104 protein-coding genes and 3 tRNA genes (2 of these 107 cut by a window edge) are annotated in these 115343 nt (G+C 74.2%); 48 read left to right on the top strand and 59 right to left on the bottom strand.

Annotated features, from left to right (window positions below):
- Together flgK and BMW62_RS09910 are read right to left on the bottom strand one after the other, a co-directional pair.
- Window positions 1-7: the 5' portion of a flagellar hook-associated protein FlgK gene (gene flgK, locus BMW62_RS09905; protein ID WP_091930700.1), read on the bottom strand. Its footprint begins 1394 nt before the window's first position; 7 of the gene's 1401 nt are visible here — the first part of the coding sequence; its start codon is at window positions 5-7; the stop codon falls past the left edge of the window.
- A 1-nt stretch (window position 8) separates the two neighbouring features.
- Window positions 9-494 carry a flagellar protein FlgN gene (locus tag BMW62_RS09910; RefSeq protein WP_091930701.1) on the bottom strand — a complete coding sequence of 162 codons (486 nt, stop codon included), beginning with the start codon at window positions 492-494 and terminating at the stop codon, window positions 9-11.
- A 260-nt stretch (window positions 495-754) separates the two neighbouring features.
- On the opposite strand from BMW62_RS09910, the gene BMW62_RS09915 reads away from it, so the two are divergent.
- The 32 genes from BMW62_RS09915 (at window position 755) to BMW62_RS10070 (ending at window position 31116) form a co-directional block, all read left to right on the top strand.
- Entirely contained in the window at window positions 755-1651 is an 897-nt protein-coding gene (locus BMW62_RS09915) for a sigma-70 family RNA polymerase sigma factor (RefSeq protein WP_244523942.1), read from the top strand.
- Window positions 1652-1783: 132 nt separating this feature from the next.
- Window positions 1784-2617, top strand: coding sequence for a flagellin N-terminal helical domain-containing protein (locus tag BMW62_RS09920; protein WP_091930702.1), 834 nt, complete (start codon window positions 1784-1786; stop codon window positions 2615-2617).
- Window positions 2618-2742: 125 nt separating this feature from the next.
- Complete coding sequence (fliD, locus tag BMW62_RS09925) at window positions 2743-4095, top strand: flagellar filament capping protein FliD (protein ID WP_091930703.1); 1353 nt, start codon at window positions 2743-2745, stop codon at window positions 4093-4095.
- Window positions 4096-4144: 49 nt separating this feature from the next.
- On the top strand, window positions 4145-4531 hold the full coding sequence (gene fliS / locus BMW62_RS09930; RefSeq protein ID WP_091930704.1) for a flagellar export chaperone FliS: 387 nt from the start codon (window positions 4145-4147) through the stop codon (window positions 4529-4531).
- A complete protein-coding gene (locus BMW62_RS09935) occupies window positions 4528-4956 on the top strand; it encodes a hypothetical protein (protein ID WP_091930705.1) in 429 nt (142 codons plus the stop codon). Before fliS ends, BMW62_RS09935 begins: the two co-directional genes overlap by 4 nt.
- 153 nt (window positions 4957-5109) lie before the next feature.
- Window positions 5110-6201, top strand: coding sequence for a glycosyltransferase family protein (locus tag BMW62_RS09940; protein WP_091930706.1), 1092 nt, complete (start codon window positions 5110-5112; stop codon window positions 6199-6201).
- A 359-nt stretch (window positions 6202-6560) separates the two neighbouring features.
- Window positions 6561-6908 (top strand): flagellar basal body rod protein FlgB, encoded by a 348-nt coding sequence (flgB, locus tag BMW62_RS09945; protein ID WP_091930707.1) that lies wholly within the window; start codon window positions 6561-6563, stop codon window positions 6906-6908.
- Between the two features lie 2 nt (window positions 6909-6910).
- The gene (locus BMW62_RS09950; protein WP_091930708.1) at window positions 6911-7315 is read left to right on the top strand and encodes a flagellar basal body rod protein FlgC; all 405 of its coding nucleotides are present in this window, start codon (window positions 6911-6913) and stop codon (window positions 7313-7315) included.
- Window positions 7315-7629: a flagellar hook-basal body complex protein FliE gene (locus BMW62_RS09955; protein ID WP_091930709.1), complete on the top strand. Its 315-nt coding sequence runs from the start codon at window positions 7315-7317 to the stop codon at window positions 7627-7629. Before BMW62_RS09950 ends, BMW62_RS09955 begins: the two co-directional genes overlap by 1 nt.
- Window positions 7629-9227 carry a flagellar basal-body MS-ring/collar protein FliF gene (gene fliF / locus BMW62_RS09960; RefSeq protein ID WP_091930710.1) on the top strand — a complete coding sequence of 533 codons (1599 nt, stop codon included), beginning with the start codon at window positions 7629-7631 and terminating at the stop codon, window positions 9225-9227. The genes BMW62_RS09955 and fliF overlap by 1 nt, the downstream gene beginning before the upstream one ends.
- Before the next feature lie 97 nt (window positions 9228-9324).
- The gene (gene fliG, locus BMW62_RS09965) at window positions 9325-10374 is read left to right on the top strand and encodes a flagellar motor switch protein FliG (RefSeq protein WP_091930711.1); all 1050 of its coding nucleotides are present in this window, start codon (window positions 9325-9327) and stop codon (window positions 10372-10374) included.
- A complete protein-coding gene (locus BMW62_RS09970; protein WP_244523943.1) occupies window positions 10358-11221 on the top strand; it encodes a FliH/SctL family protein in 864 nt (287 codons plus the stop codon). The genes fliG and BMW62_RS09970 overlap by 17 nt, the downstream gene beginning before the upstream one ends.
- Complete coding sequence (locus BMW62_RS09975; RefSeq protein WP_091930712.1) at window positions 11218-12528, top strand: FliI/YscN family ATPase; 1311 nt, start codon at window positions 11218-11220, stop codon at window positions 12526-12528. Before BMW62_RS09970 ends, BMW62_RS09975 begins: the two co-directional genes overlap by 4 nt.
- A complete protein-coding gene (locus BMW62_RS09980; RefSeq protein WP_091930713.1) occupies window positions 12525-12989 on the top strand; it encodes a flagellar FliJ family protein in 465 nt (154 codons plus the stop codon). The genes BMW62_RS09975 and BMW62_RS09980 overlap by 4 nt, the downstream gene beginning before the upstream one ends.
- Window positions 12977-13930: a transglycosylase SLT domain-containing protein gene (locus BMW62_RS09985; protein WP_091930714.1), complete on the top strand. Its 954-nt coding sequence runs from the start codon at window positions 12977-12979 to the stop codon at window positions 13928-13930. Before BMW62_RS09980 ends, BMW62_RS09985 begins: the two co-directional genes overlap by 13 nt.
- Before the next feature lie 73 nt (window positions 13931-14003).
- Window positions 14004-15425, top strand: coding sequence for a flagellar hook-length control protein FliK (locus BMW62_RS23455; RefSeq protein WP_091930715.1), 1422 nt, complete (start codon window positions 14004-14006; stop codon window positions 15423-15425).
- A gap of 15 nt (window positions 15426-15440) precedes the next feature.
- Window positions 15441-15863, top strand: coding sequence for a flagellar hook assembly protein FlgD (locus tag BMW62_RS09995; RefSeq protein ID WP_091930716.1), 423 nt, complete (start codon window positions 15441-15443; stop codon window positions 15861-15863).
- Window positions 15864-15923: 60 nt separating this feature from the next.
- Window positions 15924-17165, top strand: a complete 1242-nt coding sequence (locus BMW62_RS10000) for a flagellar hook protein FlgE (protein WP_091930717.1) — start codon at window positions 15924-15926, stop codon at window positions 17163-17165.
- A 358-nt stretch (window positions 17166-17523) separates the two neighbouring features.
- A complete protein-coding gene (locus BMW62_RS10005) occupies window positions 17524-17805 on the top strand; it encodes a flagellar FlbD family protein (protein ID WP_091930718.1) in 282 nt (93 codons plus the stop codon).
- 3 nt (window positions 17806-17808) lie between these two features.
- Entirely contained in the window at window positions 17809-18579 is a 771-nt protein-coding gene (locus tag BMW62_RS10010) for a motility protein A (RefSeq protein ID WP_091930719.1), read from the top strand.
- Window positions 18576-19481, top strand: a complete 906-nt coding sequence (locus tag BMW62_RS10015; RefSeq protein ID WP_091930720.1) for a flagellar motor protein MotB — start codon at window positions 18576-18578, stop codon at window positions 19479-19481. The genes BMW62_RS10010 and BMW62_RS10015 overlap by 4 nt, the downstream gene beginning before the upstream one ends.
- On the top strand, window positions 19478-19951 hold the full coding sequence (locus tag BMW62_RS10020) for a flagellar basal body-associated FliL family protein (RefSeq protein WP_091930721.1): 474 nt from the start codon (window positions 19478-19480) through the stop codon (window positions 19949-19951). The genes BMW62_RS10015 and BMW62_RS10020 overlap by 4 nt, the downstream gene beginning before the upstream one ends.
- 169 nt (window positions 19952-20120) lie before the next feature.
- Window positions 20121-21143 (top strand): flagellar motor switch protein FliM, encoded by a 1023-nt coding sequence (locus tag BMW62_RS10025; protein ID WP_091930722.1) that lies wholly within the window; start codon window positions 20121-20123, stop codon window positions 21141-21143.
- A complete protein-coding gene (gene fliN, locus BMW62_RS10030; protein WP_091930723.1) occupies window positions 21140-21880 on the top strand; it encodes a flagellar motor switch protein FliN in 741 nt (246 codons plus the stop codon). Before BMW62_RS10025 ends, fliN begins: the two co-directional genes overlap by 4 nt.
- Window positions 21877-22317 (top strand): FliO/MopB family protein, encoded by a 441-nt coding sequence (locus BMW62_RS10035; RefSeq protein WP_170852314.1) that lies wholly within the window; start codon window positions 21877-21879, stop codon window positions 22315-22317. Before fliN ends, BMW62_RS10035 begins: the two co-directional genes overlap by 4 nt.
- The gene (gene fliP, locus BMW62_RS10040; RefSeq protein ID WP_091930724.1) at window positions 22314-23147 is read left to right on the top strand and encodes a flagellar type III secretion system pore protein FliP; all 834 of its coding nucleotides are present in this window, start codon (window positions 22314-22316) and stop codon (window positions 23145-23147) included. Before BMW62_RS10035 ends, fliP begins: the two co-directional genes overlap by 4 nt.
- Before the next feature lie 82 nt (window positions 23148-23229).
- Window positions 23230-23505: a flagellar biosynthesis protein FliQ gene (gene fliQ / locus BMW62_RS10045; protein ID WP_091930725.1), complete on the top strand. Its 276-nt coding sequence runs from the start codon at window positions 23230-23232 to the stop codon at window positions 23503-23505.
- A gap of 5 nt (window positions 23506-23510) precedes the next feature.
- A complete protein-coding gene (gene fliR / locus BMW62_RS10050) occupies window positions 23511-24275 on the top strand; it encodes a flagellar biosynthetic protein FliR (RefSeq protein ID WP_091930726.1) in 765 nt (254 codons plus the stop codon).
- An 11-nt stretch (window positions 24276-24286) separates the two neighbouring features.
- Window positions 24287-25435 carry an EscU/YscU/HrcU family type III secretion system export apparatus switch protein gene (locus BMW62_RS10055; protein ID WP_091930727.1) on the top strand — a complete coding sequence of 383 codons (1149 nt, stop codon included), beginning with the start codon at window positions 24287-24289 and terminating at the stop codon, window positions 25433-25435.
- A 176-nt stretch (window positions 25436-25611) separates the two neighbouring features.
- Window positions 25612-27657, top strand: a complete 2046-nt coding sequence (gene flhA, locus BMW62_RS10060; RefSeq protein WP_091930728.1) for a flagellar biosynthesis protein FlhA — start codon at window positions 25612-25614, stop codon at window positions 27655-27657.
- Window positions 27638-30874, top strand: coding sequence for a hypothetical protein (locus tag BMW62_RS10065; protein WP_091930729.1), 3237 nt, complete (start codon window positions 27638-27640; stop codon window positions 30872-30874). Before flhA ends, BMW62_RS10065 begins: the two co-directional genes overlap by 20 nt.
- Window positions 30871-31116: a hypothetical protein gene (locus BMW62_RS10070; protein WP_091930730.1), complete on the top strand. Its 246-nt coding sequence runs from the start codon at window positions 30871-30873 to the stop codon at window positions 31114-31116. Before BMW62_RS10065 ends, BMW62_RS10070 begins: the two co-directional genes overlap by 4 nt.
- Before the next feature lie 86 nt (window positions 31117-31202).
- Here BMW62_RS10070 and BMW62_RS10075 read toward each other — a convergent pair whose 3' ends face one another.
- The 6 genes from BMW62_RS10075 to BMW62_RS10100 all read right to left on the bottom strand — a co-directional run bounded on the left by BMW62_RS10075 (window position 31203) and on the right by BMW62_RS10100 (window position 37073).
- Window positions 31203-32498, bottom strand: coding sequence for a PhoH family protein (locus BMW62_RS10075; RefSeq protein WP_091930731.1), 1296 nt, complete (start codon window positions 32496-32498; stop codon window positions 31203-31205).
- A 321-nt stretch (window positions 32499-32819) separates the two neighbouring features.
- Window positions 32820-33578 carry an ABC transporter permease gene (locus BMW62_RS10080; protein ID WP_091930732.1) on the bottom strand — a complete coding sequence of 253 codons (759 nt, stop codon included), beginning with the start codon at window positions 33576-33578 and terminating at the stop codon, window positions 32820-32822.
- A complete protein-coding gene (locus BMW62_RS10085) occupies window positions 33575-34564 on the bottom strand; it encodes an ATP-binding cassette domain-containing protein (protein ID WP_091930801.1) in 990 nt (329 codons plus the stop codon). The genes BMW62_RS10080 and BMW62_RS10085 overlap by 4 nt, the downstream gene beginning before the upstream one ends.
- A 68-nt stretch (window positions 34565-34632) precedes the next feature.
- Entirely contained in the window at window positions 34633-35049 is a 417-nt protein-coding gene (locus tag BMW62_RS10090) for a hypothetical protein (RefSeq protein WP_091930733.1), read from the bottom strand.
- Window positions 35050-35052: 3 nt separating this feature from the next.
- Window positions 35053-36270, bottom strand: a complete 1218-nt coding sequence (locus BMW62_RS10095) for a DUF885 family protein (RefSeq protein ID WP_091930734.1) — start codon at window positions 36268-36270, stop codon at window positions 35053-35055.
- A 23-nt stretch (window positions 36271-36293) separates the two neighbouring features.
- Window positions 36294-37073 carry an isoprenyl transferase gene (locus tag BMW62_RS10100; protein WP_091930802.1) on the bottom strand — a complete coding sequence of 260 codons (780 nt, stop codon included), beginning with the start codon at window positions 37071-37073 and terminating at the stop codon, window positions 36294-36296.
- A gap of 128 nt (window positions 37074-37201) precedes the next feature.
- On the opposite strand from BMW62_RS10100, the gene BMW62_RS10105 reads away from it, so the two are divergent.
- Window positions 37202-38014 (top strand): PAQR family membrane homeostasis protein TrhA, encoded by an 813-nt coding sequence (locus tag BMW62_RS10105; protein ID WP_091930735.1) that lies wholly within the window; start codon window positions 37202-37204, stop codon window positions 38012-38014.
- A gap of 195 nt (window positions 38015-38209) precedes the next feature.
- Here the strand turns inward: BMW62_RS10105 and BMW62_RS10110 are convergent, their stop codons facing one another.
- Window positions 38210-39460, bottom strand: coding sequence for a geranylgeranyl reductase family protein (locus BMW62_RS10110; RefSeq protein WP_091930736.1), 1251 nt, complete (start codon window positions 39458-39460; stop codon window positions 38210-38212).
- A gap of 98 nt (window positions 39461-39558) precedes the next feature.
- Complete coding sequence (locus tag BMW62_RS10115; RefSeq protein WP_280138636.1) at window positions 39559-40053, bottom strand: hypothetical protein; 495 nt, start codon at window positions 40051-40053, stop codon at window positions 39559-39561.
- A 272-nt stretch (window positions 40054-40325) separates the two neighbouring features.
- Here BMW62_RS10115 and BMW62_RS10120 point away from each other — a divergent pair, with 272 nt between their 5' ends.
- Together BMW62_RS10120 and katG are read left to right on the top strand one after the other, a co-directional pair.
- Entirely contained in the window at window positions 40326-40748 is a 423-nt protein-coding gene (locus tag BMW62_RS10120) for a Fur family transcriptional regulator (protein ID WP_091930738.1), read from the top strand.
- A 39-nt stretch (window positions 40749-40787) separates the two neighbouring features.
- Entirely contained in the window at window positions 40788-43007 is a 2220-nt protein-coding gene (gene katG, locus BMW62_RS10125) for a catalase/peroxidase HPI (protein ID WP_091930739.1), read from the top strand.
- 64 nt (window positions 43008-43071) lie between these two features.
- On the opposite strand, the gene BMW62_RS10130 is transcribed toward katG, so the two are convergent.
- The 3 genes from BMW62_RS10130 to mca form a co-directional block, all read right to left on the bottom strand.
- Entirely contained in the window at window positions 43072-43854 is a 783-nt protein-coding gene (locus BMW62_RS10130) for a discoidin domain-containing protein (protein WP_139206238.1), read from the bottom strand.
- A gap of 84 nt (window positions 43855-43938) precedes the next feature.
- Entirely contained in the window at window positions 43939-44253 is a 315-nt protein-coding gene (locus BMW62_RS10135; protein ID WP_091930741.1) for a hypothetical protein, read from the bottom strand.
- Window positions 44250-45137 carry a mycothiol conjugate amidase Mca gene (mca, locus tag BMW62_RS10140; protein WP_091930803.1) on the bottom strand — a complete coding sequence of 296 codons (888 nt, stop codon included), beginning with the start codon at window positions 45135-45137 and terminating at the stop codon, window positions 44250-44252. The genes BMW62_RS10135 and mca overlap by 4 nt, the downstream gene beginning before the upstream one ends.
- Window positions 45138-45383: 246 nt before the next feature.
- Between mca and greA the strand changes: the two genes are divergently transcribed.
- Both greA and BMW62_RS10150 read left to right on the top strand, forming a co-directional pair.
- The gene (gene greA, locus BMW62_RS10145; protein ID WP_091930742.1) at window positions 45384-45887 is read left to right on the top strand and encodes a transcription elongation factor GreA; all 504 of its coding nucleotides are present in this window, start codon (window positions 45384-45386) and stop codon (window positions 45885-45887) included.
- 8 nt (window positions 45888-45895) lie between these two features.
- Window positions 45896-46228, top strand: a complete 333-nt coding sequence (locus BMW62_RS10150) for an RNHCP domain-containing protein (RefSeq protein WP_170852315.1) — start codon at window positions 45896-45898, stop codon at window positions 46226-46228.
- Between the two features lie 123 nt (window positions 46229-46351).
- Here BMW62_RS10150 and BMW62_RS10155 read toward each other — a convergent pair whose 3' ends face one another.
- From BMW62_RS10155 to ilvA, 4 genes are all read right to left on the bottom strand, one after another.
- Window positions 46352-48406 (bottom strand): M3 family metallopeptidase, encoded by a 2055-nt coding sequence (locus tag BMW62_RS10155; protein ID WP_091930743.1) that lies wholly within the window; start codon window positions 48404-48406, stop codon window positions 46352-46354.
- A 212-nt stretch (window positions 48407-48618) separates the two neighbouring features.
- Window positions 48619-49425, bottom strand: a complete 807-nt coding sequence (locus BMW62_RS10160) for an ABC transporter permease (protein ID WP_091930744.1) — start codon at window positions 49423-49425, stop codon at window positions 48619-48621.
- On the bottom strand, window positions 49422-50420 hold the full coding sequence (locus tag BMW62_RS10165) for an ATP-binding cassette domain-containing protein (protein WP_091930745.1): 999 nt from the start codon (window positions 50418-50420) through the stop codon (window positions 49422-49424). Before BMW62_RS10165 ends, BMW62_RS10160 begins: the two co-directional genes overlap by 4 nt.
- 147 nt (window positions 50421-50567) lie before the next feature.
- The gene (gene ilvA / locus BMW62_RS10170) at window positions 50568-51782 is read right to left on the bottom strand and encodes a threonine ammonia-lyase (protein WP_091930746.1); all 1215 of its coding nucleotides are present in this window, start codon (window positions 51780-51782) and stop codon (window positions 50568-50570) included.
- 163 nt (window positions 51783-51945) lie between these two features.
- Between ilvA and BMW62_RS10175 the strand changes: the two genes are divergently transcribed.
- Both BMW62_RS10175 and BMW62_RS10180 read left to right on the top strand, forming a co-directional pair.
- Window positions 51946-53412, top strand: coding sequence for a sigma 54-interacting transcriptional regulator (locus BMW62_RS10175; RefSeq protein ID WP_244523944.1), 1467 nt, complete (start codon window positions 51946-51948; stop codon window positions 53410-53412).
- Window position 53413: 1 nt separating this feature from the next.
- Window positions 53414-55399 carry a VWA domain-containing protein gene (locus BMW62_RS10180; RefSeq protein ID WP_091930748.1) on the top strand — a complete coding sequence of 662 codons (1986 nt, stop codon included), beginning with the start codon at window positions 53414-53416 and terminating at the stop codon, window positions 55397-55399.
- Window positions 55400-55507: 108 nt separating this feature from the next.
- Here BMW62_RS10180 and BMW62_RS10185 read toward each other — a convergent pair whose 3' ends face one another.
- Window positions 55508-56833, bottom strand: coding sequence for a DUF2252 domain-containing protein (locus tag BMW62_RS10185; protein ID WP_244523945.1), 1326 nt, complete (start codon window positions 56831-56833; stop codon window positions 55508-55510).
- Window positions 56834-56928: 95 nt separating this feature from the next.
- On the opposite strand from BMW62_RS10185, the gene BMW62_RS10190 reads away from it, so the two are divergent.
- Entirely contained in the window at window positions 56929-57969 is a 1041-nt protein-coding gene (locus BMW62_RS10190) for an SGNH/GDSL hydrolase family protein (protein WP_091930749.1), read from the top strand.
- A 122-nt stretch (window positions 57970-58091) separates the two neighbouring features.
- Complete coding sequence (locus BMW62_RS10195) at window positions 58092-59312, top strand: acetyl-CoA C-acetyltransferase (RefSeq protein WP_091930750.1); 1221 nt, start codon at window positions 58092-58094, stop codon at window positions 59310-59312.
- Between the two features lie 142 nt (window positions 59313-59454).
- Here the strand turns inward: BMW62_RS10195 and BMW62_RS10200 are convergent, their stop codons facing one another.
- Window positions 59455-60291: a Bax inhibitor-1/YccA family protein gene (locus tag BMW62_RS10200; protein ID WP_091930751.1), complete on the bottom strand. Its 837-nt coding sequence runs from the start codon at window positions 60289-60291 to the stop codon at window positions 59455-59457.
- 289 nt (window positions 60292-60580) lie between these two features.
- Here BMW62_RS10200 and BMW62_RS10205 point away from each other — a divergent pair, with 289 nt between their 5' ends.
- Entirely contained in the window at window positions 60581-61816 is a 1236-nt protein-coding gene (locus BMW62_RS10205; RefSeq protein ID WP_091930806.1) for a MalY/PatB family protein, read from the top strand.
- Between the two features lie 10 nt (window positions 61817-61826).
- Here the strand turns inward: BMW62_RS10205 and BMW62_RS10210 are convergent.
- From BMW62_RS10210 to BMW62_RS10270, 13 genes are all read right to left on the bottom strand, one after another.
- A tRNA-Leu gene (locus tag BMW62_RS10210) sits at window positions 61827-61900 on the bottom strand.
- Between the two features lie 43 nt (window positions 61901-61943).
- Window positions 61944-62657, bottom strand: a complete 714-nt coding sequence (locus BMW62_RS10215; RefSeq protein WP_244523946.1) for a uracil-DNA glycosylase — start codon at window positions 62655-62657, stop codon at window positions 61944-61946.
- A gap of 104 nt (window positions 62658-62761) precedes the next feature.
- Window positions 62762-63712, bottom strand: coding sequence for a Ppx/GppA phosphatase family protein (locus tag BMW62_RS10220; RefSeq protein ID WP_170852316.1), 951 nt, complete (start codon window positions 63710-63712; stop codon window positions 62762-62764).
- A complete protein-coding gene (locus BMW62_RS10225; RefSeq protein WP_091930753.1) occupies window positions 63709-64269 on the bottom strand; it encodes a DUF501 domain-containing protein in 561 nt (186 codons plus the stop codon). Before BMW62_RS10225 ends, BMW62_RS10220 begins: the two co-directional genes overlap by 4 nt.
- Before the next feature lies 1 nt (window position 64270).
- Window positions 64271-64873: a septum formation initiator family protein gene (locus tag BMW62_RS10230; protein ID WP_091930754.1), complete on the bottom strand. Its 603-nt coding sequence runs from the start codon at window positions 64871-64873 to the stop codon at window positions 64271-64273.
- A gap of 10 nt (window positions 64874-64883) precedes the next feature.
- Window positions 64884-66161: a phosphopyruvate hydratase gene (gene eno / locus BMW62_RS10235; protein ID WP_091930755.1), complete on the bottom strand. Its 1278-nt coding sequence runs from the start codon at window positions 66159-66161 to the stop codon at window positions 64884-64886.
- Between the two features lie 62 nt (window positions 66162-66223).
- Window positions 66224-67384, bottom strand: a complete 1161-nt coding sequence (locus BMW62_RS10240) for a mechanosensitive ion channel family protein (RefSeq protein ID WP_244523947.1) — start codon at window positions 67382-67384, stop codon at window positions 66224-66226.
- Window positions 67385-67646: 262 nt separating this feature from the next.
- Window positions 67647-68582, bottom strand: a complete 936-nt coding sequence (locus tag BMW62_RS10245) for a nucleoside triphosphate pyrophosphohydrolase (RefSeq protein ID WP_091930757.1) — start codon at window positions 68580-68582, stop codon at window positions 67647-67649.
- A 31-nt stretch (window positions 68583-68613) separates the two neighbouring features.
- Window positions 68614-69588 (bottom strand): SurA N-terminal domain-containing protein, encoded by a 975-nt coding sequence (locus BMW62_RS10250; RefSeq protein WP_244523954.1) that lies wholly within the window; start codon window positions 69586-69588, stop codon window positions 68614-68616.
- A gap of 113 nt (window positions 69589-69701) precedes the next feature.
- Window positions 69702-73235, bottom strand: coding sequence for a transcription-repair coupling factor (gene mfd / locus BMW62_RS10255; RefSeq protein WP_091930759.1), 3534 nt, complete (start codon window positions 73233-73235; stop codon window positions 69702-69704).
- A 157-nt stretch (window positions 73236-73392) separates the two neighbouring features.
- On the bottom strand, window positions 73393-73851 hold the full coding sequence (locus tag BMW62_RS10260; protein ID WP_091930760.1) for an FAD synthase family protein: 459 nt from the start codon (window positions 73849-73851) through the stop codon (window positions 73393-73395).
- A 135-nt stretch (window positions 73852-73986) separates the two neighbouring features.
- Window positions 73987-74583, bottom strand: a complete 597-nt coding sequence (locus tag BMW62_RS10265) for an arsenate reductase/protein-tyrosine-phosphatase family protein (RefSeq protein WP_091930761.1) — start codon at window positions 74581-74583, stop codon at window positions 73987-73989.
- Window positions 74580-76025, bottom strand: a complete 1446-nt coding sequence (locus BMW62_RS10270) for a tyrosine-protein kinase domain-containing protein (RefSeq protein ID WP_091930762.1) — start codon at window positions 76023-76025, stop codon at window positions 74580-74582. The genes BMW62_RS10265 and BMW62_RS10270 overlap by 4 nt, the downstream gene beginning before the upstream one ends.
- A gap of 148 nt (window positions 76026-76173) precedes the next feature.
- On the opposite strand from BMW62_RS10270, the gene BMW62_RS10275 reads away from it, so the two are divergent.
- A complete protein-coding gene (locus BMW62_RS10275; RefSeq protein WP_091930763.1) occupies window positions 76174-77409 on the top strand; it encodes a hypothetical protein in 1236 nt (411 codons plus the stop codon).
- Between the two features lie 21 nt (window positions 77410-77430).
- On the opposite strand, the gene BMW62_RS10280 is transcribed toward BMW62_RS10275, so the two are convergent.
- Window positions 77431-78489, bottom strand: coding sequence for a glycosyltransferase family 4 protein (locus BMW62_RS10280; protein WP_211435070.1), 1059 nt, complete (start codon window positions 78487-78489; stop codon window positions 77431-77433).
- 135 nt (window positions 78490-78624) lie between these two features.
- Between BMW62_RS10280 and BMW62_RS10285 the strand changes: the two genes are divergently transcribed.
- Window positions 78625-79659, top strand: a complete 1035-nt coding sequence (locus BMW62_RS10285; RefSeq protein ID WP_091930765.1) for a glycosyltransferase family protein — start codon at window positions 78625-78627, stop codon at window positions 79657-79659.
- Here BMW62_RS10285 and BMW62_RS10290 read toward each other — a convergent pair.
- The 14 genes from BMW62_RS10290 to BMW62_RS10355 all read right to left on the bottom strand — a co-directional run bounded on the left by BMW62_RS10290 (window position 79608) and on the right by BMW62_RS10355 (window position 99307).
- Window positions 79608-80585 carry a glycosyltransferase family 2 protein gene (locus BMW62_RS10290; protein WP_091930766.1) on the bottom strand — a complete coding sequence of 326 codons (978 nt, stop codon included), beginning with the start codon at window positions 80583-80585 and terminating at the stop codon, window positions 79608-79610. The two genes, BMW62_RS10285 and BMW62_RS10290, sit on opposite strands and share 52 nt — an antisense overlap.
- Complete coding sequence (locus BMW62_RS10295) at window positions 80585-82693, bottom strand: glycosyltransferase (RefSeq protein ID WP_170852317.1); 2109 nt, start codon at window positions 82691-82693, stop codon at window positions 80585-80587. The genes BMW62_RS10290 and BMW62_RS10295 overlap by 1 nt, the downstream gene beginning before the upstream one ends.
- Window positions 82690-84036 (bottom strand): lipopolysaccharide biosynthesis protein, encoded by a 1347-nt coding sequence (locus BMW62_RS10300; RefSeq protein ID WP_091930768.1) that lies wholly within the window; start codon window positions 84034-84036, stop codon window positions 82690-82692. Before BMW62_RS10300 ends, BMW62_RS10295 begins: the two co-directional genes overlap by 4 nt.
- Before the next feature lie 140 nt (window positions 84037-84176).
- A complete protein-coding gene (locus BMW62_RS23460) occupies window positions 84177-89330 on the bottom strand; it encodes a PKD domain-containing protein (protein ID WP_139206239.1) in 5154 nt (1717 codons plus the stop codon).
- Between the two features lie 235 nt (window positions 89331-89565).
- Window positions 89566-90249, bottom strand: coding sequence for a hypothetical protein (locus BMW62_RS10310; RefSeq protein ID WP_091930770.1), 684 nt, complete (start codon window positions 90247-90249; stop codon window positions 89566-89568).
- Window positions 90246-91010, bottom strand: a complete 765-nt coding sequence (locus BMW62_RS10315; protein WP_091930771.1) for a CDP-alcohol phosphatidyltransferase family protein — start codon at window positions 91008-91010, stop codon at window positions 90246-90248. Before BMW62_RS10315 ends, BMW62_RS10310 begins: the two co-directional genes overlap by 4 nt.
- On the bottom strand, window positions 91007-92257 hold the full coding sequence (locus tag BMW62_RS10320; RefSeq protein ID WP_139206240.1) for a DUF1972 domain-containing protein: 1251 nt from the start codon (window positions 92255-92257) through the stop codon (window positions 91007-91009). The genes BMW62_RS10315 and BMW62_RS10320 overlap by 4 nt, the downstream gene beginning before the upstream one ends.
- Before the next feature lie 152 nt (window positions 92258-92409).
- Entirely contained in the window at window positions 92410-93915 is a 1506-nt protein-coding gene (locus tag BMW62_RS10325; RefSeq protein WP_091930772.1) for a sugar transferase, read from the bottom strand.
- A 194-nt stretch (window positions 93916-94109) separates the two neighbouring features.
- Entirely contained in the window at window positions 94110-94679 is a 570-nt protein-coding gene (gene pth, locus BMW62_RS10330; protein WP_244523955.1) for an aminoacyl-tRNA hydrolase, read from the bottom strand.
- Window positions 94680-94765: 86 nt separating this feature from the next.
- Window positions 94766-95479, bottom strand: a complete 714-nt coding sequence (locus BMW62_RS10335) for a 50S ribosomal protein L25/general stress protein Ctc (protein WP_091930808.1) — start codon at window positions 95477-95479, stop codon at window positions 94766-94768.
- A gap of 145 nt (window positions 95480-95624) precedes the next feature.
- Window positions 95625-96653, bottom strand: a complete 1029-nt coding sequence (gene cysC, locus BMW62_RS10340; protein ID WP_211435071.1) for an adenylyl-sulfate kinase — start codon at window positions 96651-96653, stop codon at window positions 95625-95627.
- 47 nt (window positions 96654-96700) lie between these two features.
- Window positions 96701-97681, bottom strand: coding sequence for a ribose-phosphate diphosphokinase (locus tag BMW62_RS10345; protein ID WP_091930775.1), 981 nt, complete (start codon window positions 97679-97681; stop codon window positions 96701-96703).
- Window positions 97682-97694: 13 nt separating this feature from the next.
- On the bottom strand, window positions 97695-99203 hold the full coding sequence (gene glmU / locus BMW62_RS10350; protein ID WP_244523948.1) for a bifunctional UDP-N-acetylglucosamine diphosphorylase/glucosamine-1-phosphate N-acetyltransferase GlmU: 1509 nt from the start codon (window positions 99201-99203) through the stop codon (window positions 97695-97697).
- Between the two features lie 31 nt (window positions 99204-99234).
- Window positions 99235-99307: transfer RNA gene (locus BMW62_RS10355), tRNA-Gln, on the bottom strand.
- 207 nt (window positions 99308-99514) lie between these two features.
- Here BMW62_RS10355 and BMW62_RS10360 point away from each other — a divergent pair.
- Window positions 99515-100507, top strand: coding sequence for an acyl-CoA desaturase (locus tag BMW62_RS10360; RefSeq protein ID WP_244523949.1), 993 nt, complete (start codon window positions 99515-99517; stop codon window positions 100505-100507).
- Window positions 100508-100693: 186 nt separating this feature from the next.
- Here the strand turns inward: BMW62_RS10360 and BMW62_RS10365 are convergent, their stop codons facing one another.
- From BMW62_RS10365 to BMW62_RS10395, 7 genes are all read right to left on the bottom strand, one after another.
- Window positions 100694-101611 carry a 4-(cytidine 5'-diphospho)-2-C-methyl-D-erythritol kinase gene (locus BMW62_RS10365; protein ID WP_091930777.1) on the bottom strand — a complete coding sequence of 306 codons (918 nt, stop codon included), beginning with the start codon at window positions 101609-101611 and terminating at the stop codon, window positions 100694-100696.
- Window positions 101608-102522 (bottom strand): 16S rRNA (adenine(1518)-N(6)/adenine(1519)-N(6))-dimethyltransferase RsmA, encoded by a 915-nt coding sequence (rsmA, locus tag BMW62_RS10370; protein WP_091930778.1) that lies wholly within the window; start codon window positions 102520-102522, stop codon window positions 101608-101610. The genes BMW62_RS10365 and rsmA overlap by 4 nt, the downstream gene beginning before the upstream one ends.
- Window positions 102479-103570, bottom strand: a complete 1092-nt coding sequence (locus BMW62_RS10375) for a resuscitation-promoting factor (RefSeq protein ID WP_091930779.1) — start codon at window positions 103568-103570, stop codon at window positions 102479-102481. Before BMW62_RS10375 ends, rsmA begins: the two co-directional genes overlap by 44 nt.
- A gap of 346 nt (window positions 103571-103916) precedes the next feature.
- Window positions 103917-104756 carry a hypothetical protein gene (locus BMW62_RS10380; protein ID WP_244523950.1) on the bottom strand — a complete coding sequence of 280 codons (840 nt, stop codon included), beginning with the start codon at window positions 104754-104756 and terminating at the stop codon, window positions 103917-103919.
- Window positions 104757-105084: 328 nt separating this feature from the next.
- Window positions 105085-105969: a TatD family hydrolase gene (locus BMW62_RS10385; protein ID WP_091930780.1), complete on the bottom strand. Its 885-nt coding sequence runs from the start codon at window positions 105967-105969 to the stop codon at window positions 105085-105087.
- Window positions 105966-107762, bottom strand: a complete 1797-nt coding sequence (gene metG, locus BMW62_RS10390) for a methionine--tRNA ligase (protein WP_091930781.1) — start codon at window positions 107760-107762, stop codon at window positions 105966-105968. Before metG ends, BMW62_RS10385 begins: the two co-directional genes overlap by 4 nt.
- Before the next feature lie 47 nt (window positions 107763-107809).
- Window positions 107810-108478, bottom strand: a complete 669-nt coding sequence (locus BMW62_RS10395; protein ID WP_091930782.1) for a hypothetical protein — start codon at window positions 108476-108478, stop codon at window positions 107810-107812.
- Between the two features lie 175 nt (window positions 108479-108653).
- Between BMW62_RS10395 and corA the strand changes: the two genes are divergently transcribed.
- The gene (gene corA, locus BMW62_RS10400; RefSeq protein ID WP_091930783.1) at window positions 108654-109757 is read left to right on the top strand and encodes a magnesium/cobalt transporter CorA; all 1104 of its coding nucleotides are present in this window, start codon (window positions 108654-108656) and stop codon (window positions 109755-109757) included.
- 176 nt (window positions 109758-109933) lie between these two features.
- The gene (locus tag BMW62_RS10405; RefSeq protein WP_091930784.1) at window positions 109934-110857 is read left to right on the top strand and encodes a DUF559 domain-containing protein; all 924 of its coding nucleotides are present in this window, start codon (window positions 109934-109936) and stop codon (window positions 110855-110857) included.
- A gap of 74 nt (window positions 110858-110931) precedes the next feature.
- Here the strand turns inward: BMW62_RS10405 and rsmI are convergent, their stop codons facing one another.
- A complete protein-coding gene (rsmI, locus tag BMW62_RS10410; protein WP_091930785.1) occupies window positions 110932-111771 on the bottom strand; it encodes a 16S rRNA (cytidine(1402)-2'-O)-methyltransferase in 840 nt (279 codons plus the stop codon).
- A gap of 94 nt (window positions 111772-111865) precedes the next feature.
- Between rsmI and BMW62_RS10415 the strand changes: the two genes are divergently transcribed.
- The gene (locus tag BMW62_RS10415; protein WP_091930786.1) at window positions 111866-113401 is read left to right on the top strand and encodes a dolichyl-phosphate-mannose--protein mannosyltransferase; all 1536 of its coding nucleotides are present in this window, start codon (window positions 111866-111868) and stop codon (window positions 113399-113401) included.
- A 22-nt stretch (window positions 113402-113423) separates the two neighbouring features.
- Here the strand turns inward: BMW62_RS10415 and BMW62_RS10420 are convergent, their stop codons facing one another.
- The 4 genes from BMW62_RS10420 to BMW62_RS10435 form a co-directional block, all read right to left on the bottom strand.
- Entirely contained in the window at window positions 113424-114068 is a 645-nt protein-coding gene (locus tag BMW62_RS10420; RefSeq protein ID WP_091930787.1) for a ScbR family autoregulator-binding transcription factor, read from the bottom strand.
- A 149-nt stretch (window positions 114069-114217) separates the two neighbouring features.
- A tRNA-Ala gene (locus tag BMW62_RS10425) sits at window positions 114218-114294 on the bottom strand.
- Between the two features lie 66 nt (window positions 114295-114360).
- A complete protein-coding gene (locus BMW62_RS10430) occupies window positions 114361-115065 on the bottom strand; it encodes a hypothetical protein (RefSeq protein ID WP_244523951.1) in 705 nt (234 codons plus the stop codon).
- A 190-nt stretch (window positions 115066-115255) separates the two neighbouring features.
- Window positions 115256-115343, bottom strand: the 3' end of a protein-coding gene (locus tag BMW62_RS10435) for a GNAT family N-acetyltransferase (RefSeq protein ID WP_170852318.1). The gene runs 545 nt beyond the window's last position; the window shows 88 of its 633 coding nt (coding positions 546-633); its start codon lies off the right edge, out of view; its stop codon occupies window positions 115256-115258.

Genomic DNA, 115343 nt, shown 5'->3' on the forward strand with positions numbered 1-115343 from the left:
TGCTCACGTCAGAGTGCTCCGTCCAGGGTGACCGCTCGGTGGGCGCCGTCGGAGTGCCGGCCGCTCGCGCCGTACGTGCCCGTCGAGGACGTCCGCGTCTGCAGGAGCGCGTCCCCGATGGCGGAGAGGCCGCCCTCGATGAGCTCCCGGTTGGCGTCGGACAGGCTGCGCAGGTCGGTGATCAGGGTCAACAGCGCCTCGTGGTGCTGCGCGAGGAGGTCGTTCCACGGCGCGGGCGCCGCATCGGCGACCTGTCGCAGGGACGGGTTGGCGGACAGCCCGAGCCTCCCCGCGATCGCCTCGGTGGCTGCCGACCGCTCCACCTCGAGAGTGCGGAGCTGGTCGAGGATGACCTCGATCTCGTGCGCGATGCGCGCCAGCCAGCGGGTCTTGCCGGTGAGGATCAGGTACTGCTTCTCCTCGGCCTTGAACAGCAGCAGGTCCAGGAGCTCCTGCTCCCGCCACAGCATCGTCGACAGGTGCTGGTAGTCCACGTGTCCACCGCCTTCCGTCGTCTCGCTCGTGCTCGCGGTCGCCCCGGCCGCAGGGCCGGCCACCGCCGTCGGTGCTGCCATCGGCACCCGTTCGGAGGGGGTTGAGCCGAAGCACGCAACTGGCGCTCACGTTCGTGCGGATTTGTGCCGACGGGTGGTGCCGACTCCACCCGGGACAGCCGAGAGATACGGATGTGACCCCAGTCCGTGCCCTCGCGACCGAGCGATCCCTGCGTGAGCGGTCCGCGCATGACCGGCCGTTGCGCGAACGCCCCCCGAACGGCCGGGTGCCCCACCCGGTCAAGGGACGGTCCCCGCAGGAGGTCGACGCCCTGGTGACCGAGCACCTGCCGCTCGCCGCCTTCGCCGTCAACGCCGTCGCCTCACGCATCTCCCTCCCGAGCCACGTGAGCCGTGAGGACCTCCTCTCCTGCGCGCACGTGGCGCTCGTCGAGGTGGCCCGCCGGTTCGACCCCTCGGCCGGCGCCTCGTTCGCGACGTACGCGCTGGCCCGGCTGCAGGGCGCGGTCCTCGACGGGCTGCGCTCCGGGGACTGGGCGAGCCGGTCGGTGCGGGCTGCGGCCCGCCGGACCGACGCCGCCGCCGACGCGCTGACCATCAGCCTGGGCCGGCCGCCTACGCGCGAGGAGCTGGCCACGAGCCTGGGGATCGCTCGCAGCGAGCTCGACCACCTGCAGGTCGACGTCCACCGCGCGGTCATGGTGAGCATCGACGCCGAGGCCGGTCCCGACGGCAGCACGCTGGACCTGCCCGACACCGGGGAGTCACCCGAGCGCGCCGTCCTGCGCGGGGAACGGGCACGGCACCTGCACGAGGCGATCCGCGCCCTGCCCGACCGGCTGGACGAGGTCATCGAGCGCAATTTCTTCGGTGATGAATCACTGACCGATATCGCCGAGGGCCTAGAGGTGACGCTCTCCCGCGTCTCCCAGATGCGCGCCCGAGCCCTGACCCTCTTGCATGCCGCGATGAGCGAGATCTGGGACGGAAGGTCGGTCCCCGCCGACGGCGGCGTGCGCGCACGCAACCAGCAGCGCGCCTACCTCGACCGGGTCACCGGTCGCTGCGGCGCGCCGCTCCCCTCACCCCGAGCCGCCTGGCCGGTCACCCGGGATCACACCGCCCGGACGGCCTGATCCTCTGCGACGGAAAGAATTTGCCCACTCGGCTCAAGAGCCCCCGGGCACCGGCCGAAGACCTTCCATGTACGGCCCGCAGCACGGATGCAGCGGGAAGACCAAGTACGACCCCTTCCAAGGAGGAACATCATGGGTCTGCGCATCAACCAGAACATCGCTGCTCTCAACGCTCACCGCAACCTGTCGATCACCGACAGCCAGATGAGCAAGTCGCTCGAGAAGCTGTCCTCCGGCTTCCGGATCAACCGCGCCGCCGACGACGCGGCCGGTCTGGCGATCTCCGAGGGCCTGCGCTCGCAGGTCGGTGGCCTCAAGGTCGCCGTCCGCAACTCGCAGGACGGCGTCTCCGTGGTGCAGACGGCGGAAGGTGCCCTCACCGAGGTCCACGCCATCCTGCAGCGCGTCCGCGACCTGACGGTCCAGGCGGGCAACAGCGGCGTCGTCGACGAGAAGGCCCGCGGCTACATCGCGAAGGAGGTCACCGAGCTCGCCGGCGCGCTGACCGACATCGCCGGGCGGACCGACTTCAACGGCACCAAGCTCCTGAACGGCAGCGCCTCCAGCCTGTCGTTCCAGACCGGTGCCAACGGCGGCGAGACCATGACCGTGGAGCTCAGCAACGTCACCACGGTCGCCACGGCGGTCAGCGGCGTGGCCACGAACATGTCGGCCTCGGGCACCTACAGCGCCACGGCCGACCTGGCCACGCTGGACACCCAGATCAAGACGGTGTCGGAGTCCCGCGCCAGCCTGGGTGCGAAGCAGAACCGCTTCGAGAGCACCATCAACTCGCTCAACGTCTCGATCGAGAACCTGAGCGCGTCGGAGAGCCGGGTCCGCGACGCCGACATGGCACAGGAGATGGTCGGGTTCACCCGCGCCCAGATCCTGTCCCAGGCCGGCACCGCGATGCTCGCGCAGGCCAACCAGGCCTCGCAGGGCGTCCTCTCGCTGCTCCGCTGATCCTCGATCAGCTGAACAGCTGAGGCCGCAGACCCTCAGCAGCACCCCGGGTGAGGGGGGAGGCCCTCGTGCCTCCCCCCTCATTCGCGTGGGCCCCCGATCGCACCGACCCAGGAGCCAGTGACATGACGATGAGCATCAACACCGGCCTGGTGTCCGGGATCGACACCGGCACGATGATCACCCAGCTCCTGCAGCTCGAGGCCCGGCAGCAGAACTCGCTGAAGACGCGGTTGTCCGCGACGCAGGTCGCCGCCAGCGCCTACCGCACCGTCAACAGCTCGCTCGCGGCCCTGACGACCAGCGCCGAGTCGCTGCTCAAGCCGGAGTCGTTCGCCACCACGAAGGCCAGCAGCACTGCCGCCTCGGTCGCGGTCGCGACCACCTCCTACGCCTCCCCCGGGTCCCTCACCTTCACCGTCGCCAAGGTGGCGACCACCGCCTCCAGCGTGAGCACCGGCCGGTGGTCGAGCACCACCACCGCCGCCGGGATGAGCACCCTGGACATCCGGACCGCCGACGGGACGACCAGCAAGGGCTCGGTCGTCCTGGACGGCACCGAGTCGCTCGAGCAGATCGCGGCGAAGATCAACGGGGACGCAGCCCTGGGCCTGAAGGCCTCCGCGGTGCAGGTCTCCCCCGGGCAGTTCGCCCTGCAGATCAGCGCGAGCACGTCGGGCGAGGCCGCCGGCTTCTCCGTCGCAGGCACGGAGTTCACGACCACCAGCCTCGGGCAGGACGCCGAGCTGAAGGTCGGCGAGGACACCGCCACCACGACGAGCTACACGATCCGTTCGGCCACCAACACGTTCGAGGGCGTCCTGCCGGGCGCGACCCTCACGGTGAGCAAGGTGGAGCCCACCCCGGTCACCGTCACGGTCGCCACGGACCCCGCTGCCGTCGCCGACAAGGTCTCCGCGCTCGTCGACGCTGTGAACAAGGCGCTGTCGACGATCGAGACCTACACGGACAACACGCCGGGGAGCAAAGCGGCGTTGCGCGGTGAGTACGCGGTGACCTCCATCGCCGGCCAGCTCCTGCAGGCCGTCTCCGAGGCGGTCGGCACCGACGGCTCGCCGGCCCAGGTCGGCTTCCAGACCACCCGCGACGGTCAGATCACCTTCGACAAGGCGAAGTTCGCCGCCGCCCTCGCGGCGACGCCGGACCTGGCCCAGCGCATCGTGGTCGGTTCCGGGGTGACCGGCGAGCCCGACGCCGTCGTCGGCCTGGCCGCGCGGGTCCGCGACGTCAGCAAGGCCGCGTCGGACGCGACGACCGGCACGCTCAGTTCCCTGGCCACGGGCCAGGACAGCCTCGCGCGCGACATCCAGGACCGGATCGCCGACTGGGACCTGCGCCTGGCCGCACGCAAGGTGGCCCTCACCCGCCAGTTCACCGCCATGGAGACCGCGCTGAGCTCCCTGACCAACCAATCCAACTGGCTGGCCGGTCAGCTCGGTTCACTGCCGTCTTCCTGACGCCGCCCCGCCCGACCCGCTCGCCTCTTCACCTCAGGAGCCCTTCCCGATGAGTGCTGCTTCGCTCCGCGCCCGCTACCTCGGCGACGCCGTAGCCACCGCCTCGCCGCAGCAGGTGCTGGTCATGCTCTACGACCGGCTGGCCCTCGACCTCGAGCGGGCGCAGCTCGCGGTCGCCGAGGGAGACCGCCCCCGGGTGAACGAGGAGCTCCAGCACGCACAGTCGATCGTGCTGGAACTGCTGTCCAGCCTGCAGGTCGACATGTGGGAGGGCGGGCCCCGCCTGGCCGCCCTCTACAACTGGTTGATGAGCGAGCTCGTGCAGGCCAACCTCAAGTGCGACGCGAACCGCATCGCCGCCTGCCGGGCGGTCGTCGAGCCGCTGCGCGACGCGTGGCGGCAGGCCGCCGCCTCCTTGGCGGGCGTCCCGTCATGACCGTCGGTCCGGTCAGCGGCTCCGCCGCAGCCGGTTTCGGCTCCAGCCCGTACACGCCTGCCGGCCGGCCGAACGCCTCCGGCAGCTCCACCTCCGGCGACCGGCACCCGCCCGCCGACTGGCACGAGGCCCTCGACCAGCTCGAGGGCGACGTCATCGACGCCCAGGAGAGCCTCGCCCGGGGCCGGGCCGAGGAGATCGCCGCGTGGGGCCGGCGCAGCACCGACTGGGTACCCCCGTCCGGGCTCGGCCCCCTGCCCGCCGACCTGCGGGAGCGGGCCGCGCGGCTGCTGCAGCACCAGCTGGCGGTCGCCGAGGCCCTGGTGGAGCGGATCACGCAGTCCCAGAAGCAGCGCGACCTCGCCGCCCGCATGTCCTACGGCGCCGAGCGACCCGTGCCCTCCTTCATCGATCGCGGGCTCTGACGCGGGTCCGCCTCCGCGGCGGAAGAGCGCGCTGACGGAACCGTCGGGGGTCCCGACTGCCGATGACAGAGGAGCGAGCGCCGGCTCCCGGCGCCGGGCACCGCCCCAGCGCACCACTCCCGGCAGCCGTCACAGACAGAAGGGTCCTTCCACATGCGCGTCCTGCTCACCCACGCGATCGCCCAGGGTTCGACGTACTACCGCGTCGAGGAGCCCGCCCGCGCCGTCCAGGCCGCAGGGCTCGGCATCGAGGTCGCCGTCTCCCGCGGGATCCGGACCACCATGCGCTCGGTCACCGAGGGCGCCCCGATGGAGGTCGTCGACGTCGACAGCCAGGGCGCGGACGTCGTCGTCCTGCAGCTGCCGAAGACCGCCGAGATGCTGCAGACGCAGCGCATCCTGCAGGCGCAGGGGGTCGCCGTCGTCGTGGAGATGGACGACCTGCTCTCCGGCGTCCCGTACGGCCACATGGGGCACGACGCCCTGGTGCGTGCCGGCAGCAGCGGGTTCGCGGCCCAGGCCGCCCGGGAGGCGGACCTGGTGACCACCTCGACGCCCGCGCTGCTCACGGAGTACGCCCGCCACGGCCGCGGCACGGTGATCGAGAACGCCGTTCCCCGCCGAACTGCGGAGCTGCCGCCGGCCTACGAGCGCACCCCGGAGACCGTGACCATCGGCTGGGCCGGCAGCGTGCCCAGCCACCCGTACGACCTGCAGGAGATGGGTTCCGGTCTGCAGCAGGCGCTGGACCGGACCCGCGGGCGCAGCCGGCTGGTCATCCTCGGCCAGAAGTGGGACATCAAGGTGCGCCTGGGGCTGCCGGACGAGCCGGAGGAGGTGCCCTGGGTGATGGACGTGGACGGGTACGCGGCGCGGATGGGCGAGCTGTTCGACATCGGGATCGCCCCGTTGCGGATCGACCGCTTCAACACGAGCAAGAGCTGGCTGAAGCCGCTGGAGTACTCCGCGCGGGGCGTGTACTGCGTGCGCGCCCGCACCGAGGAGTACGAGCGGCTCGGGCTGGGGATGCCCGCCCGCGCACCCAAGGACTGGGCCAAGTGGCTCACGCTCGGCGTGAAGGACGCCGACCGCCGGCGGGAGGTCGCCGCGGCGGCCCGGGAGCACGTGCTGGCCCACCACCTGACCGAGCACACCGCCGAGCGCTGGGCAGCCGCCTGGCGGACCGCGCGGGAGAACCGCACCCGCGCCCTCGGGGGTGGGCGGCTCGCCACCGCCGCACGCTGACCTCCTCCCTCCGAACGCCCCGCCGCCGACTTTCGGCAGCGGGGCGTTCGTGCGTTCCTGCGGCGGGGTCACGATCCCGCCCACCCACGGGCGCGACATGTGCCAACTCCCCCGCCCCGGTCGACCCGGGACCAGGCGAGGTCCCCTCTGGTCACATCCGCCCCCGTCACCTCATCCGGTGGCTGGCGTCCCTCGGGTGGCGGAGCGGTGGTCAGCCGGTACCGGCCGGCTGCCGATGAAGCCTGTGCACGGAGAGCACCACCATCGCCACGGATCGGCGGCCCCTCACTCGCTCGCGAGTGCGTTCCGCGTACCCGGAGGTCGATCGTGTCCTGCTCCACCCGCCGGCGAGGCGGCCGATGATCCCCGACGCCACCTCGTCGGTCCTGAAGGCGGCCCTCGCCGGGCTCGCGCAGCGGCAGCGCGTCACCGCCGACAACATCGCGAACGTCAACACCCCCGGCTTCCTCGCCGGGCGGACCGACTTCGAGACGTCGCTGCGCGGGGCCGTCCGCAGCGGCGCCACACCGGTCATCTCCGGCGGCACGACCGGCCGCTCGCTGGAGCCGACCAACACCAACGGCAACAACGTCAACCTCGATGCGGAGACCGTCATCGCCACCGAGACCGGGCTGCGCTACCAGCTGGCGCTCAACGCCCTGGACGGCAGGTACAACTCGCTCCGCACCGCCCTGAGGACCTCGTAGACATGAGCATGTTCCAGGCCCTGAGCATCTCCCAGTCCGGGCTCATGACCCACCGGAAGTGGCTCGACGCCACCGCCGACAACATCGCCAACATCAACACGGTGCGGCGCACCGACGAGGACGCCTTCCAGGCGCGGCTCGTCGTCGCCCAAGCGGTGGACTACGGCAGCGGCGAGGGCGGCGTGCGCGTGGCCCGCGCCGAGTTCGGCGACCCGGAGGGCCGGCTGGTCTACCAGCCCGACCACCCGCTGGCCGACGAGGGCGGTTACGTGAAGTACCCGGACATCGACCTGGGTGACCAGATGACCCACATGATGATGGCCCAGCGCGGCTACCAGGCCAACCTGGCCGTCATCGAGCGGGCCACCAACGCCTACCAGGCGGCGCTGCAGCTCGGGAAGCGTTGATGACGATCCCGCTCGGCGGCATCACCCCGGTCGGGGTCGGCGCGGTCACCGGCGTCGCCGGCAGCACCCGCGGCACGCCCGCGACCGAGGGAGCCGACGGCTTCGCCGCCGTCCTCGCCTCCACCTTCGACGCGCTCCAGGCCAAGCAGTCGGTGACCTCCGAGCTGGCCGTGCAGGCCGCCACCGGCGACCTGAAGGACGTGCACGACTACATGATCGCCAGCGCTGAGTCCGGCGTGGCGACCGAGATGGTCGTGACGATCAAGAACCAGGCCGTCGCGGCCTTCAACGAGATCATGAGGATGCAGATCTGATGAAGTCGGCACTCGCCGGGACGCTGGAGCGTGCCCGCTCCTCGTTCGACACGATCAGCCTCGGGCAGAAGGTCGTCATCGGCCTGCTGCTCGCCGGGCTGACCCTCGGCGGGTTCTTCTTCTACAGCTGGATCACCACGCCGACCCAGGCCCCGCTGTTCTCCAACCTCGCCGCGAGCGACGCCTCGGCCATCGTCGAGGAGCTCAACGCCCAGGGTGTGGCCTACGACCTGGCGGACGGCGGCAGCACGATCATGGTCGCCAAGGACGCCGTGTACGACCTGCGGCTGGCCATGAGCGGCCAGGGCCTGCCGGCGGGCAACGACACCGGCTACGCGCTGCTGGACGAGCAGGGCATCACCACCAGCGAGTTCCAGCAGCAGGTGACCTACCAGCGGGCCCTGGAGGGGGAGCTGGCCAACACCCTCGAGTCGCTGGCCGGCGTCAACTCCGCCGTCGTGCACGTGGCCCTGCCCGAGGACGAGGTCTTCGTCAGCGACAAGGCCGTACCGACGGCCTCGGTGCTGCTCGACCTGGCCCCCGGCACCGCGCTGTCCGGCGAGCAGATCCAGGCGGTCACCAACCTGGTCTCCTCCAGCATCCAGGACATGAACCCCGACCAGGTGACCGTCGCCGACTCGACCGGTCAGGTCCTCTCCGCCGCCGGCACCGGCGTGACCGCGGCCGCCGGCGACGCCCGGTCCCAGGTGGAGCAGGAGTACGAGGACCGCCTCTCGGCCAGCGCCCAGAAGATCCTCGACTCGGTGGTCGGCCCCGGCCGCTCCGTGGTCTCGGTGCGCGCCGACGTCGACCTCTCCGAGCGCAGCACCACCTCGAAGACCTACACCTTCGACGAGGACGTCCCGCCGATCTCGGAGCAGACCACCACCGAGGAGTACGTCGGCACCGGCGCCCCGGTCGGTGGCGTCCTCGGCCCGGAGAACATGCCCGACGCCGCCGGGAACGCCGGCGGCGAGTCGACCTACAACAAGGAGTCCACGACGGCGAACAACGCCGTCGGGGAGACCACCGAGGTCGTGCAGGGCGCGCCCGGGGAGCTGAACCGGCTGACCGTCTCCGTCGTCATGGACGACGCCGTCGCCGGCAACCTGAACCAGCAGCAGATGACCGACCTGATGGTCACCGCCGTCGGCCTGGACGAGGCCCGCGGCGACGACATCACCGTCGCCTCGCTGCCCTTCGACGCCACCGCGGCCGAGAACGCCGCCGCCGCGATGGAGGCCGCGCGCGAGGCGGAGGCCAGCGCGCAGATGTGGTCGATGATCCGCACCGGCGGCATCGCGGCCGGCATCGCGCTGGTCGTCCTGATCGTCTGGCTGCGCGCGCGCCGCGCTGCCGACGAGGACGACGACGACGAGGACTACGAGCCGCTGGAGCTCGACGCCGAGATGCTCGCCGAGCTCGACCGGCTGCGGGTGGCCAGCACCCGCGAGGAGCGTCACGTGACCGACGCGGCGCTGGAGCTCGAGGCCGTCGAGCGGGCGAAGGTGCGGGGGGAGATCTCCACGATGGTCAGCGAACGGCCCGACGAGGTCGCGGCCATGCTCCGCGGCTGGCTCAGCGAGAGCAAGTCGTGAGCGAGCTCGCGAGCTCACGCATGAGCAGAGCACCCGTCGGCATGCGGGCACCGAGCTGGGGGCACCTTCCGCTTGCGGGGGACAGCGAGGTGGACGCATGACGCTCGCCAGCATCCAGCCGGGCACAGTCGCCGCACCCCCGCGTCCGCAGATGCCCGGCCTGCGCAAGGCCGCCGTCTTCCTGGCCCAGATGAGCAAGGAGGAGGCCGGCGTGCTCCTGGCCCAGTTGCGGCCCCGCGAGGTCGAGGCGCTCACCCGGGAGCTGATGAAGCTCGGCTCGGTGGAGCTCCAGGACGTCGACGGCGTCATGAACGAGTTCCACGGCCTCATGACCGCCCAGCAGTTCGTGGGCCGCGGCGGTGTGGAGTTCGCCCGCGAGATCCTCGCCGCGGGGTTGGGTGAGGACAAGGCGGAGAACATCCTGTCCCGGCTCAACGTCGTCTACACCGAGGTGCCGTTCGCCTCGCTGCGCAACGCCGACGTCCGGCAGCTGGTCACCTTCCTCAAGGACGAGCACGCGCAGATCATCGCCCTGGTGCTGGCCCACCTCACGGCCGCGCAGTCGGCCGAGGTGCTCTCCGGGTTCGCGCCCGAGCAGCAGGCCGAGGTCGCCCACCGCATCGCCACGATGGACCGCACCTCGCCGGAGATGGTGCGGCTGGTCGAGGAGGAGCTGGGCCGCCGGATGGGCTCGATCCTGGCGCACCAGGACATGACCACCGTCGGCGGCGTGGAGACCCTCGTCGAGATCATCAACCGCTCCCCGCGGCCGACCGAGCGCTCGATCCTCGAGTGGCTGGACAACACCGATCCGGAGCTGGCCGACCAGGTCCGCTCGCAGATGTTCGTCTTCGAAGACATCGTCACCATCGACGACCGCTCCCTGCAGCTCGTGCTGCGCGAGGTGGAGGCCAACGACCTGGCCACCGCGCTCAAGGGCGTGCGGCCCGACGTGCAGGACAAGATCAAGCGGAACCTCTCCGAGCGCGCGGCCGAGAACCTCAGCGAGGAGATCGAGCTGCTCGGCCCGGTGCGCACTCGCACGGTCGAGGAGGCCCAGGCCAAGGTCGTCGCGGTCATCCGCACCCTCGAGGAGCAGGGTGTGCTGACCATCAACCGCGGTGGGGACGATGACTTCGTCGCGTGACGACGGCCACCGGCCGCCGCGGGAGGGCGCGGTCCTGCGCGGCGGCTCCGCCGCGCTGGCCCGCCCCTACCGGGAGGTCATGGCCGAGCACGGTGCCGGCGTCGCCACCCTCCCGGCCGCGCGGACCGGCGGGGTCCGGCTCCCCGCCGCACCGGCCACGGCGGCGGTCGCCCCCTCCCCCGCCGTGCCCGTCCAGCCCTCGCCGGTCGAGCGGCGGACGACCGTGCGCCGGGCCGAGGACCAGCCGGTCGCCGGGAGCAAGCCGTCCTTCCGCCTCGGCGACGTCTACGCCGAGGAGCTCGCCCGGCTGCGGGCCCAGGCGCGCACCGAGGGCTTCGCCGCCGGTCACGCCGAGGGCCTGCTGGCCGCGGAGTCGGTGGTCGCCGAGGCCGAGCGCGAGGCCCAGGAGCGCCTGGCGGAGGTGCAGGCCCGCTGGGAACGCCGGCTGGTCTCCGCGACCGCCGCCCTCGGCGCCGCCGTCCGGCAGCTGGAGGAGAGCGCCCGCCCGGTCGCCGACGACATCCGCGACTCGATCGTCGGCACCGCGCTGACCCTCGTCGAAGACCTCCTCGGCCGCGAGCTCGCCCTGGCCACCGACCCGGTCATGGACGCCGTGCGCCGGGCGCTCACCTTCTGCCCCGCCGACGCCCCCGCCGTCGTGCGGCTGCACCCCGACGACCTCGCCGAGGTGCCCGAGGAGGCGCTCGCCGACCTGCCCGACAGCGTGCGCGTGGTCGGCGACCCGTCGGTGGAGCGGGCCGGCGCCGTCGCCGAGTCCGGCCCCCGGCGGATCGACGCGCAGCTCGGCACGGCGCTGCAGCGCGTGCAGGCGGTGCTGGGGGCATGACCGTCCCGCCGACCGTCCTCGCGCGCGCCCGCGCCGCCGCCCGCCCGCAGGTGACCGGCGTCGTCACCGGCGCCATGGGGCTGACGCTCAGCGTCGACGGCGTGACGGCGGCCGTGGGCGACCTGGTCGAGGTCGACCCCACCGGCCGTCCGCTGCTCGCCGAGGTGGTCGCGGTCGGCCGCGACCGGCTCACCTGCATGCCGCTGGGCGGCCTGTCCGGCGTGCACGCCGGCGCCCCCGTACGGGCCACCGGCCGGCCGCTGCAGGTGCCGGTCGGCGAGGCGCTGCTCGGCCGCGTCCTCGACGGCCTCGGCCGCCCGGTCGACGGCGGCCCGGCGCTCGACGGCCGCGTGTCGTGGGTCGACCTGGCGACGACGACGCCGCACGCCCTCTCCCGCGCCCGCGTCGCCGAGCCGCTCACCTTCGGCGTCCGCGCGCTGGACACCCTCGTCCCCTGCGGCAAGGGCCAGCGCCTGGGCATCTTCGCCGGCTCCGGCGTCGGCAAGTCCAGCCTGCTGGCCCAGATCACCCGCGGCACCGACGCCGACGTCCGCGTCATCGGCCTGATCGGCGAGCGCGGCCGCGAGGTGCGCGAGTTCATCGAGGAGAACCTCGGCCCCGAGGGCCTGGCCCGCACGGTCGTCGTGGTCGCCACCTCCGACGAGCCGCCGCTCGTCCGCCTGAAGGCCGCCTTCGTCGCCACCCGCATCGCGGAGGCCTTCCGCGACGAGGGCCGCGACGTCCTGCTGCTGATGGACTCGATCACCCGCACCGCCATGGCGCAGCGCGAGGTCGGCCTCTCCGCGGGCGAACCGCCGGCCACCCGCGGCTACCCGCCGAGCGTCTTCGCGATGATGCCGCAACTGCTCGAGAAGGCCGGCACCGGCGCCGTCGGCTCGATCACCGGCCTCTACACGGTGCTCGTCGAGGGCGACGACCACAACGAGCCGATCGCCGACACCGCCCGCTCGATCCTCGACGGGCATGTCGTGCTCACTCGCAAGCTGGCCACCACCGGGCACTTCCCCGCCATCGACGTGCTGGAGTCGATCTCCCGCGTCGCCGGCGCGGTGGTCCCCCCGGCGCAGATGGCCGACGCGCGCGAGGTCCGCCGGCTCATGGGCGCGCTCCGCGACGTCCGGGAGCTGATCGAGATCGGCGCCTACCAGGCCGGCAGCGACCCGCTGGTGGACCGCGCCCGTCAGCTGGCGCCGCAGATCGACGCGTTCCTGCAGCAGCCGCTCGGTGAGTCGACGTCGGCCCCCGAGGCGTGGGCCTGGCTGCAGCGCATCGTGAGGGCTGCGTGAAGCGCGCCGCCTTCCGGCTGCAGCCGGTCCTGGAGCTGCGCCGGAGCGAGGAACGGGCCGCCGCGGCCGCGGCCGCGGTCGCCGCGAACGCCGCCGGTGAGGCCGCCCGGCGGGCCACCGAGCAGGAGGCGGCGCTGGCCGGCGCGGTGCTCCCGCCGTCGCTGCCGGCCGGCTCCTTCGTGGCGGCCATGGTGCTGCTCCGGACGGCGGCCACCGACGCCGCCGACGCCCGCGCGCTGGCCACGGCGCAGGCCGAGCAGGCCGAGGCCGTGCGCGCGGAGTGGACCGCCGCCGCGCGCCGGACCAAGGGCCTCGAACGGCTGGCCGAGCGGCACCGGCTGGCCCAGCAGCACGCCGCCGACGCCGCCGAGGAGCGGGCCACCGACGACCTGGTCACCGGCCGCGCCTCCCGCGGCAGGGGCACCGACGACACGGGGACGGGGACGGCATGGACGGGCTGAGCGCGGTGCAGTCCCGGATCGCCGAGATCCAGGCCCGGTTCCAGCCGTCCGTCGCGACGGCCTCGTCCTCCTCGGCGTGGGCCGCCGCCGCCGGTGCCGCCGGGCTCACCGGCGGCTCCGCGGTCGGCACCGTGGCCACCGGGGCCGCCACCGCGTCCGAGGGCGCGGTGGTGACCGAGGCGCAGAAGTACCTCGGTGTCCCCTACCTGTGGGGCGGCACCGACCCCCGCAAGGGCCTGGACTGCTCCGGCTTCACCAAGCTCGTGTTCGGCAACCTGGGCATCGAGCTGCCGCGCACGTCGTCCCGGCAGGCGACCGCCGGCAAGGCGGTGCCCTCGCTCGCCTCCGCGCGCCCCGGCGACCTGGTCTTCTTCGACAACTCCTCGTCCCGCGCGGGCATCGACCACGTCGGCATCTACCTCGGCAACGGCCAGATGGTCGCCGCGCCGCAGGCCGGCGAGACGGTGAAGGTCCAGTCGGTCGGCAACCCGACGGTGATCCGCCGGGTGCTGCCCGAGGCCGCCGTCCCCGCTGCCGCCCCGGCGGCCGCGGGGACGCTGGCCGGGGTGCCGTACGCGGACCTGTTCCAGCGCGCGGCCGGCCGGCACGGCGTCGACGCCTCCCTGCTGGCCGCGGTCGCCCAGCAGGAGTCCGGCTTCGACACCGCGGCCGTCTCCCCGGCGGGCGCCCAGGGCCTCATGCAGTTCATGCCGGCGACGGCGAAGGGGCTCGGCGTCGACGCGTTCGACCCGTCCTCGGCGGTCGACGGCGCGGCCCGCTACCTCGGCTCCCTGACCCGGCAGTTCGGCTCGACCGAGCTGGCGCTGGCGGCCTACAACGCCGGGCCCGGGACGGTGAGCCGCTACGGCGGCATCCCGCCCTACCCGGAGACCCAGAACTACGTCCGGTCCGTGATGAGCAAGGCGGAGGCCTACAGATGACCGAGCTCGCGAGGTCGGCGGGAGACACAGCCCCGTCGGTGACGGGACCGGCGCGCGCCGGCGAGGAGGCATCGTGACCGCTCCCGTGACCACCGCCGTCCCGGCCGCCCGTGCCGCGTCCGCCGCCCCTGCCGCGGGCGCGTCCGGCGAGAGCGCGGCTCCCTTCGCCTCGGCCCTGGACGGCGCGCTGAGCGGCGGGGTGCGCGACGCCGGCGGCCGGCAGACCTCCGGCGAGGCCCCGGGCGAGGAGACCGCCGCTCCCGAGGAGCCGGTCGCCGCACCGGCCGTGGACACCACCGCGGCGGGCGTGGCCGCCACCCTGTGGGCACTGCTGCGTGGTGGCGCCGCCGCGCAGCCGGCCGGCGACGCGGCCGGCTCGACCGCCCCCGCGGTCGCCGTGGGCCCCGCGGGCACCGCGTCCGCCACCGTCCCGAGGACGGCCGTGGCCGCCGCCGCGCAGGCCCTGACGGTGCCCGGCACCCCGGCCGCCGGCGCCGCACCCGTGGCCGGCGCCGCTCCCGTGGCCGGCGCCGTCGTCCCGGTCGTGGGGGGTGCACCGGTGCCCGGTACCCCGGCCACCGGCCGGCCCGGCCCCGACCTGCCGGCCACCGCGTCGGCCCGGGCCGTGGAGGCCACCGCCGTCGTCGGCGACGGCGCGGGGCGCGGGCGGGCCGCCGAGCACGCCGGGGCACCGGGGCTCGCCGTCGTCGCCGGCACTCCCGCGGCGTTGCGACCGGCCGGGGAGCGCCCGACCCAGGCGCCGTCCGCCGGCGCTGCCGCCACCGCGACCACCACGGCCGTCACCCCCGGGCTGCCGGGCGCCGGAGCCCCCGCACCGGCGGCCGGGCAGCAACCCGGTGCGGGTGACCCCGGCGCCGGAGGCGAGCCGACCTCCGCCGTGGTCCCCACCCCGGCCGCGGATGCCGAGGGCCTCCCCACGGTTCCCGGAGCCACCGCCCCCGCACCCGTCGCGGCCGCCGCCCCCGCACCCGTCGCGGCCGCCGCACCGGTGACCGCCCCCGCCACCGGCGACGGCGCGGCGCTGCCGGTCTCCGGCCAGGTCTTCCGCCAGGTGGCCGCCCTCAATGGCGCCGGCGACGGCGCGCACACCATGACGCTCGTCCTCACGCCCGAGAACCTCGGCCCGGTGCAGGTGCAGGTCACCGTCGGCGAGGGCGTCCTGGACCTGACGCTGCGCGGTGCGCACGAACTCGGCCGCGCCGCCCTGCTGGACGCCCTCCCCGAGCTGCGCCGCGACCTGGAGGCCGCCGGCCTCAGCCCGTCGCGGGTCGAGGTGGACGCGGATGCAGGTGGCTCCTGGCTGTCCCGGCACGCCGCCGAGCAGCAGGCCCAGCAGGACACCGGGAACCGCGGCGGGTCGCAGGACCCGGCCGGCGAGTGGTCACGACCGGGTGGTCGCCCTGCCGATAGCGGAGAGGGGCGCACTGCCCCCCGGAATCGATCCACGTCGTCCGGCGTGGACGTGCGCGTCTGAGAGCGAGGAGCCCACATGCCGGACGCAGTGAGCGGTGCCACCGGTACGACCGCGACGTACTCCGCGACGAGCTCCGTCGACCGCGGCGACCAGATGGGGAAGGACACCTTCCTCAAGCTGCTGGTCGCCCAGATGAAGTACCAGGACCCCGGCAACCCGGCCGACACCAACCAGCTGATGGCGCAGACCGCCACCTTCAGCCAGGTCGAGAAGCTCGAGGAGATCGCCAAGCAGAACGCCTCGATGCTGGCCCTGCAGCGCTCGAGCAGTGCGGGGGCGATGGTCGGCCAGACCGTCATCTACACCGATCCGACCGGCGCCTCGAAGACCGGCGTCGTCACCTCGGTCCGCCTGGGCACCGACAAGGTCGAGGCCGTGGCGACGGTCGGCGGCGTCGAGGTGCCGCTCGGCCGCATCACCGACGTCGGCACCCGCTGACCGACGCCCGCCCTCATCCACCCGCGCCCCACCCCGAGCTCCCACCCGGAGGAGACCCCGATGCTCCGCTCCATGTTCTCCGCCATCTCCGGTCTGCGTGCCCACCAGACCAAGATGGACGTCACCGGCAACAACATCGCGAACGTCAACACCGTCGGCTTCAAGAGCAGCTCCACCGTCTTCCAGGACACGCTCTCGCAGATCGTGCGGGCCGGCGGAGCGCCCGCCGAGGACCGCGGTGGCACGAATCCCGCCCAGATCGGTCTCGGTGTGAAGCTGGCGGCCATCACCACGAACTGGACGAACGGTGCGACGCAGTCCACCGGGCGCTCGACGGACTTCATGATCGAAGGTGACGGCTTCTTCGTCACCCGCGGCGCCGGTGGTGAGCAGCTGTTCACCCGGGCGGGCTCGTTCGACTTCGACGCCAGTGGCCGGCTGGTCACGCCCGACGGCAGCATCCTGCAGGGCTGGGTGGCGGACGCCGACGGCACCATCAACCCCAACGGCCCGATCCAGGACCTCTCCGTGCCCTACGGCCAGATCGTGAACCCGTCGGCCACGACGTCGGGGTCGCTCGAGGGCAACCTGAACGCAGCCGCGCCGGTCGGCGCGTTCGTGCAGACCCCCACCAAGATGTTCGACGCCCAGGGCGTCGAGCAGCGGGTCACCTACACCTTCACCAAGACCGCCGCCAACACCTGGAGCCTGACCGTCCAGAACAACGGCGGTGCGGCCCTCGCGCTGACCAACGCCGACGGGACCGCGTTCGACGGCACCGTCAGCTTCAACACTGCCGGCAACATGACCGCCCCGGCCGCCGGCATCGCCTTCGACCCCGCCGCCGCCGGCTGGCCCGGCCCGGTGGCCATCGAGCTCGGGACGATCAGCCAGTTCGCGGGCTCCAGCGAGGTGACCGCCCCAGAGCAGGACGGCTACGCGCTCGGCTCGCTGCAGTCATTTCAGCTCTCGAACGACGGCACGATCATGGGCGTCTACTCCAACGGGCTGCGGCAGCCGTTGGGCCAGCTCGCGATGGCCGCCTTCAACAACCCCAGCGGGCTCGAGAAGGCCGGCAATTCCTCGTTCCGCGTGGGCGACAACTCCGGCGTCGCGATGATCGGCACCGCCGGCGCGGGCGGTCGGGGCGTGCTGTCCTCCGGTGCGCTGGAGATGTCCAACGTCGACCTCTCCGAGGAGTTCACCAGCCTGATCGTCGCCCAGCGCGGCTTCCAGGCCAACAGCCGGGTGATCACGGCATCCGACGAGATCCTCCAGGACCTGGTGAACCTCAAGCGCTGATGAGTAGTGCGGCGTGGGGGACTCCCGGGGCGTGGCATCCCCTCGTCATGCGGCCTCCTGACACCCGGGTCGAGCCGGGCCGGTGAGGGTCGAGCCGCGCTCGCACGCGGCGCCACCCTCCCTGGCCCGGCCGGACATGTCGGTGCGAGCTCCGCGCAGGGCACTGCAGAGGGACCGATCCAGCACGTCACCGGCGACGGCCCGGTCACCCCGAGGGGTGACCGGGCCGTCCGTCACACGTCCCCCGCCAGCACCTTCGGCTCAAGGAGACCCCGTCCGGGGCCGATGACAGAACTGCCGTGCCCGCCCGGACCGTGTTCACGCCCCACCGACCCCCACCGAGCAAGAGGACCGCCCCGTGATCCGAGTGACGCGCCTGAACGGCGACGAGTTCGCGCTCAACCCCGACCTGATCGAGAAGGTCGAGGGCCACCCCGACACGGTCGCCTTCCTGGTGGACGGCACGAAGTACGTGGTACGCGAGAGCGTGGCCGAGGTGCTGCAGGAGATCCGCGAGTACCGCGCCGGGATCCTCGCCCTCTCCTACGAGATGGACCGGGGCGCCTACCGCCCGCACGTCCCTGAGCAGCAGGTCGGCGACTCGTCGGTCGTGCCCTTCCCGACCCGAGAGGAACGCTGACCCGTGGATCCGGCCACCCTCATCGGGTTCGTCATCTCGATGGCCGCCCTCCTGATCTTCATGATCATGGAGGGCGCCGACCCGGCGTCCCTGATCTTCATCCCGGCGATCATCCTGGTCATCGTCGCCACCTTCGGCGCGGCGATGTCCGGCCAGACGATGGACGACCTCAAGAAGATGCCGGCCTGGTTCAAGATGGCCGTGATGCCGGCCAAGGTGCCGCCGCCGACCCAGCAGATCCAGACGCTGGTCAGCCTCGCCGAGAAAGCCCGCAAGGAGGGCCTGCTCGCCTTGGAGGCGCAGGTCAAGGCGATCGAGGACCCGTTCCTCAAGCGCGGCCTGCAGATGGGCATCGACGGCACCGACCCCGAGGAGCTCCGCGCCGTCCTCGAGAGCGAGATCTCGGCGAAGAAGGCCGAGGACAAGACCGCCGCCAAGTTCATGACGACGATGGGCGGCTACGCGCCGACCATCGGCATCGTCGGCTGCATCGTCGGCCTGATGAACGTGATGGGGAATCTCAGCAACCCCGAGGCCCTGGGACCGATGATAGCCGCGGCCTTCGTCGCCACCCTGTGGGGCGTCATGGCCGCGAACTTCTGGTTCCTCCCCATGGGCGCGAAGATCATGCGGGTCAGCGAGCTGCAGGCCGCGCAGATGGAGCTGCTGGTCGAGGGCATCGCCGAGATCCAGGCCGGCACCAGCCCGCGGGCGGTCCGGCTGAAGCTCAACTCGCTGATCCCGCCCAGTGAGGTCGCCAAGGAGGCCGCGTGAGCGCCTCCGGCCACGGCGGCCGCCGCCGGGCCAAGAAGCACGAGGAGGAGGAGCACGAGAACCACGAGCGGTGGCTGGTGTCCTACGCGGACATGATGACGCTGCTCCTGGTCCTGTTCGTGGTGCTCTACGCGATGAGCCAGGTCGACCAGGCCAAGTTCGCCGCGCTGGCCAAGGGCCTCTCCCAGACCCTCGGCACGCCGATCAACGTGCAGCCGGCCTCCACGCCGGAGAGTTCGGTCCTCGACGGTCTCCCGGGCGCGGTGGACATCGCCTCGGCGATCCCCTCGGACCCGACCGTCCAGCAGGCCGAGGTCGACAAGGCGGCCGCGCAGGCCGCGGCCGACCGGGCCGAGCGCCTCGCCGCCGAGGCGAAGGCCGCCTACGACGAGCTGGCCGCCGCCCGCGACGCGATCGAGGCGGCGCTGGCCGCCGCCGGGTACGCCGGTGCGGCCCGGTACGAGATCGACGAGCGGGGCCTGGTGGTGCACATCGTGGCCGACCAGGTGCTCTTCGACGCCGAGCAGGCCGTCCTCCGGCCGGAGGGGCGGGCGATCCTCAGCGCGATCGCCCCCACCCTCGGCCGGCTGCCCAACCAGCTCGGGGTCGAGGGGCACGCCAACCACCTCCCCGTCACCGTCGGCGGCCCGTGGCCGTCGAACTGGGAGCTCTCGGCCACCCGCGCGACCACGGTCGTCCGGTACCTGGCCGCGGAGGGTGTCCCGCAGCCGCGGCTGTCGGCCACCGGCTACTCGTCGACCCGGCCGCTGGTGCCCGAGTCCGATCCCACCGCCCTCACCGTCAACCGACGGGTCGACGTCGTCGTCCTGTCCACCGCGTCGGCGGAGGCCAACGCCTTCCTGCCCGGCCTCGACGCCGCCCACCGAGGAGTGACCGAATGAGCAAGAAGGACAAGAACGCCCCCGCCGACGGCGACGAGACCGAGGGCAAGAGCGGGAAGAAGAAGCTCCTCCTGATGCTGGCCGTCGTGCTGCTCGCCGGGGCCGGCGCCGCCTACTTCTTCCTCTTCGCCGGAACGGGGGAAGCGGAGGCTGCGGCGCCCGAGCACGGCGGCTACACCGCGCTGGAGCCCATCGCGGTGAACCTCGCCGGTGGCGGCTACCTGAAGATCGGCATCACCCTGGAGTACACGGTCGAGGCGTCCGGCGGTGGCCACGGCGGTGGCGGCGTCGACGGCGCCAAGGCCTACGACGCGATCATCTCCACGTTCTCGCAGGCGAACCCGGCCGACGTGACCAACGCCCGGGACGCGCTGAAGGAGTCCCTGGAGCAGAAGATCATCGAGGCCTACACCGACCACGACATCCCGATGGTCATGGGCATCTACTACACGGAGTACGTGACCCAGTAGCGGCGCACGAGTCAGGCCAGACGCTCCGACCACGCGGGGGTGCCCTCCGATCACGGAGGGCACCCCCGCTGTGCTCCACCCGTACCACCAGTCACACGCCCCCCGGCCGGCACGGGGGGCCCCCGCCGCCCGGTCAGGGTGCTCCCGGTCCCCGCCGATGAGGGGTTGCGTGACCACCCCCGAGACCGGACCGGCCCCGGCCGCCGCGCCGGCCCCGGCTCCGGCCCCCGCCGCCACGGCCCCCGCCGCCCCGGCGCCCGCCGCCACGGCCACGAGCAGCCGCAGCCGCCGCGGGGCGCCGCGCACCTACGACTTCCGCCGGCCGACGAAGCTCTCCCGCGAGCACGTGCGGGTCATGCAGATCGCCCAGGAGGGCTTCGCCCGGCAGGCGACGACGATCCTCACGACCTTTCTCCGCGCCGGCGCCCGGCTAGAGCTCGATGGCATCGAGCAGTTCTCCTACGACGACTACGTCGGGACGCTGCCCAACCCCAGCTTCATCTCCACCTTCACCCTGGAGCCGCTGGCCGGGAAGGGGCTGCTCGCCTTTCCGCTCGACATCGCCATGGCGATGGTCGACCACATGCTCGGTGGCTCGGGTGCCGCTGCCCAGCCCAACCGGCCGATGACGGCGATGGAGACCACCATCACCAACCACCTGCTGGACCGGCTGCTCGACGAGTTCGCGGTGTCGCTGGTCTCCGTGGCCGAGATCCAGCCGGTGCTCGTCGGTCGGGAGTACAACCCCCAGCTCGCCCAGGCCGCCGCCGGCTCGGACACCGTGATGGTCGCCAGCTTCACGATGTCCGTCGGCGACCGCGAGGGCGAGGCCACGGTCGTGCTGCCGTTCTCCTCGTTCGCGCAGGCCCTGAACAACGCCGCCTCCCCGCAGCTCTCGGAGTCCGCGCTGCGCAAGCGCCAGCGCGCCCGCGAGGCGCTGATCGACCGGCTGAACCTGGTGCCGGTGGACGTGAGCGTCCGGTTCGCCCCGCTCACCGTCTCCTCCTCCGACCTGCTCTCCCTCGCCGTCGACGACGTGCTGCTGCTCCGCCACCCACGGGACAGCCCGCTGGAGGTCACGACCAACGACGTGACGTTCGCCTACGCGATCGCCAGCAACCACCGGCGCCGACTGGCCGCCTCGATCGTCCCCACCCCGCACGCCCCGCACGCCGCGAAGGACTCCGCATGACCGCGCCCCGCACCGACTCGCAGGACTCCCAGACCGTCACGGCGGTCGTCGCCGCGGCCGCCCGAGCGGCCGCCGCCCTGGTCCCCTCGACCTCGGCGCTGAGCGCCGGCGCGCCGGTCAGCGACCCGGACACCGTCCCCCTGCCCCCGGCGGCCGCGCTCGCGGTCACCGCCGGGCTGTCCGGCGAGGTGTCCGGCGACGTCGTGCTGATCGTCTCCGGCGACGTCGTCGACGCGCTGCAGAACTCCCCCGTCGGGCAGATGGACGTCTCCGCCGCGCTGCGGCCGGCGCTGGAGGCGGCCGCGGCCGCGCTCGGCCGGGTGCGGGTCGCCTCCGAGCGCACCGAGGAGCCGGTCGCCGCCCTCGACGGGCTGCGCGACAAGGGGATGTTCGTCGCCGTCCCGCTCATGGGCGACGGCGAGCACCAGGCCACGCTCGCGCTGCAGGTGACCCTGCCGGCGGCTCGCGAGCAGCGGGGCAGCCTCGAGCTCCTGCGGCACGTGGCCATGGAGGTCACCGTCGAGATCGGGCGCACCCGCATGACGGTGCAGGAGCTGCTGTCGCTGCACCCGGGCGAGGTCGTCGAGCTCGACCGCGCCGCCAGCGCCCCCGCCGACCTGCTGGTCAACGGCACGCTCATCGCCCGCGGCGAGGTCGTCGTCGTCGACGAGGACTTCGGCCTGCGGATCAGCGAGATCGTCACCGACGCCGCCGAGCTGGGAGCCGCGGCCTCATGACGTGGATGATCATCCGGCTCTTCCTGTCCCTCGCCCTCATCGGCGGCGTGCTGTGGTTCGCCGCCCGGCTGGCGAAGAAGAAGGGCCTGGGTCAGGGCAACGGCCTCATCCAGGTCGTCGCCCGCCAGCGCCTGGGCCGCACCAGCACGGTCAACGTCGTCCGCATCGCCGACGTCGTCCTGGTCATCGGCTCCACCGAGGAGCAGGTCACCCTGCTCGCGGAGGTCGACGGCGAGGCGGTCGACGCCGCGCTCGCCGAGCGCGGCGCCCCCGCCCGGCTGCGACCCGCCGGTGTGCCGGCCGACGACGCCCCCGCGGCGGCGGTGCCGGCCGCCCGGCCCGCGTCCGACGGCGTGCTCGCCGGCTCGGTCCTGGACCGGAACGGCTGGGGCACGCTGGTCGACGAGCTCCGCGAGCGCACGGTCCGCCGGTCATGACCGCCGCAGTGCGCCCGCTCGCCCACCGGACGCGGGGCCGCGCACTCGTCGTCCTGCTGGCGCTGCTGGTCGCCGCCGTGGCGGCGGTCGTCCTCGCCGGCCCGGCCACGGCCGCCCCGACAGCCCCCACCGCACCGACGGCTCCCACGGCCCCCGAGGTCGGCGGGGCCGTGGACATCTCCATCGGGAACGGCTCCCCCAGCAGCTCGATCACGCTGATCCTCGCGATCACGGTGCTCTCGGTCGCGCCGTCGGTGCTCCTGCTGGCCACCTCGTTCACCAAGATCATCGTGGTGCTCGGCCTGACCCGGAACGCGCTCGGAATGGCGACGTCGCCGCCGAACCAGGTGCTCACCGGGATCGCCCTGTTCCTCACGCTCTTCGTGATGGGGCCCGTCTTCTCCGACATCAACGAGCTCGCCGTCCAGCCCTACATGGACGGCGCGATGAGCGTCTCGCAGGCCTACGACGCCGGCGTGGTGCCGCTGCGCGAGTTCCTCCTCGCCAACACCCGCGAGGACGAGCTGAAGCTGATGGTGGGCCTCTCCGGCGAGGAGGCTCCCGCCGACGCCGCCTCGGTGAGCATGACGACGCTGATCCCGGCGTTCGTCCTGTCGGAGCTGAAGAGCGCGTTCATCATCGGGATGGTCATCTTCATCCCATTCCTCGTGCTGGACATGCTCGTCAGCGCGGCGCTCATGTCGCTCGGCATGATGATGGTCCCGCCGACCATCGTGTCGCTGCCCTTCAAGCTGCTGCTCTTCGTCGTCGTCGATGGCTGGGCGCTGATCACCACCGCGCTGGTGGGTTCCTACGGGGGGGCGGGGTAGCGATGAGCGACGCGAAGACGACGCCCGAGCGAGCATCGCAGCGAGGAACGAGCGAGGAGCGGAACGAGGACGGAGTCGAGCCATGAGCGACGCCGACGTCACCGAGATCGCCGCGCAGACCATGCTGGTCGCCGCGAAGGTCGCCGCTCCCATCCTGCTGACCGCGCTGCTGGTCGGCTTCCTGATCTCGCTGTTCCAGGCGGCCACCCAGATCCAGGAGCCGACGCTCTCCTTCGTCCCGAAGATGATCGCCGTCTCCATCGCCCTGCTGGTGACCGGGAACTGGGTGCTCTCCGAACTGGTCAGCTTCACCCACACCCTCTTCGACCAGCTGCCGGCACTGCTCGACCGGACGTAGCCGGCATGGACCTCTCGGTCCCGGCGGTCACGCTCGCGGCCCTGCTCCTCGGCACGGCGCGGGCCGCCGGCTTCGTCCTGCTCGCCCCGCCGTTCAACTCGCGGGTGATCCCCGCCCCGGTGAAGGGCGCGCTCGCCCTGGCCCTCGCGGTGCTGCTGTCCACCCAGATCGCGCCCACCCTGCCCGAGCCGACGGCGGGCTTCCTGCTGGTCACCGCCGTCACCGAGGTCGTCATCGGTGCGGCACTGGGCTTCGTCGTCCAGGTGCTGTTCACGGCGGTGCAGATGGCCGGGGACATCCTCGACGTCGCCGGCGGCTTCTCGCTGCAGCCGGGCTACGACCCGATGGCGATGACCCAGAACAGCTCCCTGGGCAAGCTGCACTACTTGCTGGCGACGACCCTGCTGTTCACCAGCGGCGGGCACCTGCTGATGGTGAAGGGCTTCGCGACCTCTTACGAGGGGCTGCCGGTCGGTGGCGACGTGCCCACCGACCAGATCGCGGCGGTGCTGATCACCGCCTTCTCCATGATGTTCCTGGCCGCGCTGCAGATCGCCGGGCCGATGGTGGCGGTGCTGCTGCTCGCCGACGTGGCGCTGGCCCTGCTGAGCCGGGCCGCCCCCGCGCTCAACGTCTTCTCGCTGGGCTTCCCGGTGAAGATCATGCTCACGCTGGCGATGCTGGGGCTGACCTTCCCCCTGCTGCCCTCCGCCCTCGACCAGCTGCTCGAGCACGGCGCCCGCGCCATGACCTCGCTGCGCGGCGGCTGAGGGGGTGACGCATGGCCAAGGACGGACCGGGTGGTGAGAAGACCGAGAAGCCCACTCCCCAGCGCCTCAAGAAGGCGCGCAAGGAGGGGCAGATCCCCCGGACCCAGGAGCTGGGGACCTGGCTGGGGGTGGCGGCGGCGAGCTTCCTGCTGCCGGTGCTCGCGGGCAAGGCGTTCGACGTGGTGCGGCAGCTGTTCGTGCACGTCGGGACGGTGGTCAGCAACCCCGAGGTCACCACGGTCACCGCGCTGCTCGGCACGGCGCTGATCGCTTTCCTGACGACGCTGCTGCCGACCGCGATCGCGCTCATGCTCGTCGGCGTGGCCTCGTCCGCGTCCCAGGGCGGGGTGCACGTGACGACCAAGCCGATGCAGCCCAAGCTGAAGAAGTTCAACCCGTTGCCCGGTATGAAGCGCATGTTCGGCACCCAGGGCATCTGGGAGACGTCCAAGGCGCTGATCAAGACCGCGGCGCTGGGCACGGTCGTCATCGTCACCAGCGAGCGGGCGCAGACGCTCGTGTCCGCCGCCGGCGCTCTGCCGCTCTCGGCCGTCGCGGCCATCTTCACCGACTCGGCCATCCTGATGTTCCGGGTCGTCGCGGTCACCGGTCTGGGCCTCGCCGTCGCCGACTACGTCGTCGTCCGGGCGAAGATGATGAAGCAGCTCAAGATGAGCAAGTACGAGATCCAGCAGGAGCACAAGCAGGCCGAGGGCGACCCGTACATGAAGGCGCACCGCCGCGGCGTGCAGATGGCGATGTCGCGGAACCGGATGATGGCCGAGGTGGCCGACGCCGACGTCCTGCTGGTGAACCCGACCCACGTCGCCGTCGCGCTGAAGTACGACGCCGCCAAGGGGGCGCCGCGCGTGGTGGCGAAGGGCGCCGGCGAGGTCGCGACGAAGCTGCGCCAGCGGGCCACCGAGGCGCGGGTCCCGCTGGTGCAGGACATCCCGCTCGCCCGCGCGCTGCACACCTCCTGCGAGCTCGGTCAGGAGGTGCCGCCGCAGCTGTTCACGGCGGTCGCCCGCGTGCTGGCCTTCGTCATGCACCTGGGGGCGCGGGGCGTGCGGGGCGGCTTCCACCGGCCCGGGTTCGAGGCGCCCGACGTCACGGACCTGCCCAAGGCCGGCCGGCGGCGTCCCGCCGTCGCCGCCTGAGCGCGTTGATGATCAGGTCACCTGATCGTTCCGGGTCCTGGCTCACCGTCGACCGTGAGCCAGGACCCGCCACGGTGAGCCAGGACAGGCGTTCCCGGCGCGGTACCGGGTGTCCGTCGGCCTGCCGATGAGGGAGGGGTGAGCCAGCGTCCCTCGTGCGAGCCCGGAGCGGGCGAGTGAAAGGCCTGGGCAAGGCCGCCGTCCCGATCGGCGTCGTCGCCATCGTGCTCATGCTGGTGGTGCCGCTGCCCGCCGGGATGATGGACATGCTCATCGGGCTGAACCTGGCGATCTCCCTGCTGGTGCTGCTGGTCGCGATGCAGATCAGGAAGCCGCTGGACTTCGCGGTCTTCCCCTCGCTCCTGCTCATCGCGACGCTCTTCCGCCTCGCCCTCAACGTCTCCTCGACGCGGCTGGTGCTCACCGACGGCTACGCCGGCAAGGTGATCGAGGCCTTCGGCCACATCGTCATCGGCGGCTCGCTGATCGTCGGCCTGGTCATCTTCCTGATCCTCACCATCGTGCAGTTCGTGGTGATCACCAACGGTGCCGGCCGCGTGGCCGAGGTCGGCGCCCGCTTCACCCTCGACGCCATGCCCGGCAAGCAGATGGCGATCGACGCCGACCTCAACGCCGGGCTGATCAACGAGGCGCAGGCCCGCAAGCGGCGGCACGAGGTCACCGCCGAGGCCGACTTCTACGGCTCGATGGACGGCGCCTCGAAGTTCGTGAAGGGCGACGCCATCGCCGGCATCGTCGTCACCCTGGTGAACCTCATCGGTGGCTTCGCCATCGGCATGATGCAGCGCGGGATGGCGCCGGCCGAGGCGGTGAGCACCTACTCGCTGCTCACCGTCGGCGACGGGCTCGTCTCGATGATCCCGGCGCTGCTGATGTCCACCGCGACCGGCATCATCGTGACCCGCTCGGCCACCGAGGGCGACATGGGCACCGACCTGATCGCCCAGCTCGGTCGCTTCCGCCAGCCGGTCCGCATCGCCGGCGGCGCGGCGCTGGCGCTGTGCCTCATCCCCGGCCTGCCCAAGCTGCCCTTCCTGCTCGTCGGCGTCGCCTTCCTCGTCATGGCCAGCCGGATGACGGAGCCGGAGGAGGTCGACGAGGAGGCCGAGGCCGCCGCGGCCGCCGCCGAGCTCGAACCGGCCCCCGACTCGCCCGAGGCGATCGCGGAGAAGATGCGCGTCGACCCGCTCGAGCTCGAGGTGGCGTTCGACCTGGTCGACCTGGTCGACACCGCCCGCGGCGGCGACCTGCTGGACCGGGTCAAGGCCCTGCGGCGGAAGGTCGCCATGGAGACCGGGTTGGTCATCCCGCTGGTGCGCACCCGCGACAACCTCGACCTGCCCTCCTCGCAGTACGTCATCTGGCTCAACGGCGTGCCGGTCGCCAAGGGCAGCTCACCCGCCGGCACCGTCCTGGCCATCGGCGACGCGCTCGACGGCCTGCCCGGCAAGCCCACCCGCGAGCCGGTGTTCGGGCTGGCCGCCAAGTGGGTGCCCGCGGAGCTGCAGCGGGCCGCCGAGATGGCGGGGGCCACCGTGGTCGACCGCTCGTCGGTCATCACCACGCACCTGGCCGAGGTCGTCCGGCAGAACGCCGCGGACCTGCTCGGGCGCGAGGACGTCCGCCTGCTCGTGGAGATGGTGCGCCGCTCCCACCCCGTCGTCGTCGAGGAGCTGACGCCCGCACTGCTCACGCTGGGAGAGGTGCAACGCGTGTTGCACGCGTTGCTCGCCGAGGGTGTGTCGATCCGGGACCTGGTCCGCATCTTCGAGGCACTCTCTGTGCGTGCCAAGCACTCGTCCGAACTCGACGGACTCGTCGAGGCGGCCCGGACGGCGCTGGGCTCGGCGATCAGCCAGCCCTACGTCACGCCGGACGAGCGCCTGCACGTGTTCACGCTGGAGCCGGGGTTCGAGCAGCGCCTGCTCGAGTCGGTCCGCCAGACCGAGATGGGTGCCGTCCTGGCCCTCGACGCCGGCGCCGTGGACGCTCTCGTGCACGGCTGCAGCGGCATGCTCGAGGACGCCGAGCGGCAGGGCCTGTCCCCCGTCCTCGTCTGCTCGCCTCAGGTCCGTGCGGCGCTCGCGCGGCTGATGCGCCAGATCCTGCCCCGGCTGCCGGTCATCTCCTACGCGGAGGTGTCCCGGACGGCCCAGATCGAGTCGCTGGGAGTGGTGAGCGGTGCCGTTGCGATCCGTTGAGGCCGCCTCGCGCGACGACGCGATCGCGGCCGCGCGCGAGCAGTTCGGGCCGCACGCCCGGGTCGTCGGGGTGCGCCGGGTCCGCTCGGGCGGCGTGCTGGGCTTCTTCGCCACCGAGCGCTACATCGCCGAGGTGGCGCCCGACCAGTTCGCGCGCCCCGGGGTCCCGTCGCCGTCGACCGGCCCCGCCCAGGCCACCCCCGTCGCCGCGTACGACTCCCCGCTGGCCGCGGCCGCCCCGGCGCGCGCCCGCGCGAGCGCACCCGCCCGCAACGGCGCTGCCGCCTGGGCCGCGGAGGCCGCTCGTCCGGCCCCGGCCGAACCGGCTGCCCGGCCGGCCACCCCGCGGACCGGCGCGACCGCGGCATCCTGGTCGCCCGCGCCGGTGGCGCGCCTGGCCCGGGACGACGAGCGGATCGACGAGTTGGCCGGCCTGCTGGGCGGCGGCGCCCCCACCGCGACCGGCGGCTCCCCCGCCACGGCCGCGCCCGCGCCCGGCTACGGACGGTCCTCGGCTGCCCGCGCCACGTTCCCGAAGGCGACCCGGGAGCCCACGGCCACCCCGCGCCGCCAGCCCGCCGCTGCCCCGGCCCCGCCGGCGGAGCAGCCGGACGCCGGCGCCGCACCCTCGCCCTTCACCGCGGCGCTGGCGCGCATGGTCTCCGGGGACCGTGACGTGCGCCAGGCCGTCGACCACGCGCTGGCCCAGCCGGCGGAGCCCGTGCCGGCCGCACCGGCTCGCGACCCCTTCGCGGTCGCGCCCGCGCCGGCAGCCCGGCCGTCCCTGGCCGCGGCCATCCGTTCAGCAGATCCGTCGATGCGGTCGCAGGCCGTGCAGGAGGAGACCACGGTGAGAGAACAGGCCACCGCGCCGCCCTCCACGTCCACGTCCACGACCGGCGCCGAGGAGCTGCCCAGGTGGGCGGCTGCCCCGCAGGAGCCCGCCGCCCCGGCACCGTCCGCGCGGCAGGAGGAGATCGCCGAGGCACTGCGTGACGCCCTGGCCCAGGGGCACTCCGACGAGGCGCTCGCCGGCATCCTGCGCAAGATGCTGGCCGGGGACTCACCGCGCGCGGCGCTGGCCGAGCCGGTCCTCCCTCTCGCGGTGATCGACGAGCCGGCCCTGCCCGTCCCGGTCCTGGACGAGCCGGGCCTGCCCGTCGGTGTGCTCGACGAGCCGGGCCTGCCCGTCGGTGTGCTCGACGAGCCGGGCCTGCCCGTCGGTGTGCTCGACGAGCCGGGCCTGCCCGTCGCGGTGCTCGACGAGCCGGCCCCCCGTACCGAGGTGCTGCCCGACGAGCCAGCACCCCCTGTCCCGGCGTTCGACGACGCCGCCCTGCCCGCCGCTGTGCTCGACGAGCCGGTCCGCGAGGAGGCCCGCCCGGCCGACGTGGCCGCCGACCCGAGCCTGCTCTTCGCTCCCACCGGTGCGCACGCCCCGGTGCTCGCGCCGGTACCGGTGACGCCGGAGCCGGTCGTCGAACCGGTCGTCGGCACGTCGTTCTCGCTGTTCGACGCCCCGGCCGCGCCCGCGCCGGTCCCCGCCGACCTCGGGTGGGGCGGCTCCGCCGGGGGCACCACGCTGTGGGGCGAGCCGGTGCCCGCTTTCCCGGCCGCCGACGACGCCCCCATCTGGGCCGATGTGCTGCTCGCGGCTCCGGCGCCGGTCGCCGACATCGCGGGCCCGGCCGAGGAGCTCCTGGCCGCGCCGCCGGTCGCCGACATCGCGGCCCCGGCCGAGCCCCTGGCCGCGGCACCCGCGGCGGACGAGCCCGTGGCGGAGGAGCCCCCGGCCGGAGCGCCCGTCGCCGAGGAGTCCGTGGTCGAGGACGCCGTGGTCGAGGACGCCGTGGCCGCGGAGACCGTCGTCCCGCAGCCGGTCGTCTTGCAGACCGCCCTCGAGCAGTCCGTGGCCGTGGAGGCCGAGGAGGCCGTGGCCGCGGAGACCGTCGCTCCGCAGCCGGTCGTCGCGGACGCCCCGATCGCGGACGCCCCGATCGCAGACGCCCCGATCGAGCAGGCCGACGTCGAGCAGGCGGACGTCGAGCAGGCGGGCGTGGAGCAGGCCGCCGTCGAGCAGACCGCCGCCGCCGACCTGGTCGAGGCCGCTCCGCTGCTGGCCCGGACCGCGAGCGACCCCGCGCCGCTCAGCATGTCGCTGGACGCCACCACCGTCATGCCGCGGATCTCCCTGCTGCCGCCGCTGTCCGGTGCGCGGGGTCGAGGGCTGCCGCCCGTGCCCCCGTCGTCGGGGCGCCCGGCGGTCCCGCCGTCGCGGTCGGCCGCCGCCGGCCCGCGTGCTGACGCCGCCCCCGAGACCCCGCAGGAGGAGAGCGCCCCGGCCGCGCCGGTCGCGCCCGTCGCCGGGCCGGTGACCCCTGCCGCCGCACCGGCGACCCGCACCCTGGCGACCGTCACGCGCCTGCCGGTGGCCCCCCTCATGGCCGGTGACGACCACCCCGACATGCCCGAGCTCGAGGACGACGCCGCCGAGCCCGCCACCGACGTCCCGTCGGCACCGCGGACCGGCGCGGCTCCCGCCACCCCGCGGGAGGTCGTCGCCCGGCTGACCGAGCTCGGTGTGCCCCGTGAGCTGCTCGGCGAGGACGTCGTCGACCGGATCGAGGCCGACGGCACCTACGCGGCGCTCACCCGGGCGCTGACCGAGCGGCTGCCCGAGGCGCCACGGCTGCCCACCGGCGCCGGCGAGGTGCTGTTCGTGGTGGGTCCGGGTGTCGAGACGCTCCGCGCCGCTCGGGCGCTGGCCGCCTCGCTGCGGCTGGACCCCGACCGCGTGCAGTGGGCGACGCGCGGCGATCTCGCCGGCCTCGCCCCCAAGGGCAGCCGGATGACCACGATCGACGCCGCCATCGACCGCCGCCAGGAGGCCGCCGACGCGGGCACGCTGACCATCGTCGCCGTCGACGCCCCGCTGCGCAGCGACGTCTACTGGATGTCGCAGATGCTGGCGATCTGGTCGCCGGTCGCGGTGTGGGCCGTCGTGGAGGCGACCCGCAAGCCCGAGGACCTCGAGCTCTGGCTCGACGGCCTCGCCCGCGTCGACGCCCTCGTCGTCCAGGACACCGACCTGAGCGCCGACCCGGCCGCGGTGCTGCAGCGGCTGACCGTGCCCGTGGCCCTCCTCGACGGCGTCCGCGCGACCCCGCACCGCTGGGCCTCGCTGCTCTGCGAGCGCCTGGACAGCCCGCAGGCATGAGCCCGTTCCGCTGGGACGTCCTCCTCGTCGGGTTCGTGCTGGCCGTGCCCGTGCTCGCGCTCGGGCTGCGCGGTGACTTCTCGACGGAGGAGATGGTGAGCCGGCTGCCGTGGTGCCTGCTCGCCGGCTGGGTCGTGGTCGCGCTGGTGCGTGCCGTCGCGGCCCCGCCGAAGCCCGCACCCAAGCGCCGGCGCCGGCCCGCGGCCCGGCCCACGCCCGCGGAGGGGCCCGAACCCGGCTGACCCGCTCCCGAGCGTCCTCCCGCTGTGCCGGCCCTGAGCGACCGGGACAGCGGGAGGAGCACCGCCGGAGCGGCGCACGGCTCAGGTCAGAGCGGCAGGTCCTCGAGCATCTCGGTGACCAGCGCGGCGATCGGCGAGCGCTCGGACCGGGTGAGCGTCACGTGCGCGAACAGCACGTGCCCCTTGAGCTTCTCGATGACCGCGGTGACGCCGTCGTGCCGGCCGACCCGCAGGTTGTCGCGCTGGGCGACGTCGTGGGTGAGCACCACGCGGGAGTTGCTGCCCAGCCGGGAGAGCACGGTGAGCAGCACGCCGCGCTCCAGCGACTGCGCCTCGTCGACGATCACGAACGAGTCGTGCAGCGAGCGCCCGCGGATGTGGGTCAGCGGGAGCACCTCGATGAGGTCGCGGGCGGCGATCTCCTCGAGCACCTCCTTGGACACCAGCGCGCCGAGGGTGTCGTAGACCGCCTGCGCCCAGGGCGACATCTTCTCGCCCTCGCTGCCCGGCAGGTACCCGAGCTCCTGCCCGCCGACGGCGTACAGCGGCCGGAAGATGACCACCTTCTTGTGCGCCCGCCGCTCCATCACCGACTCGAGCCCCGCGCACAGCGCCAGCGCCGACTTGCCGGTGCCCGCCCGCCCGCCGAGCGAGACGATGCCGATCTCCGGGTCCAGCAGCAGGTCCAGCGCGACCCGCTGCTCGGCCGAGCGCCCGTGCAGCCCGAAGGCCTCCCGGTCGCCGCGGACCAGGCGCACCGACTTGTCGGGCAGCACCCGGCCCAGTGCCGACCCGCGCGAGGACAGCAGCACCAGCCCGGTGTGGGTGGGCAGGTCGGCCGCCGCCGGCAGGAGGGCCTCGCCCGTCTCGTACAGCTCGTCGATCTCGGCGTCCTCGAGGGAGAGCTCGGTCATGCCGGTCCAGCCCGCGTCCACGGCGTCCAGCACCCGGTACTCGTCGGTCTCCAGCCCGACGGCCGCGGCCTTGACCCGCAGCGGGACGTCCTTGGTCACCAGGCAGACGTCCCGCCCCTCGGCGCGCAGGTTCAGCGCGACCACCATGATCCGGCTGTCGTTGCTGTCGTTGCGGAATCCGGCCGGCAGCACGGAGGGGTCGCTGTGGTTGAGCTCGACGTGCAGCGTGCCGCCGCCCTCCCCGACCGGGACCGGCGCGTCGAGCCGGCCGTGGGTGACCCGGAGGTCGTCGAGGATGCGCAGCGTCTGACGGGCGAACCATCCCAGCTCGGGGTGGTTCCGCTTGTCCTCCAGCTCCCCGATGACGACGAGCGGCAGCACCACGTCGGCGTCGCCGAAGCGCAGCAGCGCTCCCGGGTCGGAGAGCAGGACCGAGGTGTCGAGGACGAACGTGCGGCGAGTGTTCACGAGTCGGCTCCCGTGGGGCACCACGCTGCGGACAGCGCGCGCCCCGGCTCGAAGGTGACCGGGCCCCGGCACAGGAGCCGGGTACCGGCCCCCCTGGACGACGAGCGCTGTCGCACCAACCGGGCCTCCCGTGGACGTCGAGGGCAGCTCGCCGTCCACTGCCGACGCTAGGCCGGGAGGGTGACATCCGCGTGACGTACACCCCACGAGGAGGGGGCGGTGTCACCCGGATGGCTCAACCGCACCAACCGCACCACCGGCGCGGCCCCGTGCAGGGAGCCGGCGCGAGCGTGCGGGTGCCGGGGGACACGGGGCCCTCGCTCAGCTGGACTCGCGGCGGAACCGGCGCACGCCGAAGAGCCAGCCGAGCACCGCCAGCAGCACGGTGAGGGCGACGCCCCACCAGGCGGTCGCGGTGCCGTAGCCGCCGACGAAGAACTCGCGCGCCGCCTCGACGATGTGCTTGAAGGGGTTCACGTCGCTGACGGTCTGCAGCCAGCCCGGGGCCAGCGTCATCGGCAGCAGGATGCCCGAGAGCAGCACGACGGGGAACACCACCGCGTTCAGCAGCGGCGCGAACGCGTCCTCGCTCTTCAGCGTCAGCGCCAGCGCGTAGGACACCGCGGCGAGCGCTGCCCCGAGCAGCGCCACGACGACCAGGGTCAGGGCGACGCCGGCCACCGGTGCCCGCAGCCCGAGCGGGATCGCGACCAGCACGAGCAGGACCCCCTGCGTGATCAGCACGACGACGTCACGGAGCACCCGGCCCAGCAGCAGCGCCGTGCGGCTGGCCGGGGTGACCCGCTGGCTCTCGATGACCCCGGCCCGCCACTCGGCGATGAGCCCGAAGCCGACGAACAGCGCGCCGAACATGCCCAGCTGCACCAAGATGCCGGGCACGAAGATCTGGTAGGCGTCACCCGGACCGAGCTGCTGCGCCAGCGGCTCGAGCAGCGGCCCGAACAGCACGATGTAGAGGATCGGCTGCATCAGGCTGATCACCAGCCAGGCGGGGTTGCGCAGCGACATGCGCATCGCCCGGGCGAAGACGGTGCCGGTGTCGCGCAGCAGGGTCCTCATCGGGCCGCCACCGCCTCGGCCTCCGCCGGCGCGGCCCCGGACTCGCGCAGCGACCGGCCGGTCAGGCCGAGGAAGACGTCGTCCAGGCTGGGCCGGCGGCTCTCGATGCCGCTGACGGCGACGTCGGCTGCGTCCAGCGCGCGCACCAGCTCCACCAGCGCGCGGCCGCCGTGCGGCACCCGGCCCACGACCCGGTCGGCGAGCAGCTGCGGCGGCTCGGCACCCGGCAGCGCCCCGACCAGGCGGGCCACCTCGCCGAGCTGGTCCGGCCGCTCCGCCGTCACGGTGAGCACGTCACCGCCCACCTGTGACTTCAGCTGGTCGGGGGTGCCCTCGGCGACGATCGCGCCGTGGTCGATGACCATGATCCGGTCGCAGAGGGCGTCGGCCTCGTCGAGGTAGTGGGTGGTGAGGAAGACCGTCGTCCCGCGGCCCTCGCGCAGCCCGCGGATGTGCTCCCACAGGTTCGCCCGCGCCTGCGGGTCCAGGCCGGTCGTGGGTTCGTCGAGGAAGACCAGCTCCGGCACGTGGATGAGGCCCACCGCGATGTCCAGCCGGCGGCGCTGGCCCCCGGACATCGCCTTGGGCTGGCGCTCCCAGAGCCCGTCCAGGTCGAGCTCGGCGAACAGCTGCCGGCCGCGCCCGGTGGCCTCGGCGGTGCTCATCCCGTAGAGCCGGGCGTGGTCGACCACCTCCTCGCCCGCCCGCGCCTCCGGGGCCGTGGAGCCGCTCTGCGAGACGTACCCGATGCGGCGGCGCACGCCCACCGGGTCGGTCCGCAGGTCGCAGCCGGCGACGGTGGCCGTCCCGGCGGTGGGCTCGAGCAGGGTCGTGAGCATGCGCAGGGTCGTCGTCTTCCCGGCTCCGTTCGGGCCGAGGAAGCCGACGATCTCACCGGGGGCGACGTCGAGGTCGACCCCGACGACGGCGTGGACCTCCTGCTTCCGCTTCCGGAAGGTGCGGGCGAGGCCGCGGGCGTGGATCACGCGCGACAGCATCCACCCGTCCACCGACAGGTTCCACCGGTTTCACCGACGGCGTCAGCGCCCGCCGGTCACCAGCGGCCGTCGCTCCCGTCGGAACGCCGGCGCACCGCCGGGCGCTCGACGGTGTCGGTCCGCTCCCCCGGCGGCGGCCACCGGTGCGGCTCCTCCTCCCAGCGGCCGTCGTCGGTGGACCACCCGTCGTCCCACCGGTCGTCGTCGGCCCACCGGTCCTCCGCCCAGCCCTGGTCCGCCCGCTCCTCGTCCGGCCACGCGTCGTCCGCCACCCGGCGCCGCTCTCCCCGGCCGGCCCGCGCCGCACGGCGGGGGCGCAGCGCGACCAGCGCCCACAGGACCGGGACCAGCAGGACCGGCCACTGCACCGCGGGGTCGCCGAACCGGACCACAGCGAGCCCGAGGAGCAGGGCGAGCCAGCCCGCGGTCCACAGTCCGAGGAACCGGGCCCGGGCCGGGGAACGGGCGGCCACGGGTCAGGCGGCCGGGATCTCGGCGGCGATCCGCTGCGGGGTCAGCGGCTCGTCGAGCAGGCGGGCGAAACGGTCGGCGACCGGCTGCTCCGCCGGCCGCGCGTCGAGCCAGCGGGTGAGGAGGTCGTACCCCTCGACGTAGGTGGAGATGTAGGCCCGCCACAGCGGATCGGTGAGGAAACGGATCTGCTGCCGCGCGCGCTCCGGGCTCACCAGCGCCCACCGCTGCAGGTACGCCGCCAACTCGTCGGCGTCGGCGCCCCGGTCGTGCAGCAGCACCGCGGCGTCCTGCCGGACCCGGTTGAGCGGCGCGGCAGCGACGGCGATGCGCTCGGCCAGCACACCGTCGAACCGCAGTCCCAGGTCGCCGAGGATCTCCTCCGACCAGGCCCCCCAACCCTCGCCGATCGCCGCCGGGACGCCGAGGTCGGCCAGCCCCTCGGCCATGAGGCACTCGGGCGTGTTCACCAGGAACACGGTGTGCTCGACCCGGCCCGACCGCTCGACGAGCCCCTGCTCCTTGCGGCAGTGCTCGGTGTGGTGCCCGGGGTAGGACTCGTGGGCCACCAGGTGCGCGAGCTGGGAGAGCCGGTGCGGCAGGTCGGCGTTGATCGCCACCCGGGACCGGTAGCCGCCCTCGTAGTAGTTGAAGCCCGACCACGGCTTGTCGGTGACGACCTCGTAGCGGACGGTCTCGACGTCGGGGAGCCCGTACTGCCCGCGCACCCGGTCGCGCAGCGCGCTCGACAGGGCCTGCACCGCGGGCTCGAGCCGGTCCGGCGGGCACTCCTCGCGGCGCCGGTGGGCGGCGTACCGGTCAGCCAGGGTGCCGTCGCCGGGCAGCAGGCGGTCCAGCTCCGCGTGCGCGGCGGCGTAGGCGGCCTCGTCGCCCAGCTCGACGTCGACCTGGAAGTAGGCCCGCACCTCCTCGACGAAGCCGACCGGCTCGCCGCTCATCTTCCGCGCGCTGCACTCCAGGCCGGTGAGCTGGCCGCGCAGGAAGGCGGCGCGGTCGTCGGGCAGCCCGGCGGCGTCCAGCTCACGCAGCAGCTCCCGGGCGCGGTCCCGCAGCTGCCGGGGGGTCGGCGCGGGCTCGTCCAGGACCTGCGCCCGGGTGCGCGGGTTCCCGGTGTAGGCGTCGACGAAGCCGGACTCCACGCGGTCGAAGCGCAGCCCGAGCCGCACGTACTCCAGGGCGACGTCGAGGGCTCCCGCGGTCATGGCGGCCAGTCTCGCAGCCGCCGTCACCCACCGAAGCGGCGGTGCCGGGCCGAGTAGTCGCGCAGCGCGCGCAGGAAGTCGACGCGGCGGAAGTCCGGCCAGTAGACGTCGGTGAAATGGAACTCGGCGTTCGCCGTCTGCCACAGCAGGAAGCCCGACATGCGCTGCTCCCCGCTGGTGCGGATGACCAGGTCCGGATCGGGCTGGCCGCGCGTGTAGAGGTGCTCGGCGATGTGCTCGACGTCCAGCACCTCCACCAGCTCCTCCAGCGACGTGCCACGGGTCGCGTGCTCGCTGAGCAGCGAGCGGACGGCGTCGGCGATCTCCCGCCGCCCGCCGTAGCCGACCGCCAGGTTGACAGTCGCCCCCGGCCGGTCGCAGGTGTCGCGCTCGGCCTGCTCGAGGACGGCGACGGTGCGCGCCGGCAGCACCTCCCGGGCCCCCATGCTGCGGATGTGCCAGCGCCGATCCGGCCGCGACAGGTCGACGGCGACGTCCTCGATGATCGCGAGCAGGGCGTCGAGCTCGGACGCGGGCCGGCGCAGGTTGTCGGTCGAGAGCATGAACAGGGTGACCACCTGCACCCCGGCGTCGTCGCACCAGCCGAGCAGGTCGGCGATCTTGGCCGCGCCCCGGCGGTGCCCGTGCGCGACGTCCTCCAGCCCGATGGCGCGCGCCCACCGCCGGTTGCCGTCCATGATCACGCCCACGTGCCGCGGCACGTCCGCGCCGACCAGCGCCCGCGCCAGCCGCCGCTCGTACACCTGGATGAGCGCGTCACGGACCCGCCGACGCACCCCCACGCCGGTCACCCTAGGCCCCCGGCCACCCGCCGGCCGGGAGCGCGGCGGCCCGTGGCGCCGGCGCGCTGGCAGCAAGCTCACAGCCCGCACCGGATGACGGCACAGCGGGCCCTCCGTAACCTCGGGGCATGAGCGTCCCCCCCGCCGATCGCGCGGCAGTCCGGGTGGAGGCCGACGGCTCGGAGCTCGAGGCTCCCGCCGCGCAGGCGGTGGCGACCGTCGTCGCCGAGGGCGAACGGGTCGAGCACACGTGGGACGCCGGCCACTTCGACGACGACGACTGGGAGCACCCTGACACCCGCCCGCGGGCGCGGGGCTGGATCCACCTGTTCTCCTTCTTCGGCGCGATCGTGGCCGGCGCGGTGCTCGTCCCGCTGGCCTCCGTCCAGGGCGCCCGCGCCGGGTGGTCGGTCGCGGTCTACTGCCTCACCATCTGCGGGCTCTTCGGCATCAGCGCGCTCTACCACCGGCGGCGCTGGTCACCGCGCGGCTGGAAGATCATGAAGCGGCTCGACCACTCGATGATCTTCCTGTTCATCGCCGGCACCTACACGCCGTTCGCGCTGCTCGCCGTCGACCAGCCCCTCGGCTTCTGGGTGCTCGGCGGGGTGTGGGCCGGGGCGCTGGCCGGCGTGACGCTGAAGATGACCTGGCCGACGGCGCCCCGCTGGGTGGGTGTACCGCTGTACATCGGGCTGGGCTGGGTCGCGGTCTTCGTGCTCACCGACATCCTGCACATCGCCGGCGTCGCCTCGCTGGTGCTGCTGGCCGTCGGCGGCGTGCTCTACACCCTGGGCGGTATCGCCTACGGCATCAAGAAGCCCAACCCGTGGCCGGGCACCTTCGGCTACCACGAGGTCTTCCACGCGATGACCGTCGTCGCGGCGATCTGCCACTACATCGCGGTGTACTTCGCGGTGTACAGCTCTCCTTTTGTCTGACTCCGTCAGACACCGCCACCAGGAGCCGTCCCGTGACATCGCGGTCCTCCGGACCGCACCGCGACCACGTGCCGTTCCCCCGTTGAGCTGAGCGCATCACGTCGCCACTCGGGGGAGCCTCCGGCCCCCCACTCCTGACGACCGACAAGCCTCACCCGCCCTCGGGAGCCCTCCGGGCCCCGCTCGGCCGGGCGATCAGGAGAAGGGCTTGCGGTCGTCCAGGCGCACCGACAGCCGTCCCGCCGTCCGCCAGGCACGGGCGACGAGGTCGCGGTCCTCGTCGGAGACGAGGTTGCCCATGACCCGCAGCGCCACCGTCATCAGCGGACGCGAGCGCATGCCGATCGGGCCGGCCCGCGGCAGGAACCGGGGCACGGTGAGCAGCCCGGCCAGGCGCCGCGCGATGGAGAACGCCTCGCCGTAGTGCCGCCCCAGGGTCGCCGGCCACGCCGCCGTCCAGTCGTCCTCGGCGAGCAGCCCGGCGAGCATCCGGCCGGTCTCCAGGCCGTAGTCGATCCCCTCGCCGTTGAGCGGGTTCACGCAGCCGGCCGCGTCGCCGACGAGCGCCCAGTTGCGGCCGGCCACGCCGGACACCGCCCCGCCCATGGGCAGCAGCGCCGAGGTCACGTCCCGGACCGGACCCTCCAGCTGCCACTCCGCGCGCCGGGTCTCGGCGTAGAACTCCAGCAGCGCCTTGAGCTGCACCCCGGCGGGCCGGCGCGCCGTCGCCAGCGTGCCCACGCCCAGGTTGACCTCGCCCGCCTCCCGGCCCAGGGGGAACACCCAGCCGTAGCCCGACAGCAGCTCCCCCTCGGTGCCGCGCAGCTCCAGGTGCGAGCTGATCCACTCGTCGTCGCTGCGCGCCGAGCGCACGTAGCTGCGCGCCGCCACCCCGTACGCGGTGTCGCGGTGCCACTCCCGGCCCAGCAGCCGGCCCAGCGGCGAGCGGACGCCGTCGGCCACGACCAGCCGCCGGCAGCCGATCGTCGTCGTCGCGCCGTCGGCGTCCTCGAACACCACCGCCCGCACGCGGTCGCCGTCGCGCTCGACGTCCACGGCCCGGGCGCCGTCGACCGGGGTCGCCCCCGCATCGACCGCGGCCTGCCGGATGCGGGCGTCCAGCTCGGTCCGCGGCACGGCGCTGCCGTGGTCGGGGAACGCCCCACCGGGCCACGGCAGCTCCCACTCCCGACCGAAACCGGCGGCCCGCAGGCCGCGGTTGCGGGCCTTCGACCGCGCCCACTCCCCGAGGCCCAGGTGGTCCAGCTCGGCGACGGCCCGCGGGGTCAGCCCGTCACCGCAGGTCTTGTCCCGCGGGAAGACGGCGGCGTCGGCGAGCACGACGTCGCGACCGGCCCGGGCCGCCCACGCGGCGGCCGCGGACCCGGCCGGGCCCGCGCCCACCACGAGGACGTCGGTGGCTGCAGGGCGGGCGGCGGCGGGCACGCCGCCCAGTGTCCCCGAGCCGGCGACCCACCGGTACGGCCGCCCTTCAGGGGCCCGGGCCGAGCGTGCGAGGCGTGGGGGGAAGGGTGGTCCTTCTACTACTGCGGCCCCCTGCCGCGGACCTTCTCGACCGAGGCCATGGCCTCGCGCAGCTCGGTGAGCCAGTCGTCGGCGTGCCGGCCCACCAGGCGCACCGCCCAGACCAGCGCCTCCGACCGCGACCGGGCGACCCCGGCGTCGACCAGCGTGTCGAGCACCAGCCGCTCGGGCTGCCGCAGGCGGGTCATGACCGGCACGGACGCGTGGGTGAACAGCTGACGGGTGTCCCCGCAGGCCGCACCCCACGCCACCGAACGGCCGTAGCGCTCCTGCGCGGCGTCGGCGATCGCCATCCGGCGGCCCCGGGTCTCCTCCCGGAACCGCTCGATCCGGCCGGCGCGGGCGGCGGCGGCGTCGCCCTCACCCGCCGCCGGCTCCGCCAGGGTGCCGACGACGGTGATCTCGTCGCGGTCGACGGTGAGCTCGACGGGGCCGGTGAACCAGTCGTCGGGCAGCCGCCCGGCGAACCAGCCGGCGAGCTCCGTGCGGTCCACCGGCGGTGGGACGTCCTGACCCCGCCCCCGTGGCCCGCGGCCACGGCCCCGGCCGAAGCCCGGACCCAGGGGTGCGTCGGCGAAACGGTGTCCGTGCATGGCGACCTCCCGGTGCGCAGTGATTACACCGTTGCAGCGTAATCCCGCTCGCGTTCCTCGGCGAGGGTCGCCACTGCGCCCAGAGCGGACGAGGGGCGCGCGCCGGATGTGCTGCTCGGCACGACTTTCGGGAAAGACTGGATCTGATCCAGAAAAGCCGTCAGGATGACCCCGTGCCCGACTCCGTGGAACTCGGCCGCGAGCTGCGCGCCGTGGGCCTGCGCGTCACCCGCCCGCGGCTGGCGGTGCTGGACGCCGTCCACGCGCACCCGCACCTCGACACCGACGCCCTGATCGCCGCCGCCCGCGACCGGCTGGGCGCGGTCTCGCACCAGGCGGTCTACGACGTCCTGCGCGTCCTCACCGACAGCGGCCTCGTGCGGCGGATCCAGCCGCAGGGATCGGTGGCCCGGTACGAGGCCCGCGTGGGCGACAACCACCACCACCTGGTCTGCCGCGACTGCGGCGCGATCGTCGACGTCGACTGCTCGGTCGGCGCCGCTCCGTGCCTCACCCCGTCCCACGACGCCGGCTTCGTCGTCGACGAGGCCGAGGTCGTCTTCTGGGGCCGCTGCCCCGCCTGCGCCACCGCCTGAACCGACCCCGTTCCGCCCACCTCCAGGAAGGCACATCCCGTGAAGGACGAGACCAACAAGGTCGTCACCGACAGCACGAGCGAGAGCGAGAACCCGGCGATCCCGTCGCCGACACAGGTCACGAACCGCCGTCCCCAGAGCAACCGGGACTGGTGGCCCAACCAGGTCGACCTGTCGGTGCTCAACAAGCCCTCGAAGGACTCCGACCCGCTGGGTGCGGACTTCGACTACCAGGCCGAGTTCGCGACGCTCGACGTCGAGGCGGTCAAGCGCGACGTCGCCGAGGTGATGCGCACCTCGCAGGACTGGTGGCCGGCCGACTGGGGCCACTACGGCCCGCTGTTCATCCGGATGTCGTGGCACGCCGCCGGCACGTACCGCATCGCCGACGGTCGCGGCGGCGGCGGCGAGGGCGCCCAGCGCTTCGCCCCGCTCAACAGCTGGCCGGACAACGCCAACCTGGACAAGGCCCGCCGCCTGCTGCTGCCGATCAAGCAGAAGTACGGCCGCAAGCTCTCCTGGGCCGACCTGCTCGTGCTCGCCGGCAACGTCGCGCACGACGACATGGGCCTGAAGACCTTCGGTTTCGCCTTCGGCCGTGAGGACACCTGGCAGCCCCAGGAGGTCTTCTGGGGCCCGGAGGACACCTGGCTCGGCGACGAGCGCTACGCCGACAACGCACCGCTCGACCTCGACGAGGGCCACCTCGCGGCCGTCACCATGGGCCTGATCTACGTCAACCCGGAAGGCCCCAAGGGCCAGCCCGACCCGGTCGCCTCCGCCCACGACATCCGCGTCACCTTCAGCCGCATGGGCATGACCGACGAGGAGACCGTCGCCCTCATCGCCGGCGGCCACACCTTCGGCAAGACCCACGGCGCCGGCAACCCCGAGCTCGTCGGCCCGGAGCCCGAGGGCTGCCCGGTGCACGGCAACGGCCTGGGCTGGATCAGCCAGCACGGCACCGGCAAGGGCGCCGACACCATCACCAGCGGTCTCGAGGGCGCCTGGACGCCGACGCCGACCACCTGGGACAACACCTACTTCGAGATGCTGTTCAGCTACGAGTGGGAGCTCACCGAGAGCCCCGCCGGCGCCAAGCAGTGGAAGCCCTCGAACCCCGAGGCGCAGGAGCTCGTGCCCGACGCCCACATCGAGGGCAAGAAGAACCCGCCGATGATGGCGACCACCGACCTCGCCCTCATCAAGGACCCGGGCTTCCGCGAGATCTCCCAGCGGTTCTACGACGACCCCGAGTACTTCGCCGACGCGTACGCCCGCGCCTGGTTCAAGCTGCTGCACCGCGACATGGGCCCGAAGAGCCGCTACCTGGGCCCGGACGTCCCCGCCGAGGACCTGATCTGGCAGGACCCGGTGCCCGCGGTCGACCACGAGCTGGTCGGCGAGGCCGAGGTCGCCGACCTCAAGCAGCGCCTGCTCGCCTCCGGCCTGACCGTGTCCCAGCTGGTGCACACCGCCTGGTCCGCGGCCGCCTCCTACCGCGGCACCGACAAGCGCGGCGGTGCCAACGGCGCCCGGCTGCGCCTCGAGCCGCAGATCGGGTGGGCGGTCAACGCGGGTGTCCAGGACGTGCTGCCGGTCCTGGAGCAGGTCAAGCAGTCGTTCGAGTCCGAGACGGGCAAGCGGGTCTCGCTGGCCGACCTCATCGTGCTCGGCGGCAGCGCGGCCGTGGAGAAGGCGGCGGCGGACGCCGGCGTGCAGGTCACCGTCCCGTTCCACCCGGGCCGCACCGACGCCTCGCAGGAGCAGACCGACGTCGACAACTTCCGCTGGCTCGAGCCGCGGGCCGACAGCTTCCGCAACTGGGTCTCCCCGGGCAGCAAGCTCGAGCCGGAGACCCTGCTGGTCGACCGGGCCTACATGCTCGAGCTCACGGCCAAGGAGATGACGCTGCTGGTCAGCGGTCTGCGGGTGCTCGGCGCCACCACCGGCGGCGTGCAGCACGGCGTCTTCACCGACCGCCCGGGCGTCCTCACGCAGGACTTCTTCCGCAACCTGCTCGACCTGGGCATCCAGTGGCGCACCTCGGTCGACACCGAGGGCGTCTACGAGGGCCTGGACGCCGGCGGGAACGTCGTCCGCACGGCCACCGCCGCCGACCTGGTGTTCAACTCGAACGCCATCCTGCGCGGCATCGTCGAGGTCTACTCGGCCGACGACGCCCAGGAGCTGTTCGTGCGCGACTTCGTCGCCGCCTGGGTCAAGGTCATGGAGCTGGACCGCTTCGACCTGCGGTAAGCAGCACCCGCGCCACGACGCCCCGGTCCGCCACGCGCGGGCCGGGGCGTCCGCGCGTCCGGGCTCAGGAAACCTCGTAGACCTCGATCTCGGCCGCACCGGTGTTGCCACCGGTGGTGGTCTCCGCGTCGAACCGCAGCACGCGCCCGGTGAAGTCGGCCTCGTCGACGACGACGGCCGCGCCCGCCTCGAAGGGCCCGTAGGTCTGCCCGTCGTCGACGGTGACGGTGAACGTCTCGACGACCGACGTGCCGTCGCTCATCGAGCGGCTGCGCAGGGTCAGCCCCACCACGTCGACGGCCCGCCCGAGGTCCAGGGTGATCGACGCGTCGTCGCCGTCGCCGTCGCTGGACCACTCGGTGCCCAGGTCGCCGTCCACGGCGTTGCCCGCGGCGAAGGCGTCGGAGAACTCGGAGCTGACGTCGACGACCTCCGCGCCGAGCGCGGCGTTCTCCCGCGGCACCTCGGCGACCTCCGCGTCCGGCGTCCGGAAGGTCATCAGCTCGCTGCGGTAGAGGCGGCCGTCGGCGCCGGAGCCCTGGACCCGGTAGAAGTACTCGGTGCCGGGCTCGAGCCCGCGCATGACCGCCTGGTGCTCCGCGTGCGCGCCACCGCCCATGTCGGCATCCGTTGCGATCCCGTCGCCGAGGGACTCCTCGCGCCCGAACACCACCGCGCAGGCCATGTCGACCTCCGTGGTGACCTGCAGCGTCGCCGACGTCCCCGACGGATCGGGCACCACGACCGGCGCCTCGGCGAACACCTGCTCGGCGGGGAGCACCGCGGACCCGGTGGAGGCCGGCTCGGCACCACCGCACCCGGCCAGGACGACGACGGCGAGGGGCACGGGCAGGAGCCTGCGGACGACGGAGATCACGCCCGGGTCAACGGCGCGACCGGGGCGGACGTTCCGCCGCCCCGGCCCGCAGGCTCAGCGCCGGTCGCCGTCGTCGCGCCGGGGGGGCTCGATGGCCAGCGGCGCCCGGCGCAGCGTGTCGAGGAGCTCCTGACCGGGCTCGTCGCGGTCCTCGTCCAGCCCCGCGGGCGAGTCGGGGACGACGACCCGGTCGGCCTCGTCGAAGCTGCGCGGCAGCCGCTTCAGGTGGCCGCTCATCGACTTCACCAGCAGGGCGGTGGCGAGGAGCAGCAGCACGAGCAGCAGCAGCCCGAACGGGCCGGACTTGCCGACGTCCTGGGGGGCCTGCTGCTGGGCGACGGAGAGCACCATCAGGGTCGTGGTGGTCATCGGGCGGTCACCTCGCTGCGGATGCCGGTGAACAGGTCGTCCTCCGGGGTGGGCGTGTCGACCAGCGAGCGGGCCAGCTCGTAGTCCTCGGTGGGCCACACCTGCTGCTGGGTCTCCACCGGGCAGGCGAACCAGCGGCCCAGCGGATCGATCTGGGTGGCGTGCGCGATCAGCGCAGCATCGCGCACCGGGAAGTACTCGCCGCACGGGACGCGGGTGGTGACCCGGTGGGAGATGTCGTGCGCCGGGTCCCATTTGGCCAGCCACTCGGCGTACGGGGACTCCGAGCCGGTGGCCAGGATGGCCTCGTGCAGCGCCTTCGTGCGCGGCAGCGTGAAGCTCATGTGGTAGTAGAGCTTGCTCACCTGCCACGGCTCGCCGAGCTCGGGGTACCGGTCGGGATCGCCGGCCGCCTCGAAGGCGTGCACCGAGATCCCGTGGGTCTTGATGTGGTCCGGGTGCGGGTAGCCGCCGCGCTCGTCGTAGGTGGTCATCACCTGCGGCCTGAACCGCCGGATGAGCGCGACCAGCGGCGCCGCGGCCTCCTCGACCGGCAGCAGGGCGAAGCAGCCCTCGGGCAGCGGGGGCAGCGGGTCGCCTTCGGGCAGGCCGGAGTCGACGAAGCCCAGGAACTCCTGCTCGACCCCGAGGATCTCGCGGGCCCGCGCCATCTCCTCGACCCGGATCTGCGGGAGCCGATCCCACACCTCGGGCCGGTCCATCGCCGGGTTGAGCACCGAGCCGCGCTCGCCCCCGGTGGCGGTGGCCACCAGGACGCGGACACCCTCGGCGACGTACTTCGCCATCGTGGCGGCGCCCTTGCTCGACTCGTCGTCCGGATGAGCGTGCACGGCGAGCAGGCGCAACTGGTCGGGATCGGTCACGCGCACAGTGTCCCTCGCCGGGCGGCGGTGGTGGCGGACCCCCACCCGGGTGTGGGCGACGACTCGCAGGTCAGCCACCCGTACGGGCGGAACGTGTCCTCCGTCACCCAGCGGTGCGCTACGGTTCCGCAACCAGCGACGACCGCCGCAGCGGTGCACCCGCCCGCGCCGCGGTGTTAGCTTGGCCGTTCGACCAGCGGCCGCTCCCACACGGGGGCGGCCTCCCGAGTTTTCAGGAGTACCCACGTGTCCACCCCCACTGACGAGCAGGAACAGGGCATCTGGCTGACCCAGGAGGCCCACGACCGGCTGAAGGCCGAGCTCGACCAGCTGGTGGCGAACCGCCCGGCCATGTCCGCCGAGATCAACGCCCGCCGCGAGGAGGGCGACCTCAAGGAGAACGGCGGCTACCACGCCGCCAAGGAGGAGCAGGGCAAGCAGGAGGGCCGGATCCGCCAGCTCACCGACCTGCTCCGCAAGGCCCGCGTGGGTGACGCCCCGAAGACCGCCACGGACGCCGCCCTGGGCACGGTCATCACGATCAGGTTCGCCGGCGACGACGACACCGAGAAGTTCCTGCTCGGGTCGCGGGAGATCGCGGGCACCACGGAGCTCACCGTCTACTCCCCCGAGTCGGCGCTCGGCTCGGCGATCATGGGCGCCGCCCCCGGCACCTCGGTGACCTACCAGGCCCCGAACGGCAAGGACATGACCGTCGAGGTGGTCGCGGTCGAGCCGTTCGTCCCCTGAGCGTCCCGGTGAGCGCGCCACGCGCCCGCTCCCGGCGGGCGGAGAACACCGGCTTCGCGTGCGTGCACTGCACCGCGCCGGTGCCGGCCAACACCGACGGGCACTACCGCAACCACTGCCCGTACTGCCTGTGGTCGCTGCACGTCGACGACCTGCCCGGTGACCGGGCCAGCGGGTGCCGGCAGCCCATGGAGCCGGTCGGGCTGGTGGAGAAGTCGGGCAAGGGCTGGCAGGTGGTCCACCGCTGCACGGCGTGCGGCCACCGCCAGCCCAACCGGCTGGTGCGCGACGGCGAGGCCCCCGACGACCTGGACCTGGTCCTCTCGCTGCCCTGGCTGTGACACTGCGATCCTCCGGATCGCACCGCGGCCAGGAGCCGTCCACCCTCACCGCAGCGCGTCGTCCCTCACCGCCCACCATGAGGGAGGACGCGCCACGATCAGGTCACCTGATCCCGGAGCCGGTCACGACTGCGCGAGGCCACGCCTCCGGAGCAGCGGCCCCGGGTCGGCGTCCCGGCCGCGGACGGCGCGGAAGGCGTCCAGCGGGTCGACCGAACCGCCGACGGCGAGCAGCCGCTGCCGGAAGGCGTCCCCGTTCTCCCGGCGCAGGCCGCCGTTCTCCTTGAACCACTCCACGGTGTCGGCGTCGAGCACCTCCGACCAGATGTAGGAGTAGTAGCCGGCCGAGTAGCCGCCGGCGAAGACGTGCTGGAAGTAGGTCGTCCGGTAGCGCGGCGGCACCAGGTCCGAGGCGACACCGGCCCCGGCGAGGGCCGCCCGCTCGAACTCCACCGGGTCGCCCACCTCGGTGTCGGGGGTGAGGCGGTGCCAGGCCTGGTCGAGCAGCGTGGCGGCCAGGTACTCCAGGGTCGCGAAACCCTCGCCCCACAGCCGGGCGGCGTCGATCGAGCCCACCACCGAGGCCGGCAGCGGCTCCCCGGTGTCGACGTGGCGGGCGTAGTGCGCGAGCACCTCAGGCCAGAGCGCCCACATCTCGTTCACCTGGCTGGGGAATTCCACGAAGTCCCGCGGCACGGCGGTGCCCGCGAAGCGCGGGTAGGTGACCGCCGAGCTCAGCCCGTGCAGCGCATGGCCGAACTCGTGGAAGAGCGTGTTCACCTCGTCCAGGGTCAGCAGCGTGGGCCGGCCGGCCGGCGCCCGGGTCACGTTGAGGTTGTTGACGACGACCGGGCGGGTGCCCAGCAGCCGGGACTGGCGCACGAACGAGCTCATCCACGCCCCGCCGCGCTTGCCCTCCCGGGCGAAGAAGTCACCCAGGTACAGCCCGATCTCGGCGCCGTCGGCGTCGGTGACCTCCCAGACCCGGACGTCGGGGTGGTAGCCGGCGAGGTCGGCCCGCGGGGTGAACCGGAACCCGTACAGCAGCTCGGCCGCCCGGAAGACACCGTCGACCAGCACCCGGTCCAGCTCGAACCACGACCGCAGCGCGGTGGTGTCGACGGCGTACCGCTCCGCGCGCACGCGTTCGCTGTAGTACGCCCAGTCCCACGCCGCCAGCTCGACGCCGTCGCGGGCGGCCAGCTCGCGCAACACGTCGGCCTCCGCCTCGGCGTTGGCCACCGAGGCCGGCACCATCGAGCGGAGCATCTCGTCGACCGCGGCGGTGGTGCGCGCGGTCGAGTCGGCGAGCACGAGGTCGGCGTGGGTGTCGAAGCCCAGCAGCCGGGCCCGTTCGGCCCGCAGCCGGGCGATGCGCTCGGCGACCGGCCGGTTGTCGCGCTCCCCCGCCGACGCCCGGCCCACCGACGCCTCGAACACCCGGCGCCGCAGCTCCCGGTCGCGCAGCCTGGTCAGCACGGGCTGGCCGGTGGGCAGCACGAGCGTGAGCAGGTATCCCTCGAGGCCGCGGTCGGCGGCGGCACGCGCCGCGGCGGCGACCTCCTCGTCGCCCAGCCCGTCGAGCTCCGCGGCGTCGGCCACCCGCACTGCCGCGGCCTCGGTGGCCAGCTGCAGGTTCTGCCCGAACGTCGTCGACAGCTCGGAGAGCTGCTGGTTGAGCTCGCCGAGCCGGGTGCGCCCGGCGTCGTCGAGCCGGGCACCGGCGAGCACGAAGTCGAGGTGGTACCGCTCCACCAGCCGGACCGACTCCGCGTCCAGCCCGGCGGACTCCCGCGCGGCGTGCACGACGTCGATGCGTGCGAACAGCGCCGGGTCGAGCCGGAGGGCGTCATCGTGGGCCGCGGCGAGCGGGGCGATCTCCCGCTCGATCTCCCGCAGCCGGGGCGTGGCGACCGACGACGACAGATTGCCGAACACCGACCAGGCGCGGTCGAGCAGCGCGCCCGACCGCTCCAGAGCCACGAGCGTGTTCTCGAAGGTCGGCTCCTCGTCCGAGGCCAGCAGCGCCGCGACCTCCCGGCGCTGCTCGGCCATCCCCGCCAGCAGCGCCTCCCGGCAGTGCTCGAGCGTGATGCCGGCGAACGGGGGCAGCCGGAACGGCAGCTCGGACGGGGTGGCCAGCGGGTTGTCGGCGGAGAGTTGCTCGGGGGTGCTCATCGCCGCCCATTACATCGCGATCCTCCGGATCGCACCGTCGTCACACCGCGACCCTCCGGATCGCACCGTCGTCACACCGCGATCCTCCGGATCGCACCGCGGCCACCTGCCGTCCCCGACCTGCGCGGAGCTGATCCGTCGCGCCTGCGCGAAGCCCTCCGGGCCCCACTCGGCGCGACCGGGCAGCTGCACGTCGGGGCGGCCGGCGTCTCTCAGCGGCCGGCGGCGCGCCGGTAGGCGCGCACCGACAGCGGCACGAAGACCGCGAGGATCAGCACCACCCAGATCAGCGTGTACAGCACCGGGTTCTGCAGCGACCAGGCGTCCGGCGTCGGTGCGAGCGGCGAGGTGTTGCCGAACAGGTTGCGCGCGGACTGGACGACCGCCGACACCGGGTTCCACTCCGCGAAGGTGCGCAGCACCGAGGGGAAGGTCTCCAGCGGGACGAAGGTGTTGGCCACGAACGTCAGCGGGAAGATCACGATGAAGCTGGCGTTGTTGACCACCTCCGGGGTGCGGACGAGGAGTCCGACCATCGCCATCAACCAGGAGATCGCGTAGGCGAACAGCAGCAGCACGACGAAGCCGAGCACCGCCTCGCCCACCGACGAGTTGATCCGCCAGCCGACCACCAGCCCGGTCAGCGCCATCACCGTGATCGAGATGATGTTCAGCCCGGCATCGGCGACCGTGCGGCCGATCAGCACGGCGGACCGGGACATCGGCAGCGACCGGAACCGGTCGATGAGCCCCTTCTGCAGGTCCTCGGCCAGGCTCGCCCCGGTGGTCGTGCTCCCGAGCACGATCGTCTGGGCGAAGATCCCGGGGAGCAGGAACTCCCCGTAGCTCGTGCCCGGCGGCAGCTGGATGGCGCCGCCGAAGACGTAGCGGAACAGCAGCACGAACATGATCGGCGACAGGGTCGCGAAGACGATCAGGTCGGGCACCCGCTTGACCTTGATCAGATTGCGCTTGGTGATGACGACGCTGTCGGACAGCGTCGCAGCCATGCTGCTCATCGGGCACCTCCGGTGATGGCCGGCTCGGCCGTCGGGTCGTCTTCGGTGGCGACCTCCTCGGCCACGCGGCCGGTGAGCGCGAGGAAGACGTCGTCCAGATCGGGGCGGCGCAGCCCGACGTCGAAGATCTCCGCCGTCGCGCCGTCCAGCCGGCGCAGCGCCTCGGCGAGGACCTCCGCACCGCCACTCACCGGCAGCGACAGCCGCCGGGCCTGCACGTCGACGACCGGGTCCTCCACCGCGAGGGGGCGCAGCCGTTCGACCATGCCGGGCAGCACGGCGGCGTCGGTGACGGTGAACTCCAGCCGCTGACCGCCGACCTGCGCCTTGAGCTCGTCGGCGGTACCCCGGGCGATGACCCGGCCCCGGTCGATGACCACCATCCGGTCGGCGAGCCGGTCGGCCTCCTCCAGGTACTGGGTGGTGAGCAGGATCGTCGTGCCGCCGTCGGCGAGGTCGGCGATGAACTCCCACATCGACAGCCGGCTGCGCGGGTCCAGCCCCGTCGTCGGCTCGTCGAGGAAGAGCACCCGCGGCCGGGCGATCAGCGAGGCCGCGATGTCCAGCCGGCGGCGCATCCCGCCGGAGTAGGTCTTCGCCGGCCGGTCGGCCGCCCCGGAGAGGTCGAAGCGCTCGAGCAGCTCACCGGCCCGGCGGCGCGCCTCGGCCCGGCCCAGCCGGTACAGCCGGCCGACCATCTCCAGGTTCTCGAACCCGGTGAGGTACTCGTCGACAGCGGCGTACTGGCCGGTGAGCCCGATCGCCGCCCGCACCCGGTCGGCCTCGCGCGACACGTCGAGGCCCACCACCTCCACCCGGCCCGCGTCTGCCTCGAGCAGCGTGGTCAGGATGCGCACCACCGTCGTCTTGCCCGCGCCGTTCGGGCCGAGCAGCCCGAGCACCGAGCCCTCGGCCACCGTCAGGTCCACACCGTCGAGCGCGGTGGTGGCGCCGAAGCGCTTGACCAGCCCCTCGACCACGATCGCGTCGGTCATGCCCCCGACGCTAGGCCCGCCCCCCGACAGTTCCCCGCCGCTCTTCTCCGTCGCGTACACGCGCGCGTCCTCCGTCCCGGCCCCGCGAGGTGCGGGACAGGACCTAGGACCGCCGGGCGGGGCCCGACTCATCGGTCGGTCCGGGAGCTACTCCGGGGTGGCCGCGTAGCCGGCGTCGCGCATCGCCCCGATCACCTCGCCGGCGTGCGTCGGTCCCCGCGTCTCGAGGACGACGAAGACCTCCACCTCGCCGATGCCCAGCCGGGTCGACGTCCGCTCGTGCTCGACCTCCAGCACGTTCGCGCCGACCCCTGCCAGCTCGGCGAGCAGGGCGGCCAGCGAGCCCGGGCGGTCGGGGATGCGCAGCCGCAGCGAGAGGTACCGGCCGGCCGCGGCCATGCCGTGCTGCACCACCTTGAGCAGCAGCACCGGGTCGATGTTGCCGCCGGAGACGACGGCGACCAGGGGTGGCTCGAACGCACGCGGGTCGGCCAGGACGGCGGCGACCGCGGCCACCCCCGCCGGCTCGACGACAAGCTTGGCGCGCTCCAGGCAGAACAGCAGAGCCCGGGAGAGGTCCTCCTCGCTCACCGTGCGGATCTCGTCGACCAGCCCCTGCACGTGGGCGAGGGTCAGGTCGGTGGGACGGGGGACGGCGATCCCGTCGGCCATCGTCGACATGCTCTCGAGCGCGACCGGCCGGCCGGCGGCCAGCGACCCGGGGAGGGCGGCGGCCTGCTCGGCCTGCACGGCGACCACCCGGACGTCGGGACGGCGTTCCCTGACCGCGGCGGCGACGCCGGAGACCAGGCCCCCGCCCCCGGCGCAAACCAGCACCGTCGCGACGTCCGGGCACTGTTCGAGCACCTCCAGCCCGACGGTGCCCTGCCCGGCGATCACGTCGGGGTGGTCGAACGGGTGGATGAACACCGCCCCGGTGCGCTCGGCGTGCTCGGCCGCGGCGAGCAACGGCTCGGCCAGCGACTCCCCGAACATCTCGACGCGCGCCCCGTAGGCCTGGGTCGCCGCCACCTTGGGCAGCGGCGCGCTCTCGGGCATGTAGACCGTCGCCTCGGCACCGAGCAGCCGGGCGGCCAGCGCGACGCCCTGGGCGTGGTTGCCGGCGCTGGCGGCGACGACGCCGCGGGCCCGCTCCTCGTCGGTCAGCCGCGCGATCCGGGTGTAGGCGCCACGGATCTTGAACGAGCCGGTGCGCTGGAGGTTCTCGCACTTGAGCCAGACCGGCCCGCCGACCCGGTCGGCCAGCCCCCGGGAGTGCTCCAGCGGGGTGCGGCGGACGACGCCGGCGAGCAGCTCCGCCGCCGCGGCGACGTCGGTACCGGTGACCAGGGGAACCGACATGCGTGGATCATGGCAGGAGGAGGACTCGGCAGGGTCACGGCGAGGGGGCCCCGGAGGGGTCCGCGCAGGCGCGATGGAACGGCTCCGCGCGGCGGGGGACGGAAACTGGCCGCGGTGTCGAACGGAGGACGACAGACAGCAGAGTCGTCGTACCGTGGCTGAGGTGACGGACACGCCCGTACCGGCAACCCCCGCCCCCGCACCCACGACCCTCGGCGAGCTCCGCGCGACCGGCGCCACCGCCCGCCCGGTCAAGGCCGAGATCCGCGCCAACCTGCTCGCCCGCCTGGCCGCCGGCGAGCCCACCCTGCCCGGCATGGTCGGCTTCGAGGACACCGTCCTGCCCGAGGTCGAGCGCGCCCTCATCGCCGGCCACGACCTGGTCCTGCTCGGCGAGCGCGGCCAGGGCAAGACCCGGCTGATCCGCACGCTGGTCGGCCTGCTCGACGAGTGGACCCCGGTGCTCGTCGGCAGCGAGCTGAACGAGCACCCCCTGGCCCCGATCAGCGTCTGGGCCCACCGGCAGATCGCCGAGCACGGCGACGCCACCCCGGTCGGCTGGCTGCACCGCAGCGAGCGGTTCGGCGAGAAGCTCGCGACGCCGGACACCAGCGTCGGAGACCTCATCGGCGACGTCGACCCGATCAAGGTGGCCGAGGGCCGCACCCTGGGCGACCCCGAGACCGTGCACTACGGCCTCGTGCCGCGCACCAACCGGGGCATCTTCAGCGTCAACGAGCTGCCCGACCTCGCCGAGCGCATCCAGGTCGCGCTGCTGAACGTGCTCGAGGAGCGCGACATCCAGATCCGCGGCTACCGCGTCCGGCTGCCGCTGGACCTGCTGCTGGTCGCCAGCGCGAACCCCGAGGACTACACCAACCGCGGCCGCATCATCACCCCGCTGAAGGACCGCTTCGGCGCCGAGGTGCGCACCCACTACCCGATCGAGCTCGCCGACGAGATCCGGCTGCTGGAGCAGGAGGCGCGCACCAGCGGTCTGGGCGCGCCGGGTGGGCAGGAGGCCCTGGACGCCCCCGTCGTCCCCCAGCACCTGGTCGAGATCGTCGCCCGGTTCACCCGGCTGGTGCGCGAGTCCAGCCACGTCGACCAGCGCTCCGGCGTCAGCGCGCGGTTCGCCATCGCCGGGCTGGAGACCGTCGCCGCCTCCGCCGTCCGCCGCGCCGCGGTGGCCGGGGAGACCCGCCCGGTCGCACGGGTGGTGGACCTGCCGAGCGTCGTCCCGGCCAGCCGCGGGAAGGTCGAGTTCGCCGACGCGGGCTCCGACCCCGACGACGACCGGGAGCTGGAGATCCTCGAGCACCTGCTGCGCCAGGCCACCGCGCAGACCTTCCGCGCTCGGTGCGCTGGCCTGGACCTCACCGGGCTGCAGGAGCACTTCACCGGCGGGGAGACCGTCGAGTCCGGCGATCTCGTCCCTGCCCCGGCGCTGCTGGGGCAGCTGGGCACCGTGCCCCGGCTCGCCGAGCTGCTGGGCCGGCTCGGCGTGCCCGAGGGCGACCAGTCCGCCGAGCAGGCGGCGGCCGCGGTGGAGTTCGCCCTGGAGGGCCTGCACCTGACCCGCCGGCTGGCGAAGGACACCGACGGCGGCCGCACCGTGTACGGGGCCTGAGGTGAGCACGCGCCGCCCGCGCGGCTACCGGTACGGCGCCTGGCGGGGCGGCCCCGACCCGCTGGCCCCGCCCTACGACCTCGGCGACGCCGTGGACGAGATCGGCGATTCGGTGCTCGACGGCAGCGGGGTCCGGGAGGCGCTGCGCGAGCTGCTGCGGCGGGGCACCCAGGGCCGCCGCGGCCTGGACGAGCTGCGCCGGCAGGTGCGCGACCGGCTGCGTCAGGCGCGCACGGCCGGTCGGATGGACGGCACGCTGCAGGAGGTGCGCGAGCTCCTCGACCGCGCCGTGCAGGCCGAGCGGCGGGAGCTGTTCCCCGACCCGGACGACATGGCCCGGCTCAAGGAGGCCGAGCTCGACGCCCTGCCCGAGGACGCCGCCGGCGCCGTCCGGGCGCTCAAGGACTACGACTGGCGCTCGGAGGAGGGCCGGCAGGCCTACGAGCAGATCCAGGACCTGCTGCGCCGCGAGGTGCTCGACAGCTCCTTCGCGTCGATGAAGCAGGCGCTGGAGAACGCCTCCCCCGAGGACATGCAGGCGGTCAAGGACATGGTCGCCGACCTCTCCCGGCTGGTCGACGCGCACAACCGCGGGGAGGACACCGACCAGCAGTTCGCCGACTTCATGGACAAGCACGGCCAGTTCTTCCCCGAGAACCCGGAGTCGATCGAGGAGCTCATCGACTCGCTGGCCCGCCGGGCCGCGGCGCAGCAGCGGATGATGGCCGGCCTCTCCCCCGAGCAGCGGGCCGAGCTGGCCGGCCTCATGGCCCAGACGATGGAGGACATGGGGTTGGCCAGCGAGATGGCCCACCTCTCCGACGCGCTGCGGCAGGCCCGTCCCGACCTGCCGTGGGGCCAGCGCGGCCAGGTGCCCGACGGCGAGCCGTCCCTCGGCATGGGGGATGCCACCACCGCCGTCGCCGAGCTGGCCGACCTCGAGGCGCTGTCCAACCAGCTGTCGCAGGGGTACGCCGGGGCGTCGCTGGCCGACGTCGACGAGGAACTGCTGGAGCGGGCGCTGGGCCGCTCGGCCGCCGACGACCTGGCCGCGCTGCGGCAGCTGGAGCGTGAGCTGGAGCGGCAGGGCTACCTCAACCGCTCCGGCGGCACGCTGGAGCTCTCCCCCAAGGCGGTCCGCCGGCTGGGCGCCACCGCGCTGCGCCGGGTGTTCGCGAAGCTCGACGCCACCGGCCGCGGCGAGCACGACGTCGCCGACGCCGGTGCGGCCGGGGAGCTCACCGGCGGCTCCCGGGAGTGGCGGTTCGGCGACGAGCAGCCGCTCGACGTCGTCCGGACGGTGAAGAACGCCGTCCTGCGGACGGCCGGCGAGCCGCGGGAGGGGTCGGACCGCCGGGTGCGGATCGCCGTCGAGGACTTCGAGGTGGTGGAGACCGAGCGGCGCACCGGCGCCGCGGTCGCCCTGCTGGTCGACCTCTCCTACTCGATGGCGCTGCGCGGCACGTGGGGCGCGGCGAAGTCGACGGCGATGGCGCTGCACTCGCTGGTGACCACCCGGTTCCCCCAGGACGCCATCGAGATCATCGGCTTCTCCTCCACCGCGCAGGTGCTGCGGCCCGAGACCCTCGCCGAGCTCTCCGTGGACACCCTGCAGGGCACCAACCTGCAGCACGGGCTGATGCTGGCGCGGCGGTTCCTCGCCCGGCACCGGGACGCCGAGCCGGTGGTCCTGGTGGTCACCGACGGCGAGCCGACCGCCCACCTGGAGGACGACGGGACGCCGTTCTTCTGCTGGCCGCCGATGCCGGAGACCATCGCCCGCACCGTCGCCGAGGTGGAGCGCGTCGCCCGGTCCGGGGCCACGGTGAACGTCTTCGCGCTCGACCCCGACCCGGGGCTGGTGCACTTCGTGCACGACCTCACCCAGCGGGCCGGTGGCCGGGTGTTCGAACCCGACGCCGACCGGCTGGGCGAGTACGTCGTCGCCGATTACCTGCGCACCCGCCGGGGCCGGCGCGCCCGCTGAGCCCTGCTCCCGGGGCCCGGCTCGCGCAGGCATAGGAAGCTATCCATGCGTCTCCGGGCCCGCAGGCGCATGGATAGCTTCCTATGCCCCCGTCGCCGGGAGCGGGGGTCAGCCGCTCGAGCTGATCCCCGGGATGCGCCCCGCCCGGAAGGCGTTGACGAAGAGCCGGTGGTCCTCCTGCGTCCGGTGCGCGTAGTCGTGCGCGAACGCGACCAGGTCGGCGACGAACTCCTCGTCGCGGCCGGAGAGCAGCGCGGTGATCGCATCCTCGGTCTGGAACGGGACGAGGGTGTGGTCGCTGTCGGCGTCGCCCACGCAGTGCAGCTTCGCCGTCGCCCGCCCGAGCTGCTCCAGCACCGGCCGGATGTCGGCGGGCTCGGTGAGGTCCTCCCACTCGAGGTCGAGCTCGTAGGGCGAGAGCTCGGCGACGACGAAGCCGGTGCCGCGGATCTCGGTGTGACCCAGGAACTGGGAGGCGTGCGACTGCAGCGCGCGCCGGCTCACCGCCGTCCGGTGACCCTCGTGCTCGAAGTACGCGCGGATCCCCGGATCGGTGACGACGCGGCTCGGGGCCGGCACGTTGCCCTGCTTCACCGACAGGACGACGTCATTCTCCAGGGCCTGGTCGTAGCCCTCGAGCAGCACGTTGTAGGCCGGCAGCCCGGCGCTGCCGATGCCGAAGCCACCCGTGCCGATGAGGTCCTTGACGTCGTAGGCGACCTCCCGCCGCCACGGCCGGGGCGGCAGCGTCGACTTGTACCGCTCCAGCGCCGCGAGCACCTCCGCGTGCTCGGCGTCGTCCAGCCGGCGGTTGCGCGGGGACTCGGCGAAGCGGCGCTCGTCGTCCTCCACCACGGTCATCCGCTGCAGCAGGCCCAGCCGGGTGCGGCCGGCCGTCCGGCGGATGAGGTCGTGCACCGCGCCGTGGGTGTTGCCGGCCAGCAGCGCGTACTCGCGGTCGGCGTCCGAGCGGGTGAAGGCCGCCACCTGGTCGAGCCAGGCGTGCAGGTAGACGGCGAGCAGCTCGCTGATCACCTCGTCGGAGAGGGCCTTGCGCCAGGCCATGAGGGCGAAGCTGGCGACGAAGCGGCGCAGGTCCCAGCTGACGTGCCCGAGGTAGGCCTCGTCGAAGTCGTTGACGTCGAAGACGATGCGGCCGTTGGCGTCCATGTAGGTGCCGAAGTTCTCGGCGTGCAGATCACCGTGGATCCACACCCGGGACGTCTGCTCGTCGCACCAGCGGTCCTCGGTCGTCGCCATGTCCGCGTAGAACAGGGGGGCACTGCCCCGGTAGAAGGCGAACGGGTCGGCGGCCATCTTGCGGAACTTCGTGCGGAAGGCCAGGGCGTCGGCGTCCATGAGGTCGCCGAAGGCCTCGACCAGGACGTCGACGATCTGCCGCGTCCGCTCGTCGGGGTCCGGGAACGGGGTCACACCAGGGAGGGATGGGGGCACAGGTTGCACCGTAGGGGGCCGATAACGTCGGTGGTGCCCCGACGACGCAGGCACCGACCAGGGACGGAGGGACCATGATCCGCACGGACACGGCCCGACGACTGGCCACCGGTGCCGCCTACGGCGGCGGCGGGGTCGGTCTCGCCGGAGCCGCCCTGGTCGCCCTCCTCCGCGAGGAGGCGCGGTCGGCCCGCCGCAGGGTGGAGGCCCGCTCGACCAAGCAGGACCCGCCGTCGGGCGACGGCGTCTACGGCCGGGGCGGCGGCACGCCCATCGTGCTGACCGTCCTGGGCGACTCGAGCGCCGTCGGGCTGGGCGCGCACCGCGCCGCCGAGACCCCGGGCGTGCTCGTCGCCGCCGGGCTGGCCGAGCTCGCCGAGCGCCCGGTCCGGCTGGTGCGCCTGGCCCGGTCCGGCGCCCGCGCCGCCGACCTCGAGGAGCAGGTCGACCGCGCGCTGGCCGAGCGGCCCACGGTCGCGGTCATCATGATCGGCGCCAACGACGTCACCGCCCGCACGGCGACGTCGGTCTCGGTCGGCCACCTCACCGACGCCGTCCGCCGGCTCACCGCGGCCGGCTGCGAGGTCGTCGTCGGCACCTGCCCGGACCTCGGCACCATCCGCCCGATCGCCCAGCCGCTGCGCACGCTGGCCCGGCGCTGGAGCCGGCAGATGGCCGCGGCGCAGACGATCGCCGTCGTCGAGGCCGGGGGGCGCACGGTCTCCCTCGGCTCGCTGCTCGGCCCGGCCTTCGCCTCCGACTCCAGCATGTTCAGCGTCGACGAGTTCCACCCGAGCGCCGCCGGCTACGCGGCGGCGGCGGCGGCGCTGCTCCCCTCCGTCGCCGACGCCCTGGGCGTCTGGCCGGCCGCGGCCGACCGCGGCCTGCGCACGCTCCGGCGCGACACCGCCCGTCCCGTCGCGCGCGCGGCGGCCCGCGCCGTCAACCGTCCCGGCACCGAGGTCCAGCCCGCGGAGGTGGCCGGCTCCGAGACCGGCCCGTGGGGCCCGTGGGCGCTGCTGCGCCGGCGCCGGCCGACGGAGATGCCCACGCCCGAGGAGGCCGAGCACGCCGGCGAGACCGGGGGCAGCACGCTCGCCGGGCGCTCGGGGTGACCCCGGCCACACCGGCGTCCTCCTGACCTGCGGCCGGCCACCCGGTCGCGGCGCGGGGGTAGTTTCCGAGGTGACCGACGTCCGGCGAGCTGCGCCCGGACCCACCTCACCGTGGAGGAACCATGCCAGAAGCCGTCATCGTCTCGACCGCGCGCTCGCCGATCGGGCGCGCGTTCAAGGGGTCGCTCAAGGACATGCGGCCCGACGACCTCGCCGCCGCGGTCATCCGGGCCGCGCTCGACAAGGTGCCCGCCCTCGACCCGCGCAACATCGACGACCTGATGCTCGGCTGCGGGCTCCCCGGCGGCGAGCAGGGCCACAACATGGGCCGCGTCGTCAGCGTGCTGCTGGGCATGGACCACCTGCCCGGCACGACCATCACCCGCTACTGCTCATCCTCGCTGCAGACCACCCGCATGGCCCTGCACGCCATCAAGGCCGGCGAGGGCGACGTCTTCATCTCCGCCGGCGTGGAGACCGTCTCCCGGTTCGTGAAGGGCAACAGCGACTCGCTGCCCGACTCGCACAACCCGGTGTTCGCCGACGCCGAGGCCCGCGTCGCCAAGACCGCCGAGAGCGGCGCCGACTCCTGGACCGACCCGCGCGAGAACGGCGACGTCCCCGACGTCTACATCGCCATGGGTCAGACGGCGGAGAACCTGGCGCTGCTCAAGGGCGTCACCCGCCAGGAGATGGACGAGTTCGCCGTCCGCAGCCAGAACCTCGCCGAGGAGTCCATCAACAACGGCTTCTGGGACCGGGAGATCACCCCGATCACCCTCCCCGACGGCACCGTGGTCTCCACGGACGACGGCCCGCGGCCGGGCACCACGCTCGAGGGCATCTCCGGCCTCAAGCCGGTGTTCCGCCCCGACGGCCGGGTCACCGCCGGCAACGCCTGCCCGCTGAACGACGGCGCCTCGGCCGTGGTGGTCATGAGCGACACCAAGGCCCGGAACCTTGGCCTCACCCCGCTGGCGCGCGTGGTCTCCACCGCGGTCACCGGTCTCTCGCCGGAGATCATGGGCTACGGCCCGGTCGACGCCTCGCGGCTCGCTCTGCAGCGGGCCGGCATGACCATCGACGACATCGACCTGGTCGAGATCAACGAGGCCTTCGCCGCGCAGGTCATCCCGAGCTACCGGGACCTCAACATCCCGATCGAGAAGCTGAACGTGCACGGTGGCGCCATCGCCGTCGGACACCCCTTCGGCAGCACCGGCGCCCGCATCACCGGCACGCTGATCAACGGGCTCCAGACCAAGGACAAGACCTTCGGCCTGGAGACCATGTGCGTCGGTGGCGGCATGGGCATGGCGATGGTCCTGGAGCGCCTCTCCTGACGTAGCCCTCCGGACGCCACGACGGCCCGGCCCCCTCACAGGGCCGGGCCGTCGTCGTCCCTGGTGCCACCACCGGCGCGCACGGCAGCGGCCCGGCCCCCTCACGGGGAACCGGGCCACTGTCATGCGGTACCGGTGTGGCTTACTCGTCCTGGAAGTAGGAGAGCAGCCGCAGGATCTCGATGTACAGCCAGACGACCGTGACGAGCAGGCCGAAGGCGACGTACCAGGCGAACTTCGCCGGGGCGCCGCGACGGATGGCCTCGTCGGCCATGTCGAAGTCGAGCAGCAGCATGAACGCCGCGATTCCGATCATCAGCAGGCTGAAGCCGATCGCGACTGCACCGCCCGACCGAAGGCCCAGCGGGTCACCGGTGGTGAAGATGCCGACGATCCAGTTGGTGACCAGCAGCACCAACGCACCGATGAGCGCACCGACCACCCAGCGGGTGAGCTTGGGGGTGACCCGGATGGCACCGGTCTTGTAGATCACGAGCATGCCGGCGAAGACACCGAAGGTGCCGATCACCGCCTGCATCACGATGCCGGGGTAGAGGTCGTTGAACGCCTCGCTGATCGCACCCAGCGCGACGCCGTAGAGGCCGCCGTAGGCGAGGGTCGCGACCGGGTTGGCGATCTGCTTGAACGCGATCACCAGGCCGAGCACGAAGGCGACCAGGACCGACGGCAGGGCCAGGCCCCACGCCAGCTCCTGAGGCAGGAGTGCCCAGGTGACCGCCGCGGAGGCGACGGTGACCAGGAAGGACAGACCCGTCTTCTGGACGACGTCGTCCATCGTCATGTAGCGCGTGGCCTCGCTCGTCCCGTACGGGGACGGCGCGGCGTACGGGTCCTGCTGGGGCGCGGGGGCCCCGTACTGGGGGGCGCCGTACTGGGACTGGTTGCCCCAACCGGCGTACTGCTGGCCGGGGCCCGCGTTGCCGAACCCACGGCTGAACGCCGGGTTCCTACTGGCCATCGTCATCTCCTCGAGGTGACTCGTCGGTCGTGGAGCCTGATCGCGCACTCCACTCGGTCAGGTCAACGCCCGACACGCCCACAGCGTTCCACAGCCGGCCGCAATCCGGCTCACCCCCGTGGGTGCGGGTCGGATCCGTTGTCGCCGGGGAGCCACCCGCGCCGTCTCCCGCGCCGGCGATGAGCGCTCGCCGAGCGGACCGCGCGGGGCCTGCCCGATGCTGTCCTGGCCGCGGCCGACCGCTTCCCAGCAGCACCGGCCGGCCGACCGCCCCGATCGGAGCCTCCCCATGACCGCCGACGCGCCAGGCCCCGCCGTCGAGGGGCGGCCGCCCAACCCCTTCCTGCAGGTGACCCTGGACGAGCTGCGCCGCAGGACGAGCACCAAGTGGCGCACCTACCCGCCCGACGTGCTGCCGCTGTGGGTAGCGGAGATGGACGTCCTGCTGGCACCCGCCGTCCGGGAGGCGCTGCACCGCGCGGTCGAGACGGGCGACACCGGCTACCCCGCGGGTCAGGAGTACCCGGAGGCGGTGGCCGCCTTCGCGGCCGACCGGTGGGGCTGGACCGGCGTCGACCCGGCCCGCACGGCGCTCGTGCCCGACGTGATGACCGGCATCGTGGAGGTGCTCCGCCTCCTCACCGGCCCCGGCGACGTCGTGGTGGTGACCCCGCCGGTGTACGCGCCCTTCTACGCCTTCCTCGAGCACGCGGACCGCGCGGTGGCGGAAGCGCCGCTGGACGCGTCCGGCCGCCTGGACCTGCAGGCGCTGGAAGCCGCCTTCGCCGGGGCCCGCGCCCGTTGTGCCCATCCGGCCTTCCTGCTCTGCAACCCGCACAACCCCACCGGCGCCGTGCACACCCGCGCGGAGCTGGAGGCCGTCGCCGCGCTCGCCCGGCGGCACGGCGTGCGGGTCGTCTCCGACGAGATCCACGCACCGCTCGTCCTCCCCGGCGTCCGCTTCGTGCCCTACCTGAGCGTCGCCGACGACGGCTTCGCGCTGGTGTCGGCGTCGAAGGCGTGGAACCTCGCCGGCCTCAAGGCGGCCGTTGTGGTCGCCGGGCCGGAGGCGGCCGGGGACCTGGCCCGCCTGCCCGAGGAGGTCGGCCACGGGCCCAGCCACCTCGGCGTCCTCGCGCACACCGCGGCCTTCCGCGACGGGGGCGGCTGGCTGGACGCCCTGCTCGCCGCCCTGGACGAGAACCGGCGGCTGCTGCAGCAACTCGTGGCCGAGCACCTGCCGACGGCGGCGCTGCGCGCACCGGAGGGGACCTACCTGGGCTGGCTGGACTGCCGCCCGCTGGGCCTCCCGCCGGAAGCGCCCAGCAGCGGCCTCGCCGTCGTGAGCGACCTCGACGGGCCGGCCCGGTTCTTCCTCGACCACGCGCGGGTGGCCCTGAGCTCGGGCCACGTCTTCGGCACCGGGGGCGCCGGGCACGTGCGCATCAACCTCGCCACCTCGCCCGCCGTGCTGACCGAGGCGCTGACGCGCATGGGCCGGGCGGCCACGGCCCGGACCGGGTAGGCCGGCGTCGTGCCCCCGGTCGGGTTCGAACCGACACTGGGACCCTTTTAAGGGGCCTGCCTCTGCCAGTTGGGCTACGGGGGCGCGGGAGGCACGGTAGCGGGCCGGGTACCTCACGGCCCGCTGATCAGCTCGACGCCAGCTCGGTCGCCCGGGCCAGGACGGCGTCCAGCATCGGCTCGGTGAGCTTGCCGGTGAAGGTGTTCTGCTGGCTGACGTGGTAGCTGCCCAGCAGGGCCAGCGGGCCGCGGGGGCCGGTCAGCGGCACCTCGACGCCGTGCCCGAACACCGGCCGCGGGCGGGGCAGCGCGTATCCCGCGGCGGCGAGCACCGGCCACAGCGCCGTCCAGCCGAAGCCGCCCAGCACCACGACCACCCGCAGCCGCGGCAGCAGCTCCAGCTCGCGGGCCAGCCAGGGCGAGCAGGTGTCCCGCTCCTCGGGCGTGGGGGCGTTGGCCGGCGGGGCGCAGCGCACCGCGGCGGCCACCCGCACGTCGGTGAGTTCCAGCCCGTCGCCGACGTGCGTGGACGTCGGCTGGCTGGCCAGGCCCGCGCGCCACAGCGCGGCGAAGATCCAGTCGCCGCTGCGGTCGCCGGTGAACACCCGGCCGGTGCGGTTGCCCCCGTGCGCGGCGGGGGCGAGGCCGACGACGGCGATCCGCGCGTCGGCCGGGCCGAGCCCCGGTACCGGCCGGCCCCAGTACTCCTCGTCGCGGAACGAGGCGCGCTTGACGCGGGCCACCTCCTCCCGCCACGCCACCAGCCGCGGGCAGGCGTAGCAGCCGGAGATGCGCTCGTCGAGCACGGGCAGCTCGCGGGCTCCCCGGGCGCTGCGCACCACGCCCGGGGGCGTGCGGGTGACGGGGAACCCGCCGGCATCTAGGGGCATAGGAAGCTATACAGGCGTCCTGGGCGCGAAAACCACACGTAAAGCTTCCTATGCCCCTAAGGGCGCGCCAGGCGCAGGGCGATGCCGTCGAGGATGTCGTGCTCGCTGACGGTGACCTCGGCCAGCCCGAACTCGTCCATGAGCACCCGCAGGATCAGCGCCCCGGCGCCGATCACGTCGACCCGGCCCGGGTGCATGACCGGCTCGGCCGCCCGGCGCTCCCGCGTCGCGGCGAGGAGGTCCGCCGACACCCGGCGGACGTCGGCCACCGGGATGCGCGAGCCGTGGATCGCCACCGAGTCGTAGGCGGGCAACCCCAGCGCGAGCGCCGCCACGGTGGTCACCGACCCGGCCAGCCCGACCAGGCTCGCCGCCTTGCCCACCGGCACGTCGGCGGTCACCTGGGCCAGCGCGGCGCGGATGTCGCGCTCGGTGCGCGCGACCTGCTCGGCGGTGGGCGGGTCGTCGTGCAGGTGCCGCTCGGTGAGCCGCACGCAGCCGATGTCGACCGAGCGGGCCGCGGTCACGCCGTCGCCGTCCCCGAGCACGAACTCGGTGGAGCCGCCGCCGATGTCGACGACCAGCCAGGGGGCGGGCGCCGGCTCCAGCCCGTGGGCGGCGGCCGCGTCCGCGACCGAACCGGTCGCGCCCAGGAAGGAGAGCTCCGCCTCCTCCCGGCCGGTCACGACGTCGGCCGTGCGGCCGAGCGTGCTGCGCACCATGTCCTCGAAGTCGGCGCGGTTGGCCGCGTCCCGGGTGGCGCTGGTGGCGACCATCCGGACGTCGGTGGCACCCAGCTCGCGAGCCTGCGCGGCGTACTCGGCGAGCACCACGCGGGTGCGCTCGATCGCCTCCGGCGCCAGCCGTCCGGTGGCGTCGACCCCCTGGCCGAGCCGCACGACCTCCATCCGCCGCAGCAGGTCGGTGTGCCCGCCCTGCGGCGGGACGTCGGCCACGAGCAGCCGGATGGAGTTCGTGCCGCAGTCGATGGCGGCCACCCGCGTCACGCGTCGTCCCCGGGTAGGGCGCAGGGCCCCTTCGCCCACCACTCCCCCATCCCGGCGACGGCACGGTCGCCGATCGGGTTGACGCCGGGGCCGGCGGCCAGCGCGTGACCCGCGAGCGCGTGCAGGCACTTGACCCGGTCGGGCATGCCGCCGGCGGTCGCGCGCGTGGGCAGCACGTCCTTCGCGTCGCGCGCGGCGAGGTAGGCCTCGTGCGCGGCCCGGTAGCCGGCCGCGAGCTCGGGGTCGGTGCCGAGCTCCTCCTGCCAGTCCCGCATCCGGCCCGTGGACTCCAGCCGGCTCGCGGCGGCCGAGGCCCGCGGGCAGGTCAGGTAGTACAGGGTCGGGAACGGGGTGCCGTCCTCCAGCCGCGGCGAGGTCTCGACGACGTCCGGCTGGCCGCAGGGGCACCGGTGCGCGACGCCGACCAGCGCCCGTGGCGGGCGGCCGAGCTGCCGGGCGACGACCTCCCGGTCCTCCTCGCTGACGGGGCTGGAGCGGCCCGGCTGCGGGGGCCCGGGGCGAGCGTGCGAGGTCTGGGGGGCAGCGGGGTCCTTCATCTCACTCCGCCGTCCCCTCGTCGTCCTGCGCGCCGTCCCCGCCGTCGGCCTCGGCCACCGACCGCATCAGCCCCTCGTACCAGGGCAGCGGCCCCGGGTCCGCGGCCGCTGCCGCCGCCGCGAACGTGCCGGCGTCGCCCTCGACGGCCTCGCCGTCGACGACGAGGACCAGCCGGTCACCGGGCAGCACGTAGGACAGCCGCTCCCGCGCCTGCCGCTGGGCGTAGACGGGGTCGGACTGCAGCTCCAGCTGCCCCTGCAGCGCGGTGACCCGTTCGTCGAGCTGCCGGCCCTCGGCGGCGAGCCGGGCGAGCTCGGCCTGGCCGGCCAGGTACTGCCGGATCGGCCCGGCCAGGGTGAGCGCGAGCAGCAGCACGAGGCCGACGAGCACCACGGCGCGGCCGGTGAACAACGGGCGGCGCCGCGGCGCGGCCGCGGTGGACGGACGGCGTTCCGGGCGGCGGTTGGGCCGCCGCTGCGCGGGCCGGCTGGGCGCCCCCGAGCGCAACCCGGTGCGGACCGGCCGCGAGTGGTGCACGCGCGGCACCCGGCCGGTCGCGCGCCGCCCCTCGTTCCCGCCCCGCCGGCCGCGGACGCTGCTCATCGCCCCCCGCTCAGCCGTTCAGCCGCGGGAAGGCCGAGGCGCCGGCGTAGCGGGCGGCGTCGTCGAGCTCCTCCTCGATGCGCAGCAGCTGGTTGTACTTGGCCACCCGCTCGCTGCGCGCCGGGGCACCGGTCTTGATCTGCCCGCAGTCGGTGGCGACGGCGAGGTCGGCGATCGTGGTGTCCTCGGTCTCGCCCGAGCGGTGGCTCATCATGCAGCGGTAACCGCTGCGGTGTGCCAGGTTGACCGCGTCGAGGGTCTCGGTGAGCGTGCCGATCTGGTTCACCTTGACCAGCAGGGCGTTGGCGGCCCCGCGCGCGATGCCGTCGGCCAGGCGGGTGGGGTTGGTGACGAACAGGTCGTCGCCGACGAGCTGCACGCGGTCGCCGAGCGCGGCGGTCAGCGCGATCCAGCCGTCCCAGTCCTCCTCGTCGAGCGGGTCCTCGATGGAGACGACCGGGTAGGCGTCGACCAGGCCCCGGTAGTAGTCGATCAGGTACTCCGCCGAGCGGCTCTGACCTTCGAAGTCGTAGCCCCCGTCGGTGTGGAACTCGGTGGCGGCGACGTCGAGCGCGAAGGCGATGTCGGTGCCGACGGTGTAGCCGGCCTTGTCGACGGCCTCGGCGATGAGGTCCAGCGCGTCGCGGTTGCTCGGCAGATCGGGCGCGAAGCCGCCCTCGTCGCCCAGGCCGGTGGAGAGGCCGCGGCCCTTCAGCACCGCCTTGAGCGCGTGGTAGGTCTCGGTGCCCATGGCCAGCGCCTCGGCGAAGGTGGCCGCCCCGATGGGGGCGATCATGAACTCCTGCACGTCGACGTTGCTGTCGGCGTGGGCGCCGCCGTTGAGGATGTTCATCATCGGCACGGGCAGCAGGTGCGCCGAGGGGCCGCCGACGTAGCGGAACAGCGGCAGGCCGGTGGAGTCCGCGGCGGCCCGCGCGACGGCGAGGCTCACGCCGAGGATCGCGTTGGCGCCCAGGCGTGACTTGTCCGGGGTGCCGTCGAGGTCGAGCAGGCGCTGGTCGACCAGCCGCTGCTCGCTGGCCTCGTAGCCGACCAGCTCGGGGCCGATGACGTCGAGGACGCCGTCGACGGCCTTGGTCACGCCCTTCCCGCCGTAACGGTCACCGCCGTCCCGCAGCTCGACCGCCTCGAAGGCTCCCGTGGAGGCGCCGCTGGGCACCGCGGCCCGGGCGATCGTCCCGTCGTCGAGGGCGACCTCGACCTCCACGGTGGGGTTTCCGCGCGAGTCCAGGATCTCCCGCGCGCCTACGGCATCGATGCTCGGCACGGGGGCAGCCTAACCAGCCGGAAGGGCCGGTGCGGCGCTCACCCGGCCGCGCCCCGCCCGGATCAGGGCGCGGGCGGGGCCGGCCTCTGCTCCGCGGTCCCCCCGTCGGCGGCCGCCCGGTCGTTGCGGGCGCGCTCGGCCTGGTCCTCCTCGCTCGGCCCGGTGAACGCCTGCGAGCGCCGGCGCGCCTCGAGGCTGCCGGTGAACAGCCCCTCGTTGGAGGCCGGCCCCCGGTCGGCCGGCCGGGCCGGGCGGGGTGCGGTGCGCGGGTCGGGAGCGGGGCGCGGTCCGCGCCGACCGGCGGTCTCGTAGCCGGGCGCCCCCTCGTTGCGGACGCGGGGCAGGGCGTGCGGCGCCTCCCGTTGCAGCCAGCCGACCAGCCCCTCGCGGACGGCGCAGCGCAGGTCCCACAGCGTCCCCGCGTCCTGGGCGCTGACCAGCACCCGCACCCGCACGAGCGAGCCGACGGCGTCGGTGACCTGCAGGACCTTGACCCGCTCGTCCCAGTTCTCGTCCCCGGCGACGAGGCGGTCGAGCTCCTCGCGCATCCGGTCGAACGGCGTCGTCCAGTCGACGTCGAGCTCGACCGCGCCGAGGACGGCGGACTCCTTGCGGGTCCAGTTCTCGAACGGCGTGGTGGTGAAGTAGGTCGAGGGGAGCACCAGGCGCCGGTCGTCCCAGAGGTGCACGACGACGTAGGTGAGGGTGATCTCCTCGATCCGCCCCCACTCCTCCTCCACGACGACCACGTCGTCGACGCGGATGGCGTCGGTGAACGCCAGCTGCAGGCCGGCGAAGACGTTGGCCAGCGAGGTCTGCGCGGCCAGGCCGGCGACGATGGAGATGACGCCCGCGCTGGCCAGGATGCTGGCGCCGGCGGCGCGGGCACCGGGGAAGGTCAGCAGCATCGCGGCGAGGGTGAGCACGGCGACGAGGACGACGGCCAGCCGGCGCAGCAGCGAGATCTGGGTGCGCACCCGCCGGGCGTGCCGGTTGTCCGCGACGTCGACGTCGTACCGGGCCAGCCAGGCGTCGGCCGCGACGAAGACGGCCACCGCGACCAGCCAGCCGATGGTCGCGATCACCGCCAGGGCCAGCACGTGGACGACGACCTCCGTCCAGTCCCCCAGGTCGTCGGCGGCCTCCAGCACGACGGTCAGCGCCACCAGCACCAGCAGCGCGCGCAGCGGGGTGCGGCCCCGGCGGGAGAGGTCGGCGGTCACGGGCGAGCCACGGCCCACCCGGCGGACCACGACGCCGATGAGGACGCCGAGCAGCCAGGCCGCCAGGGCCGCGCCGGCGAGGACGAGGGCGACCTGCCAGGGCTCCGACGGGATCAGCCCGGAGACGCCTTCGACGGCCTCGTCGGGCCCGACCGGGTCGGTCGCGGGGGCGGACAGCGTGGCGGGCAGCGGACCGGCTCCTCTCGGGGATCAGCGCAGGTGGAGCGGGACTGCCCACGCTAGCCAGCCGGGGCGCCGCCCGTCAGGCGGAGGTCCCCCGGTCGGGGCGGTCCGCCGCGGCGGCGTCCAGCTCCCCGGCGTAGCGGCGCACCGCCTCGCGCAGCGCGTCCTCCACGTCCCACCCGCGCGCCTCGGCGGCGGCGACGACGGCCAGCAACCGCTCGCCGAGCGCCTCGGGGCTCGCGTCGGCCAGCTCGGCCGGCTCGGGGCTGGGGAACCCCGCCCGCCCGGCCCGGCGCACCAGGGCCGCGCCCCACGAGGCAGCCGGCTGCGAGCGGGAGACCCCCTCGGTGGGCGAGCGGCGCTGCTTCTCGGCCTTCTTGATCTCCTCCCAGCCCGCCTCGACCTGCGCGACGTCACGCGGCCCCGCGTTCCCGAACACGTGCGGGTGGCGGCGGACCAGCTTGTCCACCAGGTCGCCGGCGACGTCGTCGACGTCGAAGCGCCGCCCGTCCCCCGCCTCGGCGGCGACGCGGGCGTGGAACACCACCTGCAGCAGGACGTCGCCCAGCTCCTCGCGCATCGCGACCGGGTCGTCGTCGACGATCGCGTCGTAGGCCTCGTGCGCCTCCTCCAGCAGGTAGCCGCGCAGCGAGGCGTGGGTCTGCTCGGCGTCCCAGGGGCACCCGCCGGGCGAGCGCAGCCGGTCCATGACCGCGACGACGTCGAGCAGCCGCGCACCGGGCGGCGCCGGCGCTCCGACCACCGCCGGCACCCCGGGGAAGGCGGCCGCCTCGTCCGGCGACGCCAGGCAGACGACGTCGTCCGCGCGGGCGGTCGCGGCCGCGGCGCCGGGCAGCTCCTCGACCGCGACGCCGGCGGCCCGCAGCATCGCCGCCTCCGCCCCGGCACCCGGCAGCGCGACGACCACCCGGGGTCCGGTCACCGCCGTCCAGCCGTCCGCGCCCAGGAGCGCGGGGAGCCGGGGGTCGACGGTGACGACGAGGGCGACGGGCACTCGCCCAGTCTCCGGGAGCCGGCGCCGGCGGCTACTCGGCGGGGGTGGTCTCGTCCCCGAGGATGTCGACGACGCCGACGCGGGCCGGCAGCAGCCGCCCGTCCTCGTACACGCCGTAACGCGGGTTGACCGTGACGTCGAGGCCGGCCCGCACCTCCTCGAGCAACGGCTGGGCCGCCGCCTCCACCTGCTCGCCGGCCTCCTCGACCAGCCGCGGCCGGAGCTCCTCGAACGAGGGGTAGGCCGTCCCGGCGCGGAAGGCGACGACGATCCCGCCGGCCTGGGGCACCGGCACCGCGACCGCCGTCCCCGGCGCCGCGGCGGCGAGCGGACCGGCCAGCGCGCTCGGCAGCTCCCCGGGTGCCCGCCGGTCGAGCTCGGGCAGCGTGAACTGGCCGGGGAACCGCGCGGCCACCGCGGGGTAGCTCGCGGGGTCGGCCGCGAGCTCCGCGATCACCGCGTCGGCGGTGGCCTGGTCGGGCACCGTGACGTAGCCGTACTCGACCTGGCCCAGCTCCTCGCGGACCTCCTCGTACCGGGCCCGCAGCGCGGCCTCGTCCACCGGCTCCGCCCCGCCCTCGGCGGTGGCGATCTCCTGGCGCACCAGCTGCTGGCGCACGCTCTCGCGGATGTCGGCCGGGGCGATGCCCTGCTGGGCGAGCCGGTCGTACACCGCCTCGGGGTCGTCCGCGCCCAGCAGCTCCTCGATCCGGCGGGTCACCTCGGCGTCGGTGACCTGCACGTCGTAGCGCTGCGCAGCCGCCTCGTGCACCTCGGCCTCGACGAGCAAGCCGAGCACCTGGGCGGTGAGGTCCTCCTCGCGCCCCTCGACGGCGGCGGCGATCTCGGCGTCCGCGAGCCGGTCGTCGACCTGCGCCTGCAGTTCGTCGACGGTGATCCGCTCGTCACCCACGTAGGCGGCGACGTCCGGCGCGGACCGGCACCCGGCCAGGGCGAGGACGGCCAGGAGCGCGGCGGTGCTGGCACGAGCGGTCCGGTGCTGCATCACGCGGCGAGACTGCCACACCGGATGTGCAGAAGGACCCCGCTGCCCCCACGCCTCGCACGCTCGGCGCGGGCCCCCTGCAGCGGGGCCGGCAGCAGGCCGCCCCGGTCGGGCTACGCGGCGACGGGCTGCTCCAGGACGGCGCGCAGCACCGCGTGCAGGTTCTCCAGCAGGGCGACGTCCCGCAGCGGGGTGCGCCGGTCGGGGCCGACCGGCACCTTGAGCGAGATGGTCCGCACCGCCGCCTTGTAGGAGGCGCCGTCGGCCAGCCGGGCGAGCCGCATCTGCTTGGACTCCGGCAGGTCGACCGGGCCGACCCGGATGGTGCGGCCCTGCAGGGACACCTCGGTGACGCCCAGCGCCCGCATCGCCACCCGGAACCGGGCGACGGCGAGCAGGTTGAGCACCGGCGCGGGCGCGGCCCCGTAGCGGTCGGTGAGCTCGTCGAGCACGGCCTGCGCCTGCTCCTCGTCCTGGATGGAGGCGACCTTGCGGTAGGCCTCCATGCGCAGCCGCTCGCCGGGCACGTAGTCGTGCGGCAGGTGCGCGTCCACCGGCAGGTCCACCCGCACCTCCACCGGCTCGGCGGGCGCCTCCTCGCCGGTGACCTGCGCCCGGTAGTCGGCCACGGCCTCGCCGACCAGCCGCACGTACAGGTCGAAGCCGACGCCGGCGATGTGCCCGGACTGCTCGCCGCCCAGCAGGTTGCCCGAGCCGCGGATCTCCAGATCCTTCATCGCCACCGCCATGCCGGCGCCGAGGTCGGTGTTGTTGGCGATGGTGGTCAACCGGTCGACCGAGGTCTCGGTGAGCGTGCGCGTCGGGTCGTAGGTGAAGTACGCGTAGGCCCGCTCCCGCCCACGGCCGACCCGGCCCCGGATCTGGTGCAGCTGCGAGAGGCCGAAGGTGTCGGCGCGGTCGACGATGAGGGTGTTGGCGTTCGGGATGTCCAGGCCGGACTCGACGATCGTCGTCGCGACCAGGACGTCGTACTCCTTCTCCCAGAAGCCGACCATGATCCGCTCGAGCTCGTGCTCCTTCATCTGGCCGTGCCCGACGGCGATCCGTGCCTCGGGCACCAGGTGGCGGATCTTCGCCGCGGCCTTGTCGATCGACTGCACCCGGTTGTGGATGACGAACACCTGGCCGTCGCGCAGCAGCTCCCGGCGGATCGCCGCGGCCATCTGCTTGTCGTTCCATGCGCCCACGTAGGTCAGGACCGGGTGCCGCTCCTCGGGCGGGGTGAGGATCGTCGACATCTCGCGGATGCCGGTGAGGCTCATCTCCAGGGTGCGCGGGATCGGGGTGGCCGACATCGAGAGGACGTCGACCGCCGTCCGCATCGTCTTCAGGTACTCCTTGTGCTCGACGCCGAAGCGCTGCTCCTCGTCGACGATGACCAGGCCCAGGTCCTTCCACCGCGTCGTCGGCTGCAGCAGCCGGTGGGTGCCGACCAGCACGTCGATCTTCCCGTCGGCCAGCTCGGCCAGGATCTGCCGGCTCTCGGCGTCGGACTGGAACCGCGAGAGCACCCGCACCGTCACCGGGAACTGCGCGACCCGCTCGGAGAAGGTCTTGACGTGCTGGTTGGCCAGCAGCGTCGTCGGCACCAGGACGGCGACCTGCTTGCCGTCCTGCACCGCCTTGAACGCGGCCCGGATCGCGATCTCGGTCTTCCCGTAGCCGACGTCGCCGCAGATGATCCGGTCCATCGGCACCGTCTGCTGCATGTCGGCCTTGACCTCGTCGATCGCGGCGAGCTGGTCGGGGGTCTCCTGGAACGGGAAGGCGTCCTCCAGCTCGCGCTGCCAGACGGTGTCGGGCCCGAAGGCGTGGCCCTGGGTGGCCATCCGCGCCGAGTACAGCCGGATCAGCTCACCGGCGATCTGCTTGACCGCCTTGCGGGCCTGGCTCTTGGTCTTCTGCCAGTCGGCACCGCCCAGCTTCGACAGCGCCGGCGACTCCCCGCCGACGTACCGGGTGAGCTGGTCGAGGGCGTCGGTGGGCACGAACAGCCGGTCCGGCGGCTGGTTCCGCCGCGACGGCGCGTACTCGACGATCAGGTAGTCGCGCTGCCCGCCGTTGACGGTGCGGCTGATCATCTCGATGTAGCGCCCCACACCGTGCTGCTCGTGCACCACCAGGTCGCCCGGCTGCAGCTGCACCAGGTCGACGGCGTTGCGCCGGCGGGCGGGCATCTTCACCGCGTCGCGCATCGTCGTCCCGCGCTGGCCGGTCAGGTCGTGCTCGGTGACCAGCGCCAGCCCGACGCCCGGGAAGGCGAACCCCGCCTCGAGGTTGCCCTGGGTGACGTGGGTCAGCCCGGCGTCGGGGGCGGTGGCGACGTCGGGCACCAGCCGGACGCCGAGCTCGGCCTCGGTGAGCTGGTCGGCGGCCCGCTGGGCGGGGCCGGGGCCGGCGAACGTGACGACGACCCGCCACCCGTCGCGGTGCCATCCCCGCATCCGCTCGACGGCGGCGCCCTGGTCGCCGTGGAACCGTTCGACCGGAGTCGCGTCGAGGGTCACCTGCCCCTCGTCGTCCTCCGCCTGGAGCGTGAACGCCCCGGTGGTCCACCAGGGCAGGCCGCGGTCGCGGGTCGCGGCCTCGACGTCGGCGAGGTCGCGGAACGACGACGCCCCGAGGTCGAGCGGGGCCTCCCCCGCCTCCGCGGCGGTCGCCCACGAGGCGGCGAGGAACTCCGCCGCGGTGCGCACCAGGTCCGCGGCGCGGCTGCGCACCCGCTCGGGATCGCAGACCAGCACGTGCGTGCCGGCCGGCAGCAGCTCGGTGAGCAGCTGCAGCTGCCCGGGCACCAGCACCGGGGTCAGCGACTCCATGCCCTCGACGGCGATGCCCTCGGCCAGCTTGCCGAGGATCTCCAGCAGGCCCGGGTGCTCCACGGCGAGCGCCGCGGCGCGGGCCCGCACCTCCTCGGTGAGCAGCAGCTCGCGGCAGGGCGGGGCCCACAGCCGCTCGGGCCGCTCGTCCAGCGAGCGCTGGTCGGCGGCGGAGAAGTAGCGGAGCTCGTCGACCTCGTCGCCCCAGAACTCCACGCGCACCGGGTGCGGCTCGGTCGGCGGGAAGACGTCGAGCAGCCCGCCGCGGACGGCGAACTCACCCCGCTTCTCGACCAGCTCCACACGGGTGTAGGCGGCGTCGGAGAGCGCCTGGGCGATGTCGTCCAGCTCGGCGGAGTCCCCGGGCTTCAGCTCCACGGGCACCAGGTCACCCAGCCCCGGCGCCAGCGGCTGCAGGACGCTCCGGACCGGCGCGACCAGCACGTCGATCGCGCCGTTGGCGCCCGGGTGGGTGAGGTCGCGCAGGATCGCGAGCCGCCGGCCGACGGTGTCCGCCCGGGGGCTGAGCCGCTCGTGCGGCAGCGTCTCCCAGGCGGGGAAGGTCTCCACCCGGCGGTCGGGCAGGAAGCAGCGGAGCAGGTCCGCCGCCGCGTCGGCGTCGCGCTCCCCCGCCGTCACCAGGAGGACGGGCACTCCTGCGCCGCCACGCGCGGCGAGCGCCGCAGCCACCAGCGGCTGCGCCGGCGGCGGTGCGGTGACGGCCAGTTCGGCGTTCCCGGCGGCGGCCACGACGCGGGCCATGCCGGGGTCGGTGAGGACGACGTCGAGCACGCCGCGCAGAGTCACGCTGTTCTCTCTCCTGGGATGCGGGGCCGCACCGCTGCCGCCGAGTGCGGCACGGGGCCCGGACCCAGTGTAAGGACCCTGGTGCCCCCCACGACTCGCTTCGCTCGCCGCGGGCCCCTGCACCGGGGCCACGGTCAGGCGACCGCGAACGACCTCCTCAGGAGGTGCGGGCGCGGGCCACGCGGCCCACCGGCTGCTGCGCGTCGATGGCGGCCAGCGCCTTGCGCAGCAGCGTGCTCGAGGTGTGCATGGTGTACGGGAAGTAGTGCACCCGGACGCCGACCTCGGCGAAGTCGCGCTCGAGCTTCTCGCCCCTGGGGGTGCCCCGCCAGTCGTCGCCCTTGAACAGGACGTCGAACCCGACCTCGCGCCAGGTGTCGATCTTCTCGGGGACGACCTCGGCGTGCACCGCGTCGACGAACCGCAGGTTGCGCACGATCTCCATCCGCTCGGCCAGCGGGATCACCGGCGCGCGCCCCTTGCCCAGCACCAGCATCTCGTCGGACACCACGCCCGCGATCAGCCGGTCGCAGTGCTGCGCCGCGTGCTTGAGGATGTTGAGGTGCCCGACGTGGAACAGGTCGTAGGCCCCCGGCGCATAGCCGATCACCGTCATGCGATCCCCCCGTGGATGTCGTGTCGTGAGCGACGCTAACGGAGATCGGTGACTCTCAGTGACAACGGCGGCGGACGTCACCCGAAGGGGCGAGGCGCCGCGCAGGGCACCGTGCCCCGAACAGCGACTTCTCCGTCACCCACGGTGAACAGCCGGTGTGTCGAGTGCCAGGCCGGCGATGCCGGCCACCGCCCGTCGCACATCCCCCGCCGTCCGCGCGTAGGCCATCGCGCCGTGGCCGTGGGCATCATCGATGTCGTCGTGGACGCCGGCTGCCCGACGGGCTCGGAACCGGGGCGCGGCCGCGGCCAGCGCGTCCAGCCGCCACCCCGGGGACCGGGCCTCGGCCGGACCGGGCTCCCCGGCGGCCAGGGCCGCGAGTTCGGCGAACTCCCGCAGCGTGAAGGTCCGCCGCACGCAGGCCGGAGCGAGGTTCACCGCAGCGGCCCGCTGGGCCCGCGTCATGGTCAGGACGAGATCCGCGCGCCGGAGGAGCTCGGGCCCGACCTGCCGGACCGTGGAGTCCGGGACCGGGACGCCTGCCACCGCGGCCATCGTCGTGCAGGCCCGGTCGCCTGCTCGCACCCGGAGACCCGCGCTGGTGACGTGCACGTCGGCGCCAGGGCCCAGCTCCGCTCGGAGGAGACCCTCGGCGAGCGGTGACCGGCAGACGTTGGCCGCGCAGAGGATGAGGATGCGGAAGTCCCGACCGGCCCCGGCTCCGCCCGTCACCTCCGCGACGCGGGGCGGTCGGCGGCCTCGGCGGACCGAGCGGCCGGCAGCGGGGCGGGCGCGGTCGGTACCGGTCGATCAGTCCCCGCCACGACGTCGGCCGCGTAGCCGTAGACCTCGGCCTCGCGACGGACCTGGTTGAGCACCACGCCCAGGACCGTGGCCTGCACCTGCGCCAGCGAGTGCAGCGACTGGGACAGCTGCGCCCGGCGGACCCGGGTGACGTCGGCCAGGACGACGAGGCCGTCAACCGAGCGGGACAGCACGGCAGCGTCCGACACCGGCAGCACGGGCGCGGTGTCCAGGACGACGTGGTCGTAGTCGTCCCGCAGCCGCTCGAGCAACCGGCGCATGACCGGCGATCCCAGCAACCCGCTGGGATTGGGGGGAACGGGCCCCGAGGGGAGCACGTGCAGCCCGGCCGTCCCCCACTCCTGCACCAGGTCGGCCACGGATGCCCGGCCGAGCAGGGCCGTCGTCAGACCGGCGGCCGCCTCCAGGCCGAGCCTGTCCGCGATGGTCGGACGACGCAGGTCGGCGTCGACCAGGAGCACCCGGGTACCGGTCTCGGCGAGCGCAGCGGCCAGTTCCACCGCGACGGTGGACTTGCCCTCACCCGATCGCGACGAGGTGACCGCCACGATCCGTGCACCCGCGCGCTCCTCGTCCTGCATACCGAGGAACTGCAAGTTCGTCCGGAACTGCCGGACCGCCTCGGCTACCACCCCGTGCGGGTCAGCGTCCACGGCAGGGTGCGCCGTCGACCCGGACGGCCGCGTGGGGATGCTGCCGACGACCGGGAGCCCGGTCAGCTGCGCGACCACCGCGGCGTCGCGCACGCGGGTGTCGAGGCGGTCGCGGGCGAGGGCCAGGCCGCAGCCGAGGAGCAGTCCGGCCAGCACACCGACGGCCAGGTTCAACGAGGTCCGCGGCGACACGGGTGCGCCCGGCACGCCGGCCGGCGCGACCGTCGTGGCGCGGACGGCGGGGGAACCGTCCTCGCCCGCCGGGGAGAGACCCTCGACGGCCAGCTCCAGCTCGGCGGCCACGGCATTGGCGATGGCGGCGGCGCGGGCGGGCGAGGGGTCGGTCGCCGAGATCTGGACCACGACCGTCTCCGGCACCACCGACGCGGACACCTGAGCGGCCAGGGACCGTGAACCGGCGGCCACGTCGGGGGCCTCGCCGGCCGGGCCCAGCACCGTGGGCGTCTCGGCCAGGAGCGCGAACGACGCGACCTGGCTCTGCAGGTAGTTGGACCCCTGGGCCAGGTCACCGGCCGAATCCCCGTACTCGAGGGTGAAGAAGAGCCTGGCCTCGGCCGTGTAGAGGCGGGTGGCGGTCAAGGAGCCGACCCCGGCGACGGCCACCGCGAGGACGACCCCGGCGACGAGCCAGGACGATCTCCGTCGGATCAGCCCGAGGAAGACGGACAGGCTCAATGGTTCTCCTCTGGGCGCGGAACTGTGACGGGGGCCGTCCCGGAGGACGCTACCCAGTGACGAGCCGCTCGCCGACCGTGATCACCCCGTGGGGGTAGCCCCGTGCCCGTCCCCCGTCCCCAGCTCCGGCAGACCCCAGACTGGTCGGGTGACCACGCCGGGCGCCCTCCTGCCGGACCGGTCCGGCACCCGGCCGGATCCGGCTCCCTCCGGGCTGCTCGCACGGCCCGGCGCCGTCCTCGGCGCCGTCCTGGTCCTGGTCACCTTCGTCCCGACCTCGCGGGTCTCCGGGAACGTCGCCTGGGGCATGCTGGCGACGGCGATCGTCGCCGTCCTGTGGTGCGCCTGGCTGCACGCTACCCGGCTGCGGTGGTCCGCCCCGGCCGTGCTGCTCCTGCTGTCGGGAGCGTGCGCCGCGTTGTCGACCCAGCACCACGGGTCCCTCCGGGATCTCGTGCAGGGCCTGCTCACGACCACGTTGCTCGCCGGGTGCTGCCTGCTCGCCGCGTACTGCGGGCCGTCCGACCGGGACGTCGTGGTCACCGTCGTCCTCACCCTCGCGCTGGCCCAGCTGGCGTGCGCCGCCGCGAGCGCCTTCCTCGGGGCGCCCGCCCCCTGGGGGCTGCTCGGCGAGGCCGGCTCGTTGTTCGGCACCAACCCGCTGTTGCCCGCGGTGGGGGGCCGGACCACCGGGACGATGGCCCACCCCATCCCCTTCGGGACGCTGATGGCGGCGGCCGCGGCGCTCGCCGCGACGGCGCGGAGACCCGGGCCGGCCGCCCGCGTGGCCTTGACGTCGGCCTTCGGCTCCGGCGTGCTCCTCTCGGGGAGCCGCAGCGCCGCCATCGTGCTCCTCGTCGGCGTGGTCGCGGGACTGCTGTGGCCGGGCGCCACCAGGGCCGGGGCGGCCGGTCGCGTCCTCGTGGCCCTGGGCGCGGGGCTCGCGCTGCTGGTCAGCGACGTCTCCGAGCACGCCGCCCTCACCTCCCTCGAGGGGACCGGCTCCCTGACCCACCGGCTCGGCGCACTGGAAGCGGTGGGCCGCCTCCTCGGCCGCCCGCTGCCCGAGACGCTGTTCGGCAGCGGTGAAGGATCCCTGCGCACCCTCTACGCCGACGGCCTCCTCCAGCAGGACGGCTTCTTCGCGGTGGACAACCAGCTCGTCACCACCTTCGCGCTCGCCGGCCTGGTCGGCACCCTCTGCCTCGTGCTCGCCGTGATGATCGGGTTGCTCCGCGGCGACCGCAGCACCCGCGCCGGGGCGATGGTGGTCGTCCTCATGTTCGCGTCCTTCGACACGCTCGCGTGGACCTCGACCGCCGTGCTGTTCGCGGTGCTGCTGGCTCTCGGGGCGGCACGCCCGGTGCCGGCCGACGCCGGCTGACCCGGGCGCAGCCGTCCCGGGTCAGCCGGAGGCGGACAGCCAGGCGTCGGCGTCGAGCCGCCCGTCCGTCCGCGGCAGGTCGGCCAGCACGGACTCCGGCGGACGACGCCGGTCGAGCGCCGCGACGACGACGGCGGCCACCTCGCTCGCCGGTGCGTCCGGTGCCAGGACGTCGTGGCCGTGGTCGGTCAACCAGCGCGCCATCCCTGTCTCGGTGGTCGTGACGACCGGGCAGCCGTGGGCGAGCGCCTCCACGATCGGCAGCCCGACCTGCTCCCGCCAGGTCGGCGTCCGCTGCGACAGCAGGACCAGGAGCGACGACGCCCGCAGCAGCGCGTGCACCTGCGCCCGCGGGGGCCCCACCAGCAGCTGCACGCTGGGCTCGCGGGACGCGAGATCGACGACCGCCGGCTGCAGCGGTCCCGACCCGACCACGGTGAGCCGGGCGTCCGGCCGGCGCGCGACGACCTCGGGCCAGGCTTCCAGGAGGAGCGGTACGCCCTTGCGGTCGGTCAGCGCCCCCAGGAACAGCACCCGTCCTTCTCCGGGGCCGCCGTCGGCAACGCAGCCGCACGGTGCCGACAGCGCCGGGACGACCGTCCGGCGTGCCCGCGACAGCTCCTCCCCCAGCACGGAGTCGTAGAGCCTCTCCGCCGCCGCGGTCCCGAAGGCGACCCGGTCCAGCCGCCGGGCGACGTAGCGGCCGGCTGCTCGGTCCAGCACCGCCCTCGCCCGGGCCCGCACGGCCGCGCGACCGACCTGGCCGAAGGGGTCCCGGTTCTCGATGGCGTACGCGGTCAGCCTCAGCTCGCGGCCGCGCAGCCGTGCCGCGCCTCGCGCGACGGCGACCAGGGCCGCCGTCCGGGCGACGCTCTGGCGCATCAGCGGCTCGTTGACCTCCACCATCGACAGGTCGGACCGCAGGATGGTGATCGCCGAGACGATCAGGCCCCCCTGGTGCAGGTCGAGGCCCTCGGCCAGCGACGGGTCGAAGTCGTAGCGCTGCCGTCGGTACAGGATGCTCGCCGGTGCCAGCTGGTGGGCGCGCTCGAGGTGCGCGCTGCGCACGTTGTCGTACACACGCGCACGCCTGTGCAGCGTAGGACGCACAGCGTGTGAGCATAGGCGGGTCCGTCACCCGCGGGCCGCAACCGCGGACGACCCGGCCCGGAGACTGCAACCCGGAGCGGGGGCTCGCCGAGAGGAGGCGCGACCGTGGAACGGCCGGTGCGCGTGCTGCAGTCCTTCCCCAAACCCCGGCCGACGACCAACCCGTACCTGGTGATGCTGCGGGAAGCGCTCGACGACCTGCCGGGGGTGCAGGTCGAGACCTTCTCGTGGCGCCGGGCCCTGATCGGCCGGTACGACGTGTTCCACGTGCACTGGCCGGAGATCCTGGTGAGCGGCCGCGGCTCGCTGCGCACGAGCGTGCGCCAGGTCCTCTTCGCCGGCCTGCTGCTGCGCCTGCGCCTAGGCAGGACGCCGATCGTCCAGACCGTGCACAACCTGCGTCCGCACCAGGAGCGGTCCGGGATCGCAGCACGGCTGCTGCGGCGCCTCGAACGGCGGACCACCGCACACGTGCGGCTCAACGACCGGACACCCGCGACCGACGGGGTCTGGGGCGTGACGATCGCGCACGGCCACTACCGGGGCTGGTTCGATCGCCACCCGCGACGGGACCCGCGCCCAGGGCACCTGGTGTCCGTGGGGCTGATCCGGCCGTACAAGAACCTGCCGGGCCTGATCGCGGCTTTCTCGGATGCCGGAGCAGCCGACCCGACGCTGACCCTGCACGTCGCGGGCGCCCCCGACTCGGCGGCGACCGAGCAGGAGGTGCGCTCGGCCGTCCGCGACGGCGACGACGTCCGTCTGACGCTGCGCCACCTCGACGACGCGGAGCTGGTCGCCGCCGTGACGGGGGCCGAGCTCGTCGTCCTGCCGTACAAGGAGATGCACAACTCCGGCGCCGCCCTGCTCGCCCTGTCCCTGGACCGTCCCGTCCTGGTCCCCGACAACGAGGTCACCGCCGACCTGTCGGCAGAGGTCGGGCCGGGATGGGTGCACCGCTATGCCGGTGAGCTGAGCGCACGGACGCTCCTGGACGTGCTCGCAGCCCTGCGCACGGGGACCCGGGCGCCGCGGCCGGACCTGTCCCGGCGGGAATGGGACAGGGCCGCCGCCGTGCACGCGGAGGTCTACCGGCGGGCGGCCCCCGGCGGCGCGGGATCCCGTCGGTACTCGCGGTAGACCATCCCCGCGACGGCGGCGAGCATCCCCGCTCCCCGGGCTGCGGTCCGCAGACCCCGGGCCGCCGAGTGGTCGGCCCGCGCCAGGGACGACATCGCCCAGCGCACCCCTCCCCCGGCCAGCCGGGCGGAGCCGCGGGCCGCCGCCCGGGCGCGCGCCACCGTGCGTGCACCCGGCCCTGCGGCCAGGACGACGTCCACCCGTACCGCCGTGTTGCCCGACCGGAAGGCCCGGCGGAGCACCCACTCGCGCGTGAGCCGGTCGGCGGGCACCTGGTCGGTCACGACCGCTTCGTCGCACCAGACGAGCAGCCCGCCTTCGGCGACGAGCCGGCGCGTGAACAGGGTGTCGCTGCCGCCGCTGAGCCCGAACCGCTCGTCGAAGAGCAGCCCGTGCCGTCGCACGAAGGACAGGTCGAGCAACAGGTTGTTGGTGGCGGCGACGTCGATCGGCGTACCCGTCCTCAGCCGCCGGCGGCGGAGGAAGTCCCCTGCGCCGGCCCAGGCGTCCATCTCCCCGGGCAGCTCGGAGACCACGGCGCCGGCCACCGCCTGCGCACCGGTGCTGCGCCAGGTGTCGAGCAGGAGCCCCAGCCAGCCGTCGTGCGGTCGCTCGTCGTCGTCGATGAAGACGAGCAGGTCGGCTCCGTGTGCCTCGGCGAGTGCCCGGTTGCGTGCAGCGGCGATCCCCGGGACCGGCTCCACCACGTAACGGACGCCGTCCGACGCCCACGGTCGCACGGTCTGCCGGGCGCTGCCGCCGGCGTCGTTGTCCACGACGAGGACCTCGACGGCGCACTCTCGCGAGCGCAGCTCCCCTGCCTGCCGGACGAGGTGCGGGAGGACGGCCTCCAGATCCCCGGGCCGCCGGAAGGTCAGCACGGCCACGGCCACCGCCAGGCCGCGGATGGGTGTGTACGTCGTCATCACGTCGTCCCCCCCTGGGTCACGATGTCGGCGATCTCCGACCGGTAGCGAGCGACGTCGTACCGGCCGCGGGCCGCGGCGGCGTCGGCGAGCGCGGTGCGCGCGTAGCTCGCCCACGAGCCGGCGACGCGCTGGACCGCGTCGGCCAGGGCCCCGGGGTCCAGCGGCGGCACGGCCTGCGCCGAACCGAAGCCGCGCACGGCCTCCTGCAGGCCGCTGGTGGCGCTGACCACCACCGGCCGGGCGGCCAGCACGGCCTCGACGGCGGTGTTCCCGAACGGCTCGTCCTGGACGGAGGGGATCAGCACCACGTCCGAGGCCGCGAGCACCGCCGGCACGTCGTCCACGAACCCCGAGAACCGGACGGCGTCGTCGAGTCCCAGAGCCGTGGTCTTCTCGCGGAGCTCGGCCTCGTACCACTCGTAGCCCGGGAAGACCGAACCGGCGAGCTCGAGTTCCGCGTCGACACCCCGGCCCCGCAGGTCCGCCAGCGCAGCGAGCGCGACGTGCGGTCCCTTGCGCGGGGAGAGCCGGCCGACGTAGAGCAGGCGCAAGCGGTCGGTGATCTCGGCACGGGCCGCGGTGCCGCGCGGCGGACCGGCCACTCCGTTGTAGACGACCCTCGAACGCCGCTGGGCCCGCCGGGCGAGGACTCCGGGCAGCGCACCGAGGAGGACGTCGCGGCTGTAGCTGCTGTTGAGCACGATCCGGTCCGCCAGCAGGACCGGCAGGGCCAGCAGGAACCGCAGCACCCACGGCGCGCTGCCCTCGGCCTCGTGGACGTGCGTGGTGACGCGACGTCCCAGGAGCCGCGCCAGCGGGGCCCAGAGCGGGATGACCTGCGTGCTGACGTAGACGCCCGCCGTGCCGCACAGGTGCACGAGCCGCAGGGCCGGGAGGGCCCCGCGGACGACGTCGCGCAGCAGGACGGCCGCGCCGCGCGGTGACAGCGCCGACTTGCGCACCACGGGCATCGGGCAGTGCACGACCTCCGCGCCGAGGTCCCGGAGCACGCGCACGAGCGGCCCCGGTCCGGGCAGCGCGACGGTCACCCGGCGCCCCCGGCCCACGAGGCCGGCCACGGACTCGGCCAGCATCCGGTCCGACCCGTAGAGCTCAGCGCCCGGGTGGACGACGAGGACCCGGCCGGCGCGCCCGGAGGCGGGTGCCCGGCGGGCCGGCGCGGCCAGCGCGTACCGGAGGCCCTCGGCACTGCCACGGACGGCGGCGAGAGCGAGACCCGGCCGGTGCAGCAGCTGGCGCCGTCCTCCGCGCAGCAGGACGTCCCAGGTCGCCCGCGGCGTCCGCCACACCCAGGCGAGCATCCGGGCGCGGGACAGGTGCCGGGCAGCGAAGAGCAGGCGGTTGCGGCAGTTGTAGCGGTAGTAGAGGGCTGACTTCGCCCGCCCCGCACCGCGCTCCTGCGTCCCGCCCACGTCGTGGTGGGCCACCAGGTCCTCGCGCAGCACCAGCGCTCCGCCGGCCGCCAGGCAGCGGGCACTGAGGTCGACGTCCTCCCAGTAGAGGAAGTACGACTCGTCGAACCCGCCCAGCCGGTCCCACAGCTCCCGGTGGAGGGCCAGGCAGGCACCCGTGATCCACGGCTGCGTGCCGGCGGGCGGGGAGCGCAGGGCGGCCGCGCCGCCCCCACGGGTGGCACCGTCGGCCAGGTCGAGCAGCGCGCCGTCGAACCACACCGAGCCGTCCGGCCGGAGCACGCGCGGGGAGACGAGCGCGTCGGGCCGGCGCAGGCACTCCAGCCGGAGCTCGTCGAGCACGGTCGGATCGGCGGTGGCATCGGGGTTGAGCATCAGGAACACGGCGCACCCGGCCTGCCGCGCCGCGGCCACCCCGGCGTTGACACCACCGCCGAAGCCTCGGTTGTCCGGGAGCAGCACCGCCTGCCACCCGCGGGCGGCGGCCAGGGCTCGCACGGCGTCGGCCTCGGCCTCGGTGGTGCGGTTGTCGACGAGGACGACGTGAACCGATAGCCCGGTGAGGTCGACCTGCCCGAGGTTCTGCTCGACGAGGCGCACCGAGCCGTAGTTGACGACGACCAGGCCGAGCCGGCCGGATTCCCGCACGGGTGCGGCGACGGGCCGGCTCACGCGGCGACCCGGCCGGGGCCGTGCCGGCGGACGTACCAGGCGTTGGCGAGGCACTGGAACGCGGCGACGCCGACGATCGAACCGACGACCGGCCCCACCGCCCCCAGGTGACCGGCCAGCCACCACGACAGGCCGACGTTCACCGGCAGCATCAGCACGATCATGACGGCCTGGTAGCGGAGGCCCGCCGCATCGGTCATCGCCATGCCGAGGGGGTACTTGAGCCCCTGCAGCGTCATCAGGACCACGAAGGCCAGGACGAGCGGCACCCCCAGCGTGATCCTCCCCCCGGAGGCGAAGCCCGCGAGGACGGGCGACAGGAGGGCGACCGCCCCGGCCATGACCGCGGCCGCGGCCCCGAAGGCCAGGGCCGTCGACGAAGGCGAGACCGACTCGCCCCGGGCCCGCGCGCGGGCGAACGTCGACCACAGCGTGATGCCCCCGGCGCTCACGACCGCCCAGACCGGGGTGAACATCTGCGCGGCGAGGTTGTACTCGGCCAGCACGGTGCTGCCGGTCCGGTGGCTGAGGACGATGCGATCGCTCTGCATGGCCAGCGGTAGCGCCAGCATCTGGACCAGCATCGGCCACGCGACGTCCAACACCCTGGCACCGCGCACCGTGCGGAGGCGCATCGCGTCCCGCAGGGCCAGGCCGACGACGGGGTGCAGACGCCGTGCCGCGATCACCGTGAGGACCGCCGACAGGATCAGCGTGACCGCGTAGGCGACCACGGCCAGGCCGGCGCCCGCGGGCACCTCCCACCAGACGAGCAGGGCGACGGCCGCCAGCACCAGCGGGGTCTGCGCGCCGAGCACGACGACGGACAGGTGATTGCTGCCGAGACCGGCGAGGATCCGCTGACCGAGACCCACGGGCAGCGCCGCCGCGATCAGCAGGAGGCACAGCGTCGCGACCGCCGGCCCCTGTCCGGGCAGCAGCCCCTCGCCCAGCAGGATCGGCCAGAGATCCAGCACCCAGAGGCCGAGCGCCGCCGCGATCAGGACCGCGGCCGACCCGAGGAGGGCGCGCGTGGCCGTGACGAGCACCCGCCGGACGTGCGGGTCCGACCCCGGGTCCGGGCTCGCGGCCACCGCGTTCATCACCGCCGCGGCCATGCCCAGGTCGGCGAAGGGCAGCAGCGCGCCGAGCGCGACCAGCAGCCCGTACTGCGCGAAGGCCGCAACGCCGAACGCGTCGATGACCAGGCGGGTGAGGACGACGCCGAGCAGGGCCGACACCGGCAGCACCACGAGCTTGGCGCCGGCGCTGCGGCGCACGGCGGCCCAGAGACCCGGCCCGGCGGAGTCCGTCGCCGTGCGCACGACGAGGGACGCGCTCATCGTCGGGTCCTTCCACTGGGCGGGGCGCCGGGTGCACCTGCTGGACAGCCCCGTCCCGGACCCTCCACGGAGGAGGCGGGACGGGGCTGCACCACCTTGTCAGCGCCCCCGGTGGTCGTGACCGGTCCGGACAGGCGCCGTCACCCCGCGGGGTGAGCTCCCGGGGCGGTGCCGGGAGCGCCGGCCCACAGGTCGTCGACGCGCACCTGGACCGGGGCGGTCGCGGTGCCGGACAGGAACGCCGCCACACCCACCCCACCGGGCTTCTGCAGCGCCGGGGTGCTGTCGCCGGCCGTGGCCTGCCAGCCGGTCGGCTCGGCCGTGCCGGCCAGCCACGCCTTGGCGTTGAGCGCCGTCGTCCCGGTGCCGGTGACCTCCAGGCGGACCAGCAGCACCGCACCCGGCGTGTACCGGACCCCGGTGAGCTCCACCGCGGTCAGCTTGGTCTCCCGCCCTGCCTCCAGGCGCGACAGACCCAGCACCACCTTGCCCGTCGCCGTCACCTTCACCGACGCCCGGTAGTCCGCCGCCTCCACCCGCCGGCCGGCGAGGTAGACGTAGGCCCCGCCACCGGTCGGCAGCGCGTCCATCGACACCGCCACCTGCGTCGCCACATCGGCCACCGCGACCCCGGTCAGGTACCCGGAGGAGGCGGACCCTGGCGCCAGGTCCAGCGAACCGGCCCCACCCGAGACCGAGCCGGGACCGGCCATCGTCCAGGGACCACCCACATCGGCCAGCCCGAAGCCCGAGGCCACCGACCGCTCGAAGCCATCGGCCACCAGCGGCGCGCCCTCCTCCGGCGCGGTCACCGGACCGGTGACGCTCACCTGCCGGGTCACCGTCCCGGTCGCACCGCGGTCGTCGGTCACCGCCAGCACCACCGAGTAGGTGCCCGCCTCGGCATAGGCGTGCGACACCGTCGCCCCGGATCCGGTCGACCCGTCACCGAAGTCCCACGCGTACCCGGTCACCGAACCATCGGCGTCCACCGAGGCCGACCCGTCCACCGACACCGTCAGCCCGGCCACTGCCGACTCGAACGTCGCCGTCGGCGCCGCGTTAGCCGGCGGGGGCGGCGGCGTGGTGCTCGTCGGCGTCGTGCCGGCCGGACCCGCCCACAGGTCGTCGACCGAGACCCTCAACGGCGTGGTGGCCGAGCCGGAGAGGAATGCGGCCACACCCACCCCACCGGGGCCCTGCAGCGCCGCAGTGCTGTCACTGGCCGTGACCTGCCAGGCCGCGGGCTCAGCCGTGCCTGCCAGCCACGCCTTGGCGTTGAGCACCGTCGTCCCGCTACCGGCGAGATCCAGCCGGACCCGCAGCACCGCACCCGGGGTGTAGGTCACCCCGGCCACCTCCACGGCGGCCAGCTTGGTCTCCCGCGCGGCCTCGAGCCGCGACAGACCCAGCACCACCTTGCCCGCGGCCGTCACCTTCACCGACGCCCGGTAGTCCGCGGCCTCCAGGCGCCGGCCGGCCAGGTACACGTACCCGCCACCACCGGTCGGCAGCGCATCCATCGACACCGCCACCTGCGTGGCCACGTCGGTGACCGCCACCTCGGCGAGGTACGCCGACGAGGACCGGCCGGCGCCCAGCTGCAGCTGCCCGGCCCCGTCCGAGACCGACGTCCCCGTGGTCGTGGACCATGCACCTCCGGTGTCGGCCGAACCCCAGCCGACCCCGACCGTCCGACCGAAGGAGTCGTCAGCCGCCGCCGGAGGAGCGGAAGAGGAGCTGACCGCGACCGCCTGCGTCACCGTCCCGGTGGCACCGTCGTCGTCGGTCACCGTGAGGCGGACCTCGTAGGTACCCGCCGCCGCGTAGGTGTGCGTCGCCGTCACACCGCTGCCGGTCGCGCCGTCACCGAAGTCCCAGGAGTACCCGGTGATCGAGCCGTCGGGATCCGCCGAGGCAGAACCGTCGAACTCCGCTGCCAGTCCCTTCCCCGCCGTGCCGAACGCCGCGGCCGGCGGAACGTTCGCCGGCGGGGGCGGCGGGGTCTCGGTCGCCGGCGTCGTGCCGGCGAGGCCGGCCCACAGGTCGTCGACGCGCACCTGGACCGGAGCGGTCGCCGAGCCGGACAGGAACGCCGCCACACCCACCCCACCGGGCTTCTGCAGCGCCGGGGTGCTGTCACCGGCCGCGGTCTGCCAGCCGGTCGGCTCGGCCGTGCCGGCCAGCCACGCCTTGGCGTTGAGCGCCGTCGTCCCGGTGCCGGTGACCTCCAGGCGGATCAACAGCACCGCACCCGGCGTGTACCGCACCCCGGCCACCTCGACCGCGGTCAGCTTGGTCTCCCGGCCGGCCTCCAGGCGCGACAGACCCAGCACCACCTTGCCCGTGGAGGTCACCTTCACCGACGCCCGGTAGTCCGCCGCCTCCAACCGCCGGCCGGCGAGGTAGACGTAGGCCCCGCCACCGGTGGGCAGCGCATCCATCGACACCGCGACCTGCGTCGCCACGTCGGCCACCGCGCCCCCCGGCAGGTACGCCGACGCCGACCTGCCGACACCCAGCTGCAGGCGCCCGGCCCCGCTCGACACCGACGTCTCACCCACCGTCGCCCAGGCACCGCCCCGGTCGGCCTCCCCGAATCCCGAGGCCACCGACCGCTCGAAGCCGTCGGCCACCAACGGCGCGCCGGCCTCCGCAGCGGTCACGGTGACCTCCCGTGTCGCCGTCGCGGTCGCACCGTCGTCATCGGTCACCGTCAGCACGACCGAGTAGGTGCCCGCCTCGGCATAGGCGTGCGACGCCGTCGCCCCGGTACCGGTCGAACCGTCCCCGAAGTCCCACACGTACCCGGCGACCGAACCATCCGGATCGGTCGAACCCGACCCGTCCAGCGACACCCACAGTTCGGTCACCGCCGACTCCAGCACCGCCGTCGGCGCCTGGTTCGGCAGCTCTCCGGTGCTGCCCAGCAGGTGATGCCTGGCGACCTGCTCGGCCGAGAGCGCGGTCGGGTAGATCGCGACCTCGTCGATCTGGCCGGCGAAGAACGGCGCTCCGGCCCACGTGGTGTCACCACCGATCCGCCAGTACCCGCTGAACTGCTCCGCGCTCACCGTGTCCGTGCGGGCAGCGACGCGCGCCCCGTCGACGTAGAGCACCATCCCTTGGCGGCTCAACGTGGCCACGACGTGGTGCCACTTGCCGTCGTTGTACGACGCCGGGCCCGTGACCGTGCGCTGCGTGCCCGGGTAGACCCCGAACGACAGCCGGCCGAGCCTGTCCATGTAGACGTTCCGGTCGTGCTGCGTGCTCGTGCCGGTGCGCGCGTTGCCGAAGCCGAGGATCTTGCCGCCCGAGCTCGTGGTCGTCCGGATCCAGGTCTCCAGACTGAACACCTGCGGTCCGGTGACGGCGGTACGGGTGGCGGCGAAGCCCGACGTCCAACCGTTGAAACGGGTGGCGGTGTCACGATCGCCCTGGATCGCGCCCTGCACGGCGCGCGTCACACCGGAGTTGACCGTCAGGTCCATCTGTCCGGCGTAGTCCCAGCCGGTGGAGCCCGAGGGCTCGCCCAGCGACCAGACGTCGATCGCCCCGTCCGCGGAGACGGCCTGCAGGTAGGGCCGCTGCGTGCCCGCGCTGGCCGCCGGCACCGTGGCCGTCGTCCAGGCCGACGACCGCTGGTTGCCGAAGGGGTCGGTCACCGTCACCAGCCAGCGGTGCGCTCCGGCGGTCGAACCCGTGTCGGCACAGCCGTAGATCGGCAGCCGCCACCACAGGGAGGCCTGCGTGACCTCGCACACCGGTGCGGAGTCCGCGCTGTCGCGGTGCACGCGGTAGGTCAGGTGCTCGTTGTCGGCGTCGGCGACCGCCGTCCAGCCGACGCGGACCGCCCCGTGCACCATCGTGGCCGTCGGCGTGAACGTGGCGTCGGTCTTCGGGCCCACCTTGTTCGGCGCGATGGAGGGGACGGCGAAACGGACGAGCCCCTGCTGCTTGAACCCGTTCACCGACGGGAACTCGCCGCCGTAGACGACGTAGTCGCCGTTGCCGGTGACCGTCCAGCCGGCCTGGCCCTGGCCGGTGTAGGTGCCCGGCACGAAGGCCGGTGCCCAGGCCTGGTGGGCAGGGGCCGGCTGACCGCGCAGCGGGTTGCCGATGGACCCGGAGTTGGTGCCGACCGCCGCCTTGCTGAAGGCGTTGGCGAACATGTGGATCCGCTTGGGGCTCTGCTCCGGGAAGCTGCCGATGTTGGCGCAGTCGTGGGCGTGCGAGGCCGAGTACACGACGTCACCGGTCGCGTAGGTCGAGTAGCTGTCCCCGTAGCAGTCGACGAACCACCGCACCGCGCCGCCGTCGGCGGCCGCGGCGAAGAGACCCTCGAGGTTGCCCGGTCCGTAGAAGTTGTAGCCGGTCCCGTAGACGTCGGTGCCGTCGGTGCTCAGGTTCCAGATCGCCGAGTTCACGCCCTGGTTGGTGATGTACCGGTTGACCGCGAAGGGGAGGGTCGCACCGGTCTGCGCGTCCAGCGCGCCCACGCCCGTGGCCTTGGTGCCGTTGAGGCTGTCGAACCGGCCGGCCGCGACGACCTGGGCACCACCGGAGGTCACCACGAGGCTGAGCACCGCGTTGCTGGTGGCCTTGTTCCCGTCCTTGTTGCCGGCGGTCGAGCCGACCCCCGGCTGGGGAGCCCACGGCAGCAGGGCACCCGTGGTGGCGGAGACGGCGGCGAGCTTGTTGCGGCCGGTCGAGCCGACCGCCGTGAAGTCGCCACCGAGGTACACAGTGCTGCCGGTCGCGGCGATCGTGCGGACCTTGGCGTTGACGGCCGGGCGGAAGTCCTCGACGAGCTGTCCCGTGGCGGTGCTGAAGGCAGCGACGCGGGGGCGGGGCAGCCGGTCGACCTCGGTGAAGTCGCCGCCCACGTAGACGCGCGAGCCGTCCGGGGACGCGGTGACGGTGACCGCCTGCCCGTTGAGCCGTGGCGCGAAGGACGCGTCGAGGACCCCGGTGCGGATGTCGTAGGCGAGAAGGTTGGTGCGGGGGGTCTCGGAGGTGCCCGCCGGGGCTCCGGCCGGGCGCGCACTGGTGAACTTCCCGGCCGCGTACACGGTCGTGCCGACGACGACCTGCGACCACACGACGCCATCGATCTGCACGGTGGGGAGCGGGTCCGCCGTCACCGTCGTGGGTGTGGCCGGGTCGGCCGGGTCGCGTGGCAGGGAGTCGGCCTGCGCCTTCCCCGGCCCTGCGCCCAGCGCTCCGACGAGCGTGACGAGCGCGACGAGCGCCGCGAGCAGCGCTCTGGGCGCCGCAGTGGTCCGTGCAGACATCAGGTGCATCCCCCGGTTCGGCCGTGCTGGCACACCGGTTCCTCTCGGACCGGCTGGCGAACACTAAGCGTGAGGACGAGCCCCGAGTCATCCCCCGATCCGGTGACGGAGCGTGGTGGTGGGTCCACATTCACCCTGACGAGGTGACCGTGCGTCACCTGTTCAGCCCCCTGGGAACGCCGACGGGGCCCTGGCTGTCGCCAGGGCCCCGTGGGCCGGGTGGAGCGGTCGCAGCTCAGGCCGCCGCTCCGCTGAACACCAGGTAAGGGGCGCCGGGCCGGTAGCCGACGGAGACGGTCACGGTCTCCCGGGTGTCCTCGGGGACGCCGAAGACGTAGACGCCCTCCGCCGCGCCGCCCGGCTCCAGGACGCCGGCGAACGGAGCAGCGGACGGGTCGTCGATCGGCGAGGCCGGGGTCTGCTCGGCCCCGTAGGCCATGGTGACCACGGCACCGTCGAGGGGCGCCGGCGCCGCGGTGCCGTTCACCAGTCGGACGGTGACCCGGAGCGCCGGGCCCGCGACGTTGCCCGGGCCGGTCGCCGTCGCCTCCACCGCCTGCAGGGACAGCAACGCCCCCGTCATGCCGTCGCCGATCCGGGCCGTGGCGTCCAGCCCGACCGCTGCCAGGCTCGGAGGCAACTCAGCGGGATCACCTGTGGGCGCAGCCTGGCCGTCGGCAGGAGCCGACGGCGCCGGCGCGTCGTCTGCGGGACCGGTGTCCGACCCGGTCTCCTGCGCACCGGTCGACGTAGCGGTGGCGACTGCCGCGGGCGAGTTCGCCGGCGCCCCGGCCCCGGCCCCGGCCCAGAGCGCGACGGCGAGCAGGAGCGCGGCCATGAGCGTGACGGCGCCTGCGGCGACCGCGCTGCGTCGCCGCGACCACCACGGTGGGGTAGGACGCGAGGTGCCGGTGGTCATGGAGCGAGCCTTCCGATCTCGTGGAACCACGTGACGCACGCCAGGGCCAGGTAGCCGGCCGTGGCGAGGAACAGGGCGCCGTACGCGGCGAGGAACACCGTCGGGGCCCCGAGGAGCAGGAAGACGAGGCAGAGCACCCCGTAGTCGGTGGGGAGCGCGGCCAGGGAGCGCACCATGCCGGGCCGCTCCCCGGTCGGTGTCGCCCGCGTGCGGGCGCCGTGCTGCGCGCGCAGCGCCTCGTTGAGGAGCGTGGCGAAGAAGAGGACGACCGAGACGACGGAGAAGCCCAGCGGCACGAGCAGGAGGGCGTCGACGTCGAACACCCCGGAACGGTGGAGCCCGATCAGCAGTGCCAGGTGCAGACTCGCGATCTTGACGGCGTCCACCATGTGGTCCAGCCACTCACCCGCAGGGGATCCCCCGCCGCGGAGTCGGGCGAGCTGACCGTCGGCGGCGTCGAAGGCGTAACCCACGGCCAGGCAGACGGTCACCGCCGCACCCAGCGCCCACGACGGCGGGACGAGGGCCAGCAGCGCGATGCCCGTGAAGGTGAACAGGGCGCTGATGCCGGTGACGGCGTTGGGGGTCAGACGGGCGTGGAAGGCCAGCGCCGCGAGCACCCGGCCGGCCTTCCGGTTCACGAACCGGGAGTACGCGGGCGCACCCTGGGCGCCCTTCTGCGCGGCCGACAGGCGGCGGATGGTGTCGCGGACGCTCTCGGCCGGTGCGGCGGCTGCCCGCACCGTGCCGGTGACGGTCACTGCTGGGCCCCCGGGAAGGAGATGACATCGTGCCGGGGCGCGACGCGTCCACCCCCGACCCTCTCCTCACCGGCCGCGCGGCGCGGGAAGGGCACCGGAGCCGGGACCGAGATGGGCGCGGGGAGGCGCCGACCCGACGGCCGCCGGCTCGGCACGCGCCGTCCGGCCAGCCGCAGCGCGAGCTGCTCGTAGCCGACGGCGACCTCGTCCCAGTCGTAGCCCTGCGCCAGCCGGCGGGCGCGCCGCCCGGCCCGGCGCACCCGCTCGGGAGAGGCCTCGGCGGCGTCGACGAGTGCGGCGACGTCGGCCGGGCTGGCGAAGAACCGGCCGGAGTCCTCGACCACCTCGCGGTTGAAGTCCACGTCGTAGGCGAGGACCGCGGTCCCGGCGCCGATGGCGCGCAGCAGCGACGGGTTCGTCCCGCCCACCGAGTGGCCGTGCAGGTAGGTGTAGGCGTGCGCGTAGAGCTGGTCGAGCTGCTCCTGGTCCCAGACGCCGCCGAGGAAGCGCACCCGCTCGTCGGCCAGCCCGTGCACGCGGGCGGTGTACCCGTCGGAGTACGGGGCGGACCCGACGACGACCAGGGGCTTGCGCGCCCCGCTGCGCCGGTAGCCGTCGACGATGACGTCGACGTGGTTCTCCGGCTCGAAGCGGGCGACGGCGAGGTGGTAGCCGCCCGGGGTGAGGCCCAGCTCCGCCAGCTTGCCGGTGCCCGGCTCGATGATCGGGGCGCCGTAGGTGAGCAGGGTGGTGGGCACCCCGAACTCCGACCGGTAGTAGTCGGCGATCCCCTGGGCGTCGGCGATGAGCGCGTCGGACCAGCGCACCGCCAGCGCCTCGGCCAGCCGGTAGTAGCGCTGCCCGATCGGACCCCACTTGGCCCGCTTCCACTCGAGCCCGTCGACGTGCGTGGCGACCGGGATGCGGGCGGTGCGCAGCGCCGGGAGCAGCGGCGCGTTGGCCGCGTTGAAGACGAAGGCGGCGTCCGTGCGGTGCGCCACCAGGTGGGCCACGGAGAGCGCCGAGTGGCTGAGTGTCTCCAGTGATCGCTTGCGGGCCGCGGGCAGGTGCACCAGCTCCATGCCCAGGTGCTCGCCGGGGCGCTCGGTCCGCCCCGGGACGGTGCGGCAGTACACGACCACCCGGTGCCCCCGGTCGGCGAGCCGGCGGCCGACCTCCTCGACGGCGGTCTCGAACCCGCCGTACCGAGCGGGCACCCCGCGCGTGCCGACCATGGCGATCCGCATGGCCCCTCCGTCCGTCTCCGAGGGCGCGGGCCGGTCACCTGCTCGGTGCCGTCCCGGCGTCCGTCTTCCAGGAGCTTCGCCGAGCGGACGGCCGCGGTGGACCGTTCCGGGGGGTCGCGTGACCCCTGCGGGTGACGCTCGCGAGGGGGAGGTCAGTACGCGCCGGAGCGGGAAAGCACCGCCCGCCCGGTCTTCCAGAGGATCACGGCATCCAGCGCCAGCGACCAGTTCTCCACGTAGCGCAGGTCCAGGCGCACCGACTCCTCCCAGGAGAGGTCGCTGCGGCCGGAGATCTGCCACAGGCCGGTGAGCCCGGGCTTCACCAGCAGCCGCCGGCTCACCGAGGAGTCGTAGCGCGCGACCTCCGCGGGCAGCGGCGGGCGCGGACCGACCAGCGACATGCCGCCACCCAGCACGTTGAGCAGCTGGGGCAGCTCGTCGAGGGAGAGCCGGCGGAGCAGCCGCCCGACGGGGGTGACCCGCGGGTCGGCCCGGATCTTGAACAGCGGGCCGTCGGAGATGTTCTCCGCGCGCAGCTGCTCGAGCTGCCGGTCGGCGTCGATCACCATGCTGCGGAACTTCAGCATCGTGAAGGTGCGCCCGCCGAGACCCACGCGCTCCTGGCGGTAGAGCACCGGCCCGGCGCTGGTGCACCGGACGGCGACGGCGATGACCAGCAGCAGGGGCGAGAGGACGAGCAGCGCCAGCGCCGCGACCGCACGGTCCATGCCACCCTTGACGACGCGCCGCCAGCCCTCGAAGCAGGGCTCCTCCACGGCCAGCAGCGGCAGCCCCTCGAAGGGGCGGATGTGCAGCCGCGGGCCGGCCACCTCGATCAGGCCCGGCGCCACGAGCAGCTCGATGCCGGTGCCCTCGAGCTGCCAGGACAGCCGCCGGAGGTACTGCGCCGCCGTCTCGCTGGCGGAGGTGACGGCGATCGTGTCCGCGTCGTAGGTCCCGGCCAGGAGCAGGACGTCGTCGAGGCCGCCGACGGGCACGCCGGCCCGCTCGGCGACCCGCACGCGGTCGTCCGGGGTGACGGCGGCGGCGACCACCTCCAGGCCGCCGAAGCGCTCGCGCTGCAGCCGCGTGACCAGCTCCAGCACCGCCCCGCCGCGCCCCACGACGACGACCTTCTTGGTGCAGAGCCCCTGCGCCCGCAACCCGCGGAGGCGGGTGCGCGCGGCGTACCGGCCGAGCAGCGTGGCGAGCACCAGGACGGGCAGGGCGGCGACGACGAGCGCGCGGCTCAGCTCGAGCGCGGCGGCGTAGGACAGGAAGCTGGTGGTGCCCAGGAGGAGCAGCCCGGCGCGGCCGACGCGGCGGTACTCGTCGCTCCCGGTGCCGTACACCCGCTCGGAGTAGGCGCCGGTGCACGCGAGCAGGACCGGCCAGGCCGCCACGAGGGCGAGCGCGGCCCAGAAGAGAACCGTGCCCGGCCCGGCCGGGTCGGCGCGGGCGACCAGCACGGTGGCGCCCGCGGCGGCGGCCAGCGCGGTCTCCACCGCGACCAGCGTCCGGCTGTAGGTCCGCACCCAGGCCGGGGCGGCGCGCCGGGCCAGCAGCCGGGCGCGCGGGACCGGGGCAGCGGCGGATCCGCCGGAAGCCCCCGGCAGGATCACCGCTCCCGAGCTCGCCTGGTGGCGGTCCAGCAGCATGCGTTCCCCCGAACGTTACGCACCGTATCCGTCTCGACATGCCGCCGGCCCGGGCGACGGCGGCCGGGCAGCGGCTCCACCGGGGCACGGCGGTGCTGATCGCCAGCAACCCTCACAGCGGGCCGACCGGGCCGTCAACACGGAGCGTCACGCTGTCACCCGATAGGGCCGTGCGGTGTGCCCGTCCGAGGGCGTCAGGTGCGGGGGTGGACCTGGTTCTGCGCGGCCTCCAGGCCGGACGTGAGCAGCAGCTCGGCGGCGTCCGCGGCCTCGACCAGCAGCAGGTCGAGCTCCTTGCGCTCGGTCGCCGAGAAGTCCTTGAGCACGAAGTCGGCGGGGTCCTGCCGGCCGGGGGGCCGGCCGATCCCCACGCGGACCCGCAGGTAGTCCTTGCTGCCGGTCGAGCGGGTGATCGAGCGCAGGCCGTTGTGGCCGCCCTCGCCACCGCCGCGCTTGAGCCGCACGACGCCGAAGTCGATGTCCAGCTCGTCGTGCACGACGACCAGCTGCTCGGCCGGCAGCTTGTGGTAGTCGAGCAGCCCGCGCACCGGGCCGCCGGATTCGTTCATGTAGGTCAGCGGCTGGGCGAGCACGACCCGGCGGCCCGCCAGCCGGCCCTCACCGGAGAGAGCGCGGGCCCGGGCGCCCTTGCCTGGGGCGAGCCGGATCCCGGCCCGCCGCGCCAGCTCCTCGAGGACCATCGCGCCCACGTTGTGCCGGTTGCCGGCGTACGCCGGTCCGGGGTTGCCCAGGCCGGCGACCAGGTAGGGCCCCTCGGGCGGCGGGGACGCCGCAGGGGCGCCGGCGGTGCCGGCGCCCCTGCGGTCCGTGCTCTCGGTCAGCGGATGCCTCAGTCGTCCGTGCTGTTCCCGGCGGCGTCCATCGACTCGCCGCTGCCCTGGTCGAGCGGCTCGGGAACGACATCCCCCTCGCCGGCGCCCTCGGCCGCCTCGTCGGACTCCTCGCGCTCGATGCCGGCCTCGGCCTCGGCCTCGGCGAGCTCGGCCTCCAGGGCCTCGGCCGTGGGCGCGCCCAGGAAGCCGATGACCAGGGCCTCGGGGTCGGTGATCAGCGTGGAGCCCGTGGGCAGCACGAGGTCACCGGCGGTGATGCCCTGCCCGGCCTGGCGGCCGGTGACGTCGACCTCGATGCTCTCGGGCAGCTTGGTCGCGTCCGCCTCGATCGAGACGGTGTTCAGCTGGTGGTTCGGGATCGAGTCCGGCGCGGGCTGCCCGACGATCACGATCGGCACGTCGACGGTGGTCTTCTCGCCGCGGCGGACGACCAGCAGGTCGACGTGCTCGTGCACGCGGGTCAGCGGGTCGCGCTGCACGGCCTTGGTCAGCGCCAGCTGCTCCTTGCCCTCCAGCACGACGGTCAGCAGGACGTTGCTGCCGCCGTTGCGCAGCGCCGCGGCGAACTCGCGGGCCGGCAGGGACAGGTGGACGACGTCCTGGCCGTGCCCGTACAGGACGGCGGGGACGCGGCCGGCGCGCCGGGTGCGGCGGGCGCTGCCCTTGCCGAACTCGGTACGGGTCTCGGCCTCGAGACGGAAGTCAGCCACGGTGGTGTGCTCCTCGGAAGGTGGATCGGTCTGCGGGCCGGCGACCGGGCGCAGCACACCCCACGGGGCACACGCACGTCGATCACGGAGTACGGGTGGACCGTCTCCCTCGCCGGGCAACGGGGAACAGGCTACCCCAGCCCGGTCAGCCGCCGAGCACCGCGTCGAGCACCTGCCGGGCGCACTCGTCCACCGTCCGCCCCGCGGTCTCCACGGTGACCTCCGCGTCCACCGGGACCTCGTAGGGGTCGCTGATGCCGGTGAAGGCGGGGATCTCCCCGCGCCGGGCTCGCGCGTAGAGCCCCTTGCGGTCGCGCGCCTCGCACTCGGCCAGCGACGTGGCCACGTGCACCAGCACGAAGCTGCCCGGCCCGGCCTGCCGCTCGACCTCCCGGCGCACCTCGCTGCGCACCTCGGCGTAGGGGGCGATGGGCGCGCACACCGCGGTGCCGCCGTGCTTGGCGATCTGCGCGGCGACCCAGCCGATCCGCAGCACGTTGGTGTCGCGGTCGGCCCGGGAGAAGCCCAGCCCGGCCGACAGGTGGTGGCGCACCTCGTCGCCGTCGAGCAGGGTGACCGTCCGGCCGGCCTCCACGAGCAGCTCGACCACCCGGGCGGCGATCGTCGACTTCCCGGCGCCGGACAGCCCCGTGCAGAGGACGACGCGCCCCCCGGTCCGGAACCGCCCGTCGCCGGGGTCGTTCCCGAGCAGCTCCGCGCCGTAGGCGGCGGCGAGGTCGGTGGCGGGCACCTCGGGGGCCCCCGGCGTCACCGGCACCGGGAGGACGACGACCTCACGCCCGCCGCTCCGCACGGAACCCCATCCGGCGGCGCGCTGCGCCAGCGCGGCCGAGTCCGGCGGCAACCCGGCCGCGGGCAGCAGCACCAGCACCCGCGACGGCAGGCCGGAGACGTCGGCCGGCGGCGCCCCGACCCAGGCGGCCGGGGACTCCCAGCCCCGATCGTGCAGCCGGGCCGCCACCTCGGCCGGGGCCTCCCAGCGCGGCACCTCGGCGATGGTCAGGTCCTCGCCGTCGGAGGTCGCCACGAGCACGCCCTGGGCGTCCTCGTACTCCTCGGCCGGGGGCAGCTCCGGCGCGGCGTCGACGAGGCCGTAGTGGAAACGGGCGACGGCGGCGACCTGCGCGTCACCGAGTCTGAGGCGGGCCGGCACGCCGGTCATCCTCGCAGGAGGACGGCCCGGCAGCGCGGGCCGGTGCGTCAGCTGGCGCCGTCGAAGAGGCTGGTGACCGAGCCGTCCTCGAAGACCTCCTTGATCGCCCGCGCGAGCAGCGGGGCGATCGAGAGGACGGTGAGCTTGTCGAACTGGCGGGCCGGCTCGATGGGCAGCGTGTTGGTCACGATGACCTCGCTGACCTTGCTGTTGGAGAGCCGCTCGACGGCCGGGCCCGAGAGCACGCCGTGCGTGGCGGTGACGATGACGTCGGCCGCGCCGGCGTCGAAGAGCGTCTCCGCGGCCTTCACGATCGTGCCGCCGGTGTCGATCATGTCGTCGACCAGGATGCAGACCCGGCCCTCGACCTCGCCGACGACGCGGTTGGCGACGACCTCGTTGGCCACCAGCGGGTCGCGGGTCTTGTGGATGAAGGCCAGCGGGGTGCCGCCGAGCTTGTCGCTCCACCGCTCGGAGACGCGGACCCGGCCGGAGTCGGGCGAGACGACGGTGATGTCGCGGTCGCCCCAGCGCTCGCAGACGTGCTTGACGAGCAGGTCGAGGGCGAAGAGGTGGTCGACCGGGCCGTCGAAGAAGCCCTGGATCTGGGCGGTGTGCAGGTCGACGGTCATCAGCCGGTCGGCGCCCGCGGTCTTGAACATGTCGGCGACCAGGCGGGCCGAGATCGGCTCGCGGCCGCGGTGCTTCTTGTCCTGCCGGGCGTAGGGGAAGAACGGCGCGACGACGGTGATCCGCTTGGCCGAGGCGCGCTTGAGCGCATCGACCATGATCAGCTGCTCCATGAGCCAGGTGTTGATCGGCGCGGTGTGGCTCTGCACCACGAAGGCGTCGCAGCCGCGTACCGACTCCTCGAAGCGCACGAACAGCTCGCCGTTGGCGAACTCGTAGGCGGCGGTCGGGGTGGGCGTCACGCCCAGGTGACCGGCGATCTCGTCGGCCAGCGCGGGGTAGGCCCGGCCGGAGAAGAGCATCATGCTCTTGTTCGTCGTCTGCCGGATCGCACTCATCGGCTCGCTGTCCCTAGCTGTCGTGGGCCGCACGGGAGGACTCGGACGGGTCCGCCCCGGGTGCCTCGGTCCGGCCCTCGGCCGCTGCCGCGGCCTCCGCAGCGGGCGTTCCGGACCGTCGGCGACGCACCCAGCCTGCCACATTCCGCTGGGGTGCCCGCGCGACGGCCATGGCCCCGGGGGGCACGTCGGAGGTGATCACCGACCCCGCCGCGGTGTAGGCGCCGTCCCCCACGGTGACCGGCGCCACGAACATGTTGTCGGCCCCGGTGCGCGCGTGCTCCCCGATGGTGGTGCGGTGCTTGGCCACGCCGTCGTAGTTCACGAACACCGTGGCCGCCCCGATGTTGGTGCCGCGGCCGATCGTCGCGTCGCCCACGTAGGACAGGTGCGGGATCTTCGCTCCCTCTCCGACCTGCGCGTTCTTGGTCTCCACGAAGGTGCCGACCTTCGCCCCGGCGCCGAGGTCGGTGCCCGGGCGCAGGTAGGCGAACGGGCCGACGGAGACCTGCGCCCCGATCCGCGCGCCCACCGCGTGCGCCCGCACCACGGTGGCCCCCTCCCCCACCTCGGTGTCCTCCAGCGTGGTGTCCGGGCCCACGTGGGCAGCGTCACCCACCGAGGTTCCCCCGCGGAGGTGGGTGCCGGGCTCCAGGACGGCGTCCCGCCCCACCGTCGCGGTGACGTCGACCCACGTGGTGAGGGGGTCGACGACGGTGACGCCGCTGCGCATGAGCCCGTCGAGCACGCGATCGTTGAGGGTGCGGCGGCGGGCGGCGAGCTCCACGCGGTCGTTGCAGCCGAGGACGTCGTCGGGGTCCTCGGCGCGGACCGCGGCCGTCGGCGCCCCGCCGTCGACCAGCGGCGCGAGCGCGTCGGTCAGGTACTGCTCGCCCTGCGCGTTCGACCTCCCGAGACCGGCCAGGACCCGGCGCAGGGTGCCGGCGTCCGCGACGTAGACGCCGGCGTTGACCTCGCGGAGGGCGCGCTGCTCGTCGGTCGCGTCCCGCTCCTCGACGATGGCCTGCGGGGCGCCGCGGTCGTCGCGGACGATCCGGCCCAGGCCCGTGGGGTCCTCGACCTCGGCGGTGAGGACGGTGAAGACGCTGCCGGCGGCGTCGTGGGCGGCCACGAGCCCGGTCAGCGTCCGGCTGGTCAGCAGCGGCGAGTCCCCGTTGACGACGAGCACCGAGCCTTCGAGATCCGGCACGGCGGCCAGGGCGACCTCGGCCGCGTGGCCGGAACCGAGCTGCTCCTCCTGCACGACCGCCAGGGTCTCGGGCGCGACCTGCGCCAGGTGGGCCGCCACCTGGTCGCGGCCGGAGCCGACGACGACGACGGTCCGGCCCGCCGCCAGCGGCGCGGCCGCGGCGAGGACGTGCCCGAGCATGCTGCGCCCGCCCAGCGGGTGCAGCACCTTGGGGGTCGACGAGCGCATCCGGGTGCCCTGCCCGGCGGCCAGGACCACGACGGCCGCCACCGTCGGCGCGTCGGGGGCGGGGACCGGCTGCGGGTGGGTCACGGAACTCCTCGGGCGGCGTCGGCGGGTTGCGCTGGGGGACTCGGACTCGAACCGAGACTTCCCGGCTCCAAAGGCCGGCGGGCTGCCGATTACCCCATCCCCCATCCCCGGGCCGGTGCGGGCCCGGGAGGCGCCGGGTGGAGCGGCGCCCGTCGCGAGCCTAGGGCCCCGCCGGTGCCGCGGGCACGCGCGCGGGCGCCGATGTCGCCGCGGCCCGCTCGCCGCCTCCCCCGCGGTGGCGTACGTTACGGCCACGCAGCCGGGCCCAGCGCGCACCGGCCGAACCCCCCACCGGTCGCCTCGGAGGCCCCTTGTCCGCTCCTGCCCGCACCCGGCCCATGGCTCCCCCGCGCCCCGCGGACCCGCACGCCGGGCTCCCGGCCCACGCGATCGGCCGGCGCAAGAGCGTCCTGGAGATCGTCACCCTCTACGTCTTCGTGGTGGTGCCCTTCCTCGCCCTGGCCGCGGTCGTCCCGGCCGTGTGGGGCTGGGGTCTCTCCTGGCTCGACGTGGGCCTGGCGGTCGGCTTCTACTTCGCCACCCTCCTCGGCGTGACGGTGGGCTACCACCGCTACTTCACGCACGGCTCGTTCAAGGCGAAGCGGCCGCTGCGGCTCGCGCTCGCCGTGGCCGGCTCCATGGCCATCCAGGGGCCGGTGGTGCAGTGGGTGGCCGACCACCGGCGCCACCACGCCTTCTCCGACCGCGAGGGCGACCCGCACTCGCCGTGGCGCTACGGCACCGGCGCCGGCGCCCTGCTCAAGGGCATGTTCCACGCGCACCTGGGCTGGCTGTTCGAGCGCCGCAAGACCAACGCCGAGCGCTACGCGCCCGACCTGCTCAAGGACCCCGCGCTGGTCATGACCGGCCGGCTGTTCATCGTCTGGGCGGCGGTCAGCGTGTTCCTGCCCGCGCTCATCGGCGGCGTGGTCACCGGCACCTGGGCCGGGGCCTGGTCGGCCTTCTTCTGGGCGGGTCTGGTGCGCATCGCGCTGCTGCACCACGTCACCTGGTCGATCAACTCGGTCTGCCACGTGGTCGGCGACCGCCCGTTCGTCTCCCCCGGCCGCGACCGCGCCACGAACTTCTGGCCCCTGGCGATCCTCAGCGCGGGCGAGTCGTGGCACAACCTGCACCACGCCGACCCGACCTGCGCCCGCCACGGCGTGCTGCGCGGCCAGATCGACATCAGCGCCCGGGTGATCTGGGCGTTCGAGAAGCTCGGCTGGGCCTGGAACGTGAAGTGGCCCGACCCGGTTCGGCTGGCGGCCAAGCGCCGCGTGCCCGCGGCGACCGGCAGCTGACCCCCCGCCCCTGCCCGTGCAGGACCACGCGGGCAGGGATGTGGGACAGCCGGGAGCGAGCCGACGCTCGGACCTGCGCGCCCTTTCAGCACGCCGGGCGCCCGGATGGTGTGCGCTGGCGCCCCCTTTCACGGGAGAAAGCGGGCGCCCGCGCACACCATCGGACGAGTGCGGGCTCGGGCACCGTCAGCTGACGGGCCGGGCCCCCGGGACGGGGCCGCTGACCGCTCGCACGGTGCGGAAGACCCCGACGCCGGCCAGCTCCGCGGCGAGCCGGACGGCGGAGTCCTCGTCGGCCGCGAGCGCTGCCACGGTGGGACCCGAGCCGCTCACCAGGGCGGCGCGGGCACCGGCGTCCTCGGCCGCGCGCAGCGCCCGGCGCAGATCGGGCCGGAGGGCCAGCGCAGCCGGCTGCAGGTCGTTGGCGAGGGCGGCGGCGAGCTCCGTGGTGGAGCCGGTGCGCAGGGCGGCCAGCACCGGCTCGGCCGGGGTCGGCCCGGTCACGTCCGGCACCCGGCCGTCGGCCCGCATCCGGTCCAGCTCCCCGTAGACGGCGGGCGTGGAGAGCCCCTCGCCGGCGATGCCGAGCACCCAGTGCCACCGCCCGGCCGCCAGCACCGGGGAGACCTGCTCGCCCCGGCCGGTGCCGAGGGCGACCCCGCCGACGAGGCCGAACGGGACGTCGCTGCCGAGGTCGGCGGCCAACCGCAGCAGGTCCTCCCGCCCGGCGCGGGTGCCCCACAGCGTGTCCAGCGCGACGAGGGTCGCCGCGGCGTCGGCGCTGCCCCCGGCCAGCCCGGCGGCGACCGGGATGCTCTTGGCCACCTCGAGGTCGGCGTCGGCGCGGACGCCCGCGTGCCGGGCGAGCAGTTCCGCGGCCCGCCAGACCAGGTTGGTGCGGTCGGCGGGCACCAGGCCGGGGCCGTCAGCACCCTCGCCGCTCATCCGCAGCGACAGGCCCTCCCCCGGCCGCGCCGTGACGGTGTCGTGCAGCGACACCGCGAGGTAGACGGTGTGCAGCGCGTGGAAGCCGTCCGCTCGCAGCGGGCCGACGCCCAGGTGCACGTTGATCTTCGCCGGCGCCCGGACCACCACGTCGCTCACGGCTGCACCGCCTCGGTGGCGGCCAGGCGGGCGAAGTCGGTGACCGAGAGCTGCTCCCCGCGGGCGGTGGGCTCGATGCCGGCGGCGCGCAGGCGTCCCTCGGCGGCGGCGGGGCTGCCCGCCCACCGCGCCAGCGCGGCGCGCAAGCCCTTGCGGCGCATGCCGAAGGCGGCGTCCACGGCGGCGAAGGTCGCGAGCCGGTCCCCCGGTGGCGGCGGCCGGCGGACGAGGGCGACCAGGCCGGAGTCGACGTTGGGCTCCGGCCAGAAGACCCGGCGCCCGACGTTGCCGGCCCGGCGCACCTCGCCGTACCAGGCCGCCTTGACCGAGGGCACCCCGTAGGCGGGCGTCCCCGGCGCGGCGGCCAGCCGCTCGGCCACCTCGGCCTGCACGAGCACCAGCGCCCGGTCCAGCGTGGGCAGCAGCTCGAGCAGGTGCAGCAGCACCGGGACGGCGACGTTGTAGGGCAGGTTGGCCACCAGCGCGGTGGGTGGCGGCCCCGGCAGCTCGCGGATCCGCAGCGCGTCGTCCCGCACCACGGTGAGCCGGTCGGCGAGGTCGGGCCGGCGGGCGGCGACGGTGGCGGGCAGCAGCTCGGCCAGCCGCGGGTCGATCTCCACCGCCGTCACGTGGGCGACGGCCGGCAGCAGCCCGAGGGTGAGCGAGCCCAGCCCGGGCCCCACCTCGAGCACGACGTCGTCCGGCCGCAGGTCGGCGGTGCGCACGATCCGCCGGATGGTGTTCGCGTCGTGCAGGAAGTTCTGCCCGAGCGTCTTGGTGGGACGCAGGTCCAGCTGCTGGGCCAGCTCGCGGATCGCGGCCGGGCCCAGCAGCCCGTCGGCCTGTTCGGGTTCGGTGCTCAGCGGATCAGTTGAACAGGCGCGGGCCGCAGTGCGGCCACTGGCCGGCACCGGAGCGCTGGTACAGCAGCTGGGCGCGGTAGGTCTGCTCGTCGGCCGAGGCGGCAGCGGGGTCACCGGTGCCGCCGACGGAGTTCCAGGTGGCCTGCGAGAACTGGTACATGCCGCGGTACTTACCGGTCCCGCTGACCGCGTTCGGGCGGCCGCCGGACTCGCACGCCGCCAGGGCGGCCCAGTTGAGGCCGTCGGCGGACGGGCTGTTCGTCGGGCGCGCCTTGGTGCCCACCACGACCTGCTCGTCGACCGGCTCGCGGGTGACCGAACTGGACAGCGTCTCGCGGCTGGTCTCGGCCCCGTCGACGACGGTCACGCGGTAGGTGGTGGTCTGCTCGCCGTCGACACCGGGCACGGTGACCGTCTCGTCGCCCTGGAACGCCTCGGCGTCCTGGGTCTCGACCCGCCCGTGCGGCACCGGGGTGGTCTCGGTGACGTCGGAGACCTGCACGCGGTACACCTGCAGGCGCATCCGGTTCAGCAGCGCCTGCTCCAGCCGCAGGCTCGTGCGGTCGGTCTCGCTGAGCGCGATGCCCTGCTCGGCGAGCAGGTCGCCGGCCGTGGCGGCGGTCGTCGTGACCACGCGCTCCTGGCCGTCGGCGACGAGCACGACGTCCTTGGGCGTGGTGATGCTCAGCCGCATGCCCTCCAGCGGCAGGCGCTCGCTGCGGCTGGCCGAGACGACCAGGCCGTCGGTGCGGAAGCCGAGCTGCTCCAGCGCCTCCTCGACCGACAGCGCCGTCACCTGCACCTCGCGGGAGACCCCGTCGACGGTGAGCTCCAGCGGCCGCGCCCGGGTGAGGACGACGGCGTCGCCGTCGGCCACCGCCTGGTCGGGCGCCGGCAGGACGACGTCGTGCGCGGTGACGGTGAGCCCCTCCTCCTCGAGCACCTCGGCCACCGTGCCGGCGTAGGTGCCGACGTCCCGGGTCTGACCGTCCACGGTCAGCGAGACGGACTTCTGGGCGAGGAAGAAGGCCAGCGTCCCGCCCACCAGTCCGAGCAGGACGAGGGCGAAGAGGCTGAGCTGCAGGGAGCGGCGCACGACACTTCCAGGGGTCACAGAACCCGGGCAGGAGAGCGGCGGGACCGCCGGAGCGGCCCGGTCGCGTCGGCGGCTCGGGCGGCTGCGGCCGGGTTCCCCCGGCGCGGCCTCACCCGGGTCGTCACTCCACCCCGGCTGTCGGTCACGACACGATAACGAACACTCTGCGCGTGCAATGGTGCACGAACGAGTGAAGCAGAGCCCGCCCGCTGCGCAGTGTCGACTCGCCGACACGTGGAGTCATGGCCACGCCGAGGTCGGCCGCCTGCGGCGACGCCGGCCCACCCGGACGGTCGTGACCAAGGGCACGGCGTGACCGAGGCCCGGACGGGCTGCGGCCGTGGGTTCAGCCGGCCAGCGCGGGGGTGCTGGAGGGCACCGGCCGCAGCCAGCTCAGCAGGAACGCGGCGACCGCGACGCCGGCGGCCAGCGCCGAGAACCCCCCGGCCACGAAGGCGACCGGCAGCACGTCGAAGCCCTCGCCGACCCGTTCGCCGAGGTCGAGCCCCACCCGCAGCAGCAGCGAGCCGAGCGGGAGGAGGGCGCTCACGCTCGCGGCCGCGACGACGAGGTGCGCCGACCACGTGCGCAGCGCCTCGTCGACGGGCACGTCCGCGCCGTCGGCGGGCAGCGGGCGGAGCAGGGCGCGCAGCAGCGCCGCCTCGGCCAGCAGCCACGCCGCCAGCGGCACGGCCACCAGCGCCCAGGCCACCGGACCGTCGAGGTCGCCCGAGGACCACGACCACCCGGCCAGCACGAGCTCGGCGGCGACCACCGCGCGCATGGTCCACACCAGCCAGCCGGAGATCTGCTCGCCCTGGCGCGGGCGGCGCGCCGGCGCACTCAGCTGCCAGCGCGGCCGCTGCCGGGTGACCTCGGCGAGCAGGACGCCCGCCAGCGATCCCAGCACGAGCAGCGGTACCCAGAGGAACACCGACGCCTCGGCGAACGCCACCACGCTGGCCACGACCCCGGCGATGCCCAGCAGCAGGCCCAGCCGCCGCCAGCGCCGGCCGTGCAGCGCCTGCCGCTGCAGCGTCGCCGTCCCCTCGGGGGTCGGGGTGGCCAGCTCCACCGCCGCCCCGGCGACCGCGCGCCGCCCCGCTGCGAGCCCCCAGGCGCGGGCCAGCAGCACGCCCGGCACCAGCAGAGCGACGAAGAGCACGACGGCGATGAGACGACCCACGAGAACATTGTCCTCCTCCGGAGGACACCGCGGCCATCACATCGCGATCCTCCGGATCGCACCGCGGCCAGGAGCCGTCCCGACCTCGGCGGAGCCGCTGCCCGTATCCCCGTCGGGGAGCCTCCGGCCCCCGCGACGGGTCCACCCGCTGCGCGGGGGTGACTCTTGTCGTCGCTCGGGAGCCCTCCGGGCCCCCGCTCGTCACGACACCGCTACCCGAGTGTGGTCCGCCCGGAGCGGGGGCCGGAGGCTGCCCGACGGACGGACGGACACGCTCAGCGCAACAGAGGGCGGCTCCTGGGCGCGGTGTCGTCCGGAGGACGACAGATCACGGAGCCCAGGGGCCGAAGACGCGCTCGGCGGTGGTGGTGAGCGCGCCGCAGAGCTGCGCGAGGTCAGTCCCGGTCACCTCGGCGAGGGCGCGCACGGTGTGCGGTACCAACCGCGAGGCGTTCGGCCGGCCCCGCAGCGGGGCCGGGGTGAGGAAGGGCGCGTCGGTCTCCACGAGCAGCTGCTCCAGCGGGGTCAGCGCCGCGGCCTCCCGCAGGTAGCCGGCATTGCCGAACGTCACCGTGCCGGCGAACGAGAGCACGAACCCCCGCTCCACGCAGGCCCGCGCGAACGCCGCGTCACCGGAGAAGCAGTGCATGACGACGTGCTCGGGCGCTCCCTCGTCGTCGACGACCCGCAGCACGTCGGCGTGCGCATCCCGGTCGTGGATGACCAGCGCCACCCCGTGCCGCTTCGCGATGCGGATGTGCTCGCGGAACGAGGCCTCCTGCGCCGCCCAGCCCTCAGGCCCGGTGCGGTACCGGTCCAGCCCCGTCTCCCCCACCGCCCGCACCCGCGGCAGCGCCGCCAGCCGGTCGATCTCGGCCAGGGCGTCGTCGTCGGCCTCCCCGGCGCCGGCCTCGTTCGGGTGCACGGCCACCGCGGCGAGGACGTTCGGGTGCCGGGCGGCCAGCTCCGCGGACCACCGGGAGGAGACGACGTCGACACCGACCTGCACCAGCCGCGGCACGTTCACGGCCACCGCGACGGCGATCTCGGCGTCGACGTCCTCCGCCGACGACGTCGGGCCGCCGTCGGGCCGGAAGCCGTCGAGCACGATGTCGAGGTGGGTGTGGCTGTCGACCGCCGGCGCCGGCAGCGGCTCCGGGGACGGCGGCGGATCGCCCCGCCGGTTCGCGCGGGATGCGGCGCTCCGGCTCATTCCCCTTCTTCCAGCCGCCGGAGTTCCTCCTCGACCACCGAGTCGTCGAGCTTCTTGAAGATCGGCGTCGGCGGGGCCAGCGGCGTGCCCGACGGCGGGAGCGGCGTCGAGCCCCAGCCGGCCTGCCCCTGGTCGTAGTCGCCGGTGATGATCGGGTACGGCGAGCCGTCGTCGAGGTCGGTGACCTCCTCGATCCGCGGGGCCACCGACCACACGCCCTCACCGCCGAGCAGCTCGTGCACCTGCTGCGCCGAGTGCGGGAGGAACGGGGTGAGCAGCGCGTTGCAGTCCTTGATCGCCTGCAGGGCGGTGTGCAGCACGGTGTCCCGGCGGGCCGGGTCCTCCTTGAGCTTCCACGGCGCCTGGTCCGACAGGTACTTGTTCGCCTCGGCGACGACCCGCATCGCCTCGCCGATGGCCGCCTTCTGCCGGTTGCGCGAGAGCAGCTCCCCGACCGGTGTGAAGGCGCCGGCCGTCGTGGCCAGCAGCGCGCGGTCGGCGTCGGTGAGCTCGCCGGCGGTCGGGACGGCGCCCACGTTCTTCGCCGCCATGGAGATGGTCCGGTTGACCAGGTTGCCCCAGCCGGCGACCAGCTCGTCGTTGTTGCGGCGCAGGAACTCCGCCCAGGTGAAGTCGGTGTCCTGGTTCTCCGGCCCGGCGACGGCGATGAAGTAGCGCAGCGCGTCGGCGTCGTAGCGGGCGAGGAAGTCCCGCACGTAGATGACCACGTTGCGCGAGGAGGAGAACTTCCGCCCCTCCATCGTCAGGAACTCGCTGGAGACCACCTCGGTCGGCAGGTTGAGCCGGCCGAGGGAGCCGGGCGTCCCGCCCTTGTCGCCCTCGCCGTCGTAGCCGAGCAGCTGGGCCGGCCAGATCTCGGAGTGGAAGACGATGTTGTCCTTGCCCATGAAGTAGTAGGCGTCGGCGTCCGGCGTCTGCCACCACTGCCGCCACGCGTCCGGGTCCCCGGAGCGGCGGGCCCACTCGATCGAGGCCGACAGGTACCCCACGACGGCGTCGAACCAGACGTAGATGCGCTTGTCGGGCCGGTCCCGCCAGCCGTCGAGCGGCACCGGCACACCCCAGTCGATGTCGCGGGTGTAGCTGCGCGGCTTGAGGTCCTCGAGCAGGTTGACGCTGAAGTTCAGGACGTTGGGCCGCCAGCTCTTGCGGGTGGCCAGCCAGTCGCCCAGGGCGCGGGTGAAGGCGGGCAGGTCGAGGAAGTAGTGCTCCTCCTCGACGAACTTCGGCGTCTCACCGTTGATCTTGCTGACCGGGTTGATCAGGTCGACCGGGTCCAGCTGGTTGCCGCAGTTGTCGCACTGGTCGCCGCGGGCGCCGTCGTAGCCGCAGATCGGGCAGGTGCCCTCGATGTAGCGGTCGGGCAGGGTACGACCGGTCGACGGGCTGATCGCGCCGAGCGTCGTCTTCGGGAAGACATACCCGTTCTTGAGCAGCCCGAGGAAGATCTCCTGGCTGATCTGCGCGTGGTTCGCCGTCGTCGTCCTGGTGAACAGGTCGTAGGAGAGCCCCAGGGACTGCAGGTCGCCCACGATGATCCGGTTGTTCCGGTCGGCGATCTGCCGGGGCGTGATCCCCTCGGCGTCGGCCGCGACCGTGATCGGGGTGCCGTGCTCGTCCGTGCCGCTCACCATGAGCACCCGGTCACCGGCCATCCGGTGGTAACGGCTGAAGACGTCGGAGGGGACGCCGAAGCCGGAGACGTGGCCGATGTGCCGCGGGCCGTTGGCGTAGGGCCACGCGACGGCGGTCAGGATGTGCCGATCACTCACGTGGAGAGACTAGGCCGACGGTCCGGACCGGTCCTCCGGCAACCCGCCTACGGCTGGGAGACGACGCCGGCGACCGGGCCGACCGGATCGCCCCCGACCGGGTTCAGCACGGCGAAGCCGCCCAGGAGGAGGGCGATGCACCCGAGGGTGAGGGCGCACAGCGAGCGGTGCACGACCACCGGGTCGGGGCGGTGCTCGCGGACCCGCGGTCCCTGCAGCACCCAGGCGCGGGCGGACGGCGCGTCCACGAGCAGCAGCTTGCCGATCGGTAGGGCGAAGGCGGCCGCGAACAGCAGCGGCAGCGGCAGCCCGCCGGTGAGCGCGGTCGGCAGGGGCAGCAGGACGGCGGAGCCACCCAGCACCGACACGGCGGCCAGCTCGACGACCGAGGTGAGCACGAGGAGGGTCCGGGTGGAGCCGTCGAGCAGCGCCGCACCGGCACCCGCGGTGAGCACGATCCAGCCGGCCAGCAGGAGCAGCGAGACGGCGACGACCCAGCCGGGCGGGCGCACCGGGGACGCCAGTACGACGTCGGCCCGGGCCAGCCCGAGGGCGAGCAGGCCGACGGCCTCCAGCACGGAGAGCACACCGGCGGCCAGGGCGGGTGCCGGGATGCGGCGCAGCGCGCCGGAGGCCGGCACCTCGGGAGCGACCCGCTCCGGGCGGAGGGAGGACGACCCGACGGTGCCGCGGACGTCGAGGACGGTGCTCGCCACGAAGGATCTCTCCCTGACCGGTCGGGGGTGTCTCCTGTCCCGACGGCCGGTCCGGGCGGCGGCTGGAGCACCGTCCCGGCCGCCTCACCCCATGGGGTGGGACGGCCGCGGCGGACCCGGGGGCGCCTACGCTGCTGGTCCCGGACGACGACCCGCGAGGAAGGCGGCACCCGCGATGACCACCCGGGAGGAGCCCCCGGCCGCGCCCCTCGGCCCGCGCATCCCGCCGACGCTGCGCCCGCAGCCGGCCGGCCCGCAGCAGCGCCGCGCCACGCGCCGCCCCGCCGAGGGCGCCGTCGTCGACTGCGCGGTCTACGTCGGCGGGGAGCGGCAGGAGGCCGTGGCCCCCGACGACGCGCTGCGCGTTGCCGAGGAGCGCGACGGCTTCGTGTGGCTGGGGCTCTACTCGCCGAGCGAGGAGGAGCTGGGCGCGATCGCCGCGCGCTACGACCTGCACCCGCTCGCGGTGGAGGACGCCGTCTTCGCCCACCAGCGCCCCAAGCTCGAGCCCTACGACGACGCGCTGTTCATGGTCCTGAAGACGGCGACGTACGTGGAGCACGAGGAGCTCACCGCCACCAGCGAGGTCGTGGACACCGGCGAGGTGATGATCTTCCTCGGTCCCCGGTACGTGATCACGGTGCGGCACGGCGAGCACGGCGGGCTCACCGGGCTCCGGCAGCGGCTGGAGGAGCAGCGCGACCTGCTGTGCCTGGGCCCGTCGGCGGTGCTCTACGCGGTCGCCGACCTCGTCGTCGACACGTTCGTGGAAGTGGCCGCGGCCGTCGAGGAGGACGTCGAGGAGCTCGAGGCGTCGGTGTTCAGCCCGGAGCGCACCGACGACATCGGGCGGCTCTACCAGCTCAAGCGGGAGCTGATGGCGCTGCGGCGGGCGGTCTCCCCGCTGGAGGTCCCGCTGCAGAAGCTCGCCGAGCGGCCGGTCGACGTCGTCCCGGATGCGATGCGCTCCTACTTCCGCGACGTGCTCGACCACGCCATCCGCGTGCGGGACCAGGTCGGCGGGCTGGACGAGCTGCTGACCTCGATCCTGCAGGCATCGCTGGCGCGCACGACGATGGCCGACAACGAGGACATGCGGAAGATCTCGGCCTACGCCGGCATCATCGCCGTCCCCACCGCCATCGCCGGCATCTACGGGATGAACTTCGAGCACATGCCCGAGCTGGAGTGGCGGTACGGCTACCCGCTGGTGCTGCTGGTGATCCTCGGCGCCATCGTGCTGCTGTACCGCGGCTTCAAGCGCAACGGCTGGCTCTAGATCCGCGCTCGGCCACGCCGGGCCAGGGTCACCCCGAGGCATAGGAAGCTTTACCTGCGTCTCGAGGGCCCAATGCGCCGGTAAAGCTTCCTATGCCTCCAAGGGGTCGAGCTCCTGGGCCGCTGGTTGTCCACAGGCCCCCGCATCGCCACCGCCGACCACGGCACCCTTCCCGCGTGGACTGGCGACAGGTGATCCGCGTGGCGATGCAGCTCAACCACGGTCTGGCGACCAGGAGGCAGCTGCTCGAGCACGTGCCGAGCGTCGTCCTGGACGGGCACATCGGTCGGCGCAACCTCGTCCGCGTCTTCCCCCACGTGTACCGCCTACGCGAGGCGGCGGAGGACGACGTGACGCTCCTCCGGGCAGCCCTGCTGCACGTCGGACCGCCGGCTGCACTCAGCCACACCACCGCCCTGGCCGTGTGGGGCGTCCGCCGGCTCGAGCGCCCGCTGCACGCCACGGTCGACCAGGGCATCAGGCGAGCAGGGGCACCTGACCTCCGCGTCCACCGCAGACTCCGCTTCGACCCCGATTCCGACCAGTGCGTGGAACGGCTCGGCGTGAGGGTGACCGCCCTCGCGCGCAGCCTGGTCGACTCGTGGCCCCTGCTCCCTCCGGCCGAACGTCGTCCGCTGGCACTGGACGTCGCCCGCCGGCGGTTGGTCACGGCCGGTCAGCTGGGCGAGGCCCTGTCCGAGCGCCCCAACGTCGCGGGACGCCGCAGCCTCCGCCAGACCATCGACCTCATTGCGGACGGTTGCCAGAGCGAACTCGAGGCCATGGGGGTCCTGCACGTCTTCCGGCACCGGTCCATGCCCCCGAGCGTCGGCCAGTACCGCATCGAGCTGCCGACCGGCGGCATCCGGCTCGACCGCGCCTGGCCGGAGGTCAAGCTCGCCGTGGAACTCGACGGAGCCCAGCACCACACCTCCCCCGAGGACCGGCGCCGGGATCTGGCTCGCGACAGCGCGCTCGCCGCACTGGGCTGGGTGGTCCTCCGGTTCACCTACGCCGACGTGCTGCGCGACCCGGACGAGGTGAGGGCGCGCGTGCTCGCGGCCTACCGGACCCGGATGGCGCAGCTACGAGTCGGCTGACCCGTGGGCATTGGAGGCTTTACGTGCGTTTTCCGGCTCCAGACGCACGTAAAGCTTCCTATGCCGCGAAGGCGTCAGGCGTTCTTGGCAGCGACGACGGCGTCGAACACGGTGCGCTTGGGCAGCCCGGTGCGCTCCACGACCGCCCGGATGGCGTCCTTGCGGGTGGCGCCGGCGGCCTCCTCCTCGGCGACCGCGGCGGCGAGCTCCGGCCCGGTGAGCTCCACGGTCCGCTGCGGCGCACCGGCCACGACCAGCGTGATCTCGCCCTTCACGCCGCCGGCCGCCCACGCGGCCAGCTCGCCCAGCCCGCCGCGCCGGACCTCCTCGTAGGTCTTGGTCAGCTCCCGGCACACAGCGGCCGGCCGGTCGTCGCCCAGCACCGCGGCGGCGTCGGCCAGCGCGTCGGCCAGCCGGTGCGGCGACTCGAAGAAGACCATCGTCCGCCGCTCGTCGGCCAGCGCGGTGAAGGTCGAGCGCCGCTCCCCCGCCTTGCGCGGGAGGAAGCCCTCGAAGCAGAAGCGGTCCACCGGCAGTCCGGAGACCGCCAGCGCCGTCGTCACCGCCGAGGGCCCGGGCACCGACGTGACGTCGATCCCCGCGTCGATCGCCGCCCGCACCAGCGTGTACCCGGGATCGGAGACCGAGGGCATGCCGGCGTCGGTGAGCAGCAGCACCGTGGCACCCGAGGTGAGCGCGTCGAGCAGCCCGGGCAGCCGCGCCCGCTCCACCGACTCGTGGAAGGTGACCACCCGGCCGGTCAGCGTGACCTCCAGGTCGGCGGCCAGGCGGTGCAGGCGGCGGGTGTCCTCGCACGCCAGGACGTCGGCGCCGGCCATCGCCGCGCGCAGCCGCGGGCCGACGTCCCCGGGTTGCCCGAGGGGCGCCCCACCCAGCACCAGCCGTCCGCTCACCCGCCGAGCCTGTCACGACCGGAGCGGCGGGCTCGCCCGCAGGGTCCCGGCGCGAGTACCGGGGACGGGCGGGTCCGTTCACTACCCTGGCCGCATGGCGGTGCTGGCACCCGGGCGGGCGGAGCACGACCCGCAGGGGCCCCCGCGGCGACCGGTCCCCCGGCTGCGCCGCCCGCCGTTCCCCGAACGGCGCCGCGACGTCGTCCCGCCGCTGCCCGACGACCGGCGGACGGCCTGGACGATCGCCGCCGTGCTGGGGGCCCTGGCGCTCACCCTCCGGCTCTGGGGCATCGGCTACCCGCGGGAGCTGGTCTTCGACGAGGCGTACTACCCGCCCGAGGCCCGCGAGCTGCTCACCTGGGGTTTCGAGTACAACCGCGGCTACTCGTTCATCGTGCACCCGCCGCTGGGCAAGTGGCTCATCGCGCTCGGGGAGCAGGTGTTCGGCTACGACTCCTTCGGCTGGCGCTTCCCCTCGGCCCTGGCGGGGTCCCTCGCCGTCGTCCTGCTGTTCCGGCTGGCCCGGCGGCTCACCGGCTCCACGCTGGTCGGCCTGTTCGCCGGGGTGCTGCTGCTCGTCGACGGCCTCCAGTTCACGCTGTCGCGGATCGGCCTGCTCGACATCTTCCTGCAGGTCTTCGTGCTGGCCGCCGTCTCCTGCCTCGTCGTCGACCGGGACGTGGTGCGCGCCCGGGTGCGGGCGGCCGCGGGGGTCGGCGCGACCGGCTTCCGGCTCGGCCCGCGCGGCTGGCGGATCGCCGCGGGCGTGCTGTTCGGCTGCGCCTGCGCGGTGAAGTGGAGCGGGGTCTGGTTCCTCGCGTTCTTCGCCGTCCTCTCGCTGTTCTGGGACCGGGCGGCCTGGCGCGCGGCCGGCGTCCCCCGGCCGACGCGGACCGCCGCCCGCCGAGGGCTGCCCGGCGCGCTGTGGGCGCTGGCCGCCGTCCCGGTGCTCACCTACCTGGCCAGCTTCACCGGCTGGTTCCTCGGCGAGACGTCGCAGGGCCGGGCGTGGGCCCAGCGGAACCCGGAGACGGCGTTCCCGTGGGTGCCGGACGCGCTGCGGTCGCTGTGGCACGAGCACGCGGAGTGGCTGCGCTTCCACAACGGCCTGTCCAGCCCGCACCCGTGGGAGTCCGGGCCCTGGTCGTGGCTGGTCACCGGCCGGCCGATCCTGCTCTGGAACCCCCAGGGCCTCGTCGACGCCGACGGCGAGCAGGTCATCCGCTACATCCTGATGGTCGGCACGCCGACGCTCTGGTTCCTCTTCGCCCCCGCCGCGATCTGGCTGGTCTGGCGGATCGTCGCCCGGCGGGACCCGGCCGCGGTGCCGGTGGCCGTGGGCATCGCGGCGGGCTGGCTCACCTGGTTCCTCAACCTCGAGCGCACGATGTTCCTCTTCTACATGGCGCCGGTCATGCCGTTCTTCGTGCTGGCGGTCGCCCTGCTGCTGCAGGACGTCGTCGGCCGGCCGGGTGCCGGCGAGTGGCGCCGCCGCGTGGGGCTGGCCGCGGCCTGCGGCTACGTGGCGATCGTGGCGGCCACGTTCGCCTTCTTCTGGCCCGTGCTCACCGGCCAGCCCCTCTCCTACGCCGAGTGGGCGCAGCGGATGTGGTTCCCCTCCTGGTTCTGAACCCCGCCGGCCGGCCGGGAGCTCAGCTGAGGGATACGGGGCGCAGTTGCGGGAGGACCAGCGCCCAGAAGGAGTCCAGCCGCCCCTCCAGGTCGCGCCGCGCGCTGAGCTCCTGCGACACCTGCTGCATGCCGAAGAAGCTCGCGACGATGACCTGGGCGGTACCCACCGGGTCGGCGCCGGGGTTGATCTGCCCCCGCTCCTGGCCCTGGGTGATCAGCTGCGTGAGCGCGTGCTGCCAGCCGACGTAGGGCTGCGGCAGCTTCGCCAGCGCCTCGGGGGGCAGCTCGGCCATGAGCCGCTTGGAGGCGCGGGTGACCGGATCGGTCGCGAACTGCCGCCCCGCGACGTAGGTGGCCGCGACCAGCGCGTCGAGCGCGTCGTCGTGGGAGTCCATGACGCCGCGCAGCAGGACCGGCCACGTCTCGAACATCTGGTGCACGACGGCGACGGCGACGCTCTCCTTGGACTCGAAGTGCCAGTAGAGCGCGCCCTTGGTCATGCCGGTGCCCGCGACGATGTCGCTCAGCGAGGTGGCCGCGTAGCCGCGCTCCCCGAACTCCCGGGCGGCGACGTCGATGATCAGCTGCCGGGTGGCGGCGCTGTCGCCGGCCCGCCCGCGCGCACGCCGCGGCGCCGGGGAGGCCCCGACCGGTGACCGAACCATCGAACCGCCTCCCGTGGGGACGCCGTGCCCCGTGTCGCCGGGCAGCTTAGCCAGCGGGACGGGGCGATCGGGACGGGGCGATCGACCCGCCGACGCAACGACGACGGCGCCGTCGGGGAACGGTCCCCCGACGGCGCCGGTGCGTCGTGTGGTGGAGCTGAGGGGATTTGAACCCCTGACCCCCTCGATGCGAACGAGGTGCGCTACCGGTCTGCGCCACAGCCCCTTGTGCGGATGGAAGACTACCGCCCGCACGCGCCGGCCCCGCCACCGGGGCGGGCCGGCGCGCCTCTCAGCCGTTGACCACCCGGGCGGCCGGGTACTCGTCGATGTCGGCGAAACCGATGTCGTCGTCGTCCAGCCCGACGACCGCGCTGTTCTGCCACCCGGCCGGCGCCGGGGTGCGCGCGGCGACCACGCGGCCGGGGCGCAGGGCGTGCACCGGGGCCAGCGGGACGCTCGGGTGGGCCAGGGCCGGCAGCGCCTCCTGGGCGACGGTCTCGTGCACCTCCGACGACGTGCGCTGCACCGGCGCCGGTGCAGGCCGGGCGGCCGGGCGGGCCGGCGCACGGAGCGACTGGCGCGCCGCAGCACGGGCGGCGCGGCGCGCGGCCAGCCGCTCGCGGCGGGCGACCTTGCGGAGCACGAGCACGTAGCCCGCGGTCGCGAGGGTGGCGACGGCCTGGAGGGGCCACAGCCACGGCGTGAGCAGCAGGGCGCCGGCCAGCGAGGCGAGGGTGAGCAGCACCAGGCCGCCCAGCACCCGGCGGCGCACCGCGTGCACGTCCACCGTGAGCTCGCCCGACGTGCGCAGCACCGCGCGGTCGATCGACACCCGCTCGGTCTCCGCGTGCCGCACGGGGTCCACCGCGCGACGCCGCTGCAGGGTCCGTCCCGAGTCGGCAGCCTCGACCCGGCCGTCCTGCCCGTCGCCGCGGGTCACCACCATGGGCACCAGCACGACGAACCACAGCACGACCAGAGCGGCCAGCAGCACACCCGATCCCATACGACACCACCCGTCACATCAGTCACTCGCCCGGCGAGGTTAAGCACCCCGGACGGCGGGACGAGGGAGGCGCGCGGGCGTGTCGACGATGTGTTGTGGGACCGGTGTGACAGGAGACGGCGTGTCCCCCGCGACCACCTCGGCACCGGCCCCCGCGCGTGCTATGCCGACGAGCCGATCAGTCGACGGGTCGACCCGGCGCCGACCGCTCCCAGCGGTCCAGCACCCCGCGCGGCAGGTCCTCGGCGAGCAGCGCGTAGCTCAGG

The organism is Blastococcus sp. DSM 46786 (genome assembly GCF_900109665.1).
In the GTDB taxonomy this organism is placed as follows: Bacteria; Actinomycetota; Actinomycetes; order Mycobacteriales; family Geodermatophilaceae; genus Blastococcus; species Blastococcus carthaginiensis.

What these genes read in the sequence shown, in the direction of transcription:
- BMW62_RS09920 (WP_091930702.1), top strand. Translation starts at nt 1,784, where the DNA reads ATGGGTCTGCGCATCAACCAGAACATCGCTGCTCTCAACGCTCACCGC.
- fliD (WP_091930703.1), top strand. Translation starts at nt 2,743, where the DNA reads ATGACGATGAGCATCAACACCGGCCTGGTGTCCGGGATCGACACCGGC.
- fliS (WP_091930704.1), top strand. Translation starts at nt 4,145, where the DNA reads ATGAGTGCTGCTTCGCTCCGCGCCCGCTACCTCGGCGACGCCGTAGCC.
- BMW62_RS09935 (WP_091930705.1), top strand. Translation starts at nt 4,528, where the DNA reads ATGACCGTCGGTCCGGTCAGCGGCTCCGCCGCAGCCGGTTTCGGCTCC.
- BMW62_RS09940 (WP_091930706.1), top strand. Translation starts at nt 5,110, where the DNA reads ATGCGCGTCCTGCTCACCCACGCGATCGCCCAGGGTTCGACGTACTAC.
- flgB (WP_091930707.1), top strand. Translation starts at nt 6,561, where the DNA reads ATGATCCCCGACGCCACCTCGTCGGTCCTGAAGGCGGCCCTCGCCGGG.
- BMW62_RS09950 (WP_091930708.1), top strand. Translation starts at nt 6,911, where the DNA reads ATGAGCATGTTCCAGGCCCTGAGCATCTCCCAGTCCGGGCTCATGACC.
- BMW62_RS09955 (WP_091930709.1), top strand. Translation starts at nt 7,315, where the DNA reads ATGACGATCCCGCTCGGCGGCATCACCCCGGTCGGGGTCGGCGCGGTC.
- fliF (WP_091930710.1), top strand. Translation starts at nt 7,629, where the DNA reads ATGAAGTCGGCACTCGCCGGGACGCTGGAGCGTGCCCGCTCCTCGTTC.
- fliG (WP_091930711.1), top strand. Translation starts at nt 9,325, where the DNA reads ATGACGCTCGCCAGCATCCAGCCGGGCACAGTCGCCGCACCCCCGCGT.
- BMW62_RS09970 (WP_244523943.1), top strand. Translation starts at nt 10,358, where the DNA reads ATGACTTCGTCGCGTGACGACGGCCACCGGCCGCCGCGGGAGGGCGCG.
- BMW62_RS09975 (WP_091930712.1), top strand. Translation starts at nt 11,218, where the DNA reads ATGACCGTCCCGCCGACCGTCCTCGCGCGCGCCCGCGCCGCCGCCCGC.
- BMW62_RS09985 (WP_091930714.1), top strand. Translation starts at nt 12,977, where the DNA reads ATGGACGGGCTGAGCGCGGTGCAGTCCCGGATCGCCGAGATCCAGGCC.
- BMW62_RS09995 (WP_091930716.1), top strand. Translation starts at nt 15,441, where the DNA reads ATGCCGGACGCAGTGAGCGGTGCCACCGGTACGACCGCGACGTACTCC.
- BMW62_RS10000 (WP_091930717.1), top strand. Translation starts at nt 15,924, where the DNA reads ATGCTCCGCTCCATGTTCTCCGCCATCTCCGGTCTGCGTGCCCACCAG.
- BMW62_RS10020 (WP_091930721.1), top strand. Translation starts at nt 19,478, where the DNA reads ATGAGCAAGAAGGACAAGAACGCCCCCGCCGACGGCGACGAGACCGAG.
- fliN (WP_091930723.1), top strand. Translation starts at nt 21,140, where the DNA reads ATGACCGCGCCCCGCACCGACTCGCAGGACTCCCAGACCGTCACGGCG.
- BMW62_RS10035 (WP_170852314.1), top strand. Translation starts at nt 21,877, where the DNA reads ATGACGTGGATGATCATCCGGCTCTTCCTGTCCCTCGCCCTCATCGGC.
- fliP (WP_091930724.1), top strand. Translation starts at nt 22,314, where the DNA reads ATGACCGCCGCAGTGCGCCCGCTCGCCCACCGGACGCGGGGCCGCGCA.
- fliQ (WP_091930725.1), top strand. Translation starts at nt 23,230, where the DNA reads ATGAGCGACGCCGACGTCACCGAGATCGCCGCGCAGACCATGCTGGTC.
- fliR (WP_091930726.1), top strand. Translation starts at nt 23,511, where the DNA reads ATGGACCTCTCGGTCCCGGCGGTCACGCTCGCGGCCCTGCTCCTCGGC.
- BMW62_RS10055 (WP_091930727.1), top strand. Translation starts at nt 24,287, where the DNA reads ATGGCCAAGGACGGACCGGGTGGTGAGAAGACCGAGAAGCCCACTCCC.
- BMW62_RS10070 (WP_091930730.1), top strand. Translation starts at nt 30,871, where the DNA reads ATGAGCCCGTTCCGCTGGGACGTCCTCCTCGTCGGGTTCGTGCTGGCC.
- BMW62_RS10080 (WP_091930732.1), bottom strand. Translation starts at nt 33,578, where the DNA reads ATGAGGACCCTGCTGCGCGACACCGGCACCGTCTTCGCCCGGGCGATG.
- BMW62_RS10095 (WP_091930734.1), bottom strand. Translation starts at nt 36,270, where the DNA reads ATGACCGCGGGAGCCCTCGACGTCGCCCTGGAGTACGTGCGGCTCGGG.
- BMW62_RS10105 (WP_091930735.1), top strand. Translation starts at nt 37,202, where the DNA reads ATGAGCGTCCCCCCCGCCGATCGCGCGGCAGTCCGGGTGGAGGCCGAC.
- BMW62_RS10135 (WP_091930741.1), bottom strand. Translation starts at nt 44,253, where the DNA reads ATGACCACCACGACCCTGATGGTGCTCTCCGTCGCCCAGCAGCAGGCC.
- BMW62_RS10155 (WP_091930743.1), bottom strand. Translation starts at nt 48,406, where the DNA reads ATGAGCACCCCCGAGCAACTCTCCGCCGACAACCCGCTGGCCACCCCG.
- BMW62_RS10160 (WP_091930744.1), bottom strand. Translation starts at nt 49,425, where the DNA reads ATGAGCAGCATGGCTGCGACGCTGTCCGACAGCGTCGTCATCACCAAG.
- BMW62_RS10165 (WP_091930745.1), bottom strand. Translation starts at nt 50,420, where the DNA reads ATGACCGACGCGATCGTGGTCGAGGGGCTGGTCAAGCGCTTCGGCGCC.
- ilvA (WP_091930746.1), bottom strand. Translation starts at nt 51,782, where the DNA reads ATGTCGGTTCCCCTGGTCACCGGTACCGACGTCGCCGCGGCGGCGGAG.
- BMW62_RS10190 (WP_091930749.1), top strand. Translation starts at nt 56,929, where the DNA reads ATGATCCGCACGGACACGGCCCGACGACTGGCCACCGGTGCCGCCTAC.
- BMW62_RS10195 (WP_091930750.1), top strand. Translation starts at nt 58,092, where the DNA reads ATGCCAGAAGCCGTCATCGTCTCGACCGCGCGCTCGCCGATCGGGCGC.
- BMW62_RS10200 (WP_091930751.1), bottom strand. Translation starts at nt 60,291, where the DNA reads ATGGCCAGTAGGAACCCGGCGTTCAGCCGTGGGTTCGGCAACGCGGGC.
- BMW62_RS10205 (WP_091930806.1), top strand. Translation starts at nt 60,581, where the DNA reads ATGACCGCCGACGCGCCAGGCCCCGCCGTCGAGGGGCGGCCGCCCAAC.
- BMW62_RS10225 (WP_091930753.1), bottom strand. Translation starts at nt 64,269, where the DNA reads ATGAAGGACCCCGCTGCCCCCCAGACCTCGCACGCTCGCCCCGGGCCC.
- BMW62_RS10230 (WP_091930754.1), bottom strand. Translation starts at nt 64,873, where the DNA reads ATGAGCAGCGTCCGCGGCCGGCGGGGCGGGAACGAGGGGCGGCGCGCG.
- BMW62_RS10250 (WP_244523954.1), bottom strand. Translation starts at nt 69,588, where the DNA reads ATGCAGCACCGGACCGCTCGTGCCAGCACCGCCGCGCTCCTGGCCGTC.
- BMW62_RS10260 (WP_091930760.1), bottom strand. Translation starts at nt 73,851, where the DNA reads ATGACGGTGATCGGCTATGCGCCGGGGGCCTACGACCTGTTCCACGTC.
- BMW62_RS10290 (WP_091930766.1), bottom strand. Translation starts at nt 80,585, where the DNA reads ATGACGACGTACACACCCATCCGCGGCCTGGCGGTGGCCGTGGCCGTG.
- BMW62_RS10300 (WP_091930768.1), bottom strand. Translation starts at nt 84,036, where the DNA reads ATGAGCGCGTCCCTCGTCGTGCGCACGGCGACGGACTCCGCCGGGCCG.
- BMW62_RS23460 (WP_139206239.1), bottom strand. Translation starts at nt 89,330, where the DNA reads ATGTCTGCACGGACCACTGCGGCGCCCAGAGCGCTGCTCGCGGCGCTC.
- BMW62_RS10310 (WP_091930770.1), bottom strand. Translation starts at nt 90,249, where the DNA reads ATGACCACCGGCACCTCGCGTCCTACCCCACCGTGGTGGTCGCGGCGA.
- BMW62_RS10320 (WP_139206240.1), bottom strand. Translation starts at nt 92,257, where the DNA reads ATGCGGATCGCCATGGTCGGCACGCGCGGGGTGCCCGCTCGGTACGGC.
- BMW62_RS10325 (WP_091930772.1), bottom strand. Translation starts at nt 93,915, where the DNA reads ATGCTGCTGGACCGCCACCAGGCGAGCTCGGGAGCGGTGATCCTGCCG.
- BMW62_RS10345 (WP_091930775.1), bottom strand. Translation starts at nt 97,681, where the DNA reads ATGAGTGCGATCCGGCAGACGACGAACAAGAGCATGATGCTCTTCTCC.
- BMW62_RS10385 (WP_091930780.1), bottom strand. Translation starts at nt 105,969, where the DNA reads ATGAGCCGGAGCGCCGCATCCCGCGCGAACCGGCGGGGCGATCCGCCG.
- corA (WP_091930783.1), top strand. Translation starts at nt 108,654, where the DNA reads ATGACCACCCGGGAGGAGCCCCCGGCCGCGCCCCTCGGCCCGCGCATC.
- BMW62_RS10415 (WP_091930786.1), top strand. Translation starts at nt 111,866, where the DNA reads ATGGCGGTGCTGGCACCCGGGCGGGCGGAGCACGACCCGCAGGGGCCC.
- BMW62_RS10420 (WP_091930787.1), bottom strand. Translation starts at nt 114,068, where the DNA reads ATGGTTCGGTCACCGGTCGGGGCCTCCCCGGCGCCGCGGCGTGCGCGC.